The 102,484-nt window shown below is 55.8% G+C and carries 95 protein-coding genes, 6 tRNA genes and 1 pseudogene; 50 read left to right on the top strand and 52 right to left on the bottom strand.

Features of this window, described 5'->3' with window-relative positions; translation table 11 throughout:
• The 3 genes from ftsY to SPV1_RS00890 form a co-directional block, all read right to left on the bottom strand.
• On the bottom strand, positions 1 to 827 hold an 827-nt coding region (gene ftsY / locus SPV1_RS00880; protein ID WP_009849186.1), incomplete at its 3' end, for a signal recognition particle-docking protein FtsY.
• A 133-nt stretch (positions 828 to 960) separates the two neighbouring features.
• Complete coding sequence (locus SPV1_RS00885) at positions 961 to 1,392, bottom strand: copper chaperone PCu(A)C (protein WP_009849187.1); 432 nt, start codon at positions 1,390 to 1,392, stop codon at positions 961 to 963.
• 13 nt (positions 1,393 to 1,405) lie between these two features.
• On the bottom strand, positions 1,406 to 2,005 hold the full coding sequence (locus SPV1_RS00890; RefSeq protein WP_009849188.1) for an SCO family protein: 600 nt from the start codon (positions 2,003 to 2,005) through the stop codon (positions 1,406 to 1,408).
• 245 nt (positions 2,006 to 2,250) lie between these two features.
• On the opposite strand from SPV1_RS00890, the gene SPV1_RS00895 reads away from it, so the two are divergent.
• From SPV1_RS00895 to SPV1_RS00920, 6 genes are all read left to right on the top strand, one after another.
• Positions 2,251 to 2,748, top strand: a complete 498-nt coding sequence (locus tag SPV1_RS00895; protein ID WP_231288228.1) for a TlpA family protein disulfide reductase — start codon at positions 2,251 to 2,253, stop codon at positions 2,746 to 2,748.
• Between the two features lie 92 nt (positions 2,749 to 2,840).
• Positions 2,841 to 3,560, top strand: coding sequence for a DsbC family protein (locus tag SPV1_RS00900; RefSeq protein ID WP_018294442.1), 720 nt, complete (start codon positions 2,841 to 2,843; stop codon positions 3,558 to 3,560).
• A 404-nt stretch (positions 3,561 to 3,964) separates the two neighbouring features.
• Entirely contained in the window at positions 3,965 to 4,546 is a 582-nt protein-coding gene (rdgB, locus tag SPV1_RS00905) for an RdgB/HAM1 family non-canonical purine NTP pyrophosphatase (RefSeq protein ID WP_009849192.1), read from the top strand.
• A 137-nt stretch (positions 4,547 to 4,683) separates the two neighbouring features.
• Positions 4,684 to 5,952 (top strand): Npt1/Npt2 family nucleotide transporter, encoded by a 1,269-nt coding sequence (locus SPV1_RS00910; protein ID WP_009849193.1) that lies wholly within the window; start codon positions 4,684 to 4,686, stop codon positions 5,950 to 5,952.
• A 245-nt stretch (positions 5,953 to 6,197) separates the two neighbouring features.
• Positions 6,198 to 6,713 carry a DUF2141 domain-containing protein gene (locus tag SPV1_RS00915; protein WP_040881360.1) on the top strand — a complete coding sequence of 172 codons (516 nt, stop codon included), beginning with the start codon at positions 6,198 to 6,200 and terminating at the stop codon, positions 6,711 to 6,713.
• Positions 6,714 to 6,922: 209 nt separating this feature from the next.
• A complete protein-coding gene (locus SPV1_RS00920; protein ID WP_009849195.1) occupies positions 6,923 to 9,214 on the top strand; it encodes a hybrid sensor histidine kinase/response regulator in 2,292 nt (763 codons plus the stop codon).
• Positions 9,215 to 9,393: 179 nt separating this feature from the next.
• Here the strand turns inward: SPV1_RS00920 and SPV1_RS00925 are convergent, their stop codons facing one another.
• From SPV1_RS00925 to SPV1_RS00965, 9 genes are all read right to left on the bottom strand, one after another.
• Positions 9,394 to 10,608, bottom strand: a complete 1,215-nt coding sequence (locus SPV1_RS00925) for an EAL domain-containing response regulator (protein WP_009849196.1) — start codon at positions 10,606 to 10,608, stop codon at positions 9,394 to 9,396.
• Positions 10,608 to 14,891 carry a PAS domain S-box protein gene (locus SPV1_RS00930; RefSeq protein ID WP_009849197.1) on the bottom strand — a complete coding sequence of 1,428 codons (4,284 nt, stop codon included), beginning with the start codon at positions 14,889 to 14,891 and terminating at the stop codon, positions 10,608 to 10,610. The genes SPV1_RS00925 and SPV1_RS00930 overlap by 1 nt, the downstream gene beginning before the upstream one ends.
• Positions 14,892 to 15,094: 203 nt before the next feature.
• Positions 15,095 to 15,736: a YceH family protein gene (locus SPV1_RS00935; RefSeq protein ID WP_009849198.1), complete on the bottom strand. Its 642-nt coding sequence runs from the start codon at positions 15,734 to 15,736 to the stop codon at positions 15,095 to 15,097.
• A 9-nt stretch (positions 15,737 to 15,745) separates the two neighbouring features.
• Positions 15,746 to 16,993: a DEAD/DEAH box helicase gene (locus tag SPV1_RS00940; RefSeq protein ID WP_009849199.1), complete on the bottom strand. Its 1,248-nt coding sequence runs from the start codon at positions 16,991 to 16,993 to the stop codon at positions 15,746 to 15,748.
• Positions 16,990 to 17,547, bottom strand: a complete 558-nt coding sequence (locus SPV1_RS00945; RefSeq protein ID WP_009849200.1) for a YaeQ family protein — start codon at positions 17,545 to 17,547, stop codon at positions 16,990 to 16,992. Before SPV1_RS00945 ends, SPV1_RS00940 begins: the two co-directional genes overlap by 4 nt.
• Positions 17,548 to 17,651: 104 nt before the next feature.
• Positions 17,652 to 18,131 (bottom strand): HugZ family pyridoxamine 5'-phosphate oxidase, encoded by a 480-nt coding sequence (locus SPV1_RS00950; RefSeq protein WP_009849201.1) that lies wholly within the window; start codon positions 18,129 to 18,131, stop codon positions 17,652 to 17,654.
• Positions 18,132 to 18,188: 57 nt separating this feature from the next.
• On the bottom strand, positions 18,189 to 18,800 hold the full coding sequence (locus SPV1_RS00955; RefSeq protein WP_152909271.1) for a PqiC family protein: 612 nt from the start codon (positions 18,798 to 18,800) through the stop codon (positions 18,189 to 18,191).
• Positions 18,800 to 20,395 (bottom strand): PqiB family protein, encoded by a 1,596-nt coding sequence (locus SPV1_RS00960; protein ID WP_009849203.1) that lies wholly within the window; start codon positions 20,393 to 20,395, stop codon positions 18,800 to 18,802. The genes SPV1_RS00955 and SPV1_RS00960 overlap by 1 nt, the downstream gene beginning before the upstream one ends.
• Positions 20,392 to 21,657 carry a paraquat-inducible protein A gene (locus SPV1_RS00965; RefSeq protein WP_009849204.1) on the bottom strand — a complete coding sequence of 422 codons (1,266 nt, stop codon included), beginning with the start codon at positions 21,655 to 21,657 and terminating at the stop codon, positions 20,392 to 20,394. Before SPV1_RS00965 ends, SPV1_RS00960 begins: the two co-directional genes overlap by 4 nt.
• Before the next feature lie 96 nt (positions 21,658 to 21,753).
• Between SPV1_RS00965 and SPV1_RS00970 the strand changes: the two genes are divergently transcribed.
• Entirely contained in the window at positions 21,754 to 22,143 is a 390-nt protein-coding gene (locus SPV1_RS00970) for an RNA-binding S4 domain-containing protein (protein ID WP_009849205.1), read from the top strand.
• Between the two features lie 345 nt (positions 22,144 to 22,488).
• Here SPV1_RS00970 and SPV1_RS00975 read toward each other — a convergent pair whose 3' ends face one another.
• The 7 genes from SPV1_RS00975 to SPV1_RS01005 all read right to left on the bottom strand — a co-directional run bounded on the left by SPV1_RS00975 (position 22,489) and on the right by SPV1_RS01005 (position 28,260).
• Positions 22,489 to 23,202, bottom strand: a complete 714-nt coding sequence (locus tag SPV1_RS00975) for a lytic transglycosylase domain-containing protein (RefSeq protein WP_009849206.1) — start codon at positions 23,200 to 23,202, stop codon at positions 22,489 to 22,491.
• Positions 23,199 to 24,917: a proline--tRNA ligase gene (locus tag SPV1_RS00980; RefSeq protein ID WP_009849207.1), complete on the bottom strand. Its 1,719-nt coding sequence runs from the start codon at positions 24,915 to 24,917 to the stop codon at positions 23,199 to 23,201. Before SPV1_RS00980 ends, SPV1_RS00975 begins: the two co-directional genes overlap by 4 nt.
• A gap of 84 nt (positions 24,918 to 25,001) precedes the next feature.
• The gene (locus SPV1_RS00985; RefSeq protein ID WP_040881363.1) at positions 25,002 to 25,349 is read right to left on the bottom strand and encodes a glycine zipper family protein; all 348 of its coding nucleotides are present in this window, start codon (positions 25,347 to 25,349) and stop codon (positions 25,002 to 25,004) included.
• A 103-nt stretch (positions 25,350 to 25,452) separates the two neighbouring features.
• Positions 25,453 to 26,286, bottom strand: coding sequence for an adenylate/guanylate cyclase domain-containing protein (locus SPV1_RS00990; RefSeq protein WP_009849209.1), 834 nt, complete (start codon positions 26,284 to 26,286; stop codon positions 25,453 to 25,455).
• A 161-nt stretch (positions 26,287 to 26,447) separates the two neighbouring features.
• A tRNA-Pro gene (locus SPV1_RS00995) sits at positions 26,448 to 26,524 on the bottom strand.
• 84 nt (positions 26,525 to 26,608) lie between these two features.
• Positions 26,609 to 27,583, bottom strand: coding sequence for a cell division protein FtsX (locus SPV1_RS01000; RefSeq protein ID WP_009849210.1), 975 nt, complete (start codon positions 27,581 to 27,583; stop codon positions 26,609 to 26,611).
• A complete protein-coding gene (locus SPV1_RS01005; RefSeq protein ID WP_009849211.1) occupies positions 27,580 to 28,260 on the bottom strand; it encodes a cell division ATP-binding protein FtsE in 681 nt (226 codons plus the stop codon). Before SPV1_RS01005 ends, SPV1_RS01000 begins: the two co-directional genes overlap by 4 nt.
• Before the next feature lie 342 nt (positions 28,261 to 28,602).
• Here SPV1_RS01005 and SPV1_RS01010 point away from each other — a divergent pair, with 342 nt between their 5' ends.
• Positions 28,603 to 29,100 (top strand): DUF3426 domain-containing protein, encoded by a 498-nt coding sequence (locus SPV1_RS01010; RefSeq protein ID WP_231288229.1) that lies wholly within the window; start codon positions 28,603 to 28,605, stop codon positions 29,098 to 29,100.
• Between the two features lie 86 nt (positions 29,101 to 29,186).
• Here the strand turns inward: SPV1_RS01010 and SPV1_RS01015 are convergent, their stop codons facing one another.
• Entirely contained in the window at positions 29,187 to 32,342 is a 3,156-nt protein-coding gene (locus SPV1_RS01015) for a response regulator (RefSeq protein ID WP_231288230.1), read from the bottom strand.
• Between the two features lie 220 nt (positions 32,343 to 32,562).
• Between SPV1_RS01015 and SPV1_RS01020 the strand changes: the two genes are divergently transcribed.
• A tRNA-Met gene (locus SPV1_RS01020) sits at positions 32,563 to 32,637 on the top strand.
• A 61-nt stretch (positions 32,638 to 32,698) separates the two neighbouring features.
• Positions 32,699 to 32,773: transfer RNA gene (locus tag SPV1_RS01025), tRNA-Met, on the top strand.
• Positions 32,774 to 33,020: 247 nt separating this feature from the next.
• Here the strand turns inward: SPV1_RS01025 and SPV1_RS01030 are convergent.
• Positions 33,021 to 33,791 carry an IclR family transcriptional regulator gene (locus SPV1_RS01030; protein WP_009849214.1) on the bottom strand — a complete coding sequence of 257 codons (771 nt, stop codon included), beginning with the start codon at positions 33,789 to 33,791 and terminating at the stop codon, positions 33,021 to 33,023.
• Positions 33,792 to 33,921: 130 nt separating this feature from the next.
• Between SPV1_RS01030 and SPV1_RS01035 the strand changes: the two genes are divergently transcribed.
• The 6 genes from SPV1_RS01035 (at position 33,922) to SPV1_RS01060 (ending at position 41,494) form a co-directional block, all read left to right on the top strand.
• Positions 33,922 to 36,111, top strand: a complete 2,190-nt coding sequence (locus tag SPV1_RS01035; protein ID WP_009849215.1) for a phosphoketolase family protein — start codon at positions 33,922 to 33,924, stop codon at positions 36,109 to 36,111.
• A complete protein-coding gene (locus tag SPV1_RS01040) occupies positions 36,108 to 37,436 on the top strand; it encodes a four-carbon acid sugar kinase family protein (protein WP_009849216.1) in 1,329 nt (442 codons plus the stop codon). Before SPV1_RS01035 ends, SPV1_RS01040 begins: the two co-directional genes overlap by 4 nt.
• Positions 37,436 to 38,914 carry an FAD-linked oxidase C-terminal domain-containing protein gene (locus tag SPV1_RS01045; protein ID WP_009849217.1) on the top strand — a complete coding sequence of 493 codons (1,479 nt, stop codon included), beginning with the start codon at positions 37,436 to 37,438 and terminating at the stop codon, positions 38,912 to 38,914. The genes SPV1_RS01040 and SPV1_RS01045 overlap by 1 nt, the downstream gene beginning before the upstream one ends.
• Complete coding sequence (gene glcE / locus SPV1_RS01050; protein ID WP_009849218.1) at positions 38,914 to 39,978, top strand: glycolate oxidase subunit GlcE; 1,065 nt, start codon at positions 38,914 to 38,916, stop codon at positions 39,976 to 39,978. Before SPV1_RS01045 ends, glcE begins: the two co-directional genes overlap by 1 nt.
• The gene (gene glcF, locus SPV1_RS01055) at positions 39,978 to 41,186 is read left to right on the top strand and encodes a glycolate oxidase subunit GlcF (RefSeq protein ID WP_009849219.1); all 1,209 of its coding nucleotides are present in this window, start codon (positions 39,978 to 39,980) and stop codon (positions 41,184 to 41,186) included. The genes glcE and glcF overlap by 1 nt, the downstream gene beginning before the upstream one ends.
• A gap of 233 nt (positions 41,187 to 41,419) precedes the next feature.
• A tRNA-Val gene (locus tag SPV1_RS01060) sits at positions 41,420 to 41,494 on the top strand.
• A gap of 80 nt (positions 41,495 to 41,574) precedes the next feature.
• Here the strand turns inward: SPV1_RS01060 and SPV1_RS01065 are convergent.
• Both SPV1_RS01065 and ppsA read right to left on the bottom strand, forming a co-directional pair.
• Positions 41,575 to 42,003, bottom strand: a complete 429-nt coding sequence (locus SPV1_RS01065) for a hypothetical protein (RefSeq protein ID WP_009849220.1) — start codon at positions 42,001 to 42,003, stop codon at positions 41,575 to 41,577.
• Complete coding sequence (ppsA, locus tag SPV1_RS01070) at positions 41,996 to 44,434, bottom strand: phosphoenolpyruvate synthase (protein WP_407942738.1); 2,439 nt, start codon at positions 44,432 to 44,434, stop codon at positions 41,996 to 41,998. The genes SPV1_RS01065 and ppsA overlap by 8 nt, the downstream gene beginning before the upstream one ends.
• A gap of 191 nt (positions 44,435 to 44,625) precedes the next feature.
• Here ppsA and ade point away from each other — a divergent pair.
• From ade to SPV1_RS01095, 5 genes and pseudogenes are all read left to right on the top strand, one after another.
• Positions 44,626 to 46,295: pseudogene (ade, locus tag SPV1_RS01075) on the top strand (adenine deaminase).
• Positions 46,279 to 46,827 (top strand): hypoxanthine-guanine phosphoribosyltransferase, encoded by a 549-nt coding sequence (locus SPV1_RS01080; RefSeq protein WP_009849224.1) that lies wholly within the window; start codon positions 46,279 to 46,281, stop codon positions 46,825 to 46,827. The pseudogene ade and the gene SPV1_RS01080 overlap by 17 nt, the downstream one beginning before the upstream one ends.
• Before the next feature lie 98 nt (positions 46,828 to 46,925).
• Positions 46,926 to 49,736, top strand: a complete 2,811-nt coding sequence (gene ileS / locus SPV1_RS01085) for an isoleucine--tRNA ligase (protein ID WP_009849225.1) — start codon at positions 46,926 to 46,928, stop codon at positions 49,734 to 49,736.
• A 106-nt stretch (positions 49,737 to 49,842) separates the two neighbouring features.
• The gene (locus SPV1_RS01090) at positions 49,843 to 51,234 is read left to right on the top strand and encodes a hypothetical protein (protein WP_009849226.1); all 1,392 of its coding nucleotides are present in this window, start codon (positions 49,843 to 49,845) and stop codon (positions 51,232 to 51,234) included.
• Positions 51,231 to 52,895, top strand: coding sequence for a DNA repair helicase XPB (locus SPV1_RS01095; RefSeq protein ID WP_009849227.1), 1,665 nt, complete (start codon positions 51,231 to 51,233; stop codon positions 52,893 to 52,895). Before SPV1_RS01090 ends, SPV1_RS01095 begins: the two co-directional genes overlap by 4 nt.
• Positions 52,896 to 52,906: 11 nt before the next feature.
• Here the strand turns inward: SPV1_RS01095 and SPV1_RS01100 are convergent, their stop codons facing one another.
• The 7 genes from SPV1_RS01100 to SPV1_RS14240 form a co-directional block, all read right to left on the bottom strand.
• On the bottom strand, positions 52,907 to 54,028 hold the full coding sequence (locus SPV1_RS01100) for a mechanosensitive ion channel family protein (RefSeq protein ID WP_231288232.1): 1,122 nt from the start codon (positions 54,026 to 54,028) through the stop codon (positions 52,907 to 52,909).
• Between the two features lie 278 nt (positions 54,029 to 54,306).
• Positions 54,307 to 54,828 carry an arsenate-mycothiol transferase ArsC gene (locus SPV1_RS01105; protein WP_009849230.1) on the bottom strand — a complete coding sequence of 174 codons (522 nt, stop codon included), beginning with the start codon at positions 54,826 to 54,828 and terminating at the stop codon, positions 54,307 to 54,309.
• Between the two features lie 185 nt (positions 54,829 to 55,013).
• A complete protein-coding gene (locus tag SPV1_RS01110; RefSeq protein ID WP_009849231.1) occupies positions 55,014 to 55,736 on the bottom strand; it encodes an FKBP-type peptidyl-prolyl cis-trans isomerase in 723 nt (240 codons plus the stop codon).
• A 38-nt stretch (positions 55,737 to 55,774) separates the two neighbouring features.
• Entirely contained in the window at positions 55,775 to 57,322 is a 1,548-nt protein-coding gene (gene guaA / locus SPV1_RS01115) for a glutamine-hydrolyzing GMP synthase (RefSeq protein WP_009849232.1), read from the bottom strand.
• Between the two features lie 100 nt (positions 57,323 to 57,422).
• The gene (guaB, locus tag SPV1_RS01120) at positions 57,423 to 58,898 is read right to left on the bottom strand and encodes an IMP dehydrogenase (protein WP_009849233.1); all 1,476 of its coding nucleotides are present in this window, start codon (positions 58,896 to 58,898) and stop codon (positions 57,423 to 57,425) included.
• A gap of 103 nt (positions 58,899 to 59,001) precedes the next feature.
• Positions 59,002 to 59,847, bottom strand: coding sequence for an ion transporter (locus tag SPV1_RS01125; RefSeq protein ID WP_009849234.1), 846 nt, complete (start codon positions 59,845 to 59,847; stop codon positions 59,002 to 59,004).
• Positions 59,848 to 59,860: 13 nt separating this feature from the next.
• A complete protein-coding gene (locus SPV1_RS14240) occupies positions 59,861 to 60,025 on the bottom strand; it encodes a hypothetical protein (RefSeq protein WP_155806609.1) in 165 nt (54 codons plus the stop codon).
• A gap of 91 nt (positions 60,026 to 60,116) precedes the next feature.
• Between SPV1_RS14240 and rplM the strand changes: the two genes are divergently transcribed.
• Together rplM and rpsI are read left to right on the top strand one after the other, a co-directional pair.
• Positions 60,117 to 60,548, top strand: coding sequence for a 50S ribosomal protein L13 (gene rplM / locus SPV1_RS01130; protein WP_009849235.1), 432 nt, complete (start codon positions 60,117 to 60,119; stop codon positions 60,546 to 60,548).
• A 21-nt stretch (positions 60,549 to 60,569) separates the two neighbouring features.
• A complete protein-coding gene (gene rpsI, locus SPV1_RS01135) occupies positions 60,570 to 60,962 on the top strand; it encodes a 30S ribosomal protein S9 (RefSeq protein ID WP_009849236.1) in 393 nt (130 codons plus the stop codon).
• Positions 60,963 to 61,173: 211 nt separating this feature from the next.
• Here rpsI and SPV1_RS01140 read toward each other — a convergent pair whose 3' ends face one another.
• Positions 61,174 to 61,587, bottom strand: coding sequence for a DUF4399 domain-containing protein (locus tag SPV1_RS01140; protein WP_009849237.1), 414 nt, complete (start codon positions 61,585 to 61,587; stop codon positions 61,174 to 61,176).
• Between the two features lie 109 nt (positions 61,588 to 61,696).
• Here SPV1_RS01140 and SPV1_RS01145 point away from each other — a divergent pair, with 109 nt between their 5' ends.
• The 9 genes from SPV1_RS01145 (at position 61,697) to ychF (ending at position 69,116) form a co-directional block, all read left to right on the top strand.
• Positions 61,697 to 62,212 (top strand): M67 family metallopeptidase, encoded by a 516-nt coding sequence (locus SPV1_RS01145; RefSeq protein WP_231288233.1) that lies wholly within the window; start codon positions 61,697 to 61,699, stop codon positions 62,210 to 62,212.
• The gene (locus SPV1_RS01150; RefSeq protein ID WP_009849239.1) at positions 62,209 to 63,948 is read left to right on the top strand and encodes a tetratricopeptide repeat protein; all 1,740 of its coding nucleotides are present in this window, start codon (positions 62,209 to 62,211) and stop codon (positions 63,946 to 63,948) included. Before SPV1_RS01145 ends, SPV1_RS01150 begins: the two co-directional genes overlap by 4 nt.
• A 28-nt stretch (positions 63,949 to 63,976) precedes the next feature.
• Positions 63,977 to 64,516, top strand: a complete 540-nt coding sequence (locus tag SPV1_RS01155) for a hypothetical protein (RefSeq protein ID WP_009849240.1) — start codon at positions 63,977 to 63,979, stop codon at positions 64,514 to 64,516.
• Positions 64,513 to 65,367, top strand: a complete 855-nt coding sequence (gene ispE, locus SPV1_RS01160; RefSeq protein ID WP_009849241.1) for a 4-(cytidine 5'-diphospho)-2-C-methyl-D-erythritol kinase — start codon at positions 64,513 to 64,515, stop codon at positions 65,365 to 65,367. Before SPV1_RS01155 ends, ispE begins: the two co-directional genes overlap by 4 nt.
• Before the next feature lie 39 nt (positions 65,368 to 65,406).
• Positions 65,407 to 65,481: transfer RNA gene (locus SPV1_RS01165), tRNA-Gln, on the top strand.
• Between the two features lie 61 nt (positions 65,482 to 65,542).
• Positions 65,543 to 66,490: a ribose-phosphate pyrophosphokinase gene (locus SPV1_RS01170; protein WP_009849242.1), complete on the top strand. Its 948-nt coding sequence runs from the start codon at positions 65,543 to 65,545 to the stop codon at positions 66,488 to 66,490.
• Positions 66,491 to 66,720: 230 nt separating this feature from the next.
• The gene (locus SPV1_RS01175) at positions 66,721 to 67,347 is read left to right on the top strand and encodes a 50S ribosomal protein L25/general stress protein Ctc (protein ID WP_009849243.1); all 627 of its coding nucleotides are present in this window, start codon (positions 66,721 to 66,723) and stop codon (positions 67,345 to 67,347) included.
• A 9-nt stretch (positions 67,348 to 67,356) separates the two neighbouring features.
• Complete coding sequence (gene pth, locus SPV1_RS01180) at positions 67,357 to 67,932, top strand: aminoacyl-tRNA hydrolase (protein WP_231288234.1); 576 nt, start codon at positions 67,357 to 67,359, stop codon at positions 67,930 to 67,932.
• Between the two features lie 89 nt (positions 67,933 to 68,021).
• Positions 68,022 to 69,116, top strand: a complete 1,095-nt coding sequence (gene ychF, locus SPV1_RS01185) for a redox-regulated ATPase YchF (RefSeq protein ID WP_009849246.1) — start codon at positions 68,022 to 68,024, stop codon at positions 69,114 to 69,116.
• A 111-nt stretch (positions 69,117 to 69,227) separates the two neighbouring features.
• On the opposite strand, the gene pyrF is transcribed toward ychF, so the two are convergent.
• From pyrF to ispH, 11 genes are all read right to left on the bottom strand, one after another.
• Complete coding sequence (pyrF, locus tag SPV1_RS01190) at positions 69,228 to 69,905, bottom strand: orotidine-5'-phosphate decarboxylase (protein WP_231288235.1); 678 nt, start codon at positions 69,903 to 69,905, stop codon at positions 69,228 to 69,230.
• Positions 69,905 to 71,047 (bottom strand): heat-shock protein, encoded by a 1,143-nt coding sequence (locus tag SPV1_RS01195; RefSeq protein WP_009849248.1) that lies wholly within the window; start codon positions 71,045 to 71,047, stop codon positions 69,905 to 69,907. Before SPV1_RS01195 ends, pyrF begins: the two co-directional genes overlap by 1 nt.
• Entirely contained in the window at positions 71,044 to 71,376 is a 333-nt protein-coding gene (locus SPV1_RS01200) for a LapA family protein (protein ID WP_009849249.1), read from the bottom strand. Before SPV1_RS01200 ends, SPV1_RS01195 begins: the two co-directional genes overlap by 4 nt.
• A 5-nt stretch (positions 71,377 to 71,381) precedes the next feature.
• Entirely contained in the window at positions 71,382 to 71,666 is a 285-nt protein-coding gene (locus SPV1_RS01205; protein ID WP_009849250.1) for an integration host factor subunit beta, read from the bottom strand.
• Between the two features lie 108 nt (positions 71,667 to 71,774).
• Complete coding sequence (locus SPV1_RS01210; RefSeq protein WP_009849251.1) at positions 71,775 to 73,640, bottom strand: 30S ribosomal protein S1; 1,866 nt, start codon at positions 73,638 to 73,640, stop codon at positions 71,775 to 71,777.
• An 87-nt stretch (positions 73,641 to 73,727) separates the two neighbouring features.
• Complete coding sequence (gene cmk / locus SPV1_RS01215) at positions 73,728 to 74,423, bottom strand: (d)CMP kinase (RefSeq protein WP_009849252.1); 696 nt, start codon at positions 74,421 to 74,423, stop codon at positions 73,728 to 73,730.
• Positions 74,420 to 75,769, bottom strand: coding sequence for a 3-phosphoshikimate 1-carboxyvinyltransferase (aroA, locus tag SPV1_RS01220; RefSeq protein WP_009849253.1), 1,350 nt, complete (start codon positions 75,767 to 75,769; stop codon positions 74,420 to 74,422). Before aroA ends, cmk begins: the two co-directional genes overlap by 4 nt.
• Positions 75,766 to 76,644: a prephenate dehydrogenase gene (locus tag SPV1_RS01225; protein WP_009849254.1), complete on the bottom strand. Its 879-nt coding sequence runs from the start codon at positions 76,642 to 76,644 to the stop codon at positions 75,766 to 75,768. The genes aroA and SPV1_RS01225 overlap by 4 nt, the downstream gene beginning before the upstream one ends.
• Positions 76,641 to 77,744: a histidinol-phosphate transaminase gene (gene hisC / locus SPV1_RS01230; RefSeq protein ID WP_009849255.1), complete on the bottom strand. Its 1,104-nt coding sequence runs from the start codon at positions 77,742 to 77,744 to the stop codon at positions 76,641 to 76,643. Before hisC ends, SPV1_RS01225 begins: the two co-directional genes overlap by 4 nt.
• A gap of 74 nt (positions 77,745 to 77,818) precedes the next feature.
• Positions 77,819 to 78,970 (bottom strand): prephenate dehydratase, encoded by a 1,152-nt coding sequence (gene pheA / locus SPV1_RS01235; RefSeq protein WP_009849256.1) that lies wholly within the window; start codon positions 78,968 to 78,970, stop codon positions 77,819 to 77,821.
• A gap of 63 nt (positions 78,971 to 79,033) precedes the next feature.
• Entirely contained in the window at positions 79,034 to 79,993 is a 960-nt protein-coding gene (gene ispH, locus SPV1_RS01240) for a 4-hydroxy-3-methylbut-2-enyl diphosphate reductase (RefSeq protein WP_009849257.1), read from the bottom strand.
• Positions 79,994 to 80,158: 165 nt separating this feature from the next.
• On the opposite strand from ispH, the gene SPV1_RS01245 reads away from it, so the two are divergent.
• The 7 genes from SPV1_RS01245 to SPV1_RS01275 all read left to right on the top strand — a co-directional run bounded on the left by SPV1_RS01245 (position 80,159) and on the right by SPV1_RS01275 (position 85,139).
• A complete protein-coding gene (locus tag SPV1_RS01245; protein WP_009849258.1) occupies positions 80,159 to 80,644 on the top strand; it encodes a peroxiredoxin in 486 nt (161 codons plus the stop codon).
• A gap of 24 nt (positions 80,645 to 80,668) precedes the next feature.
• Positions 80,669 to 81,850, top strand: coding sequence for a bifunctional phosphopantothenoylcysteine decarboxylase/phosphopantothenate--cysteine ligase CoaBC (gene coaBC / locus SPV1_RS01250; RefSeq protein ID WP_009849259.1), 1,182 nt, complete (start codon positions 80,669 to 80,671; stop codon positions 81,848 to 81,850).
• On the top strand, positions 81,847 to 82,305 hold the full coding sequence (gene dut / locus SPV1_RS01255) for a dUTP diphosphatase (protein ID WP_009849260.1): 459 nt from the start codon (positions 81,847 to 81,849) through the stop codon (positions 82,303 to 82,305). Before coaBC ends, dut begins: the two co-directional genes overlap by 4 nt.
• A 186-nt stretch (positions 82,306 to 82,491) precedes the next feature.
• Positions 82,492 to 82,974 (top strand): pilus assembly protein PilP, encoded by a 483-nt coding sequence (locus SPV1_RS01260; protein ID WP_009849261.1) that lies wholly within the window; start codon positions 82,492 to 82,494, stop codon positions 82,972 to 82,974.
• 15 nt (positions 82,975 to 82,989) lie between these two features.
• On the top strand, positions 82,990 to 83,631 hold the full coding sequence (gene nth / locus SPV1_RS01265; RefSeq protein WP_009849262.1) for an endonuclease III: 642 nt from the start codon (positions 82,990 to 82,992) through the stop codon (positions 83,629 to 83,631).
• A gap of 60 nt (positions 83,632 to 83,691) precedes the next feature.
• A complete protein-coding gene (locus tag SPV1_RS01270) occupies positions 83,692 to 84,069 on the top strand; it encodes a hypothetical protein (protein WP_009849263.1) in 378 nt (125 codons plus the stop codon).
• A gap of 140 nt (positions 84,070 to 84,209) precedes the next feature.
• A complete protein-coding gene (locus tag SPV1_RS01275) occupies positions 84,210 to 85,139 on the top strand; it encodes a bifunctional riboflavin kinase/FAD synthetase (protein ID WP_009849264.1) in 930 nt (309 codons plus the stop codon).
• A 65-nt stretch (positions 85,140 to 85,204) separates the two neighbouring features.
• Here the strand turns inward: SPV1_RS01275 and SPV1_RS01280 are convergent, their stop codons facing one another.
• Complete coding sequence (locus tag SPV1_RS01280) at positions 85,205 to 86,887, bottom strand: tetratricopeptide repeat-containing sulfotransferase family protein (protein WP_009849265.1); 1,683 nt, start codon at positions 86,885 to 86,887, stop codon at positions 85,205 to 85,207.
• 131 nt (positions 86,888 to 87,018) lie between these two features.
• On the opposite strand from SPV1_RS01280, the gene ygfZ reads away from it, so the two are divergent.
• The 6 genes from ygfZ (at position 87,019) to SPV1_RS01310 (ending at position 90,774) form a co-directional block, all read left to right on the top strand.
• The gene (gene ygfZ / locus SPV1_RS01285) at positions 87,019 to 87,975 is read left to right on the top strand and encodes a CAF17-like 4Fe-4S cluster assembly/insertion protein YgfZ (protein WP_009849266.1); all 957 of its coding nucleotides are present in this window, start codon (positions 87,019 to 87,021) and stop codon (positions 87,973 to 87,975) included.
• Complete coding sequence (locus tag SPV1_RS01290; protein WP_009849267.1) at positions 87,968 to 88,225, top strand: hypothetical protein; 258 nt, start codon at positions 87,968 to 87,970, stop codon at positions 88,223 to 88,225. The genes ygfZ and SPV1_RS01290 overlap by 8 nt, the downstream gene beginning before the upstream one ends.
• A gap of 95 nt (positions 88,226 to 88,320) precedes the next feature.
• On the top strand, positions 88,321 to 89,451 hold the full coding sequence (gene dapE / locus SPV1_RS01295; protein WP_009849268.1) for a succinyl-diaminopimelate desuccinylase: 1,131 nt from the start codon (positions 88,321 to 88,323) through the stop codon (positions 89,449 to 89,451).
• Entirely contained in the window at positions 89,448 to 89,822 is a 375-nt protein-coding gene (gene queF / locus SPV1_RS01300) for a preQ(1) synthase (RefSeq protein ID WP_009849269.1), read from the top strand. Before dapE ends, queF begins: the two co-directional genes overlap by 4 nt.
• Complete coding sequence (locus SPV1_RS01305) at positions 89,819 to 90,526, top strand: diaminopimelate epimerase (RefSeq protein WP_009849270.1); 708 nt, start codon at positions 89,819 to 89,821, stop codon at positions 90,524 to 90,526. Before queF ends, SPV1_RS01305 begins: the two co-directional genes overlap by 4 nt.
• Before the next feature lie 172 nt (positions 90,527 to 90,698).
• A tRNA-Phe gene (locus tag SPV1_RS01310) sits at positions 90,699 to 90,774 on the top strand.
• Positions 90,775 to 90,820: 46 nt separating this feature from the next.
• On the opposite strand, the gene SPV1_RS14435 is transcribed toward SPV1_RS01310, so the two are convergent.
• Entirely contained in the window at positions 90,821 to 90,997 is a 177-nt protein-coding gene (locus SPV1_RS14435; protein ID WP_196795086.1) for a hypothetical protein, read from the bottom strand.
• Positions 90,998 to 91,014: 17 nt separating this feature from the next.
• Between SPV1_RS14435 and SPV1_RS01315 the strand changes: the two genes are divergently transcribed.
• The gene (locus tag SPV1_RS01315; RefSeq protein ID WP_040881367.1) at positions 91,015 to 92,442 is read left to right on the top strand and encodes a Fic family protein; all 1,428 of its coding nucleotides are present in this window, start codon (positions 91,015 to 91,017) and stop codon (positions 92,440 to 92,442) included.
• 35 nt (positions 92,443 to 92,477) lie between these two features.
• On the opposite strand, the gene SPV1_RS14575 is transcribed toward SPV1_RS01315, so the two are convergent.
• On the bottom strand, positions 92,478 to 92,636 hold the full coding sequence (locus SPV1_RS14575; RefSeq protein WP_009849272.1) for a hypothetical protein: 159 nt from the start codon (positions 92,634 to 92,636) through the stop codon (positions 92,478 to 92,480).
• Between SPV1_RS14575 and SPV1_RS14760 the strand changes: the two genes are divergently transcribed.
• Complete coding sequence (locus tag SPV1_RS14760) at positions 92,565 to 92,945, top strand: hypothetical protein (protein WP_407942739.1); 381 nt, start codon at positions 92,565 to 92,567, stop codon at positions 92,943 to 92,945. The genes SPV1_RS14575 and SPV1_RS14760 overlap by 72 nt on opposite strands.
• Positions 92,946 to 93,347: 402 nt before the next feature.
• Here SPV1_RS14760 and SPV1_RS01325 read toward each other — a convergent pair whose 3' ends face one another.
• Positions 93,348 to 94,133, bottom strand: coding sequence for a lysozyme family protein (locus tag SPV1_RS01325; RefSeq protein WP_009849274.1), 786 nt, complete (start codon positions 94,131 to 94,133; stop codon positions 93,348 to 93,350).
• Positions 94,134 to 94,238: 105 nt separating this feature from the next.
• On the opposite strand from SPV1_RS01325, the gene ppa reads away from it, so the two are divergent.
• On the top strand, positions 94,239 to 94,772 hold the full coding sequence (ppa, locus tag SPV1_RS01330) for an inorganic diphosphatase (RefSeq protein ID WP_009849275.1): 534 nt from the start codon (positions 94,239 to 94,241) through the stop codon (positions 94,770 to 94,772).
• A 213-nt stretch (positions 94,773 to 94,985) separates the two neighbouring features.
• Positions 94,986 to 95,414: a DUF4389 domain-containing protein gene (locus SPV1_RS01335; protein WP_040881371.1), complete on the top strand. Its 429-nt coding sequence runs from the start codon at positions 94,986 to 94,988 to the stop codon at positions 95,412 to 95,414.
• A 53-nt stretch (positions 95,415 to 95,467) separates the two neighbouring features.
• Here the strand turns inward: SPV1_RS01335 and SPV1_RS01340 are convergent, their stop codons facing one another.
• From SPV1_RS01340 to SPV1_RS01360, 5 genes are all read right to left on the bottom strand, one after another.
• Positions 95,468 to 96,184 (bottom strand): lysophospholipid acyltransferase family protein, encoded by a 717-nt coding sequence (locus tag SPV1_RS01340; RefSeq protein WP_009849277.1) that lies wholly within the window; start codon positions 96,182 to 96,184, stop codon positions 95,468 to 95,470.
• Entirely contained in the window at positions 96,184 to 96,753 is a 570-nt protein-coding gene (gmhB, locus tag SPV1_RS01345; RefSeq protein ID WP_009849278.1) for a D-glycero-beta-D-manno-heptose 1,7-bisphosphate 7-phosphatase, read from the bottom strand. The genes SPV1_RS01340 and gmhB overlap by 1 nt, the downstream gene beginning before the upstream one ends.
• A 69-nt stretch (positions 96,754 to 96,822) precedes the next feature.
• A complete protein-coding gene (locus tag SPV1_RS01350; protein WP_040881579.1) occupies positions 96,823 to 97,902 on the bottom strand; it encodes a hybrid sensor histidine kinase/response regulator in 1,080 nt (359 codons plus the stop codon).
• Positions 97,903 to 97,917: 15 nt separating this feature from the next.
• Positions 97,918 to 99,249, bottom strand: a complete 1,332-nt coding sequence (locus tag SPV1_RS01355) for an ATP-binding protein (protein ID WP_009849280.1) — start codon at positions 99,247 to 99,249, stop codon at positions 97,918 to 97,920.
• Position 99,250: 1 nt separating this feature from the next.
• The gene (locus SPV1_RS01360; RefSeq protein WP_018294628.1) at positions 99,251 to 99,898 is read right to left on the bottom strand and encodes an Abi-alpha family protein; all 648 of its coding nucleotides are present in this window, start codon (positions 99,896 to 99,898) and stop codon (positions 99,251 to 99,253) included.
• 426 nt (positions 99,899 to 100,324) lie between these two features.
• Here SPV1_RS01360 and SPV1_RS01365 point away from each other — a divergent pair, with 426 nt between their 5' ends.
• On the top strand, positions 100,325 to 101,368 hold the full coding sequence (locus SPV1_RS01365) for an IS5 family transposase (RefSeq protein WP_009849282.1): 1,044 nt from the start codon (positions 100,325 to 100,327) through the stop codon (positions 101,366 to 101,368).
• A 222-nt stretch (positions 101,369 to 101,590) separates the two neighbouring features.
• Here SPV1_RS01365 and SPV1_RS01370 read toward each other — a convergent pair.
• Positions 101,591 to 102,484 (bottom strand): IS4 family transposase (locus tag SPV1_RS01370; RefSeq protein WP_009849283.1); only part of this gene is annotated, 894 nt, incomplete at its 5' end.

Genomic DNA, 102,484 nt, shown 5'->3' on the forward strand with positions numbered 1-102,484 from the left:
CAGCGTTTCCCAACACCCACATAGCGGATCGGCAGACCGAATTTTTCGGTCAGCTGCAAAACGATGCCGCCTTTGCCCGAGCCATCGAGCTTGGTCACGATCAGGCCCGTCGTACCGGCCACCTCGCGGAATTTTTCCACCTGCACCACGGCATTCTGGCCTGTGCCGCCATCGACAACCTGCCACACCTCATGCGGTGCTGCGGGATATGCCTTGGTAATCACCCGACGCACCTTGGCCAGCTCATCCATCAGACCGCGATCAGTCTGCACGCGCCCGGCTGTATCCACAATCACCACATCATAAGCGCGCGCGAGCCCCCGCTGTATCGTATCGAAAGCTACTGCGGCCGGGTCCGCGCCCTCACTCTGACGCACCATATCGGCTCCGGCCCGCTCCACCCAAACCGCCAGCTGTTCCACTGCAGCGGCGCGGAAGGTATCACCTGCACCGACCAGCACCGATTTGCCTTCGGCCCGAAACATCGTAGCCAGCTTGCCGATGGTCGTCGTTTTGCCCGTACCATTCACGCCGACAACCAGCAGCACAAACGGGCCGTCTGTGGCCTGAGTGACCGGAGGTGCATCCGGCAGCATTTCCAGCATGGCCGATTTCAGTGCCGCTACTGATCCGCCTCGACGTTTGCGTACCGATTTGACCAGCGCGGTCGATAACTCGGCACCGCAATCGGCCATGATCAGGCCGTCCTCAATATCCATCCAGTCGTCAGCGGATAACACATCGACATCACGGCCGGGGATAAGCTGCGCCAGGCCTTCACGACTACGCGTCAAACCCTTTTTCAGTCTGGAAAAAAACGAGGACATAGCCACTCCTGATTTGTGTACTGCTGTTGATAGTTACCGATCTGACGACCTTCCGGACGAGACTCTAGCACTCCTCCACGGTTTCGCAGCTCGTCCCTGCATATCGAGGAAAATGCTGTACCCGCAGCCGCTATTAGTGGCGCATATCCCTGACAACCGCCGGCACCGTAAATGATTCTCCAGCAGCCGTTCTGAACTTGAAGCGTAATGTCTGGCCGGTGTGCAGTGCTTCATTCAGCCCCATCAGCATGATATGCATGCCACCGGGCTCAAATGAAACAGTCCCGTGTGCAGGCACCCTCACATGCTCCAACTCAAACATGTGCATGCGGCCCTCTTTCATCGCCATCCCGTGCATCATCACATGTTTTGCCGCTGCAGATTCAACCGCAGTCAGTATCACGTCACTGTCACCGTCGTTCTCCATCACCATATAAGCTGCGGTCGAATCGGATACCGGCGGAGCCAACCTTACCCACGCCTGCTTTGCCACGACTTCCCCGGCTAACGCTGCGGACGGGGACGCAATAAGTCCTGCCAGGATCATGATAATATATCTGCCCATTGTTCTCTCCTGTTCAGTCCAGCCAGCGACGCATGGCTTGTGCAATCAATTTTGGCGACGTTTTTTCATCAAACAACTCAACAATCTGCCCCTTCGCATTGACCAGATAAATAAATGTTGAGTGCTCAACCGTATAATTTTCGTCGGCTGCTGCTTTTGGCACGCTGAAACTCACATGCCAGTTTTGTGCAACCTGATTGAGTACTGTATTGCTTCCCGTGACTCCGACAATATGAGGGTCAAAAAAAGCTGTATACTTCTTAAGCAGATCCGGATGATCACGACGCGGGTCCACGCTGACAAAAATGCCTGCAGCATGGCTGGCCTCGCTCCCTTTCAGTGCATGCATCGCCGATGCAATCACTCCCAGCGCCATCGGACAGACATCCGGACAGTGGGTATAGCCGAAATAAACCAGTACAACGCGTCCCCGATAGTCGTGCAACGATACAGGGCCATCTGCCGACATGAGTGTGAAGTCACCCCCCATACGCTTGAGGTAACCGGGTATCTCCGGGCGTGCATGATGCCAGACAGACCAGCCGGCCACTCCCGCAGCAAATAAAAGCATCACAGATATAGCGCTTATAAGCTTCCAGTGCTTTTTCATCATCGCGCCATCATCCTTTCCGATCCATCAAGTTAGAGCGTGCAGGCCAGCGACCGGACACTGACTTTAAGCGGCATATTAGCAGTATTCGGAAACGCTAGACAAGTAACGGTGTTATATCCAAAGCAGACCTTCAGCTTGCCTGCCGCACGCAAGTCTTGTCCATGTTACCGGTGAAAAATATGACTTGCCCCGTTTTTTATGCAAGGTTTCTCCGCCACTCTCGACTCAAGTCAAAGGAGAACTCCATGCCCCAATTGCCTATACACCGTATGTCATCTCCCGCTCAGGCCATCCGGTGGATGATTGCCGCCCTGTTGCTGCTGGCATGGATGCCCGCTCAAGCTGCTTCCCTGCACTGGACGGATAGTAAAGGTGCAATGCATTCACTCGATGAATACAAGGGCAAACCGGTACTGGTGCATTTCTGGGCCTCATGGTGCGGCCCCTGCCGTCATGAGATGCCTGCACTGACCGCCTGGTTGAAGAAGCACCCGCAGGTCATAATTATTCCGATATCGCTGGACAGCAGTCTGGCAGATGCACAGGCATTTTTGACCAGCAATCACTTTGATCTGCCCGCCCAGTTGACTGACTCTGCCCAGGCGATGGGCATGGGCGCACGCGGCCTGCCTACCACCCTGGCAATCGCCTCGGATGGTACAATCAAAGCCCGCCAGATCGGTACCCTGCCATGGGAGGACCCCTCATTTTCAGACACCGTACTGAGCATGCTCAAGCCCTGATGCGCACACCCATACAGTGTACCGCTTCCCCCTTCACAGCGAAGGTCAATAGCCGCATCATGCGCACCAACATATTACCCTCCGGAGGCACCATGCGTTCACTACTACTGATCTTATCATGCCTGATTGCCTTACCCGCAATGGCAACAGAAGCCAATATCGAATCCATTCGCAGCCATGCGGCCGATGTACTGCGCAACACACCAATTGATGCGGTAACCCCCTCACCCATTCCCGGCCTGTTCGAGGTAAAGAGCGGCAGAAATATTTTCTACACCGATGCCGACGGCAGCCATTTTGTGATCGGCGCGCATATTATTGATTCAGTGGCGAAGAAAGACCTGACCCGAGCCCGCCTGGAAGAGCTCAATCGTGTGGAATGGAGCGTACTGCCGCTGGATAAGGCCATCGTATCCGGCGACAAAAACGGGAAACTGAAACTGGCTGTATTTACCGATCCGGAATGCCCCTACTGCCGCAAGTTTGAAAAGGAACTGGCCAAGGTTAAAGGCGTCAAGGTCTACAGCTTCCTCTACCCGCTGAGCTTCCACAAGCATGCCAAACGCTGGTCCACCGCGATCTGGTGCAGCAAAGACCGTCAGAAAATGATGACCGATATCATGGTTAATAATGCAGATCCGGCTGCCGGCACCTGCGACACACCGATTGACGAGATTGCAGCACTGGGCAAAAAGCTCGGCATCACCGGCACACCTACGCTGATTTCCGGCGATGGCAGACTCTCCCCCGGCGGCAAAGACGCCCCCCAATTGAAAGCCTGGCTGCAGGAAGCAAGCGCCGGCACCCACTAACAAGTCAAAAACATATAACCGCCGAGCGCACGAAGGAGACAGAGAAAAAGCTGATATAAGCGGGGTAGTCTGGTTTCTAGCCATACCCATAACGATATGGACGGTTGCATCATTTATCCGGACAGGTAACCAGCTGTTCAGCTCATATTTTCCCCTGCCTCCTTCATATTCTCTGTGATGAAATAATGTTTGAACAGGATTTTAAAACCATGCGCGAAGAGCGCGGATGAACTTCGCCCGTTAAATGCAACCGCTATGCCGAAAAGCTCAGCGCGGATCAGGCTGGCTGTCATACAAACAATAGTTATCAATAAGTACAAAAAAAATCTTGAACCACAAAGGCAGCAAGTAAAGTCAGCGTTTTGGACACTTTATACCTTTGTGGTAAAGGGGCATGGATAAAAATGAAACTGGTCGTTGCAAGTAACAATCAAAAGAAACGCAAAGAGATCGCAGCCATTCTCGGATCACTCGGCATTGAGCTGGTGCCTGCAGAAGAGACCATCAGCGTCGATGTGATTGAGGATGCCGACAGCTTTGCCGGTAATGCCCGGAAAAAAGCCGAGGCTTTCGCCAGCGCCAACGGATTGCCGGCGCTGGCCGATGACTCCGGCCTGTGCGTCGATGCACTGGGCGGTGCTCCGGGCATCTACTCCAGCCGCTATGCCGGCGAGGATGGCAGTGATGCCGCCAACAATGCCAAACTACTGCAAGCGCTTGCAGGCATTGATAATCGCAGTGCCCACTTCAGCTGCGCCATCCATCTGGCATATCCTGACGGGCGTGCCCCGGTCACGGCGGAAGGTCATGTTGATGGTATGATTTTATCGCAACCGGCCGGCTCATCCGGCTTCGGCTATGATCCGCTGTTCTACTGCCCAGAACTGGACAAGGTTTTCGCTGAAGCCAGTGCAGAGGAAAAAGCGAGCGTCTCCCACCGTGGCAGAGCACTGCGTGCGCTGGCAGCAGGACTCAATCCGGCCTGATCTCCACAGGTATATGACCACCATACGCCGCTATTTCCGCTGCAAAAAGACAAGATATTGCGTGTGCTCGCCATCCCCCCTATGCTACCTCTTCATGCCGTATGCATGCGACCGACCAAACATAGGAATCAGACTGCATGAAAAAGAAACCTAATCTGCCGCTGCTGCGCAGCGTACTGTTGTTCACGAACTATTTCCTGATCATCGCAGCGCTCTATCAACTGAAGCCGGCCAGCCGGTCGATCTTTATCGAACAGATCGGCAGCGCGAATTTACCCTATGTATGGATTGCCACCGCATTCTCTCTGGGCCTGATTATTTCCTATTATAACCGCCTGGTCGCGCATTTTTCGCGCATGCGCGTAGTGATTGGCACGATAGTGGTTCTGATCGCCCTGCTGGGTCTGTTCCGGTTACTGCTGGCATCACCGTCACCGGTTACCGCTTTCACCTTCTATATTTATGTTGATATTCTCAGCGTCATCCTGGTCGAGCAGTTCTGGAGCCTGACCAATACAATCAACACTGAACATGAGGGGCATCGCTGGTATGCCCTGATCGGCACCGGCGGCCTGCTCGGCGGTGTGCTGGGCGGCATGGGAGCGCATGCACTGATTGCCTATGCCGGTATGGATACACTGGACCTGCTACCGGTTGCCGGGCTGATTCTGCTGCTACTGATGGCACTGACACTGCTGATGCAGCGCTTCGGTCTGTATCATGAGAACGAGGCAGACACTGCCGCGACTCCCAGTGTCGACAGCGGCTTCTGGCACACCATTATCGGCAATCGTTACCTGACACTGATTGCCGCCCTGTTGCTGCTCTCACAGGTCATCGAACCACTGGTGGAGTTTCAGTTTATGCACGCCGTTGAAGCGGCCTACAGCGATCAGGAGCAGCGGACAGCCTATCTGGGCGGACTGTTCAGCCTGTTAAGCGGCGTGGCCATCGGCGTTAACCTGCTGATCACGCCACTGATACACCGCTGGATGGGCGCCATTGCCGGGCTGGCATTCCAGCCGCTGGCCGTGGCTTTCAGTACCCTGTTCTTCATATCCGCCCCCGGCCTGTTCACGGCAGCCACACTGAAAATCGCCGATCGCGGCCTCTCCTACTCGATCAACCGCGCGTCTAAAGAGCTGCTCTATATTCCGATCAACGCCGTGCTGATTTTTCAGGCCAAGGCATGGATTGATATGTTCGGCTACCGCGTCTTTAAAATATTGGGTTCGGTGATGATTCTGCTGCTGACCCAGTGGCTATGGTTCAGCGTTCCCATCACTGCCATCAGCTGGCTGACTCTGATCGTCTGTATCACATGGGGCGCGACACTGATTATCGTCAAGAAGGAGTTCCACAAGATCTCCCGCTATCGCACCAGTAACAGCGACGCGCCCGAATAGGCCAGATCCTCCTCACAGGTCAACCTACAGGTCTTTTCCGTTCCGTGAAATCAGGTCAACCCCGAGCTGCAGCACATACAGGTACCCCTGCTCAACGGCTCAACCAGCGTTTTCACACAGTCTGGAGAAAAAGTCTGTCAAATGCGTCTATAATTGTGACGGCGAATCAGCGTCAGACACCATAGTCACGATGAGATCGTTACGATACGCTTGAAGGCATACCGGTTGGAGCCGGGAGGAAGATCATGAATGAGCCACCCATTCGAAAGCCAGCAACAACCTCCACACTCAGGGGGGTGCAGGGACGGATTCCAATGAGCGCTCTATGCGCGGCGTGGCTTGCAGTACTGATGTTTGCGAGTCTTCCCGTCCTTGCCCAACCTCCATCATGCCCCGGGATTCATGTGAAGATTCTCAACATAAGAAACAGCACCGGAACCGTGGCGTGCGCCCTGTTCGAGTCGCCGAAGGGTTTCCCTCATGAATTCCTGAAGTTTGCAACAAACATTATGATCATCAAAATTCGAAAGGATCAGGCACGTTGCGACTTTGAAGACATCCCGCCCGGCAAGTATGCAATGGCCGTTGTTCATGATGAGAATATGAACGGCAAGCTGGACAGCAAATGGATGGGCATCCCCTCGGAGGGCTACGGCTTTTCCAACAACGCCAAAGCACTGCTGGGCGCGCCTTCCTTCTCAGCCGCCAGCTTCCGCTACGACGGGCGGAGTATCGATATGACGATGCGCCTGAATTACTGAGCGCCCGAAGGGTGACGTCCAGTGATAAATACTCCCATTTTTTTCCGTTAAAGGGCCATATTAAACCAGCCCTCCCGATGCTCTGAATAATATCAGCACGCAATATCTCAATCAGCGAATAAGGCACATGACTTGCTTATAATTAAATGTTTCAGTTCAAGGCAAACGCGTACCATGATAGTAGTGTATGAATATACCGGGGAAAGCAGATGCAGGACAACGAAAGGCTATCGCAATTCAAATCAATCGGTGAGATACACTCGCTACTATTTGATATCATGGATGATGGTGTCATTATCATCAACCATGAAGGCTTGATCATTGAATGTAATCCCGCCTTTCATCAGCGTCTGGGTTATCATAAACAGGAAATTATAGGTAAAAAAGTCGCTGAACTTGATACCCCGGAGTTTGCACCCAAAGTTTCTCAACGTATTAATGACATCATCAGCAAGGGGCGCGCTGTATTTGAGACGGCCCACTATCGTAAAGACGGCTCGATCATGCCGGTGGAGATCAGCGCACGTATTGTTTATGTGGATGGTGAGCAGCGTTTGATCAGCATTGTGCGCGATATCTCCGAGCGCAAGCATCTGGATATTGCGCTGCAGGACAAGGAGCGCAGATACAACGCCCTCGTCGAAACATCTGCAGATGGATTCTGGGTAGCTGATTCGCAAGGATGTTTTATCGAGGTAAACGATGCCTACCTGAAACGCTCAGGTTACAGCCGTGAAGAGTTTCTGAACATGCGAATTCCCGACATTGAAGCGACCGAAACAAGTGATGAGACCAGAAGGCATCTCGCGAAAATCATAAGTAAAGGGTACGACCGCTTTGAAACATGGCACCGCACCAAAAGCGGCGAGTTATGGCCGGTAGAGATTGTCACCACCTTTTATCCCTTCAATGGTGGTACGTTCATGGTTTTTGCTATCGATATCAGCGAACGTAATCGGGCTCAACAGGAAATTGCAGTCCAGCAAAAAGAGTTGTCGAAACTGTCTCAGGCACTGCAGCAGGCCGGTGAAGGGATCATGATCACCTCTCCTGATGCAACTATTGAATATATCAATCAATCATTTACTGACATCACTGGCTACTCTGCTCAGGACCTGATTGGCAAGAACACCTCGATACTTAAAAGTGAGGCGCAGGACCCCTCGGTCTACCGGGAACTCTGGCAAACCATCTCCCGCGGGAAAATTTGGGAAGGCGGTCTTATTGACAGAAGAAAGGATGGAAGCTTCTTCCCCATCCTGCTCTCAATCGCCCCTATCATTGATGAAGATGGAAAAATCATTCATTTCGTCTCAATCATGAAAGATGTTACAGAGCTAAAAAAACTGGAGCAGCAACTGCTGCAAGCACAGAAGATGGAGTCGATGGGGACACTGGTTGGCGGTATCGCACACGACTTTAATAACATGCTTGCTGCGTTACAGGGTAATGTGTTTCTGGCAACCAGAAACCTGGGAGACCGGCAGGTTGTTGGCAAAAGACTGCAAACCATTCACCAGCTTGTCTCAGATGCCAGCGGAGTCGTTAAACAGCTACTTACATTTGCCAAAAAGGATATTGTGGAGATCGAAGCTGTCGAGCTGAACACGCTGATCAAGGATGCCTTCAAACTGGCAAGAAGTACGATTCCCGAAAATATTGATCGTAGCCTGCATCTGAGCAATGAAATATTACCGGTGAATGCCGACAAGACCCAGCTACAGCAGGTAATGATCAACCTCTCAAACAATGCCCGTGATGCTCTGGAAAAAACCAAGCAACCAAAGATAGAATGGAGTTTGCATAAATATCAAGCTACCCCTGAGTTCAAAAAGTCACATCCTGAAACAGTTGAAGAGCACTTTGCCAGGATCACGATAAGGGACAATGGCTGCGGCATTAAGCGGATCCATTTAGAAGCTATATTTGATCCGTTTTTCACTACCAAAGAGCCGGGAAAAGGAACAGGTCTGGGACTTGCTATGGTCTTCGGCTCAATAGAAAGACATGGTGGCGTACTTGATGTAGAGTCAGACATAGGTAAAGGAACTGCCTTTCACATCTACCTTCCACTTATTCAGGCTGCGGTTGTTAACGACCCAATTCCACCATCCCTCTCCATACAGGGAAATGCGGAAACGATCCTTCTGGTTGATGACGAGGATAATCTGCGCGACACCACATCAGAGGTACTACAGGGCCTTGGCTATCAAGTTATTGAGGCCTGCGATGGAGATCAGGCACTACGTCTCTATTTAGAGCACCATGAGCAGATTGAATTAATCCTTTCCGATATCGTGATGCCCGGAATGGGAGGAGTGGAACTGGCCAGGGAGATTCGCAAGTTAAATGACAATATCCCGATTATTCTGGCCACTGGCTATGACAGAGCATTGGTCACATCCGGAAATGCAGATATTTCCAATTGCCATGTGCTGAGCAAACCCTATTCATTTGAAGCCGCAAGCCAGATGATAAGCCGGATGCTTTCAAAGCAGTAGCTAAATGAATCACCCGAGTATTCAACATTCAACCCCTGACGCCCCTGTATTCCATTGATCCGCACGCGTCGAATACATGCAGTAAGCAGGGAGCGACTTCGACTTGCAATGAGTATGATACAACCGGAAAATCATTTTCGTCGAAAGTCGCCGCGCCGCTCTCTCTTTTCAGGCTTTAATCAAGGAAAAAGTGTTTCACAGAGCTTGGGCCAGCCTTCCACCCAGGCAGGAATATCATCACCGGGCAACGGACGAGAGACAAAATAGCCCTGAACCTGATCACAACCCAGCATCTCAACCCGCTGCCAATCCTCCAACGTCTCGACACCCTCTGAAACGATTTCCATATCGAGTTTTTTTGCAATATCGACACTCGACTCAAGTAGCGACTTAGCCCTCTCATCTTCTGCTGCTCCCTGAACAAAGCTGCGATCAAGCTTAATCTCATCGAAGGGTAGATCTCGAAGCTGGGTCAGGTTGGAGTGCCCGGTACCGAAATCATCAATAGAGAGCGAGAACCTCTTAAGCCGCAAACGCAACAGAATATCCAGTGGACCGACCAGATCGTCCATCAGACGACTCTCCGTCACCTCTAACTGAAAGCCTGTTGGATCAACCCGATGCTTCTCCAAATAGCTGACGACACGCTCTGGAAACGTCAGATCGTAAAGACTGTCCATAGAAACATTGATAGCAATTTTGAGAGATAACCCCTGCTTCTGCCAATGGGCCTGCATATCGGCAGCCTTTTTGATCACCAGAAAGGTAAGCGCATCAATCAGACCATTCTCTTCGGCGACAGGAATAAAGGCATCGGGGAAAACCATACCTTTTTCCTTGCTCGGCCAGCGGACCAGAGCTTCGACACCAACCACCCGCTTGCTCGCAATGTCAATCTTCGGCTGATACCAGGGCTCCAGTTCCTCCGCCTCAATAGCCGCAACCAGCTCATCTACAGGGACCAGGTCCGGAGTAACATGCCCGTTCTTGCGAAGCACTTTACCTCGCTTGGCCAGCAGTACGGTCAGCTCATCCACTTTAAGGGGTTTGGACACCGAACCAAGCACCGACAGATTCCGGGCTTTTGCAAGACTTTCCGCCATGCTCAATGTACGGCTATCCTCGCCGCTAAAGAGCACAATATCGCCTTCATATGCTCTTTCAGCGAACAGCCGAAGCAGTTCTACACCATCTACATCCGGCATATTTAGGTCACTTAACACCAGCCCAATTGGCGTGTCAGAGCCTTCGAGTATAGCCAATGCATCGGGAACATTCTCAGCAGTGAATATTGCCTTAAAACCCAGCCTGCGAAGAATGAATGCTGTTGTTTCCAACACGAAAGGTTCGTCATCCACGACCAGAACAGATTGATTCGATACGATGGATTTCATCACTTACCTCGCCCCTGTTCGCTGGCATTACGCTGCTCAAGCCAGTCGCACACCTCTTCAAACAACAAACTAAAGCGGCTCACCTGCAGGTCAAGATCCTGCCCGTTTCCAGCCTTGCCGGCCTGCTCAATCGCCAGGCAGCAATCGGCCAACTCATTCGCGCCAACCGTTCGCGCAGCTGACTTCAGCTTATGCGCCAGCTCGCCTGCTTTCCTGAGATCTCCTTTAGCATGGGCAGTCTTTATCTGCTCGACAGTGGTCATGCTTGTTTCCAGAAAATCTGCATAAAACCTGGCCAGCATCTCCGGCTCATGACTGCCCAGCAAGGAGCTCAAAGCTTCAGGGTCTATCGACGGGCTGACTGCAGAGACGTCCGGCAGCAGATCCTCCCCCTGTTCAACCGGCCTGTCGGAAGACCATTTCTCCAGAATGCCACGAAGCTCAGGAATTTGCATCGGCTTGGTGACATAGTCGTCCATGCCTGCAGCAAGGCACTTCTCCGCCGTTCCTTTTAGCGCATCGGCAGTGATGGCGACGATGTTTGTATGCCTGATATCACCTTCCTCTTCACGAATGGCGCGGGCCAGATTATAACCATCCAACTCTGGCATATGACAATCTGTAAGCAGCAGCGGATACCTCTCTTTTCTCCACATCTCCAACGCCTGCACCCCATCTTCAGCCATCTCTGCAACAAATCCCAGCATGGCCAGTTGCTGGCGAAGCACATTGCGGTTGGTCTCGTTATCCTCTGCAACCAGAACAAGTCGTCCTTCGGCTTTCGCTTCTTCCCGTGTAGGGAGCTCGATGATATAGCTATAATCCTGCTCCTGATCTCCCTGCTCCGGCGATTCAAGCCCGGCAAGAGAGGCCACTGCATTGACCAGTGTGCTTCGCCGCATAGCGTTAATATCAAGCGCCATGCCATCCTCAGCGGACGGCCGCACATATCTTCGCCTGCCTCGGCCAATCATGAGGAAGCGAAGCTCTTTCTTTCCAGCCGCTATTTTCCTCATCTCCGCTCTCATTTGGTTTGTACGTTCTTCTTCGCCCTGACTATCGATAACCAGCAGCACCTCACCATCATTATTCACAAGCGTCTTAAATCGCTCAAGTGCATCTGCAGGTGTTGCGAGAGTGACTATGACACCTGCAAAACGGAGATAGACATCGATAATACGAACTGCTTCAGGGTGACCTTTTACCAGCAAAACTTGCAACCCGGCCAGCCCACTGTCTGGAGTCACTTGCTGGTCAAGTGCCACCTTCATGGTGAGCGCTACCGAGAAGCACGCTCCCTGATCCAGGCGGCTTTCCACCTCTATATGCCCGCCCATCATCTCGACAAGACGCCTTGAAATGGCAAGACCAAGCCCTGTGCCGCCAAATCGGCGTGTGGTTGAGCTTTCCGCCTGCACAAAGGGCCTGAACAACTTTTCCTGCGCATCGGCGCTCATCCCAATACCGTTGTCTTTTACTGACAAACGGATTTTAACATCCTGCTCCTCCACACTCTCCAGGGCAGCACTCACCTCTACCCGGCCCTGTCGCCCGCTTTTTAATCCGGCAGAGAACTTGATCGCATTGCCGGTCAGATTTAACAGGATTTGTCTCAGGCGCACCAAATCCCCCATCACTTCCGGGATTGCGGGTTCACAAAACACAAGCAGCTCAATGTTATTTTTTGCTGCCAGTGGCTGCATAGACTCAACACAACCCTCCACCACTCGCTGCAGGGAGACCGGAGCATCATCAAGCTCGAGCTTACCAGCTTCAATCTTGGAGAAATCAAGGACATCATCGATGATACCCATCAGGGTCAGGGAGGAGTCACGCGCCGTTCTGACCATGTCACGCTGATTAGATTCAAGTCTGGTGTGCTCAAGCAGATCGATGGTGCCGACCACACCGTTTAGCGGCGTGCGGATCTCATGGCTCATGGCCGCCAGGAATGATGATTTGGCACGGTTGGCAAGCTCTGCGGCCTCTTTCGCCTCTTTGATTTCCTTATCAGCCCGACGTTGCTCGGTGACATTGCTCTCTAACGCAATAAACTCAACCACTTCACCGGACTCATCCCGAATCGGCATGATTTCGATGTGCAGAATGTATGGCTCTCCGTTCTTACCATAATTGGTGATATCGGTCGCAACCCGCTCCTGCTTTCTTATCGCCGTGCCAAGACAGCTGACTGCATCCTGTTCGGTTTTCGGCCCATGCAGAAAATCGCCCGGTTTTCTGCCTATCACCTCATCGAAGTCATAACCCGTAATGTCAGTAAAGCCCGGATTCACCCACTTGATCTTCTGATCAAGCCCCGTAACCACCACTCCGTTATCGGTCTCGGCTGCCACCAGTGACATCATGCGCAGCTCATCTTCAATTTGCTTTCGCTCGCTGATGTCTAGTGAAAACGCAATGATTATATCATCCTTCGCATCCTTCGCCTTCACATAATCGACAATAAATTCGAGAGGGATAACAGAGCCATCCCTGGCCCGATGAAACGATTCCAGACGGGCCCATCCCTGCCCCCTGATCTCTTCCATAGTCTGGGGAAACAGCTCCATAGGAAATTCGGGAGCGATCTCGGGAATAGTCATATTCAACAGCTCTTCCCGACTGTACTTCAGGTAGTCGCACGCCCAGTCATTTACTCTGAGAATAGCTGCGGTATGCACATTGACCCAAAATTCGCCGATATTACCGCGCTCCAGTGCCCTCTTCGTAATCTCATTGGATTTTCTTTCAGCCTCCAGCTCAGCCTCGGCCTTCTTGCGCTGTGTCAAATCGCGCAGTGTTCCTGCAAAATGAGTACCGCTGTCGAGTTCAAACCGACTGACCGTCAGTTCCGCCGGGAACAGCGAGCCGTCGGAACGGATAGCCTCGACTTCTCGGCCAATTCCAATCACACGCGCGTCTCCGGAGTCCATAAAGCGTGAGATGTAGTCATTATGTACGCCGCGATGAGGCTCGGGCATCAGCATGCTCACATTGTTCCCGAGCAGTTCCGAAGCCTGATAACCGAACACCTTCTCTACGGCCGGATTTACACTCTCGATAATGCCAAGGTGGTTGATCACAACAACGCTGTCCACCGTGTGTTCCACCACAGCCGACAAACGATTCTGAGTCTCCTGAACCCTCCTTCGCCCCCTTCCGAAAAACAGTGCCAGCAACAGCAAAGCAATACTTGCCACCATACCTGCGGCATAGATGAGAGATCTCATCTCAAAGAATAGTGCATAGGCTTCGTCGAAGTCCTGCTCAACCGTAAGACCGAGATCCAACGCTTTTTCCCATTGCCAGGCCCCTACTACCTTTATACCGCGATAATCGGGGTACCCTGAAATATCAAACCCCTGATTGCCTTGCGTGGCGCTGGCGGCCATTCGGGTGAGCCCTGTTGTCCGGCTTTCGCTGTTATCGCGAATATAAACCCGCGTCACGCTTGATTCGTTCGGCTTGATCAAGCCCATGTTGATCAGGTCTTTTCGAAAACGGCTGGGACTGAGCATCAACCCCTGACGATCAAAGAGGTAGGCTTCGCCTGTGTGGCCCGGTCGGACACGATCTAACAGTGCGAACAGGGTCGCGTTTGGATCAATGCGCAAAGTCAGCAACGCGATAATCCGCCCTTTTTGATCGCGAATAGGACTACCGACAAACATATTCAGGTCGCGTGTACCCACATCAACTGCCGTCTGCTTCGGCATCGGCACATCGGAGAGCTGCACCTGACTGATCACCACTTTACCCTGCCACATTTTCCTGATCAGATCGGGCTGTTCTGCCAACAGGTTTACCGTACCCACATTGATATCACGTGACGAGGCCAGACTTATATTATTGCGATCGATGATAAAAAAACCACGCAGGTTTCCGCCCTTGAGAAAGCTGAGAAACATGTTTCGCAGCCTCTCCTGCTCAGGAGCCGTAAGAAGTGACCGCTTGTCTCTGGGTGATTGAAGAAGGGACTCTGTCTCTTTCAGGAGAGCTTCGTCAGTAGCCAGGTTCTCTACAACGGCCTTTCTGTCATGACTCCAAATCTGAATGGACTGACCGGCACTTTTCAGAAGTGTTGTCAGTTGATTTTCAACCCTTTGCTCATAGCCACTGTGAATAAGGTTGATGGCACTGACTGCAGAAAACCAGACAATAAATAGTGATACAAGCAATAATAGCTGTTCCGCTCGATGCAGCCCGGACCAACGCGTAATGGAAATCAATAGGCTATTATCCGGCTTGTTGATCGGCTTTCCCGCGGAATCCACTTCGTTCATTCGCCCTCCGCCGCCGGAGCCCTTTCAGCTGTTTGGCTAACTACCGGTTCAGCATCAGCATAGCTTCTGATTCAGCAAAAAGAAAGTAATGCAGAGACCACATGCAAAGTAGCTTACTTTGCTTATTCAATGGTTCATAACAGATCAGGCACCACAAGGATCAGTATCCACCGGGAATTGGAATCTGTGTCAGCCCTGCTGAATTACGCTTTGGGGAACCCCGTCAGTTGCCACAGGCGCTGGAGATCGGCCTTCAGATCGGCTACCTCCTGCTCCAGTGCATCGATGCGATCGGATGCTTTGCTGCCGCCGGCGGAAGCCGGTGCTGCCGCATCAAACTCGGGTACGCCGCATAACAGATGGGCATAGCGATCTTCTCGCTGACCGGCAGCACGCGGGATACGGATCAGGAGCGGATCATCGCGCCCTATCAGGCCGTCCAACAGGGTCTGTAGCTCATCAGCGCTGTCAAAGGTGGTCATGCGGCCGGTATTGATGCGAATCTCGTTCACGGTGAGTGCGCCGCGCAACATCAGCACGCAGAGCACAGCCCGCTCTTTCGTTGACAGGCCGAGCTTGCGCGAGAGGTGGTGCTCAAAGCGATCCGCCCGCCCGTCCATGCGCGCGGTAACCAGCCCTTCGGCACGCAGCCCGTTGACCACACCGCCTGTTTCACTTTCGCTCAGGTTCATCACCGGTACCCGGCTGCTCTTCTGATTGCAGGCGGCAGTCAGGGCCTTGAGTGTCAGCGGATAATAATCCGGCGTGGTCATCTGCTTTTCCATCAAACAACCGAGCACCCGCGCTTCCAGCGCCGACAACATCCCTGTAACCGGTTCATCCATGAGCCACTCCTATTTCCTGCGTTTTTTCTTCTTTTTGCCGGCACCGCTGAGCCAGGCTTCCTGCTCAGCCACCAAATCCTGCAACTCTTTTGCCGCTCTCTCCGGCGTCCGGATCACATCGGCATAGCCTTCCTTGCTGACATTCATCACTTCAATCGGCTTGGCAATGAAATCCTCAATTGCCTCTAGCAGCGGCTTCTCCTCACTGCTGCAAAAGGAGATCGCATCACCCAGCTTCATCCCGCGCCCGGTACGACCCACGCGGTGCACATAGTTCTCCGGCTTCTCCGGCAGATCATAATTGATGACAAAATCGACATCGGGCACGTCAATACCGCGCGCACTGACATCGGTGGCAATCAGCACACGGCAATCACCTTTTCTGAACGCCTGCATCGCGGTAGCCCGCTCGTCCTGATCTTTATCGCCATGAATACTCACCGTATCAAAGCCTGCGCGCGCCATCGCCCTGACCACGCGCTCGGCGCGCACACGGGTGCGCACAAAGACAATCACCTTGCCCTCGGGATGATCCTGCAGAAAGCGATCGAGAAAAAAGCGTTTGTCATCCATCTCGACGAACATGACAAAGTGACTGACATTTTTGGCAATGCGATCTTCCGGCGACACCTGAATACGGATCGCTTCACTCTTCACCTGCGAATAGGCCAGCTTCTTGATCTCATCATTGATGGTGGCAGAGAAGAACAGCGTCTGATGCTTTTTCTTCAGCATCTTCTTGATATAGCGGATATCCTCAATAAAACCGAGATCCAGCATGTGATCGGCTTCATCGAGTACCAGTGTGGAAACACCTTCGAGCCTGATCGCCTGCTGATTGATCAGATCGAACATACGGCCGGGCGTGGCGATCAGCACATCAATGCCATCCTGCAGCTTGGCAATCTGCCGCTCCTGCTCCACACCGCCGTGCAGTGTAAACACCTTCACGCGCGTGTGATTGGCAAGGCTTTCAAACACCTTGCCGATCTGCAGCGCCAGCTCACGGGTCGGCACCATAACAATACATTTGATGCCATAGGATTGGCTGTTGGTTTTGAAACGGTGGATTTTATCAATGACCGGGATGGCAAAGGCGGCGGTTTTACCCGTACCTGTCTGGGCAATCGCCAGCACATCCTCGCCCTCCATAATCGACGGGATCGCCTTGAACTGGATATCGGTCGTACGCTTAAAGCCCAACGCACGCAGATTCTTTTTCAGATCTGCACAAATATAGTATCGGTCGAATTTCATGGTTTCACTCTTGTCGCACGTTTCCAGATGTCCGGCATGACCTCAATCGCCTGCTCACCATTGCTGAACCATAGCTGCCCATCCTGGATCGTGCACTGCAATCGCATCGCCCGCTGCGCCATCTGTCCGAGCAAGGCTACGCTTTCATCGGGAATATTCACTACCCCGAGATTATCAAATCGCTCCAGCTTGTTGCGCTGCTGCTCCCACCACACCTCGCTGCTGCGCTGCTGATAGGTATAAATCACCACCTCCCGGGCTCTCCCGCAGGCCTTGCGGATGCGCTTCTCATCCGGCTGTCCCAGATCAATCCACAGCTCAATCTCGTCACTCATACTCTTCTGCCAGATTTCCGGCTCATCTTCCGAACTCAAGCCCCTGGTAAACTGCAACGATTCGCTGGCATTAAGTGCAAACGCCAGCAGACGCACCATCATCCGCTCATCATTTTCGGACGGATGCCGCGCCATGGTCAGCTGATGGTCCTGATAGTAGTTCCGATCCATATCGGTAATCTGTAATTCTGCTTTGAAAATAGTTGATTTGATGGCCATGAGAGAGCTTATATGACACATCAACGCATCCGGCAAGCACAAGCTTTTCGATTATGCCCGATACTCAAGCAGTGCCGCATCAAACGAGGCATCCGCTGGAAACTTTAATCGCCCGGGAGTGCCACCCCGCCACTGAGCTGTTGCCACTGCTGCTGCGAAATTTTCCGGGCCTTACCGAATCCGCCCACCCAGTTGATTACTGCCGGAGTAAACTCGAACAGGTGGAAATCGGCAAATGAGAACAGCTGCTCCGCTTCAGGGATATGCTTCAGATAAGCCGATCTGGCTGTGGCCAGTTGTTCATCCGGCACGCGTCGCACATCGCCCTGCAGACTCAGCCGGGCCAGAGCAAGCGGCGAGTGTGACCCGCTTTCAGCTGTGCAGATCATCAGGCCGATCTGCGGGTGTTGCTCAATATTCGCCGTATGTCTGGCCAGTCCGGAGAGATGCAATAAAATCAAACCGCGATGAAGAGCATAGGGAGCCATCGATGTTTCGGGGCCGTCTCTCCCCTCTGTCGCCAAAAAGCTGATACGGCTTTTCTGCAACAGCTCACCAACGCCCTGTTGCCAACTATCACTCATCGCTCATCCCACCGGACAAGTGATATTCATTTATCGCAGCCTTGCCATGACCGCCTGTCATGCTGCATCCGGATGCAGGATTGCATCGGCAATCACATGACTCAATTGACCCAGCAGATCGCTCATGGCTGCGACAATGGCATCATAATCTGATGCACCGGCAACAGGCTGGCTGCTCAAATCCGAGCTCCGCCCTGTCAGCAGCTTTCCCGAAGGATCAAGAATATGCCATACGGCCGAGAGCCGGACCACACCATCCGGAAATCGTTCAAAGCGGGTAATCTCAATTTCGATATTCAACTCCGGCGACAGATCCGAATCTGCAGCAATCACCGAAAAACCTGCGGATTCGAGCAGCTGCGACAGATTCCTGTTCATCACCTGCCGGATATTCTTTTCCGGATTGCCGCCCCAGCGGTCATACTCCGCCAGCTTCAGCTCATTGCTGGTGCTGCGGGTAACGATGCTGGCTCTGTCCAGATACTGCGGCAAACGCAGCAGCGAGATGCCGATACGCTTGCCGGGAGCATGGTCGGTCTGAGCAGGGGCTTCCGCCCTGATGACCGGATTGAGCACATAATAACGTGTCACCGGTGACACGCTGCATGCCGCGCACAACAGCGCCGTCAGGCCCGGCACCAGAAATTTCAGCACAGCTATCGCCCTCATCATTTACCTCCCGGTTTCGGCTTGCCGGTAATGACAGACTCGGGATTTCGTTCCAGCATATCAACCAGCGCACGAATGGAGCGGGCGGCCTCGCCCACCTCTTCAGTCATTCGGACAGCAGGCGAACCGGATTTCAGCTGCCTGTTCAACAACTCCAGTGTTTTTCTGGCTTTGCGCAGCGTCTGATCCACATTGGTCGCAACAGGTTCGGCATGCTGATCCAGTGTGGTGAGCAGATGATGCAACGCGCGCAGTGATTGCTTCAGTTCATTCGAAATCCCGTCAATATCGACCCGATCCAGTTTGGCCAGTGTGTTTTGTATTGATGTCCTCATGCGGTCAAAGTTGCCGGGGATGGTAGGCAGTTCGAGGAAGCTGATGCTCTTGTCCGCGCGCAAATGTACGGGCGTGCCCGGATGCATATCCAACTCCACAAAGAGCTTGCCGGTCAGCAGACTACCCATGCGCAATTGCGCCCTGAGCCCCTTGGCAATCAATTGATCCAGCAATTTTTTCGAATCAGTACCGGCACTGATACCACTTTCACGCATGCGTTTGAAAGATATCTCCAGCAATACCGGGATACGAAAGCTGGTGTCTTTCTGATTGAACTCCAGCCGCAGCTCGGATACCGAACCGATCGTGATCCCCTTGAACTCTACCGGTGCACCAACCGCCAGGCCGCGCACCGAGTTGTCGAAATAGGCAATAAATGTTTCGCCATTGGTATAGACCTTCGAGGCAATGTCCTGGTGATTATGGAACAGCGTGAACCGCTGATCTTTTGCGACAGGATCACGTTGCTCCAGCGTATCGGCTGTTTCAAAGGCAACACCGCCTAGCAACAGACTTTTCATCGATTCGACATGAATATTAACGCCGTTGGCTCCAAGCGACACATCCAGGCCGCCGACATTCCAGAAGTGCGAATTACTGTGTACCAGCCCATCGAACGGTGACTTGATAAACAGGTAAACCAAGATGTTTTTCTTGTCCTTTGTCAGTTCATAGCCCAGCACCTCACCGGCCTGCAAACCCTGGTAGTAGACAGGAGAACCGACATCCAGAGAACCGAGCCTGTCGGCAACCAGGGTGATCTCCGTGCCCTTCTCCCCCGGCATCACTCTCGGAGGCTGATCCAGACCGGCAAATACGCTGGCGGCGGGGCCATCACCGGGCTCCAGTGCGACATAGACTCCGGAGACAAGCGTGCTCAGGCCGGATATACCACTCATCCCCAGACGGGGTTTGACAACCCAGAAGCGAGTTCCCTTATGTAGCAGAGTTTCTGCACCTTTGGATATTTTCGCTTTAAGCTCCACCTGCGAGAAGTCATCGCTCAGGCGCACCGACTCGACAACGCCCACATCCAGATCCCTGTATTTAACCCGGGTCTTGCCGGCCTCAATACCCTCTGCCGATTTGAAGGTAATGGAGATTTCCGGCTCCTGCTCGGCAAGCGTCTTGACGATGAGCCAGCCGCCGATCACGGCGGTGATGATCGGAATCAGCCAGACCAGTGAGATCCGCGGCGATGATTTAATCTCCGGGCTGGCAAGAGTGCCTTTGCCGCCATCCGTTTGTTGCTCACTCATTGCCCCTCTTCCTCCTGATCCCAGATCAGACGCGGGTCAAAACTGCCGGCGGCAAAAATCGTGGTGACCACAACAGCTGCGAAAAATATTGCACCGACCTCCGGTCTGACCGAAGCCAGCGTACCCATGTTAACAAGCCCGGTCAGCAGGGCAATCAGAAAAATATCGACCATCGACCAGGCACCAACCAGTTCGGTGATGCGATAGAGCACCGAGCGATCGCGCAGTCGCCAGCGGGATTTCCGCCTGACCGTGATCAACAGAAAGACAAGGACTACCAGCTTCAGCACCGGGATCAGAATACTGGCAATCAACACAATCATGCCCAGCGGCCACATGCCGCCGTCAATCAGCTGAATCACCCCACCCAGAATCGTGCTCGGTTCGCCCCTGCCAAAATGAATAACGGTCATCACCGGATAGAGATTGGCAGGAATCAGCAGTAAACAGGCCGATATCACCCACGCCCATGTTCTGCTGATGCTGTTTACCTTGCGCAGGTGCAGGCGTGTGCTGCAACGCGGACAGCAGGCATCACTCTCACGTGCGACGTCGGCAGGAACCAGCAGGGCACAGGTATGGCAATGGATCAGATTCTTCTGCACAGCCGTCATCCCCGCCTGCAGATGCTCCGGAGCCGGTCGGGAAAAGGGCCACAGCGCCGCCGCATCAAAGTTGGCATATGCCGCAGAGGTCAGGGCAATCAGTGCAATAAAGGCAAAAAAGCCTGTTCCGGGAATAATTTCAGCCAAATCCAGCAACTTAACAATGGCGATCAGTACGCCGAGCATCAGCACCTGCAACATACTCCACGGACTCACTCTGCAAACGATGCGATAGACCAGCGCCACTCCCGGCAGGCGAATGGCGAAACGGGCGGGCAACAGCACATAGAGCATGCCGAGCAGTGTCACCAGCGGAAACAGCACACTGGTCAGGAATACCAGCAATCCCAGCTCCCACATCCCCGCCTTGCAGAGCGCCACAGCACCGGTGATCAGCCGGGTACCCTCAATACGCCCCATGACCTCCAGCGACAGAAAAGGGAACGCGTTGGCAATGACAAAACAGCACAATGCCGCAAAGTTCAATGCCAGCGAACGCTCCAGACTATTGGCAACATGACGCCTCAACAGCGTACCACAGCGGCCGCACAGAGCCTTGCTGCCGATTGGCACATCCTCAAGTTGATAGACCAGATCGCATCCGTGGCAGGCAAGAACTCCCGGGGCGACGTCTGTAGGTGGCGTATGGCTGCTCATCAACTATAGATAATAGCCAACGCGTGCCCTTCTGCAATGTGGAATAGTCGATCAATCAGGGATTCCCTAATATACGTAACCGGATAGATTCACCGCATGTCGAAACAATCGGTACGTATTGATAAATGGTTATGGGCAGCCCGTTTTTTCAAAACACGCGGTCTGGCCACTGAGATGGTCAGCGGCGGGCATGTGCAGATTAATGGTGATCGGGCCAAAGCATCCCGCGCTGTTCAGGTCGGAGATACACTATCCATTCAACGTGAACAGGAGCTGTTTATCGTAACCGTGACGGGACTGGCGGAAAAACGCGGTTCCGCCACGATCGCACAAACGCTGTATCAGGAAACCGCAGCCAGTGTTGCCGCCCGGGCAACGCAGCAGCAACTGCGCAAACTGCATGCTGCCAGCGCCCCGGCTCCGGAGAGACGCCCGGATAAAAAAGCGCGCCGTCAGATTATCCGTTTCACCAGAAGAGATGATTAAGCAAGCGCTGATTTCGTAAGCAAGTGGAGATAACACGTCTTCCCTTGCGTCCTGATTTTTTTTGCAGGAGGCAATCAATCAGCACCTCCTGCATGACTGCCTTGCAACTGTAACAGGGGCAAGACATATTAATGTCATAAAGCGGACATAATATGCAGGTATGAAATCATATGAATATGATGATACATATTTAAAAAGCGGCACCTTCACTAAATGCTCCGGCTGCCGTGCCCGCATGCTCCAGGAACCCTGGTACTCGAGATATTGTTCCAAATGCAGAAGTCATGTGCAGCCAAGTCCGTGGACGCCATCTCAGCCTCCAGGGTAATACAGCGACGCATCGCTTTAGGGCGATGAATCAGCCTCCGCTGCAAGACCACCTTCTATGGCATGGAATTTTTTCATTTTGGCAAAAACCAGATCGGGATACTTTGTTCTTCCCAGCGAACCGTTATAGGCAGCCAGTGCCCTGTCGAGTGTTTTATAGCGATCCACGTAGTGACGGATAATAGCGCAGCCATAACGGATATTGGTTTCAATATTAAGCAGGTTATCATCCGGTTTTCCCAGCTCTTTTTTCCAGAACGGCATCACCTGCATCAGCCCCACCGCCCCGACATTGCTGACGGCAAAATGGTCAAACTGCGATTCCACTGCAATCACGCCCAGAATCAGTTCGGGAGAGAGCCGGGATTTCCTGGCATAGACATAGACCCAGCGTGCAATTGTTGTCGCTTCCTGCTCATCACCCACCCACGGACGAATAGTGCCGACGATGTCCTTAACCCAAACCGTCTGCTCAAAATCCGTCTTGGCAGGCTCCGGCAGAGGTTCCAGCATCTGACGCAGTCCTTTCTTCTCTTTCGGTAAAATATCCAGCAGCCCGACATTTTTTTCGACCATCTGCCGTACTGCTGTTTGCGCCAGATGCTGCTGATCCTCACTGTTGCTACCCATCCAGGCCGGCACCGTTGCCAGAAAGCCGATCACCAGCACTGCAGCCAGCAATGATTTGGGCGAGATACCGCCCAGCCGCTGCCTCAGTTCATCCGCGTTCAAATAGCGGCTCCCGCCCTGTTTGCCAGCTCCGTCGTAGCCATAGCCACCACATCCGCGATAGCCACCTCGCGTCGATCGCTGCCCCGCCTGCCAAATTCAGCGACGCCCTCTTTCAGGCCGCGATCTCCGATGACAATCTGCAGCGGAATCCCGATCAGTTCGGCATCCTTGAATTTCACACCCGGCCGTTCGTTACGCTCATCCCAGAGCACATCAATACCGGCTGTCTGCAACTGCTTATAGATCTCTCCGGAGGCTTCCAGCACCGCATCGGATTTACCCATGGACACCAGAATCACCGGGAATGGCGCCAGCACGTCAGGCCAGGCAATACCGCCATCATCATGGCACTGCTCTACCACCGCCGCCATCAGCCGCGATACGCCGATGCCGTAGCAACCCATGGTCGCCACTTCACGCTTGCCCTGCTGATTCTGGAATACCACCTCCATCGGTTCGGTATAGCGGCGGCCCAGTGCGAACACCTGACCAACTTCGATACCACGCGACAGTGCAATCGTGCCGCCGCAACGAGGACAACCATCACCGGCACGCGTCTCTCGCAAATCCACCAGCTGAGCACCGCTGATATCACGACCGACATCAACACCGGTCAGATGCAAATCACGCCGGTTGGCACCGGCCACCAGATCAAGCGCATGCTCCAGCCCTGAATCAATATAGAGCGGTGCATTCAGCCCGATCGGCCCGACAAAGCCCGTTACGCCGCCAATGCTTTCGATCTCGGCATCGCTGGCCATCTCCACAGCATCCGCATCCAGTGCATGGATCAGCTTCACCGTCTGCAGCTGGTCATCTCCGCGTACGCACGCTGCAACCACCGCTCCGTCAAACGCACCACCGCTCACGCGGTAGACCAGCGTCTTAAGCAGCTGTGCCGCATCCACACCGGCAAATTCAGCCACCTCTTCCACGCTCGTCAGGCCCGGCGTTTCCAATTCGGCCACAGCCGCCGATGCGGCAACAGGCGCGCTACGTAGCGATATCGCTTTCTCGACATTGGCCGCATATTCACAGCTTTCACAGTGGGCAATCACATCCTCGCCGGAATCGGCCAGCACATGAAACTCATGCGAATCACTGCCGCCGATTGAGCCGGTATCCGCCTCCACCGGCCTGAATCTCAGCCCCAGCCGGTCAAAGATACGCGTATAGGTGTCAAACATATTGCGGTATTCAGCCATCAGACTCTCATCATCGGCATGGAAGGAGTAGGCATCTTTCATGACAAACTCGCGACCGCGCATCAAACCGAAACGCGGACGGATTTCATCACGGAATTTATTCTGTATCTGGTAGAGATTGAGCGGCAACTGCTTGTAAGAGCGCAACTCGCGACTCATCAGGTCGCAGATCACCTCTTCATGCGTCGGGCCGAGACAGGATTGATGGGCATGCCGATCCTCAAAACGCAGCAGTTCCGGTCCGTACTTGGCCAGTCGCCCGGATTTCTCCCACAGCTCAGTCGGCTGCACCATCGGCATCAGCAACTCCTGAGCTCCGGCACGCTCCATCTCCTCGCGGATAATCGCTTCAATCCGGCGCAGCACACGTAGCGCCAGCGGCAGATAATCATAGACGCCGGAAGTGACACGGCGGATATAGCCCGCCCGGAGCAATAACTGGTGTGAAATAACCTCGGCATCAGCCGGAACATCCCGCAGGGTGGGTACAAAACAATTCGAATAGCGCATGCCGCAAGCATAACGACAGGCATGCCATTGAGCCAAGCAATCCTGTTTCCGGGGTTATTTCTGTTCCCGTTCTAACACAGGGATTCAGTCGTCCTCGCTGTCTCTTCTGTCCCGGTTGTGATGCTCGTCGGACCTGCGATACTCATGCTCATCGGCATAGCGCTGTTCATCGTGTCGATAAGCGCTCGGTTGACGGCCTTGCCGGGGCGCGGCAGTGCGCTGGTTGCGATCGGCACCAATCATTGCGCCAGCCACTCCGCCTAACACGCCACCAATCATTGCACCTTCAACCGCCTGACCACTCTGCGAGCCGATCACCGCGCCGGTGCCGGCACCAATCAATGCGCCCTGTGTCGTTGTTCGCTGTTGGGCTTGCGTAGCGCATCCTGAAAGCAGGAGTAGCCCCACTGCCGGAATCATCCATGTTCTCATCATGACCTCCTGTGCTTTATGCACACCGCTCGCAGGCCGGCCGCCATCCGGAGAGCGTCACACGACATGCGAGGAGGAAATCTTACAGGTTCAGGCTCACACCTCAACGAAACAGGTTACGCATGCGTGCCGCCATACCCGACTCCAGCCCCATCTGCTTCGGCGAGACTTCATACAACGTGCTCACACCGACCCCTTTGAGCGTCACATTCTTCGGTGCACCAATCAGGATATCGTCGGAATAATCGCGAATCTTGGTATGAATCAGGCCGTACATGATTTCATCAATCAGGATCTGATTGCGACGGGCATGGGTCTGAATCCTCGCCCCCTTGTCCATGGCATGACCGATGTAATCCTTCGGTTTGCCGGGAATCTCCTTCACATAGCCGCAGGTGATACCGATACGATAGTTCAGGGAGCCGACCACTTTTTTCAGCTTCTTCCTGTGCCCTGCAATACTGCGCTTGATCAGCATCGAAGCCATCACCGCATCGATAGCATGCTCAAAGACCACCATCACACCGTCACCAAGGCGCTTGACGATCTGCCCGTTGTGCTGACGCACTGCATCCTCACACAGGTCGCAAAACAACCGGTTACGCATATACCCTTTGGTATGACCCATTGAGCGTTTGTATTCGGTTGAACTCTCCAGGTCGGTAAACATGATACATTTATAGTGGTCTTTGGTGGTGGCGATCACGTGCGAGACTTCGCCGATAATTTTATCCAGATCAACCAGGTTGGTTGCCACGCGGCCGGCAGGCCTTGAGGCCGCCAGTTGCGGCAACACAGTCGCCTCATCAACCATATCCGCAACCGGCTGTTTTCTGGTCTTGCGAGGCGCCGCTGCTTTCTCAGCCGGTGCGGGCCGCCGAAGTGAGACAACCCGTACCTCGTTACTGGTATTCTCCTGCTTTTGCACAGCGCCCATAAGACCTCCGTATTGCCGATAGCGCCGTATAAGGCGCATGCAAGCGGACAAGCCGCTCCTTATGCGTGGCAATAGTGTCGGATCAGGGCATGGGTTCTGTGATCTGAATCGCAAAGCGTTTTCTGCAGTGTCAGGGAAGGTACAATCATTGCAGAAGAAAATGGTCGGGATGAGAGGATTCGAACCTCCGGCCTTACCGTCCCGAACGGTACGCGCTACCAGGCTGCGCCACATCCCGATGATCTGCGTGAACAGCGGCCGGCATATTAAAAGGCAGACCAGTGTCTATCAAGTACGGGATTTCGCCGCTCCCTCAGAGAGCTTATACTCCGGTTTCAGCAGAGACAACGCGTGCTGTGGCAATCACCGCACCCAGCGTACCCACAACACCGCCACCAAACAGCAGCGCCGGCAACAGTACCCACAGATTCAGGTCCACCTGCATGGTGAGCAGCCATGCCGAACTGCCCCAGACAATCGGCCAGAGCAGCAGCCATGCAGCAATACCCGCAGCCGCTCCCAGCACCATACCCTCAAGGATAAACGGCATACGCACAAACCACTCTTTTGCGCCCAACAGGCGCATCAGATGAATCTCGTCCGCCCGCGCCAGTAGTGTCATACGCAAGGTATTGGAGATAATCAGCGCCATGGCCAGAGCCAACACCAAAGAAGCAAATCCAGCCAGCCATGACGCCTGAGATAACCAGTAGTGCGCACGGGCAAGATTGACCTCATCTTCATTCACCCGCCCGCCGAAACGACCGGCTGCATCACGGATATCATCGAAAAGAAAGCGGCTCTGCGCATCGGTAAGCGAGATCTCAAATGTCAACGGCAACCGGTTGGTCAGATCCTGTGCATTAAGAGCCGCATCATGCAACCATGTCTGCATCCAGACGGCAGCTTCAGCCGGTGGAATGCGCCGGACAGCAGCAATTTGCGGAATACTCTGCAACGCCTGCTGCAGCTTGTCGGCTCGTTTGCCACTATCCGCCTGATCTTTTTTAACATCCAGATAGACATGGATATGAATATCCTGCTGCCAACTGCCAACCCACTGGCTGGCTGCCTGCATTCCCAGCCAGATCACACCCACAGCCCACAATGCGATACATACAATCACAACAGCCAGCACCTGATGAACACCAAACGGTGGCAGGTTAAAGCCACCGGGCAGGCGCGGATGCGCCATCTCAGGCACAGTGCCCTGAGTGTTATTAACCACAACGTTTTCTACCCGCCGTTTGGCCATATTTTTACTCGGTGGCGGTTTGAGTCCCGGAATTCTGATCACCAGTCATCTCCTGCCAGCGTACCACCATGCAATTGTACAACCCGACCCGGATGCGATTCGAGCAGATGCAGGTCGTGGGTGGCCATAATCACCGTGGCGCCGGCACGATTGAGATCCATCAAATAGTCCAGCACTCGCCTGGCCGTATCCACATCCAGATTGCCGGTCGGCTCATCAGCCAGAATCAGCGGCGGGTTGGCTGTCATGGCACGCGCAATGGCAACCCGCTGCTGCTCACCGCCGGAAAGTGCTTCCGGATAGGACCACAATCGATCGGCCAGTCCGACATAGGCCAGCACCTTGCGTACGCGGGGAATCAGTCGCTCGGTCTGCCAGCCCTGCACACGCAGCGGCAGGGCCACATTCTCGAAAACGGTACGGGAAAACAGTAACCTGTGATCCTGAAAAATGATGCCCGTGCGCTGCCTGATCTCGCGAATTTTTGCATCATTAGCCTGACGCATATCCAGACCCTGCACGACCAGCGAGCCGGAGCTTGGCCGCACACCGCCATAGAACATGCGCAGCAGCGATGATTTGCCGGCACCACTCTCACCGATCATATAGACAAACTGCCCCTGAGGAATCTCCAAGGTAATGCCGGAGAGTGCCGTTTTCCCGGTCGGATAACGGAGCATCAGCTGTTGCATATGGATCAGGGGCTTTTCGAACGACATAACGCAAACGGTAGCCATGACGCCCGTGCATGTCACCCTGCATCATGTCAACTCTGCCCGGTATCTACCGGCACTGAACCCACGCCTTATATTACACAGCTTCTCGCCACCACGGCTTGCAACCAGCAGTGAACGCTTCAATATGCAGCCATGCTTGTTGTTTGTTCACATTGTCAGCGTTGTTACAGCTTTCCCGCGGATTGTGCGGAAGCTGAGTTCGCCTGTTCTCGCTGTCATCAGCCGCTACGTATTGCGCACCCCGATGCTCCATTTACAACCGGTGCATACACGACCCCGCCGCAGCCAATGCAACGCAGCGATGTTCACCTCTGGCGCTGGTTCATGCTGATATTATTACTGGTTGCCGGGGCAGGTTTCATACTGCAACGGGATGCATGGATGGATAACCGCTGGTTTCGCAGCAGCCTGATGCGTGTCGGCATCGACCTGCCTGCCCGAAGCAAAGACTGGCGCATTGAGCCGGAGAGCATCAAACCTCAGTGGATTACACGTGAGGACGGCAGCCGCATCCTGCTGATTCATGGCAGCATAGAAAACCTGCTTGCTATCGACATGCCGCTACCACGCTTGATGGTGACATTCTTTTCCGCCGGACAACCGGATGAGGCGCTCAGCGCATCAGTGGCACATTTCATCCGCTTACCGCAGCAGGATCATCTGCACGGCTCAGACTTTCTCAATCCGGCACGGGATCTATCCACCGTACCGGCCAACAGCCATCATGCATTTGTCATCCTGATGCAGCATGTACCGGAAAATACGGCGGACTTCACATTATTGCCGACAATGAAGACAGCGAGCGAGCCGGCACCTGGTTAAAGTTGAGCGACAACCTCCTGATCAATCAGCGCCCGCTATTGGGCAGAGCCCCATAACCCGGCCATCAAACCACATACTCCGGCGCTTTACGCCTGCCGACAGCTGGCCTCTATCTCGTCCAGCGTAGAGAGCGCCTCATCAAAATCATAAGCGGAGAGGTGCTGACGCAGCAGCGGCACCAACCGACCTGCATTACAACCGGACAAGGCGTCATCCAGTTCACTAAGCAGATCGACGGCATCTCCGTTGTACTCATTCAGCAACTCGCGCATGCGGGTAATAAGCGGCATGGCATCACCACTCGAGATTGCTCTCGGCCGGGCCTGCCTGTCAGCCAGCCAGGCACCGATACCGGCTATCAACGCGTCAAAAGGTGCATGTAAACGTGCAATCGTGCTCAATCCGTTAGCCGCCTCATCCGGCAGCATCTGCTCCAGCCGCTCCAGCTCGCCATGCAAAGCCGTTGCGCCGATATTACCGCATACGCCCTTGAGCGTATGCAAATGCGCCTGCGCCGCAGCCATATCCCCTGCTCCGAGCAGTTGCTCCAGCGTCTCGAGAGCTGCAGCCTGGGAATTATAAAACTTGCCCAGGATTCCGACATACAGCGACAAATCACCACCGACTCGCATCAGTCCGTCAGCCCCGTCCAGCCCCTCGATCAACGGTACGTCCATCAGCTGGCCTGCCTCGGGCGCACCTGCATTGCCGGCAGCATTCAGGCGTGATGCATCAATCCATCGCAGCAATGTATCATATAGCGTTGCAGGATGAATCGGCTTGGCAATATGGTCGTTCATGCCGGCTTGCAGGCAGCGCTCCCGGTCATCAGCCATCGCATTGGCAGTCATGGCAATAATAGGCAACTCCCTGAAACGTGGATTCTTCCGCAACACACGCGTTGCCTCCAGTCCACCCATCACCGGCATCTGCAGATCCATCAACACACCGTCAAAATCATCATGTTCCAGCGCTTCGATTGCTTCCTGTCCGTTATGCACAACCTGCAGGCTGATCCCGGCGCGCGTCAGCAGACCTTCAGCCACCTCCCGGTTAACTTCGTTATCCTCGGCCAGTAGCAGGCGCACGCCCTGCAAGGCGGAGATACTCTCCGGCGATATCGATTGAGCGAGCCCTGCACCTCTGGTATCCGGATTGAGCGCCTGTTTGGCAGCCTCGCACAAATCCGAGCCTGTCACCGGCTTGAACAGGCGGACATCAATACCCTGATACTGTACTTCGGCATCCCGACCAATCGGCTGCATCAGGATCAACGGCACGTGCGCATCAACCTTGATCCGCTTATCTGCATGAGCTGCAGAAACCAGCTGATGCATGCGCCGAATTGCCGTTTCACTGTTCATATCCGACAGTTTCCAGTCCACCAGAAACAGATCCGGCTTATCCGGCGCCTGCTGCAATGCAGTCAGCGCATCGCTCCCTGTAGGAAACAGCTGCGTATTAAATCCGAGCTCTTCGGCCATGTGTGACATAATCGGACCGGAATGCTGACCACCATCGACAACATATAGCATCTTGCCCTGCCCGAGCTCACTATTGATCGCATTCTCCTCTGATCGGGCAACAGATCCGAATCGGGCCGTAAAATAGAAGCGACTGCCTTCTCCCGGCGTACTCTCCACCCCGATCTCGCCCTGCATCATGGAAACAAGCTGCTTGCAGATCGCCAGACCAAGGCCTGTACCACCGAATTTGCGTGTAATCGATGTATCCGCCTGACTAAACGCATCGAAAATACCTGCTAGCTGCTCCTGCGACATACCGATACCGGTATCACTGACACTAAAGCTCAACTCTGTTTCATGCTCATCCATTGCCAGTATTTTAACCGTCACGATCACTTCGCCCCGGGAGGTGAATTTGATGGCATTATTCACCAGATTCAGCAACACCTGACCCAGACGAACAGGGTCGCCTCGCAACTTCGGCAACTGCGGCGGCACATCAAAAAGGAAATCCAATCCCTTCCTGCCAGCCTCCAGCCCCCCGACTCCGGCAATATTTTTCAGTGTATCATCGAAATCAAACACAACGGTTTCCATATGCATTTTTCCGGCTTCAATCTTGGAAAAATCGAGGATATCATTGATGATAATGAGCAGTGATTTGGAGGCAGCCAGAATTTTGTTTAAATAATCCTGCTGCTGATGGCTCTCCGCCTGCTCTCTGGCCAGATGTGAGAGACCAATAACCGCATTCATCGGCGTGCGGATTTCATGGCTCATATTGGCAAGAAAATCGCTTTTTACCTGCGCTGCCGCCAATGCGCGGTCACGTGCCTCAGCCAGCTGACTTGTACGTCTTGCAACCTCATGTTCCAGCTCATTACCATGCTCTTCCAGCCGGCTATAGGATTGGCGCAAACTGGCCGCCATCTCCTTGATAGAGGTCACCAGCATGCCGATTTCATCATCACTGCGCGTACTGATATGCGGTTCGGCATCAAAGTTGCCGCCAGCCAGCTCATGTGTGAAGTGCACAAGCTTGCGTATCGGATCAGTCCACCTGCGCACCAGCAAAAATACCGCCAGCGCTCCGAGCAGCAGAAACAGCAGCGCAGTGATCGTCGCCTGCATCACCACACTATCGGTTTCCGAATCAATATACTTGCGCGATGCCAGCATACGACTGTGCAAATCATCCAGCGAAAAACCCAGACGCAGTACGCCCCATTGTTTATCCCGAATCCTGATCGGCACAATGGCTTCCATAAATTCATGCCCGCCGAAGCTGTACTCCCGAGTGATCCTGTTCTGCTGCTTCGCGGCAAAGGATGAAATTTCACCCTCTGAAATCGACTCCTGCAGATCTTTGCCGAGATTGTCTCCGAACGCCACGCGTGGCTTATCACCCTTCATCAGTACGACATATTTCAGGTCGTCCATGTCCTTTACAGCATCCTGAATAAACTCGCGCACCAGACTCAAACGAGAGGTGGAAATAAGGTTATCTACATGGCCTGACAGATTTAAAGCAGCCTTGTCTGCCTTTCTGGACATTTCACTTTTGAGAAAATCGATATGCGTGGCAAGCGTATCTTCCATACTCTGCTTGAAGCGGGAGACCTGCAGGACGGTCAGCAACGTCACCAGCATGACGATCATCAGACCCATCGCAGCCATCAACTTCCGGCGCATGCCGTGGCCCGCCACGGTCGGGCTGGATAAACTCTCGTTCGGTGAAATACGCTCATTCATGGCCAGATGAACACCTCGTTGCAAACTATTGATGCTTAGCCTCTCGATTCTTTAGGCTGCTTACAAGTCCTCTGTTGTTGTCGCTGCCATGCAAAGCGTTGCAAACCGGTAGCGGCGGCCGCAGAAAAACAGGCCCGCCAGTAAGTATACCTGACCCCGAACAGGCATACAGAGTGCGATAAAAAAAAGCGGGCGAATAGATATTGACATGGAAGAAGCCCTCCCTATAGTTCGGCCTCCTTAACGCGGGGTGGAGCAGTGGTAGCTCGTCGGGCTCATAACCCGAAGGTCGTCAGTTCAAATCTGGCCCCCGCAACCAAACACAAGGCCCGTAAGTTCGATTCTATTAATCACTTACGGGCTTTTTATTTACACCCTGACGCGGGGTGGAGCAGTGGTAGCTCGTCGGGCTCATAACCCGAAGGTCGTCGGTTCAAATCCGGCCCCCGCAACCAAACAATAAAGGGCTCGCAGCTAATCACTGCGAGCCCTTTATTCTTTTTTGTCACACCCCGCACAACTGCGTGGTCGGACAAAGTCGGAAAGTGGTAGTAATCAAACTGCTGAATTGAGGCACTCATTTTTCGACACACGTCGAACCATACCTATATATATATCGAACACTTCTACAACCATAGCCATCACAGGCTGATCACTGAATGCAGCTATTGACCATAAGATTGTTCTGCAACAAACTGAATTTCAAACCGAAGGCGAGGTGTCTGCCCCCTGATAACCCAGCTTCATTGAAATTTCCCGGCCGGAAGCCAGCAACGGCTCGATCCACTCGTCCCGGCGACGCTCACGCGGTGCGGAAATCGACAGACCGGCCACGGCATTCCCACCAGCATCTCTCACCAACACGCCAATACAGCCAACACCAAGCTCGGCCTCCTCATCATCAAAGGCGTAGCCCTGCCCGGCGACCAGGCGAACGACATCACACAACTGTCGAGCATTGGTAATCGTGTTGGCTGTGTAGGCCGGCAACCCGGTGCGCCGGGCATAATCCATACACCCCTCCGGCACACCTTCGCCCAGCATCAGCTTACCGACCGCCGTGACATGCAGCGGCGCCCTGCTGCCGATCACCTGTTCCACACGCATCAAGCGGTTGGAAATCACCCGCTCCACATACACCACTTCGTCACTTTCCCTGAGCGTCAGGTTCACCGTCTCGCCTGTGAGGTCGCGCAGCGCGGTCATCACCGGCAAAGCCAGCTGCCGCAAATCAATCTCTCGGGCGGCATGAGATGCATAGCGCAACAGACCGCTACCCAGTCGGTAGCCACCATCGGCATCGCGCGCTACCCAGCCGTGCTGCTGCAGCGAAGCCAGAATGCGGTGTGCCGTGGAGCTGTGCAACCCGGCATCGACGGCCAGGACCTTGAGACCGGCATGGCCGTGCTGCGCCAACCCCTGCAACAGAGCAACCATGCGATCAATGACTTGTATATTCGATTCGTTACGCATGGCGACACACTAAACATTTCACATTATGAAATCAATTCTGTATTGCGTAATAAAAAGGCTGCCAGTAATGTGCTGCCATCGGGCATAAGAAGTGCCTGCACATATTCACTTATCGACCAGGAGAGCCGCCATGAACGCACCCGCCTTTTGCCAGGGAATTCAACATTACGGAGAGAAGTGGCCAGACTTCGACCAACATGCAGCCAGTGCGGTGATCGCTGAGGGCCAGAGCTCAATTGCCGATGCCACGACCGACACCGCCGCCTACCAGACCCTGCTGGCGGCCGATGCACTGCGCTACCTGACCCTGCAGGTCACCGGCTCCAAAGGCTCCGGCCATCCCGGCGGCTTTGCCTCCAGCGCCGAAGCACATGCCTCGCTGATGATGCAGGGGCACACCAACATCGTCACCGAGGTAGGACATCACGCCCCGGGCTTCTATTCCTCGATGTTCCTGGATTCCTCGCTGGAGGAGATGGGCATCCATACCATGGATGACATGATGGCCCGCTTCCGCGAGCGCCACGGCCTGCTCGGCCACCTGTCCGGCGCCATCCCCGGCCTGCTGGCTCCCGCCGGCCCGCTCGGCCAGGGACAGCACTTCGCCATGGCCGGCGCCCTGCTGTACCCGGGCAAGCTGTTCCCTGTCACCATCGGTGACGGCGGCATGGGCGAGCCCTACGTGCTGAACAGCATGATGCATTTCAACACCGCATTCCCCGCGGTCACCAACTTCCTGCCCGTGCTGATCTGGAACGGCTATTCGCAGGAGCATCACTCGATGGTCTCGCGCATGAGCAACGACGAGATGATCGCCTACTGGAAGGGTCACGGTTTCAGGGAGGTCGTGCTGATCGATGCGAAGGACTTCGACGACAGTGGCCAGGATCAGCCCTATGTCGACAGCACCCGTTTTTCACACTCCCGCCGCCTTGCCTTCACCTCTGCAGTCCTGCAGGGCATCGACCGCGCGGCAAACTCGGCACTCGGCGGCACACTAACCGTATTCATCATCAAACAGCTCAAGGGTGCCGGCGTGCACACCGTCGGCGCCAAGTCACACAACCTGTATCCCCAGGACACGCTGGACCAGCCGCACATTATCGATGGTCTGAAGCGGCGTGCCCTGCCGCCGGAGGCCTGGCAGATCGTGCGCGACAATCTGTCGCGCGCCGGGGGTGGTCCGGCCGCCAAGACCGTGGTAACAGAAAGTGAGCTTGCGATCGCCCCGATGCCGCAGCTGGCCATGCAGGAGTTCACCCCAGCGGACAAGGCCGTGCCTGCCACAGCCATGGGCGCGCTGGTCGCACAGATGGGCCAGGCCGACCCGCGCTTCGTGGTCACCAATGCCGATGGCAACGAGGCCTCGGCGATGAAGAACATCAACGATGCACTGAAGATCCGCCATCCATCGACCGACCCGTTGTACAACCAGCAGCCCGACGGCCAGGTCTACGAGCCGCTCAACGAAGATGCCTGCGCGGGCCTTGCCGCCGGCCTGGCTTTGTTCGGTTCACGTGCCCTGTGGCTCTCCTACGAGTCATTCGCCATCAACGGCTGGCCGGTCGTGCAGACCGTCACCCAGGCGATGGCCGAGCTACGCCGCAAGACCCCGTCCATCGTCTGCATGTTCACTGCAGGAGCGCTGGAGCAGGGTCGCAACGGCTGGACCCACCAGCGTCCGGAGATCGAGAACCTGTTCTCGGCGATGATGCGCAACGGCAACGTCTTCCCGCTGTTCCCCTGCGATGCCAACTGCATTCAGGCGGCCTACGAATACGCTACCGATAGCATCAACAAAGGCATGGTGATTATTGCTTCGAAGAGCCCGCTGCCGGTCTACCTGGACCTGGCAAGCTCGAAGAAGGCTATCAAGGAGGGTGCGGCCACGTTGTACGAAAGCTGCTCAGGCGAGCACGGCACAGTGGTGTTCGCGGTTACCGGCGACATGGTGCTACTGCCGGTGTTCGCCGCGAAGGATCTGCTGGAAGCCGAGGGCTACCGCGTGCGCATTGTCGCCGTGGTCAACCCACGCGCACTGTATCGTCCGGGTGACGTGGCCTGGGACACTGTGTCGCAACCGGACAATGGATTTATGGACGATGATCACTTCAACGCCCTGTTCGACGGCGATGCACTGATCGCGGTCAGCGGCGGCCCATCCGCCTCGCTTGAACCGGTGCTGTTGCGTACGCGTGCCCCGAAGCGCGATACCTTCTGCTGGAAGCGCGGTGAAACCACCGCCTCAGCCGACGAGATCATGGCCTTCAACGGCATTACCTCCGATGCCATGGTGGCACGCGCCAAAGGTCTGCTGTGAACCGACTGACCAAAATCATCGCCATTGATGACGACCCGACCGGGTCGCAGACGGTTCACGGTTGCCTGCTGCTGACTCGCTGGGACGTGCCGACGCTGCGTACGGCACTGTGTGATGACTCGCCACTTTTCTTCGTGCTGGGAAACACGCGCGGCATGTCGGCCGAACGCGCTGCCGAAGTGACGCGCGAGATCTGCGTGAACCTGAAGCAGGCACTGCAGCAGCTGGAGGAAGAGGGCCGAGGCGTGAACCCGATCCTGGTCAGCCGTTCAGATTCCACGCTGCGCGGCCACTACCCGGTGGAAACCGACATCATCGCCGATGAGCTCGGGCCGTTCGATGCGCATTTCCTGGTTCCCGCCTTCTTCGAGGGCGGCCGCATCACGCGCGATAGCACCCACTACGTGGTGCAGAACGGCACCCCGGTGCCGGCACACGAAACCGAGTTCGCCAGAGACTCGGTATTCGGCTACAAACACAGCCACCTGCCCGATTATGTGCAGGAAAAAACCGCCGGACGCATCGCCACCGAACAGGTCGAGCGCTTCACGCTGGACGATCTGCGCGGCGACGTAAGCGAACGCCTGATGGCTCTGCATGGCAATGTCTGCGGCGTGGTGGACGCCGAGCAACAGGATGACCTTGATCGTTTCGCCGCCCAGGTGCAGGCCGCAGCAGCACAGGGCAAGCGCTTCCTGTTCCGCAGCGCAGCCAGCCTGCTGACCTCGCTGGCCGCACTCGGCCCGCAACCGGTGGATGCACAGCATATGGCGCGCTACGTGCGCAAAGGCAAACCCGGCGCCGTGCTGGTCGGTTCGCACGTGAAGAAGACCACCGCGCAGCTTGCCGCGCTGCTCAAGGAAGCGGGCATCCGCGGCATCGAGGTGGACGTGGAGCGCATCGAAGCCGATCGTGATGGACTGCTGGCCGATGTCGTTGCAAGCGCTGCCGGCGCACACGCCGACGGCGACACCCCGGCGATCTACACCAGTCGCGTGGAGAAGGTCTTCCCCGATCAGGCCGCCCGTCTGGCTTTCGGCGAAGCCGTCTCGGCCCTGCTGATGGATATCGTGCGCCGGTTGCCGGAAGAGATCGGCTTTCTGATCAGCAAAGGTGGTATAACCTCAAACGACGTGCTGAGTTCGGGTCTGGCACTGGGCACCTCGCGCGTACTCGGCCAGGTACTGGCCGGCTGCTCTGTAGTGCGCTGCCCGGACGATCATCCGCGCTATCCCGGCCTGCCAGTGGTCATCTTCCCCGGCAACGTCGGCGACGACTCTGCGCTGACCACCGTGTACCGCCGCCTGTCGGGCATGGGTGACTGATGCCGAGACGCGGCATTCCAAAGCAGAGCGCTGACGAGCTGGTAAGACAACTGCTCGAACTGCTGCCGGATGAAAGCGTGCTGTTCGGCGAAGAAGACCAGCACCCCTACGAATGCGACGGCCTGTCGGCTTACCGGCAAATGCCGCGCGTGACGGTACTGCCGGAAAACGTTGAACAGGTGCAGGCTGTCATGCGCCTGTGCCACCGCATGCAGGTACCTGTGGTGGCGCGCGGTGCCGGTACAGGGCTCTCCGGCGGTGCTCTGCCGAATCCGGACGGCGTGCTGCTCAGCCTGGCCAAGCTGCACAACATTCTCGACATCGACCCGATCGGTCGCATCGCCCGCGTGCAACCCGGGGTGCGCAATCTTGCTATCTCCGAGGCTGCCGTCCCTTTCGGACTGTACTATGCGCCCGACCCGTCGTCACAAATCGCCTGTACTATCGGAGGCAACGTAGCGGAGAATTCCGGCGGCGTGCACTGCCTGAAATATGGTCTGACTGTGCACAACATTTTGAAGATCAAGCTGGTTACCCCAGAAGGTGAACTACTGTGCGTGGGCAGTGAGGCGCTGGATAGCGCCGGCTTTGATCTGGCAGCACTGATGACTGGCTCGGAGGGTATGCTCGGGGTGTTCGTCGAGGCCAGCGTGCGCCTGCTGCCGCGCCCGGAATGCGTCCGCCTGCTACTGGCTGCCTTCGACGATGTGGAAAAGGCCGGTGCGGCGGTGGGCGACATCATCGCCGCCGGTATCATCCCGGGTGGGCTGGAGATGATGGATCGGATGTCAATTAACGCCGCCGAAGACTTCGTGCATGCAGGCTACCCTCGCGATGCCGCGGCCATCCTGCTCTGCGAGCTGGACGGCATGCGCCAGGAAGTGGACGAGCAGGCCGAGCAGGCCGCGGACATCCTGCACCGCGCCGGCGCCACCGAGGTGCGCATAACCCGCGACGAGGCCGAACGCACACTGCTGTGGAAGGGGCGCAAATCCGCCTTCCCGGCCGTCGGCCGGCTTGCCCCCGACTACTACTGCATGGACGGCACCATCCCGCGCCGCCACCTGCCCAAGGTACTGCGCCGCATCGGCGAGCTCTCGAAGGAGTTCGGCCTGCCGGTGGCCAACGTGTTTCACGCCGGAGATGGCAACCTGCACCCGTTGATCCTGTACGATGCAAACATCTCCGACGAACTGGCCCGCGCCGAGACCTTCGGCGGAAAGATTCTCGAGCTATGCGTAGAGGTGGGCGGCAGCATCACCGGCGAACACGGCGTGGGCATGGAGAAGATCGACCAGATGTGCGTGCAATTCGAAAGCGCCGAACTCAGTCAGTTCCACGCCATCAAGCACGCCTTCGATCCCGACGCGCTGCTCAACCCGGGCAAGGCGGTGCCGACCCTGCACCGTTGTGCCGAGTTCGGCGCCATGCACGTGCACGCAGGGCAACTCCCATTCCCCGAACTGGAGCGCTTCTGATGCAGGCGGATCGCAGCAACGAACTTCGTGAACATGTGGCCGAGGCTTATGCGAGACAGACCCCGCTGTGCATCACGAGTAGCGGCAGCAAGGCCGGCCTCGGCCGGCCGGTCAATGCAGCCCAGCTCGAGGTAGCAGCACACCGCGGGGTGACCCACCATGAGCCGACTGAACTGGTGCTGACCGCACGCGCCGGCACCCCACTGGCCGAGATCGAACAACTGCTGGCCGCACACGACCAGATGCTGCCCTTCGAACCTCCACACCTGGGTGAATCCGCAACACTGGGTGGCAGCATTGCCTGCAACCTGTCCGGCCCTCGCCGGCCTTACACCGGGGCTGTGCGCGACTTCGTGCTGGGCTGTCGCATCATTAACGGCAAGGGCGAGGTGCTGCATTTCGGCGGCGAGGTAATGAAGAATGTCGCCGGCTACGATGCCTCGCGCCTGATGGCCGGCGCTCAGGGCACGCTGGGCGTACTGCTCGACATCAGCCTGAAGGTGCTTCCCGTACCGGCCTGCGAGATGACCATGGTGTGCTCGTGCAGTGCCGCTGAGGCCTTGCAGCAAATGAACCGGCTGGCCGGCCAACCACTGCCATTGTCCGCCTCGGCCTGGGTGGAGGGCGTGTTGTACCTGCGCTTTTCCGGCAGCGACAGCGCCATGCTCGCCATCCCCGGGCGCGTACCCGGCGAGGTGCTGGGCAACGCGGAGGCACGCAGCTTCTGGCTCGAACTGCGTGAGCGGCAACTGCCCTTCTTCATGGCCAGCGGTGTGTGGCGCATCGCCCTGCCGCAGGCGGCGGCACAGCCCTCCATCGCCGGGCGCTGGCTGCTCGAATGGGGCGGAGCACAACGCTGGCTACACAGCGATGCCCCGGTGGATAAGGTCCAGACCGCGGCCGCAGCACTCGGCGGCCATGCCACGCTGCTGCGCCGCGGGGAACATCCCCGCGCCCTGTTGCACCCGCTTGCGCCGGAGCTGATGCACGTGCACCGGCGGCTGAAACAGGCATTCGACCCGGCCGGCATCCTCAATCCCGGCCGCCTGTACGAGGGGCTGTAATGCAGACCCGGATCAGCGATGCCTTTCGTGACACGCCCGAGGGGCTCGAGGCCGATGCCATCCTGCGCTCCTGCGTGCACTGCGGCTTCTGCACCGCCACCTGTCCGACCTACCAGTTGCTGGGTGACGAGCTCGACGGGCCGCGTGGCCGCATCTACCTGATCAAGCAGGTGCTGGAGGGCGGACAGGCAAGCGAGAAGACGCAGGCCCACCTGGATCGCTGCCTGACCTGCCGGGCCTGCGAAACCACATGCCCGTCGGGCGTGCAATACGGCCATCTGGTGGATATCGGGCGCACGCTGGTCGACCGGCAGGTCGGCCGACCTATGGGTGAACGCCTGCTGCGTTGGGGATTGCGCAGGCTGGTGGCACACCGGGAACGCTTTGCCGCACTGCTCGCCGCTGGCCGCCTGTTCCGCCCCTTTCTGCCAGCCAGATGGCGCGCCCACTTGCCGGTACGGCAGGTCGCCGGCTCCTGGCCGGAAATCCGGCATGCACGCCGCATGCTGGTGCTGCAGGGCTGCGTACAGCCGTCGGCCACCCCGTTGACCAATGCCGCGGCGGCACGTGTACTCGACCGTTTGGGCATCTCGCTGCTCGCCGCCGACGAGGCCGGCTGTTGCGGTGCAATCAGCCAGCACCTCGGGGCTACTGAGGAGGCGCGTGGCGCAGCACGGCGGAACATCGATGCCTGGTGGCCGCACATCGAGCAGGGCGCGGAGGCCATCATCTCCACGGCCAGCGGTTGCGGCGTACTGCTCAAGGACTATGACCACCTGCTGCGCGACGATCCGGCGTATGCAGATAAGGCCCGGCATGTGGCGCAAATGAGCCGCGATCTGATCGAGGTCCTACAGCAGGAGGATATCGACCAACTGCGCGCTGACAGAGCGGATTCCATCGCCGTGCATGCACCGTGCACCCTGCAGCACGGCCAGCAGCTACCAGGGGCCGTCGAGGCACTACTGGAAAAGGCCGGCTTCCGGCTGACCGAGGTACCCGATGCACACCTGTGCTGTGGCTCGGCTGGCACTTACTCCCTGCTGCAGCCGGAGCTTTCAGGCAAACTTCTGGAGCAGAAGCTCGCCGCACTAAACAGCGGTGCACCGGAGTACATCGTCACCGCCAACATCGGATGCCAGATGCATCTGGCCAGCCGCTCTGTACGTCCCGTGCTGCACTGGATCGAATTACTGGATCGTGTATGAGGCTTGCAGGCGCAAGCACGTTCAAGCTGAAGCTTGTCAGACCCGGCCGCCGCAACCAAACATAAGGCCCTGACGCACTGCGTTCAGGGCCTTTTTTATTGTTTAAAATCGTAGACAACAACCGACATATCACCCCCGGCAGCACCGATGCGCGGTATTGCGCCAGCACCGGTTTATCATACTGGTTGTATCTGTGGAGAGTGCCTGCTAGAAAGCGCGCCCCACAGAAAACCGGGCGATTAGCTCAGCGGGAGAGCACTGCCTTCACACGGCAGGGGTCGCAGGTTCGAACCCTGCATCGCCCACCATACATATTGATAAAGACTAAACGTTAAGGCTGCCAATATTGGCAGCTTTTTCTTTTTCCCGGCACTTCCCGACCACCAGGTCATGCCTCAGACCTGTTCAGGCAACATTGCAGCCTCTCCGCCAGATTTTGCAACTGCGTCAGAGCCAACTCATACTCACTTTCTAACCGACCATACTCCGTCGCCATCTCTTCGTGCCGGACAGCAGCCTTATGGTAGATCCGTTCCAACTCTGCGACACGCTCTCCATCACCCCCGGCAGATAGTGATGCAAAGCTGCGGGCAAGCTTCTCAAGCAGCTGTTTATGATCCATCACCATGCCATGAAACTGATCCAGCTTGGCACGATGCCCCGGCAAGGCTGCCTCCAGTTCAAAGATAATACCCACGACCTTGTGTTCGCAGGATTGCCAATGCTGTAAATCATCCAGCCACGCCTGATGCTCGCTATACCATCGCTCGAAATCTTTCTCGCACGCTGTCAGGTTTATTTCACTTCCATCACTCATTTGTTGCTCCCGGCTTCCTGACCAAAGCCTCTTCCAACGCCAACACATGCCGTATCGATGTCAGGACCGTATCCGGATTCAGGCTGATGGAATCGATACCGATACTCACCAAAAATTCGGCCATCTCCGGATAATCTGACGGTGCCTGGCCGCAGATGCCGGAGTGCCTGCCGTTACGTTTGGCTCCCTCCACGGCCATACGGATCATGCTCAGTACACCTGCGTCCCGCTCATCAAAATCAAAAGCAACGATCTCCGAATCGCGATCCACGCCCAGTGTCAGCTGGGTCAGATCATTGGAGCCGATGGAGATGCCGTCGAACAGTTCTGTAAAGGCGTCAATCTGAATCACATTGTTGGGGATCTCGCACATCACATAGACCTCCAGCCCGTTCTCGCCGCGCGTTAAACCGTGCGCCGCCATCGCAGCGAGTACCCGCTCCCCCTCCTCCACCCTGCGGCAGAAGGGAATCATCAGCTTGACGTTGCCAAAGCCCATCTCATCACGCACCCGCTTCATCGCGGCACACTCCAGTGCAAAGCCATCGGCATAGGCCGGGTGCACATAGCGGGAGGCTCCACGGAACCCGATCATCGGGTTATCTTCCTGCGGCTCAAATCCGCTGCCTCCCAGCAGCGTGGCATACTCATTACTCTTGAAGTCGGACATGCGCACGATACAGGGGCTGGGGTAAACCGATGCGGCAATCGTTGCCACGCCCTCGGAGAGGGTACGGACAAAGAAGTCCTCTGGAGAGTCAAAAGGTGTACTCATGGCAGCGATCTGCCGGCGCGTGGCATCATCCAGCTGCTCAGGATGGCAGATCGCCATCGGGTGAGCCTTGATAAACTGGTTGATAATGAACTCAAGACGGGCCAGACCGACCCCGTCCACAGGCAGCGAAGCAAAGCTGAATGCCCTGTCCGGATCACCCAGATTCATCATGATCTGCGTATGCGGATGACCCAGCCCCCCCAGATCCGTCTGTTCAATGGTAAAGGGTAACTCGCCTGCATAAACTACACCCGTCTCGCCCTCAGCGCAGCAGATGGTGACATCCTGCCCGTCGGACAGCGACTCTGTCGCATTGCCCACGCCGACAATAGCCGGCACCCCCAGCTCCCGCGCTACAATCGCCGCATGACAGGTCCTCCCGCCTCTGTTGGTGACAATCGCTGAGGCCCGCTTCATCACCGGCTCCCAGTCGGGGCTTGTGGTATCGGCTACCAACACTTCACCACTCTGGAATGTCGAGAGCAGGCTGGCATCATCAATCACCCGCACACGCCCGACCCCGATGCGCTCACCCACGGCTCTCCCCTGAGCCAACACTGTGCCGTGCTGCTGCAGATGATAAATCTCCAGCATATTGGCCTGTCGATGCGATGCGACCGTTTCCGGTCGTGCCTGCACCATATACAGGTAACCATCGACACCATCTTTCGCCCACTCCATATCCATGGGCCGGGTATGCCCGGCCTGAGCCGAATAGTGCGCTTCGACCTTGATCGCATAATCGGCCAGCGTCATGATATCCTCATCCGTTATACAGAATCGGGATTGCTCGACAGTGCTCGTATCCACATTACCGATATGACCGCCGGCAGAACCGCCGGCAGCATCGATATACACCATCTTTTTCTTTTTACTGCCAAGCTGTCGCTTGAGTACGGTGCGATAGCCCTTGCTGAACGTCGGCTTATGCACATAAAAACTGTCCGGATCGATCGTACCCTGCACGATATTTTCACCCAGCCCCCAGGCCGCATTGATAAATACCACATCATTGAAACCCGTTTCGGTATCCAGCGAAAACATCACACCGCTGGTACTGATATCGCTACGCACCATCTTCATCACCACCACGGAGAGATAGACCTTCGACCAGTCAAAATCGTTGTCATATTTATAGTGGATCGAGCGGTCGGTGAAATTGGATGCCAGACAGCGCTTGTAAGCCTCAATCAAGCCATCTGCCCCGCTGATATTCAGATAGGATTCATTCTGGCCGGCAAACGAAGCTTCGGGCGAATCTTCCGCCGTTGCCGATGAGCGCACCGCCAGCGACAGATCCTCGCCGTACTCGGCTGTAAGCTTTGCATAGGCGGCCACAATCTCGGCACGCAGTGTACCCGGCAGCTCGCATGCGTAGACAATCTCCCGGGCCCTGCTGCCACGCAGCTGCAGATCCTCAACATCATCGGGATCCAGTCCGTCGAGCAGATCGTGCAACGCCTGCCAGGCGCCTGCATGCGTCAGCGCATCACGATAGGCCGTCGCCGTAATGGCGAAACCGTTCGGCACGCGCACACCGGCAGATGAGAGGTGCTGATACATCTCGCCGAGACTGGCATTTTTGCCACCCACCTCCGGCACATCTGTAAGACTGATCTCATCAAACCAGCGGATGTAATCCGGCCTGTTGTCCATCACCATCTCCTTTTCCAATTCCTCATCCGTTACAGCCATGACCTGCTTCGGCATACCCGGACAGCATAGCAGGTTTGACAACATTTTGCTGCGGCCATTCTGCGATGCCAAATTGCGCAGTTTTCACCCATACAGATGGTCGGCACCTGTTTAATATGCTACTATTAGTTGCACGTGCGGAGGATCCAGACATGGAGCAGAGCAGCCGAAATCAGCTCATCAGGGGGCAGGTGGTCGACCTGGTTGCAGGCCGGGTATTTCCGGGCAGCATCGAGGTGGTTGATGGCCGCATCAATGCCGTCAACCACAGCGACAGCGCACCCGATCAATACATCGTACCCGGACTGGTTGATGCCCATATCCATATCGAAAGCTCAATGCTGCCACCATCCGAATTTGCCCGTCTGGCCTCACCCCACGGCACAGTAGCCACCGTTTCAGACCCACACGAGATTGCCAACGTGCTGGGGGTGGAGGGTATACGTTTCATGATCGAAAACGGCGGGAAAGTGCCGTTGAAATTTTATTTCGGCGCCCCTCATGCGTGCCTGCAACAGGATTTGAAACTGCCGGTGCATCGCTGCCTGCCGATGCTATTGCCCGGCTGCTGCAACAACCGGAGATCAGTTTTCTCAGTGAGATGATGAATTATCCGGGTGTGATTGCAGGCGATGATGAGGTCATGAAAAAAATCCGGCTGGCACAGCAGCATCACAAACCGGTCGATGGCCATGCACCGGGACTGCGCGGGGAGGCGGCCGCAGCATATGCACAGGCCGGTATTACTACCGACCATGAGTGCATCACCATTGAAGAGGCGCGCGGGAAGATCGCCCTTGGCATGCATATCCTGATTCGGGAAGGCTCAGCCGCTAAAAACTTCGCGGCTCTGGCTCCGTTGATTACGGAGCATCCTGCCAGCTGCATGTTCTGCAGCGATGATCTACACCCTGATGATCTCGTGCGCGGTCATATCAACCTGCTGGTCAGCAGAGCCATCAAACTGGGTTATGACCCGGTCGCCGTACTGCGCTGCGCAAGTCTCAATCCCGTGCGCCATTACAAACTGGATGTCGGCATGCTGCAGCCGGGTGATGCAGCGGATTTTCTGCTGGTGGATAACCTGCATGACTTTCATATCCACTCCACCTGGATTAACGGCATCATGGTTGCCGAGCATGGCCGCAGCCTGATTCCCCGTTGCCACCCGCTGCCGATCAATCGCTTTGGCACCAGCGCAAAATCCCCGACCGATTTCCGCGTGCCAGCCGCAGGCAGTACCATCCGAGTGATCGAGGCTGCGGAAAACCAGTTGGTGACCGGCAGCGCTATCGCCACAGCGCGTATTGCAGATCATGCAGTAGTCGCCGATACCGACCGCGACCTGCTTAAAATCGCCGTCGTCAACCGCTATCGCGATGCCACACCGGCCACGGCATTTATCAGAGGTTTCGGACTGCAGCGGGGCGCCATCGCCTCGAGTGTTGCGCACGATTCACACAATATCATTGCCGTCGGCACAAGCGATGAGCAGATTTGCCGAGCGGTAAACCTGCTCATCGCCGAGCAGGGCGGCATATCCGCCACATGCGCGGATGAATCCATGCTTGTACCGCTACCCATCGCAGGGTTGATGAGCGATCAGGATGGTTATCAGCTTGCGCAGCATTATGCCGACATCAACCGCTTTGTCCGTCAGCTCGGCGGCCCGATGCAGGCGCCGTTTATGACCCTCTCCTTCATGGCCCTGCTGGTGATTCCCAGCCTTAAGCTGAGCGATCAGGGACTGTTTGATGGTGAGACATTTTCTTTCACATCGTTATTCATCGCGGAGGCAGATACGCATGCAGCAGCAACTTGAAGAGATCAGACTTATTGAAGCGAGTGCCGAGCTGCTCTATTCGCAAGCGGAAGTGGAGGCATCGCTGGATCGCATGGCAGATGAAATCACCGCCCGTCTTGCCGGGTCTCACCCCGTCGTACTCTGCGTCATGGTCGGCGGGCTTGTTACCTGCGGTAAACTGCTGACCCGGCTGCACTTCCCGCTGCAGGTGGATTATATCCACGTCAGTCGCTATCAAGACCGGACCCATGGCGGCGATATCGCCTGGCTGGGCAGACAGCCGGAAAACCTGGCCGGACGCAATATACTGATTGTCGATGATATTCTCGATCAGGGTTATACCATGCAGGCGATCGTGGATTTCTGTTATCAGGAGAAAGCCGCACAGGTACTGACATCGGTACTGCTCGACAAGCCAGCCGCCCGCAAGGCGGAGATCAGCCCGGATTTTGCCGGCTTCTCTGTGGCTGACCGCTACGTATTCGGCTGCGGCATGGATTACAAATCGTTCCTGCGCAATGCTCCCGGCATCTATGCTGTGATGCCCTGACCCCGGTCTCCGTTCATCAGTCGGAGGCTGCAGTCACCTCCTGAAACAACACCTGACGACAAACGGCCATCTTTTGCCTATCATGCGCGACCTTTGACATGATGATCTGGAGTATGACTGTGGCCAACGATACCGCACAATCAGACAAGTTTGATTACCGACCAACCGTTTTCCTGCCGAAAACCGATTTCCCGATGCGCGCAGGCCTGCCGCAAAGCGAGCCGAAACGGCTGGCGATATGGGCAGAACAGGACATTTACGGGCAGTTGCGCGAGGCACGCAAGGACGCGCCGAAATTTATCCTGCATGACGGCCCTCCCTATGCCAACGGCAGCATTCATATCGGCCACGCGCTCAATAAAGTGCTCAAGGACATCGTGATTCGCTCTCGCTCCATGCTCGGCTTTGATGCCCCCTACGTGCCCGGCTGGGACTGCCACGGCCTGCCCATCGAGCTGAAGGTCGAGGAGCAGTTCAAAAAGAAGAAGCAGAAGAAAGAGGATATCAGCGATGCTGAATTCCGCAGTGCCTGCCGCGACTATGCCAAAGGCCAGATTGACGTGCAGCGCGAAGAGTTCAAACGTCTGGGTGTGATCGGCGACTGGGATCATCCCTATGTGACCATGGATTACCGTTTCGAAGCCAATACCGTGCGCGAAATCGGCCGTTTCCTGGAAAATGGCGGCCTGTTCAAAGGCGCAAAACCGGTGCACTGGTGCGTCTCCTGTGCCACAGCGCTGGCCGAAGCCGAAGTGGAATATGAAGATCACACCTCCCACTCGATCTATGTGAAGTTCGCTGCCGGCGAGGATTTGAGCGATATCGATGCGGCCCTGAGCGGTGATGTCTCTATCGTCATCTGGACCACAACGCCGTGGACCATCCCGGCCAATCTGGCCGTATCGGTCGGCCCCGCTATCGAATATTCGGCAGTCAGAATCACCGACAGCGGCGATAATACCAACCTCAAGGTCGGAGAGATCCTGATCCTGGCTGAAGACCTGCGTGCAGGCGTGCTCTCTGCTATCGGCGCCGAGGGCGAGGTTATTGCCCGCTTCAACGGCGGGAAACTGGATCGCCGCCGCTTCCGTCACCCCTATCTGGAACAGGATGCGCCGGTTCTGGTTGGTGGCCATGTTACGTTGGAAGCCGGTACAGGTGCCGTGCATACCGCTCCCGGCCACGGTCAGGAAGATTACGAAATCGGTCTGAAGTACGGCCTGCCTGCCTTTAATCCGGTTGGCAGCACCGGTCTGTTCGATGCCGGCACCCCGGTTGTTGAGGGTCGTCACGTCTATCAGGCCAACGCCATCATGGTCGAGCACCTGCTAAGCTGCGGTGCGCTGCTGGAAACATCCGAAATCAAACACTCCTACCCGCACTGCTGGCGCTGCCATAAGCCACTGATCTTTCGTGCCACACCGCAGTGGTTTATCTCCATGGAGACCAACAACCTGCGCGACAAGGCACTGGCAGCCATCAGTGAAACCACATGGACGCCGGAATGGGGTGAGAACCGTATTCGTGCCATGGTCGAGCAGCGCCCCGACTGGTGCGTATCGCGTCAGCGCAACTGGGGTGTACCGATCACAGCCATCCGCTGCGAAGCGTGCGGTTCACACAAGGTGACCACGCCGGCAGTGGTGGAAGGCATTGCCAAAGCGGTGGAACTCGGCGGCGCCGATATCTGGTTTGCCCATGATGCAGCTCACTTCCTGCCCGATGGCGCCACCTGTCCTGATTGCGGCGGCAATGCGTTCGCACGCGAAACCGATATTCTCGATGTCTGGTTCGATTCCGGCAGCACGCATGCCTGTGTACTGGAACAGCGTGAGGAGCTGACGAGTCCCGCCGATCTCTATCTGGAGGGCTCCGATCAGCATCGCGGCTGGTTCCAGTCTTCTCTGCTGGAGAGTGTCGGCACACGCGGCCGCGCTCCGTTCAAGGGCGTACTGACACACGGTTTTGTCGTCGACAAAAACGGCAACAAGATGTCCAAATCGAAGGGCAATGTCATTGCCCCTCAGAAGATCATCCAGCAGATGGGTGCGGATATTCTGCGCCTGTGGATTGCCTCATCCGACTATTCGGCCGACATCCGCATCTCCGATGATATCATCAAACAGCTCTCTGAAGCTTATCGCCGCATCCGCAATACCATCCGCTTCCTGCTCGGCAACCTGGACGGTTTTGACCCTGCGCACGATGCCGTAGCGCTTAGCGAGCGTACACCGCTGGATCAGTGGGTGATGCATCGCTTGTCGCGACTGGAGCGGCATGTACATGCCTGCAATGAGAGCTACCAGTTCCACCGTATTCATCAGGAGATCCACAACTTCTGCTCTGTTGATCTGGGCGGCTTCTATCTCGACATGATCAAGGATCGTCTCTACTGCGACGGGGCGGATTCCGCCCGCCGTCGCTCGGCCCGCGCCACGCTCTACGATCTGGCCGACACACTGACCCGTCTGATTGCACCACTGCTGCCGTTTACGGCTGAAGAGGCCTGGGATCACCTGCCCGGCTCCGATGAGAAGAGCATTCATCTGCAGTCATTTAAACCGGTCGCCGATAGCAGCATCGACGATGCCGCATGGGATCGCTTTTTTGCCATTCGCGAACAGGTACATACCGCCTTCGATCTGGCCAAGAAGGATAAGGTGGTCGGCTCCTCGGTTGCCGCGGCAATTACCGTGCCGGGGCTCGATGATGCGTTTGCCGAAAGTGTGGGTGAAAGCTGGGAGCAACTGTTCATCGTCGCCAAGGTTGAGGCGGGTGATGCCATCACCGTCAGGGCGGCCGACGGTATCAAGTGTCCGCGCTGCTGGAATGTCGGTACACCGGCTGATCCGGCTCACGCGGTGCACAATGAACTCTGCCCACGCTGTTTCGAGGTCGTCGCCGACTGATGCCGGTGCTCCTCTCTGCCAGACAAGGGCAGTGTAACCGGGAGCAGCTGACTGGCAGCAGGGAGTATCCGGCAACGGATCAGGCGGTGCATTGCACTCACTCGTCATGACAGCGCCATTACCAAACGCCTGCCCTGCGCCCACCCTTGCAGCTGAGCTGCCTTCACCATGGTCGACGGATCAGCAGATCTGGCGGTTGTGGACCACCCTGCACTTTCTGCCGCCGGCCTATACCCAGCAGGGCAGCCTGCGCAAAGATGATCTCAGGAAAATCGCTGCCGCCCTGAACAGTAGTGAGTACGCCGGAATCGAGTCCCTGATCATCAGCATGCAGAAGTGCGGTTTGCTCAGAATCGATGAAGGCCTGATCCGGCCGGTCACGATCAACTGGTCTGCATGGTCAGAGCGCATGCGCAGCGCTATCTATGAGATCATTCACGGCTGGGAGCGCTGGAGCAATGCAGAAGAGCACACAGCCATGAGCCTGCTGGCCGCACTGCCGGTCGACTGCTGGCTGAAACTTGATGAGGTCGTGGATTGGCTGCGCCTGCAATCGGACGGCAATCTGGTTCGCGCACACTGGCTCTCCCTGTTCACCGAGCACCCCTCGCTGGCTCTGCATGACCTGAACACCAGCCACCAGGCTATCCGCCTGCTACCGCAGTTTAGCGCTGTGCTGAATCAACAACCCCCGCTCTTTTCCGCCCCCGGCTGGCACGGTGCTGATGCAACAGCCCGTATCCACGGCTATATCTCGGCTGCCGGAGAAATTCTGCTGCCGCCGGATTGCAGGCATGATGTGCTGCCCGGACTGGCACAGGTATGCACCATGAAGTCGGTTGAGCAGATGATCACACTGCAACTGGATCAAGCCGCGCTGCAACGCATGGGCAGCGATAAAGCAGTCCTTAGGGAGACCCGGGAGCTGCTGGAGTCCGTGCAGTCGCCACTGCCGCAGCCCATTGCCTATCTGTTTGACCAACTACTCGCACAGCAGGCCGTCGCATCTGTTGCCGCCACGTCGTTGGTAGTCGTGTTAAACGACCCCTCAGCCATCCATCGGCTGCAGAAAACAGGATTCCCCTTCTCCCAGCCATTTGGCGACAAACCTGAACTCCTGTTGCTCGACACATCTGCCGATGCCCTTGCCTTCATCCGGACATGCGCCGAAAGCGGTATCATGCTGGAGACATTGATCAAACCTGTGCAGTGGATCAGCGGCACGGCCTCGATCAAGGCGTGGATGGAGATGCATGCCGACAGAACAGGCCGCTGGCTGGAGATTTGCTATCAGAAGGCGCGCAGCAGCAAACCCAAACAGCTGTTTGCCTGCATCACGGATGATTATTACGGTAAAATAGAGGTACGCCCGACCCGCAGGAGCAAGCAGGGTTATCTATGGGGAAACAGCATCATCCCTCTGGAGCCCAGACATCTGTTGCGCCTGCGCCAACTGGAGTCGGATGAGATCACAGAGCTGGGACTGGATCATTTGTGAGCTATCACCCGGAACGACCGTTAATTGTGCAGGGCGATCACTCGCTGCTGCTGGAGACGCATAACCCTCAATTTGCCGATGCGCGTGATGCCATCGCCCCGTTCGCCGAGCTGGAAAAATCGCCCGAGCATATTCACAGCTATCGTCTGCACCCGTTAAGCCTGTGGAATGCAGCTGCCGCCGGCCATACGCTGCAGCAGGCTGAAGAGGCCCTGCATCGCTTCAGTAAATACTCTATACCGGAGAATGTCCTCGAAGAGATGCGACACACCTTTGCCCGCTACGGGCAACTGGTACTGACAAAGGATAATGAATCCACCCTGCGACTGACGGTCAGTGATGCCTTTATTGCCGCCCGTATTGCCCGAGAAAAAACCATCACCGCCCTGTTCAGAGAGCAACCGGCCGATGATATTTTCCTGATTGATCCCGGGCAGCGGGGCAAGCTCAAACATGCGCTGATCATACTGGGCTTTCCGGTCGATGATCAGGCCGGTTTTAGTGACGCACCTCTGTTCGGGCTGGCACTGCGTGATACGACCATGAGCGATCAGCGTCCGTTTGCCCTGCGCGATTACCAGCAGCAGGCTGTTGATGCCTTTGTCGCCTCCGGCAGCCATGGCGTGATTGTGCTGGCGTGCGGGGCAGGTAAAACGCTGGTGGGCATGGCCACCATGGCACGCATCGGCATGCGAACGCTGATCATAACGCCGAATACGGCTGCAGCTCACCAGTGGCGGGCTGAACTGCTCGATAAAACACAAGTGAGTGCAACGGATATCGGCGAATACACAGGCAGCCGTAAGGAGATTCAGCCGATCACTATTGCCACCTACCAGATGCTCACCTACAGGCCGGAGCAAGACGGCGATATGCCGCATATCGAACTGATCACCAAACATGCGTGGGGACTGATTATTTTTGACGAGGTACATATGCTGCCGGCACCGGTATTCCGGGCTGTATCTGAGATTCAGGCACGCCGCAGGCTGGGCCTGACTGCCACACTGATCCGGGAGGATGGTCTGGAAAGGGACGTATTCTCGCTAATCGGCCCCAAACGTTTCGATCTGCCCTGGCGCGAGCTGGAGCAATCAGGTCATATTGCCAAAGCCCACTGTGTCGAGATCCGCGTTCCGATGTCACAGCATGATCATATGGCCCATGCCACAGCCGATGATGCCCGCAAAGCCTATCGCATCGCCGCCGAAAACAGCATCAAGGACAGGGTCGCCACCGCTCTGATTAAAAAACATGCCGATCAGGGCATTCTGGTGATCGGTCAGTATATCAAACAGCTGGAACGTATCGCCGCACATCTGGGCGCTCCACTGATCAGCGGGCGTATGAGCTCGCCTGAGCGGGAGCGGTTATATGCCGCATTCCGCGCCGGAGAGCTGCGTCTGCTGGTGGTATCCAAAGTCGCCAATTACGCCATTGATCTGCCCGACGCCTCTATCGCCATCCAGATCTCCGGCGCCTTCGGCTCGCGTCAGGAGGAGGCGCAGCGGCTCGGGCGTATCCTGCGTCCACAGGGTGGACCTGCCTTTTTCTATACCCTGGTCTCGGATCACAGCGAAGAGTTGAAATTCGCCGTCAATCGCCAGCGCTTCCTGGCCGAGCAGGGTTATGATTATCTGATTGAAGAGTGGAAGCCCTGAGCCGATCAGGATCACAAGCCCGCGGGCGGCTTATCTGGCGGAACATCTTGTCTGGCAACATCACCCTCATCTCCACCTGTATCGACTTCATCTTGTACAATCTCTACAAGCTGCTCGCGCAGCTGCTCAATCTGCACTTCAATCTGCTTCTTTGCCTCGCCCTCACTCTCTTTGGCCTGAGCCTGCAGCTTGCTGATCTCCTCCTTCAGGTTGATCTCGGCTTTTTCCTGCTGCTCTGCCTCTTCAGCCTTGTCGAACACCATATCCTCGGAGCTGGGAGAGTCAGGCTGCAGCACATCTTCACCCATCACCGGCAATATCTTCGTATCATTGTCCTGGCGACGCTGGTTCATGAAGCTCGGTGACACTATCTCTACACCCGCAGTGTGCAGGGCGTCGAGAATCGATTCGAACAATCTGGATCGCGAAGCCAGCATCCCTTTGACTTCGGTAAGCAATCCACTGACAGAATAGGTAATTGCGTAGTTACCCAACTCGACAATTTTCACGAATGGTTCTTCCAGATCGACATTTCGCGCTGCCTCAAGCAGCAGCCCCTTGACCTGTGTATGATGAACATCATAACCCAGCGATAACGTAGCCGTGATAATCGTGCCTGATGAACGGACAACCGTAACCGGGGTGGAAAGCATGTGGGCATTGGAGAGATAAACAAGCTCCCTGTGCTCGGTTTGCACTTCAGTACTGAACAAACCGCGTCCGACAACACGGCCAAAATATTCGCCTACACGTATAAAATCGCCCGTGCGAAATGGTCTGGTCACATGAAGCACGAGTCCGGCCATCAGGTTTGAAACAATAGTCGCGGACGAAAAGGCTATAACACCGGAGAGCAGTACACCGATAAGGGCGATCACCTGATTACGTGTGCTGTCGCTGACAGGCAGGGCCAGAGAGATCGCTATAGCTCCGGCCGCAGTCAGACCGAACATGGCGATCTGACGGTAGAGCCTGTGCTCGTTGGCCAGATCGGTGCGACGCCCCAGAAGAAACCAGTAGGCGAAAAACAGTAGCGTAAGAACAGCAGCCGCTGTTGCCACCAGTGGAATCAGGGAGAGTAGCAGTTCAAGTATGCGATTCATGGCAGGCCCGATAGAGCCCTCTTTCGCCATCAACATACCGATACGACTGAATCAGGTTCAAGCTCGCGCATATCCCCTCCTTCCCTTACAACTAGGAAAAATCAGTATAGCCCGGTTGTGATATAACAACAATAAGGATGCAAAAAACCGTGAGCTCAGGATCTTTCTGCAAAGCGCATGTCAGGCTGCGACCACCGGCACCCTGTCCACCATGCGCCGGTCGTTGATACCCGTCTCGCACGCCATGTCTGGCCGGAATATGATGATCTGATTGAGGTGTAAAAGCTGCTGTCGGAAAACGGCGTCAATCAGATGGATGACTGTGCCACCCTGCCTGTATTCCTCTTCCTGTGCGCATGCATCGCTGCGGGTATCCAGATGCAAAGGCGATTACTCATCTCGTCGCGAACCCGCCGCAGCAAAGTCAGAACGCCTTCCTCACTATCGGCATCAAGCGGGTTGGCAAATGCCCAGCAACCGCCGGGCCTGTTATCGGGAATATTCGGACAGAGCTCGTCACGCCCATCACATGAAGCAGTAGATTGATCACACATGGTGATGATATAGTCGAAACTGTCAGGAGCATCATTCCCCGGCATCACTGCTGCTATCTCCGGGGTCGTTTCGATCTTCAGCTCTGCAAGCACATTCGCAACGCGGGGATCGACAGGCTGTTCAGGCAGGCTGCACACAACAAAATGACCCTTGCCCAGATGCTTCAGCAAATGCTCAGCCAGCTGCGCCCGCAGCGGATTATCTCTGGACTGGAACAGCACCCTGATACCGGGCAGCTCCGACAAAGGATGCTGATTTCTGACCCTGTGATCCATATGCCCTCCCACGCCATTATCAGCAGCAAAGCATGCACTATAGTTATGACACTATAATGACTTCATACCCTCACCGGCAAACAATTCACCTACGCTCGCAAAGAAGAAGTCACCGTAAGTCCAAAAAAAAGCGGGCCGGCACATAAAGTGCCGGCCCGCTTGTGCATCAGACAACTTCCGATGATTTATTTGGCAGAGTTATCGGGGTTCTCTATCCCCAGCAACTCAATTTCGAAAATCAACGTGCTGTTCGGAGCGATGGTTGAACCTGCACCCTGCTCGCCATAAGCCAGATCAGCCGGAATGTAGAATTTATATTTGGAACCGACATTCATCAGCTGTACACCTTCCGTCCAGCCCTTGATCACGCCCTTGAGCGGGAAGGTGATTGGCTTACCCCGCTTATAGGAAGAATCAAATTCAGTTCCGTCCAGCAGTGTGCCGCGATAGTTGACCTTGACGTAGTCGCTCTCTTTCGGCTTGGCACCATCACCAGCCTTGAGCACTTCATACTGCAGGCCGCTTGCAGTAACGGTTACGCCCGGCTTCTTGGCATTCTCGGCCAGGAATTTCTCGCCTGCCGCCTTGTTCTTCTCTGCCAGCTCCTTCCGCTCGGCAACACGCTTCGCAGACTGCTGCTGAAAGAATGCCTTCTTTACCTTGCCAGCCTCTTCATTACTGAGCATGAGCTTTTTGCCGTCGAGTTTGTCATTGATCGCCGCCATCATCGCAGGCCGATCAAATTCGGTCGCCAGCGACTTCAAAGATGCACCGATATCCATGCCGATTGCATAACTGAGTTTGGATTTTTCATTGTCCAGTTTCACGCCTTCCGGCTTGACTGTGGCCTGCTGTGAACAGGCTGCCAGCATGGCTACGCATGCCGATGCAATAATTGTCTTTTTCATGAATCCTCCATCATATTTTTTCAACGTCTTGATCAACTCTATTCCCACTCAATGGTGGCGGGCGGCTTGCCGGAAACATCATAGACCACCCGGTTAATACCACGCACTTCATTAATAATGCGGTTGGAGACCTTGCCCAGCAGAGCATGTGGCAGCTCGGCCCAGTGAGCCGTCATAAAGTCCTGTGTCTGCACTGCACGCAGCGCCACCACCCACTCATAGGTGCGTCCATCACCCATCACTCCAACCGATTTAACCGGCAGAAAAACAACAAACGCCTGCGAAGTCTTCTCATACCACCCCGAAGCATGCAACTCTTCGATGAAAATTGCATCTGCGCGACGCAGCAGATCGGCATACTCCTTCTTCACCTCACCGAGAATACGCACCCCCAGCCCCGGGCCCGGGAACGGGTGACGATAGACCATCTCGCGCGGCAGGCCGAGAGCCACACCGAGCTCGCGTACTTCATCCTTGAACAGCTCGCGCAGCGGCTCAAGCAGCTTCAGGTGCAATGTATCAGGCAGGCCTCCGACATTATGGTGGCTCTTGATCGTATGCGCTTTTTTGGTTTTGGAACCGGCCGATTCGATGACATCGGGATAAATAGTACCCTGGGCCAGCCACCTGGCTTGCGGCAATTTCGCCGACTCCTGCTGGAATACCTCGACAAATTCGCGCCCGATAATCTTGCGCTTGGCTTCAGGATCGGTAACACCGGCCAGATGCTTGAGAAACTCGTCACTGGCATCGACATGAATCACCTTCACACCCAGATTGTCCGCGAAGGTCTGCATCACCTGCTCCGCCTCATGCAGGCGCAAGAGTCCGTTATCAACGAACACGCAGGTGAGCTGCTCGCCGATAGCCCTGTGCAGCAGTGCTGCCGCAACCGATGAGTCCACTCCGCCGGAGAGCCCCAGAATCACCTCTTCCTCGCCTACCTGCTCGCGGATACGGGCAACCGCCTCATCAATATAGTTCGGCATCGTCCAGTCTGAGCCGCACCCGCATATCTTATGCACAAAGCGCGACAGGATCGCTTTACCCTGATGCGTATGCGTCACTTCCGGATGAAACTGCAACGCGTAGAAGTGACGGGTTTCATCGGCCATGCCGGCAATCGGTGTAGAGTCGTTGCTGCAAATCACGTGAAAACCGTCAGGCAGCATGGTCACCTTGTCACCGTGGCTCATCCACACATCCAGGCCGCCGTACTCTTTATCCTCAATCCCGCTGAGCAGTGCGGAGTTACCACTGGTAACCACCTCGGCATAGCCGAACTCTCTGGTCACGCCTGTTTCGACACCGCCACCGAGTTGCGCCGCCATCGTCTGCATGCCGTAGCAGATACCCAGCACCGGTACACCCAGCTCAAAAACCAGCGATGCCGCTTTCGGTGTCTCTTCATCATAGACGGAATTCGGGCCGCCGGAGAGAATAATGCCGGAAGGATTACAGGCGCGAATTTCATCCGCAGACATATCCCACGGATGCAGCTCGCTGAACACGCCGGCTTCGCGCACGCGCCGGGCAATCAGCTGTGTGTACTGCGATCCAAAATCGAGAATAAGTATCTTGTCCATGCTTGAGTTCCTTGTGAGCGGTGGTTGTCAGGAGTAAGAGGTGAAGAGAAAGCCGCGCGGGAGTTGATACGCCCTGCTCCTTACCCTTCACCTTCCGCGATTATATATCCAGACGGTAATTCGGTGCTTCTTCGGTAATCGTGACATCATGTACATGCGATTCCCGCAAGCCGGCACCGGTGATGCGTACAAAGCGGGCGCGCTCGTGCAACTCAGCAATCGACGCAGCACCGGTATATCCCATGGCTGCACGCAAACCGCCGACCAGCTGATGCAGAATATCGCCAAGCGGCCCCTTGTAGGAGACGCGTCCTTCAATGCCCTCGGGAACCAGCTTCATCGCCTCATCCACATCGCCCTGAAAATAACGATCCTTGCTGCCTTTTTGCATGGCACCGATCGAACCCATACCGCGATAGGCCTTGTAGGTACGACCCTGATACAGAATCTTCGAACCCGGTGCCTCCTCGGTGCCGGCAAACATTGAACCGAACATGCAGGTCGATGCGCCTGCCGCCATGGCCTTGGCAAAATCACCGGAGAATTTGATACCGCCATCTGCGATGACCGGTACGCCGGCGGCACGACCAACATCAGCACACTGCATTACTGCGGTCAGCTGCGGCACACCAACACCTGCGATCATGCGGGTGGTGCATATCGAACCCGGCCCGATACCAACCTTCACCGCATCGGCACCGGCATCGATCAGATCACGCACGGCATCACCGGTAGCAATGTTGCCACCGATAATCTGGATATTGTCGCCGTGTTTATTTTTCAATTCGCGCACCTGCTCAATCACGCCGCGGGAATGACCATGCGCTGTATCCACAACCACCGCATCCACGCCGGCGGCAAACAGGGCCTCAAAACGCTCCAGCTCCTTATCACCCACGCCAATTGCAGCCGCAGCCAGCAGACGTCCGAGATTATCACGCACCGCATTCGGAAATGCTTTCGACTTCTCGATATCGCGTACGGTAATCATGCCCTTGAGGTAACCCGCATCATCAACAACCGGCAGCTTTTCTATACGATGCTCACGGAACAGCTCCTTGCAGACATCCAGCTCCACACCATGCGCCACAACCACCAGTCGATCTCTGGGCGTCATCATCTCGGATACTTTCTTACCCGGATCACGCTCAAAACGGATATCGCGATTGGTGACGATACCACACACCTTGCCGTCGGCATCCTGCACCGGGAAACCGGAAAAATTATTTTCCGCAGCCAACTGACGCACCTGTTCCAGCGTCATATCCGGCCTCACCGTCAACGGCTCCTGCACCACACCCGCTTCAAAACGCTTAACCCGACGCACCTCGGCAGCCTGTTCAGCCGGCGTCAGATTTTTGTGAATCACGCCGATGCCGCCTTCCTGCGCCAGTGCAATGGCCGCTGCAGATTCAGTCACCGTATCCATCGCCGCAGAGAGCACGGGGATATTCAGCCGGATATTGCGGGTAAGCTGGGACGATGTATCCACACCCCGCGGCATTACGCTGCTGGCCTGAGGCACCAACAACACATCATCAAAGGTCAGTGCTTCGCCTGTCACTCGCTTATCCATGCAATCATCACCTCGTCAAAATTTGGAAAGCCCGCATGATAGCGAATCATAGCGCTTATCGAAAGCAAGCACTGTCAGGCAATGATTACCCCGATCAGGCTGATCAGATATCGTCGTCCACATCCGACGCCACACGCATGTGCGGCTGCGCTGTGGCACAGTGAGGACAGTAGAGAAAATCTTCGGCTATCCGGTGATGGCATTTCTCACACTGAATCACGTTATTAATCATCCGCCCCACCCGCACAGAGATCACTGCAGTCACCATCGAAAACATACAGATTCCGGACATAATAAGTCCTGCCGCCAGCGTTTTACCTACGGCACTGTGCGGCACAAAATCGCCGTAACCCACCGTACTCATCGTCACCAGACTCCACCATGCCCCCTCAAAGGCGTTGGTAAATGTCGTCGGCTCCATTATATATATTAGATTGCCAACCAGCACAGAGATCAGAGCGATGGTCATCAGCACCCCCATCAACAGTCGCATCGAACCTCTAAGTGAAGTAAACAATGAGCGCACTACCGGGATCGACACCGCCACCCGGATAACACGCGCCAGACGCAGCAGGCGGATCACGACAAAAGCGCTTTCCGCCAGCAGCAACGGCAAGACCGTAATCAGATCGACAAGGCCGTTAAAGCTACGCATATAGTGCCAACGATTGCGGGCGGCATAAACACGCAGCAGGTATTCAACGGCAAAAGCAACCAGCACCCAATATTCAAATTGATCAATCTGGTCTTTCCACACCGCTTGCGCAGCAGCCTCCGTCGTATTCACCATGGAGCCGAACACCGCAGCGGTAATCAGCAGCAGCATACACACATTAAAGATCCGTCCTAACGGCCTCTCGACCTCGAACAGCAGCACATTCAACCACCGCCGCAGACCGACAAGTTCCTTACCCTGCTGATCCCGAGTCACCACTGCCTCACCCGCCATAGAGCACCCCCTTTCACGCACCAATCAAGGGTGCATTCCTCAAATATTTCACAATCTGCAGATAGCAAAAAACAGGCCATAAATTGTATGCAGCCATCATATCACCCGCTAAACGGCCATCCCGGCAAACCGACAAAGCCTCTTTAACATAAAAAAACAGACAAACGGCAATTGACATCAATCCTGCCTCTCCTATAATGCGCCGCCTTTGCATGACAGACCAAGCTGTTTTTGGTCAGTCAGACAAATGCACACTGGAGAAGAATTACATGGCAACCTGGACTGTTCGCCCCGGCGATATTGAACGAAAATGGTATATTGTTGACGCCACTGATCTTGTGCTGGGCCGACTGGCCACCGAGATTGCCACAGTTTTGCGCGGCAAACACCGTCCGGAATACACCCCTCATGCTGACTGCGGCGACCATATCGTTGTGATCAACGCTGAAAAGATTCGCGTTACCGGCAACAAAGAGCAGGCAAAGATCTACTATCACCATACCGGTTTTGTCGGCAGCCTGAAGAGCATTACGCTTGAGAAGCAGCGCGCAAAACATCCGGAGCGCATCATTGAATCTGCCGTCAAAGGCATGATGCCAAAAGGCCCGCTGGGCCGCTCCATGCTGAAAAAGCTGAAGGTTTATGCCGGCGGTGATCATCCGCACGCGGCACAGCAGCCTGAAGCAATGAAACTGAACTGATAGTACAGAGGAATCAATACAATGGCAGAGACAATCTTTCGCGGCACCGGCCGCCGCAAACGCAGCGTAGCTCGTGTAATCATCCAGCCAGGCAAGGGGCAGGTACTGGTCAATGGCCGCGAAGTGGAAAACTACTTCCCGATCGACATTATCCGCCAGCAGGCCTTGCTGCCTCTGGACGAAACAGAACTCGCCGGTCGCTTTGACATTCGCGTCAATGTATTCGGTGGTGGCATTTCCGGACAGGCTGGCGCAATCCGCCACGGTCTGGCTCGCGCCCTGCTTGTATATGATGCAGCTCTGCGTCCGCAGCTGAAAGCCGCTGGCTTTTTGACGCGTGACTCCCGCAAGGTTGAACGCAAGAAGGCCGGCCTGAAGAAAGCCCGTCGCGCTCCGCAGTTCTCCAAGCGTTAAGCTTTTACAACTCTATTCATCAAAGGGAAGGCTTCGGCCTTCCCTTTTTTGTTGGCCCAAAACAACCTGAACAGGTTTGCTAAACTGCACAGGCAGCGAAACCATTTCCCCGCACAATGCTGGAGACACACGGGTTACTCAAATAGGTGTGTTCAACGATGACAAATATAATTCCATCGCCACGCTATTAAGCACGAGCAACAAGAAACACTTACTTCACAGTGACAGAGATAGTATGGCTTAGCGACTGCCCGTAAGATTTTTCGAGACCGTTGGCAAACTGCAGTGTCAGCGAATGCTTGCCGGGATAGAGGTGCAGGGTCGCCTCACTTTGACCATCCTTGTAATGCAAATGCTGATGATCTTTGAAGATCACCTCTCCCATCGGCGCGGCACTGCCATCGACAATCAAATCAAAGTGCCCTGTTCCGTTAACTATCTCGCCGGCCTTGCGCACCTTCATCCCTTCAACCGCCATAACCACCTTGAATCTTTGCCCGACCGTCGCCCCGTCAGCCGGCTGAACAATCGAAACATGCGGCGGTGCCTTCGGTTCAGAACAGGCCGTCAAACCGAAAATCACAGCTATCAGAGCCACCCGGCTCAGCGATTCTTGTATATTCATCTTAAACCTCCATCCCTAGTACACCTATCCTGAACAAATCACCGCGCTTGGCAAGTCACCTGCAAGCTATAGGCTTGCCATTTGATTTACTCAGCAACAGCCACGGAGTGTGATATTGACGTCAGCCATGTACGAACCCGAGCGATTCCGCAGCCAAGCCTATCAGGAGATCATTGATCAATCAGCGGTGTCCGGCCACCTGAATATCAAACAGGATTGCCTGGAACGTATGCGGAAAGAAGCTGAAGCGGGCTATCCACTGGAAGTATGCGGCCTGCTAATCGGCACTGTCACCGGGCAAGACTGGCAAATCAGCGACATCCGCCCTGTGGCCAATCTGAACAGGGAACGCGCCGCCGACCGCTTCGCCCTGGACCCGGCCGGCTACCAGGCCATTGATCGGGAACTGCGCGGCACAGGCAGCGAAATTGTCGGGGTCTACCACTCGCATCCGGACTGCCCCGCCCGACCCTCGCCAACCGACCTGGAGAGCGCATGGGAAGGGTTTGCCTATCCCATCATCAGCGTTTGTGATGGAAAAGCCGCAGAGATTCTCTGCTGGTCGGTCAATAGTGAAGGCGATCGATTCTGCGCTGTCAACATCAACCATGGCGGTCATTCATGAAATATCTGCTTGCAACGATTCTATTATTCACACTCGGCGCATGTGGACTGCATCAACCGGTAGAGAACACCGCCACAGCCCCCGCCGCCAAAACAACTACCGAGCAGCACTCCCCGACACAGACCGACCTGAGCGGCATGCAGCCTGACTTTCTCTATCTGGCAGCCCAGAAAGCTGCCCGTGAAGGCAACCGGGAACTGGCGCTGCAGCTGCTCACTGCCCTGATTGCCAAACAGCCAAACGCGATCACCCCCCATATGCAGCTGATTGACCTGCTCATGGAGTCGGGTCGAATTGATGAGGCAGAGCAGCATATCGCACGCATGCTGAGTAACAAGGCACTACCTGCAGAGCAACGCGAACAACTCCAGCTGGCACAGTACCGCATTTATATAGCACACGATCAACCTCAACTGGCCCTTGAAAAGCTTAATACATTTCTGCAAAAACACCCTGCCCATGATACCGCGCGCACCATGCAGGCGAGTATTCTGGCAGGCCTCGGGCGCATGGATGAAGCACTGGCATCCATTAAGCTCGGCATCAAACAGCATGAGTCTGCCGGACTGCGTATGCTGCAAGCGCGGTTGCTGATTAAACGTGGTGATCTGAAGAGAGCCAAGGCTTCCTTGCTGCGTGTGCAGCACCTGATGCCGGATAACGATGCTGCTGTGCTGATGCTCAGCGCACTGGCCGCCCAGATGAAAGATCACGAACAGGCGGAAAAACTGCTTCGCGATTTTCTGGCAAACCACCCGCAAGACATACGCGTCAGTCATGCACTGGCAAAATTACTGGTTGCGCAGGCACGGCTGCCTGAGGCAATCATTGTCTATCGTAATGCAGCAAAACATGCCGGAGACTCCCCTGTGGTCTTGCGTCCGTTGGGGATGCTTTATTTCCAGGACAAGGATTACGAGCAGGCCGTACAGACCTTCCGCACACTGGTAAAACTTCAACCGGACGACAGCAATCGTTTTTATCTGGCAGCCAGCCTTGAGGCCATGGACAAGCTGGACGAAGCAAAAAGTATTTATACAAAAATTACTCATGCCTCTAAAATGTATACACAGGCACAAATACGCCTGGCTGCCATGGATCTGCAGGAGAACAAACTGAGCAAGGCCAAGGCGCGAATGCTGGCGATTCTGCATGAAAAGCCACAGCAGCTTGATGCGCACCTGCTTCTCTCCACCATCCGCCTCAACAGCAAGGAGTACAAACAGGTACTGGATGAAACAGAGCCGCTGTTGCGCCTGAAAAAACTCCCTCCGCAGCTGTTATTTAACCGCGCGGTGGCCTTTGAGCATTTCAAGAACTACGATCAGGTTGAAACCACTCTGAATCGTGTGCTGGAGCATAGCCCCAATTATACCGAGGCCCTGAACTTCCTCGGCTACACCTATGCCGATCAGGGTATCAAACTGGACAGAGCCAAGGTATTAATTCTGCGCGCCCTGCATTTAAAGCCGAATGACGGCTATTATCTGGATTCACTGGCGTGGGTTTATTATAAAACCGGCGATTACAAACAGGCGGCGGAGACACAGGCAAAGGCGATCAAGCTGGTTGCCGACGACAGCGTGATGCATGAACATTATGGTGACATCCTGTGGCGAAGTGGCAACACACAGGCCGCACAGCAGGCGTGGCGAAAAGCACTGGAGCTGAAGTCGGATCACCCGCGTCTGATTAAGGCGAAAATCAGCAAGGGACTGCCGCCCGTTGATCACTAAAACATCCCGTTGTCCGTCTGAAACAGCAATGACACCTCTCCCGCACAGGCTCAGGTGGCTGCTCTGCCTGTTCGCTACGCTGTGGCTTACAGCCTGCGCCACGCCGATCAAAACCATGCCGCCGGAAAGTGAGAGCGGTATCGGTCCGTTCACCTCCTTTTCAGCCCGCCTGATTGTCATTGAACCGGCCCGCCGCTGGCAGGTACTACTGGACTGGGATGCACCAACATCGAATCAGGGCACGTTGCGCCTGACCCATGCCGCCAGCAATACCGTGGTTGAATTCCGATGGCGGGGAGCGGATATGTTTATTCGCGATAGCAGCAACAGAAGCTGGAGGCCGATCACCCCTGGGCAACTGGCCGCGCACGGCATCGTCATTCCTCCTGCCAGACTTGCCGAGATTCTGCTCGGCCATATGCCCGCTAACTTCCATGCTGATGGCCCTGATCAATGGTCAGGCAAACAGGCAGGCAGCCTGATCCGGCTGCGCTGGTATGCGGATAACCGTAAACTGGTCATGACCGATATAGCCCGGGGCCGCCGGGCAACACTGATCATCCAATGACAGCAGTCATCCTGCCCGCACCGGCCAAAATCAACCTCTACCTATCCATCACCCGTATCCGGCAAGACGGCATGCATGAGCTGGATACAGCATTTGCCTTCAGCGAAGCTTGCGATTATCTGCATTTTAATCAGGCCGACAGCATTCACGTCACCTGCTCCCGTCCTCATCTGGGAGGTGAGTCCAACCTTGTTCACCGCGTACTGACGGCTTTCAAAGAGCGTCATGGCATTCAACAGGGGCTGGCCGTCCATATCGACAAGCATATTCCCGAGCAGGCGGGGCTGGGCGGTGGCTCTTCCGATGCGGCTACCGCACTGATCGCCGCCAACACACTCTGGAGCACAGCCATCGGCAGGGACGAGTTAATCGCCTTTGCCGCCCCGTTCGGGGCAGACATTCCCTGCTTTCTTTATGGCAAGGCGAGTATCGCCCGCGGCATCGGTGAGTCCCTGTGCGACTACCCTGCTCCACTACCTGATCACACAATGCTGCTGGCCTGGCCCGGTACCGGCCTCTCCACCGCCAGCGTTTTCCAATATTTTGACAGCACGCATCCTGCATTGACCGCTCCTGAGGGGGTGGATACCATCCGCCGCGGTATTGATGACCTCGGCCATAATGATCTGGAAGAAGCGGCATGCAGCATGAGTCAACCGCTAACACAACTGCTGGCATGCTTGCGGCAACATACGGATCTCGCCTGGATGAGTGGTAGCGGCTCGGCATGTGTCGGATTGTTTCGCAGCTCCAACCAGGCAGCTGAAGTTGCACAGATTTTGCAAAACCGGGGTGTGGCAAACTGGACGCACACCGGCAGCATTTGCAAAGAGCACCCTGTGCAACTGTAATCAGGGTCATCCGCAGTCAGGGTTTTATTACTTGAATACTGGGACGTAGCCAAGCGGTAAGGCAGCGGGTTTTGATCCCGTCATGCGCAGGTTCGAATCCTGCCGTCCCAGCCAGTTACACGAACGTTCACCAACGTTCACATGACACAAATGCACCAAACAGGAGTGATCACTGATGATTCACCAGAAGCTACGGCTTTTTTCCGGCACATCAAATCCACCACTGGCGCAGAGTATCTGCAAGCATATTGGCCACCCGCTGGGCGACCTCTACTTCGAACGATTTTCCGATGGCGAGATTTTCCTGCAGATCCGCGAAACCATTCGCGGTCACGACGCCTTCTTCATCCAGAGCACCAGCAAACCGGCCAACGCCAACCTGATGGAGCTGCTGATTTTCATTGATGCGGCCAAACGCGCTTCCACCCGTAATATCTGTGCCGTCATCCCCTATTTCGGCTATGCCCGTCAGGACCGTAAGAGCGCAGGACGCACACCGATTTCCGCCAAACTGGTTGCCGACCTGATTACACGCGCCGGCGCCACACGCGTACTGACCATGGACCTGCATGCCACCCAGATTCAGGGCTTCTTTGATATCCCGGTGGATAACATCTTTGCCATCCCTCTCTTTGCCAAGGACATCCAGGAAAAGAACAATATGGATGACATCGTGATTGTCTCACCCGATGTCGGCGGCGTGGTTCGTGCCCGTGCACTGGCCAGCAGGCTGCATGTGGATATGGCCATCGTCGACAAGCGTCGTCCGGCACCCAATGTCGCCAAGGTGATGAATATCATCGGCGATGTCAGCGGCAAACACTGTATCCTGATCGACGATATGGTGGATACCGCCGGCACACTGTGCGGCGCTGTTGATGCACTGCTCGAACGCGGCGCCACCAAGGTCAGCGCCTATGCCTCACACGGCGTTCTCTCCGGCCCTGCTGCCGACCGGCTTAAAAAATCAAATCTGCATGAGCTGGTCATCACCAACAGCATCCTGCAACCGGAAAAGGTCATGAAAACGGAGAAAGTCCGGATCATTTCAATTGCGGCCCTGATGGGTGAAGCCATCAGTCGCATCTATGACGCCCGCTCCATCAGCAGCCTGTACGAATAGATTCCAGGCACGCTTAAACAGCCTCTATATCACGAGTCTGACACCCGCGTGCGCAAGCTGCAGCGCCTGTCATCAGCTCCGGTCGAAAATCGCCCTGAAAAACCCGCATGGACTTTTGTATCTCCATCACTAGAGTGCGCGACCGCGCGCAGCAGGGCTTCAAACGCCTTGCTGTCATACAAGCGCACGCCGCCCCGGGATAACCTGACGGCGCATTACTGGAGGACAACATGTCTGATTTTATTGTCGAAGCTGAACTTCGCGAAACAAATGGCCGCAGCGCAACACGCCGCCTGCGCCGTACCGGAAAAATTCCGGCCATCATTTATGGCGGTGACAAACCAGACCTGTCAGTCGCCGTGGATTATTTTGTAATATCCAAACTGCTCAATCAGGAAGAGTTCCACACCTCCATGCTTGAAGTCAAAGTAAAGGGTTCACGCGGCAAGAACACCGTCATGCTCAAAGCTACACAGTGGGATCCTATTAAAGATACCGTCACACATCTGGATTTCATCCGCGTATCTTCCAGCGACATGATCACACTGGACGTCCCCGTGGTTGCCATCAACGAAGACAAGTGCCCGGGCGTTGCCAAGGGCGGCCTGATTGACGTAATCCGTCACTCGCTGGAAGTCACCAGCCGTGCTGACTCCATCCCTGCGCATATCGAAATCGACTGCTCCGGCCTCGATATCGGCGACAGTGTTCATATTGAAGATGTCACCCTGCCTGAAGGCGCCGTTGTTCACCATGAAGTCAACTTCACCGTACTGAATGTGGCTGCGCAGAAGACTGACACTACTGATGATGAGGTTGAAGGCGACGAAGGCAGCGAAGAAGCTGCTGAGGCGTAAGTACTCAACGTGCAACTGCTAGTCGGATTGGGAAATCCGGGCAGCAAATACGAGGAGACACGACACAATATCGGCTTTCGTTTTCTCGATCTGCTGGCGAAATCGGAGGGGCTGCGTTTTGACGCGGCCCCTCGTTTTCATGCTGAAACAGCCGTCTGGAACCGCCCCGAAGGACGAGTCCTGCTGGTAAAACCGCAAACATTCATGAACAACAGCGGCGAATCGGTCGCAGCCCTTGCCCGCTACTACCAGGTAGAAACTGATCAGATCGTTGTTGTCTATGACGACCTCGATTTGCCGGCTGGCAAGCTGCGCCTGAAACACGGTGGCGGGCACGGCGGTCATAACGGTCTGCGCTCGCTCAATCAGCACTTGCCCGACAACAACTATATACGCGCAAAGGCAGGTATCGGCCGACCCGCCCACGGTGATATTACACCGTGGGTACTGGGCCGTGCTGACGAGGGAGACCGGGCCGACGAGGCGCGCGTTTTCGCCGCACTGCTTAACGAGATAGACACCATCCTGAGCGGGCAGCTGCCGCAGGCAGCCAACCGGATACACCTGGCGTTACAGCCAAAATAATTCACCACAGATGAGCATGCTTATCACGATGCTTCGAGCAGCCGGAGATCACCGCTTGCTCTCCTGCGGTAAAAAAACGAGGTTCAACCATGGCACTGAGTATCGGAATTGTAGGTCTGCCCAATGTCGGCAAGTCCACACTGTTCAACGCATTGAATGGCGGCGGTGCTGAAGCGGCAAATTACCCCTTCTGCACGATCGATCCGAATGTCGGTATTGTGCCGGTACCGGATGCGCGTATGGATGCGCTGGCGGCCATCGTCAAGCCGCAGGCCATGCAGCATGCCGTGGTTGAGTTTGTCGATATTGCCGGTCTGGTTGCCGGCGCTGCAAGTGGTGAGGGACTGGGAAATAAGTTTCTGGCTAACATCCGCGAATGTGCTGCTATTGCGCATGTAGTGCGCTGCTTTGAAGATGAAAACATCACACATGTGGCCGGTAAGGTTGACCCGCTTTCGGACATCGAAATCATCGACACCGAACTGATGCTTAAGGATATGGAAACCGTCCAGAAAGGCATACAGCGCACTGAAAAGCTGTGCAAAAGCGGCGACAAGGATGCCAAAGCGCTGCTCGAACTGCAGACGAAGGTGCTCAAGGGGCTGGAGGACGGCACCACCGTGCGCCGCCAGAAGCTTAGTGATGATGAGCTGGCTAAGCTGAAAGAGATGTGGCTGCTGACCGGAAAACCGGTGCTCTATATTGCCAATGTCGATGACGGATCACTGCCCGACGGCAATGCCTATGTGGAGCAGGTGCGCACTTTTGCCAGTGAGGAAGGGGCACGCGTGGCCGTGGTATCGGCACAGATTGAGTCTGAACTGGCAGAGATGGACGATGAGTCGAAGCTTGAGTTCCTGAGCGATCTGGGGCTGACAGAGCCGGGCCTGAATACCGTCATCCGCGAAGCCTACACACTGCTGGATCTGATCTCCTACTTCACAGCCGGCGTCAAGGAAGTACGTGCCTGGACTATTCATCGTGGCGACACCGCACCCAAAGCTGCAGCCGTGATTCACAATGACTTCGAAAAGGGTTTTATCCGCGCGGAAACCATTACCTATAACGATTTTGTCACTCTCGGCGGTGAAGCCAAATGCAAGGAAGCGGGCAAGATGCGCCTGGAAGGCAAGGATTACATCGTACAGGACGGCGACGTACTGCACTTCCGCTTCAACGTATAAGCAAGCAGCGGTGCTCCCGCTCGCAATAGCAGGCTTCATGGCTCTCCTGCCGGTATCTCAGCAGGTCATTTTCAGTTAAGTGGTGAAGCCCTTGTTTACCCTGCAGGCTATTTACAGACAGAGCGCCGAGTGCATCATCGACTGCGCTTCCAAAGCGGCAGCACGCGGATCGGCCGCCTTGATAATGGGTCGCCCGACCACCAGATAATCGGAGCCGCCCCGGATCGCACCTGCAGGATCAGCAACCCGCTTCTGATCCTGCAGATCCTGATCGCCCCAGCGTATGCCCGGTGTGACGGTAATAAAGTGCGGACCGCAGGCATGCTTGATTGCAGCCGCCTCATGCACGCTGCACACAACGCCATCCAGCCCTGCATCCCTGGCCATCTGCGCCCGCTCCAGTGCGACAACCGCAGCCTGCTCTTTGGGCATGGAATCGCTGGTCAGCACGGTAACGGCAATCAACAACATATCCGGAAATGCCTCAGCCGCTTTGGCTGCAGCAGCCAGCATCTCGACTCCGCCGCCGGCATGCACGTTCACCATATCCACACCGAGCCTTCCGGCACTCTCAATCGCCTCTGCCACGGTATTGGGAATATCGTGAAATTTAAGGTCGAGAAAGACCTTGTGCGTCGCGCCAATGGCCGCCACCAGTTGCGGGCCTTCAGCCACAAACAGGCGCAAACCGATCTTGAACCAGCCGACCGTATCCCCCAGCTGATCGCGCAGTGCCAGAGCCTGACCCGCGTCCGGCACATCCAGCGCCACCATCAATCGACTCCGCATCAGATCTTCTCCTCACTTTTCGGATGTAGCGAACCCCAGCTATGGCACTGCGGACACTGCCAGCGCACATCTATCACTTCGACACCACACTGTTCACAGACATAGTTTTTAGCTCGCTTGCGCCACTGCCTGGAAAAACGGGCATGCGCATCGCCCTCATCACCGAGAACTGCCTGCAAACGCAACGATTCGCGCAGGGTGGCAGGCACAAAGCCCAGATCATGATATAACACTTTCGCATCATCAGCACTGCGCTCTCTGGCAAGCGCCTCCAGCCAGCTCAGAGCCAGCTCCGCATCAGGCTGCTGTCTCCACATTTCGGCCAACAGCTCCCTGCCCCGATTATCATAAAAATCAGAGTGCGCCAGCAGTTGCGGAATCACCAGTGAGAAGTGTTCATTGGCATGACTGCGCAACGCCTGAATTTCTGTAACCGCCTTATCTGTTTCTGCTGCCGCCATCGCCAGTTCAATTGCTACCATACGCGCCGGTGCACAGGCCGGATCAAGCTCAATCGCTCTTGCCGCATATGTGGCCGCCTCATCACGACTCTCCTGACTCAGGCACTGACGCGCCATTTCGGAGAAGAGATAAGCCCGATGTGAGCTGTAGGATTCATTCCTGACCCGTTCCAGCCGCGACAACAGCTCTTCAGCCAGTTGCCATTCGGAACTCTGTTCGCGAATCCTTAGGCTGGCTTCCAGAGCGCCTGCATGATCCGACTGAATCTCCAGCGCCTTACCGTACTGAATCAGCGCCCGGTCGAGCAGGCCACCGGTTTGAAAGTCTCTGGCCAAAGCCATGTGAGCCTGCAGGTGAATACTCTTCGCCAGATCCGGGCGGGCCAGCAAATTCTGATGGATTCGGACAGCCCTGCCGATCTCTCCGCGGGAGCGGAACATCTCACCGAGCGCCATATAGACATCCGCCGCTTCCGAGCGCAAACGGGCAACCTGAACCATCTCCTGCAAGGCGCGATCCGGCTCATCGGAGAGCAGGTAGTTGATACCCCGCAGCAATGGCGAGATACGCTTGTCCTCTTCCTCCTGTCTGGGCTCATCATCTTCCTGCAGCGGGCGCAGCACCAGCGCCAGCAACAGCACCAGGACGATAGCGGTAATAGCGAGGAAAAGCGTATTCATACGTCGTCTTGAAGCGGAATATTTCTAAGGTTGTCGACCTCTTGCTGCAACCGTTCATGCTCTGCACGCAGCCAGACAATTTCCTGTTTATGTTTGCGTCTGGAAAAAGCCATGGCCAGAACGCCGCCGGCAAAACCCAGCATAAAAGCAATAAATACAGGGACGTAAACCGGGACTGGCTTGCTGGCAACACCGAGAAAGTGCAGCTCGACCTGTGACAGATTGGCCAGTGCAAACATCGTGGCAAATGATGTCAGGACCAGCACCACCAGCACATTGATCCAGTTTACCGAATACAGACCCGACAGCCGGATAGTGGCTCTGGACATAACTCTCAGCCTGCGTTGTCGACCCGCTCGCGCAGATCTTTACCCGGCTTGAAGTGTGGTATGGATTTGGCCGGTACGGATACCGCTTCACCGGTCTTGGGGTTTCTGCCTATACGCGCCTGACGGGCTTTGGTCGTAAAACTGCCGAAACCGCGCAACTCCACGTGGTCGCCGACGGCCAGGGCATCGCCAATGACCGAGAAAATCGTATTAACAACAACTTCAGCCTCACGTCTGGTGATGCCAGCCTGTTGCTCTGCAATAATCTCTACAAGTTCAGATTTGGTCATCACGCCCTCCGTTTACAAGCATGAGCATAGCCCATCGTTGCCGATGCGCAAGTTGTATAGGCCTGCTGACAGGCCCCGGCAATGCCGGGGCCTGTTACAGATATCGGCTTACTTCTTGCCAAAGAGTTTACGCTGCAACTCCAGCGCCAGTGCCGACGGAGCGGATTCCTCAGCGGTCTGACGGGAATAGTTGCGCATAGCCTCCCGCTCTTCCTGAATCAGATGCTGACGAATGGAGAGCGTAACCTGACGACGCTTGTTATTCACTTCGACAATCTTCGCTTCCACTTCGGAACCGACTTTCAATTCGCCGTGATCGCGCGGGACTTCACGCATCGGCATGAATGCCTGTACGCCATCGGCCAACTCCACGACCACGCCGGCAGGTTTCACATCGACCACGGTACCATTAACGCTATTGCCACGCTTGACGCCGGCCAGAAACAGTTCAAACGGATCGGCCGAGAGCTGCTTGATGCCCAGCGCGATGCGCTGTTTTTCAACATCCACGCCCAACACAACCGCTTCGACTTCCTGTCCCTTGCTGTAAGGCTCCATAGCAGCCGCTCCGGACTTCTCCCAGGAGAGGTTCTCCATATGCACCAGGCCATCCATACCATCAGCCACATGCACAAAGAAACCGAAGTCAGTGATGTTCTTGATCTTGCCACTGACATGCGTGCCAATCGGATGATCTGCCATCCACTGCTGCCACGGATTTTCGCTGACAGCCTTCAGGCTCAGACGAATACGACGGGCCGATGCATCAACTTCCAGCACCACCACATCCACCACATCACCTTCAGCCAGCACAGCCGCCGGATTCACATCACGATTTGTCCAGCTCAGCTCAGAACGGTGAATCATACCCTCAATGCCGGGCTCCAGCTCCACAACAGCACCGAAATCGAGCAGGCGGCGCACGGTGCCGGTCAGCCCCATGCCCGGCTCATAGATTGCTTCTACATTATCCCACGGATCCGACTGCAGTGCCTTCATAGACACCGACACTTTCCCGGTTTCCGCATTCAACTTGACGATCTCAACACTCACGCTCTGACCGACGCTGAGCATCTCCGACGGGTGCTTGATCCGGCGCCACGACACATCGGATACGTGCAGCAATGCATCCACACCACCGATATCGACAAAAGCACCGAAATCAGCCAGCCGCTTCACTTCACCGCTCAGCCTGTCACCCACCGCATGCTGTGCGAAGAAGGCCGCGCGCTCGACTTCCAGAGCGGCAGTCAACGGACGCCTGCGTGATACAACAATATTTTCCGGCCTGCGCCGCGCTTCCAGTACAGCCACCTTGCATGCCTTACCAATCAGATTAGCCGGCAGGACATGGATATCCGTATCCGCTTCGGAGCGCGGCATAAATGCATTCAACCCGCTCAGGCTGACCCGGTAACCGCCCTTGACTTCCGATGTGATGACCGCATCCACCGTACTCTCATCGGCCACAGCCGCTTCAATGGCATCCCATGCCTCGCGCTGTCTGATGGCCAGCACGGACAAGCTCACACCCGAAGAGCCGCCAACCGACTGGATCAATGCCTTGATTTCTGTGCCGATTGCCGGAACCGGCAGCCCGGCCTGCTCGAATTCAGCCAGCGGAATCGTGCCTTCGGCCTTGGTCCCTACGTCAATGACGACAACATCGGCATTCAGGCCCACCACCATGCCGGTGACCATCTCACCCTTGCGAATCTCGCCTTTCTCCTTCAGGGAAGCCTCGTACAGCAGCCTGAAAGAGTCCTCTTCGCTAACGGCCTCTTCAGCAGGAGTCTCATCTGACTCTTCACTGGCCTGTACGACCGGCTCTTCTGCAGCAGGTGCTGCTGCAGTGGTTTCGGTTTCTGCTACGACGACCTCAGGGGTTGCCTCTGCAGTTGCTGAAGCGGTATCGACAACATCCGCCTCACCCCCTGCTTTCTGTATCGTGTCGAGCTTCTCGGCTTCACTCATGGTGTACCATCCTAATGACTCAATTCGCATGCGAATTGTTATTCAGTATTGTGTATCGTTCTAACGTTCATCCATCCGTAACGCGGGTCAGGCTGATGGCTTGATCAGCTGCCTGCGCTCCAGAATCCCCAGCATGCGATCTACCACTTCATCCACACGCAATGTTGTAGAGTCAATCGAGATAGCATCGGATGCCTGGGCGAGCGGGGCATGCTGACGCTCTCTATCGCGTTGGTCACGCTTTTTCAGGTCCAGCAACACCTCATCCAGATCGCCCCTGTGACCCATCTGTTTCAACTGGGACCAGCGCCTGCGCGCACGCTCGCGTACAGAGGCTGTCAGGAAAAATTTGGCCGGAGCATCGGGCAATACAACGGTACCGATATCACGTCCGTCCATAATGCAGCCTGCCTGTGCCAGCTGCTGCTGCAGACTCAACAAGCGCTCCCGAACCAGCGGCTTTGCCGCCACCGTTGAGGCTGCAGCACCGACGGCTTCAGTGCGCAGGCGCGGGGTCCAGTCTGCGCCATCATAGCCGATGCCGTCACTGCTCCACGACAACCCGATCAGCATATCACCGACCATCTCCGCCAGCGCCGCCTCGTTGTCCAGTTCGACACCGCGCTCCAACGCCACCGCACCGGTCAGACGATAGAGCAGGCCTGTATCGAGCACCGGCAGACCGATCTCATCGGCCAACAACTTTGCCACCGTGCCTTTACCACTACCGGAAGGGCCATCAATGGCAACCATCAGGCCGGCTGCGGCTATCCACTCACTCATGCTTCACCCTCATCGGCCCAGCGTACATTCATACCGACAGACTGTGCCAGCTGTACAAAATTGGGAAAGCTCGTCGCGATTGCCGCCGCATTGTGAATACGCACTTCACCATCTGCACGCTGAGCTGCCACGGCCATGGCCATGGCAATGCGGTGATCGCCATGGGCATCCACATCCACATCACCGCGCAAGTTAGTGATACCCCGGATAACCGCTCCGTCCGGTTGCTCATCGATATCCGCACCGGCAGAGCGCAGGGCCGTCGCCATAGCTGCAATGCGGTCGGACTCCTTGACCCGCAACTCCTCCGCATCGGTCAGCACAAACTCGCCATCGGCAAGCGTGGCTGCCGCAAAGAGCACCGGAAACTCATCAATCGCATCGGGCACATCGTTCGGGACCACATGCATGCCGTGCAGACCGCCGGATCTGATGCGCACATCGGCCACAGGCTCCTCACCCACGCGCTGTTCATTCTCCAGTGAGAGTGCCGCACCCATGCCGTTCATCACCCGCCGCCACCCGTCTCGACGCGGATTGATGCCGATAGACTTCAGCGTAACGTCGGAACCCTCGACGAGACTGGCAGCAACAGCAAAAAAACAGGCCGACGAGGGATCAGCGGGAATGTCGACCACGCCGACAGGCGCAGTCAGCCGGTCTTTCGGATCAAGGGAGATCGTACCGTCAGCAGCAACTGTGACCGGCTGTCCGAATAGCGGCAGCATGCGCTCGGTGTGATCGCGGGTCGGTTTCGGCTCGCTGACCGAGGTTACGCCATCGGCATAGAGCCCGGCCAGCAATACGCAGGACTTCACCTGAGCGCTGGCCACCTCGGATACATGGTCAATCGCCTTGAGCTTACCGCCGGATATGGTGATCGGTAGCAAATTGCCATCATCACCACCCTCAACCTTCGCCCCCATACGCCGCACCGGATCCACCACTCGTTTCATCGGCCGTTTACACAGCGAGGCATCACCGGTCACCGTGCTCGAAAAGTGCTGACCGGCCAGAATACCGGCCATCAGCCGTACGCAGGTACCGGCATTGCCCGCATCCAGCATGCCTTGCGGCTGCTTCAAACCGTGCAGCCCGACACCATGCACGCGCAGGGATGTTTTCTCATCATTCAACCATTCGATCCGCACGCCCATATCGATAAACATGCGGGCAGTGGCGATATTATCCTCACCGGGCAAAAAGCCGTGAATCTCCGTCACGCCGTCAGCAAGCGCCGCCAGCATGACCGAACGATGTGACATGGATTTGTCACCGGGCACCGTCAGCTCGCCCTTCAGTGGTCCGGCCGCAGGGCCGGCGATCAGTGTTCCGCCTGTACTCACAATTCATCTCCATATTTCAACAACCAGGCATCCCGGGCCGCACGGGCAGCGGCAAATTCCGTCAGCAAACAATCCGCATCGCCTCCATCCACCGCAGCGCGCAACACACCCAGCTCAGTAATCAGTGCATCCAGCTTGGCGATCAGCGCCTCGCGGTTGCACATCGCAATATCGCGCCACATCTCCGGCGAGGAGGAGGCGATGCGGGTAAAGTCACGGAAACCACCGGCAGCAAAGCGGAACGGATCATCGCCGCCGCTCTTGCGCACGGCATTGACCAGCGCAAATGCCGCGACATGCGGCAGATGACTGACAGCAGCCAGATGCTCATCGTGCGCCGCCGCATCCATCTGCATCACGCGACTGCCTGTCGCCTCCCACAGACTGCGCACCCGCGCCAGCGCATCGGCATCTGTAGCCTCATCCGGCGTCAGGATACACCAGTGTCTGTCAAACAGTTCGGCAAATGCAGCACCCGCGCCTGACTCTTCGGTGCCGGCAATCGGGTGCGCCGGCACAAAACGGGACGGGTTCGGCAGGTATTCAGCCGCAGCCGCCATTACCGACTGCTTGCTGCTGCCTGCATCAGTTATCACGGCATCGGCAGGCAGGTTCTGCGCCATGGCCCGGAACACATCGGCTGAAGCACTCACAGGCACACTGACCAGTACCATATCGGCATCGGCAACGGCCTGAGCCACATCATGACTGAAGTCGTCGATCACGCCGAGATCCACGGCCAGCTGCAGATTTTCCGCGCTACGGCCAACCCCGGTAATACGGCCAACACAACCGGCACGGCGCAGCGCCAGTGCCACAGAGCCACCAATCAACCCCGTACCGATCACCACCAGATGGCGGATTTCACGCGTCATGCCATACCATCCACAATCTCTGTTAATGCCGCCAGAAACAGATCATTCTCTTCGGCTGTGCCGACTGATATACGCAGGTATTCAGCCATGCCGTACGGTGCCAGCGGACGCGGAATAATACCCCGATTCTCCAGTGCCGCAGCGATTTGTGCACTGTCCCCATGCCGCAGCAATACGAAGTTGCCGTGACTGTGACCTTCACTCAGGCCAAGCGCCTGCAGCGCACGCTCCATACGGTCGCGCTCAGCCAGCGTGTCGGCCACGCGCGCCGCCATCCACTCACCATCATCCAGTGCAGCCACAGCCGCCGCCTGCGCCAGCAGACTGACATTAAACGGCGCGCGAAAACGGTTGACCAGTGCGGCAATCCCGGCATCGGCAATGGCATAACCGATGCGGCAGCCGGCAAGCCCGTAGGCCTTGGAGAACGTACGCGAGATCACCAGTCCCGGATGCTGCAGCAGGGCTACTGTATCGCCCAGTTCAGTGGCCACAAATTCATAATAGGCCTCATCGATAATCACCAGCAGATCGCGCGGCAGCGCATCGAGGAAGGATTGCAGCGCAGCCACCCCGTGCAGCGTGCCGGTCGGATTGTTCGGGTTGGCGATGCAGACCACTCGGGTTCGCTCGTTCACGGCCTGCAGCATCGCATCCAGATCATGGCTCAGACCATCGGCTTCCGCGACGGCCACACCGGTGGCTCCGGCGGCCTGCGCCGCCAGCGCATAGACAATAAAGCCGCGCTGACTGTAGACCACTTCGTCTCCGACACCTGCAAAGGTCCGGATCAGCAGCTCAAGCACCTCATTGGAGCCGTTACCGACGATAATGCGCTCCTCTTCAACCATGTGAAAATCAGCCAGCGCACGCTTTAATGCACCGGCATCACCATCGGGATAGAGATGCACCCCGGCGGCCGCCTGCTGCATGGCCCTCACAGCCTTCGGTGACGGACCGTAAGGGTTCTCATTGGAGGCCAGCTTAACCGCCCGGCTCAAACCTTTTTCGCGTAGCAACACCTCAATCGGCTTGCCGGGAACGTAAGGGTAGAGTGCCGCCGTCTGTGGCACGGCTTTTGCCAACCAATCAACAGTCATGGTAATGACTCACAAATATAAATGTTACGACCAGCATTGCTTTTCGTCCTCTGCGTCCTTTGTGGTGAAAGGTTTTATAGGGGTTTGGATACCGGATATGACCCCAGCACCTTGATAAAGCCGCCTGGCTTGGCCTGGATTTCAGCAATCGCTCCGGCGACGGCCTTGTCATCGCGATGGCCCTGGATATCGGCAAAAAACACATATTCCCACAGCTTCTTCTTTGATGGCCGTGATTCAATACGGGTCAGCCCGATCCCGCGATCAGCAAAGGAGGAGATCAGATGATGCAGGGCTCCCGGCTCATCCCGAATTGACATCACCAGCGAGGTTTTATCCTCGCCCGAGGCAGGTGAATCATGCTGTCCGATGACAAAAAAGCGGGTCGTATTATCGTGAAAATCCTCGATATTGCGTTGCAGCAACGGCAGCCCCGCCCGATCAACAATCGAGTAGGGTCCAATCACCGCACAGCGGCGCCAGTCCAGCGTCGGCGATGCAGCTGCTTTGGCTTCATCGACTATCTGGGCGGCGCGAATGGTCGATGATGCCTCCATCAGCTGCGCATTCGGCAGATGTTCGGATAGCCAGCCGCGGCACTGACCCAGCGGCTGCGGATGCGACATCACCACATCGATATCAGCCAGAGACTCGGCATAGGTAAACAGGTGATGATGAATCGAGAGCTGCACCTCGGCGCAGATAAATACGTCGCGCTCCATATCGGCAAACAGATCCAGTGTCGGCGTCACCGCACCTTCAAAGGCATTCTCCACCGGCACCACACCATAAGTGGCCCTGCCCGACTCCACTTCATCGAACACCTGCTCCAACGTACTGCAGGCGAGATATTTGGCAGTCGAGCCAAACTGACGACTGGCTGCGGTATGGCTGAACGTACCTTCAGGCCCCAGATAGGCGATGGTCATCGGATGCTCCAGCGCCAGGCACGCGCCGATAATCTCACGATAAATACCATGGATAGCCTCATCCGGAATCTTGCTTTCATGCGCACTGGTAGCGGCCTCGGCATTGCGCGCCAGCATACGCCGGATAATTGAGGCCTCTCTGCTCGGTACATAGAACGGTGCATCGGCACTGTCCTGTTTGGCCTCGCCGACCTGACCGGCCAGACGAGCCCGCTTGCGGATCAGCTCCAGCAATTCGTCATCAACCGCGTCAATCGCCTGACGCAGCACGGTGAGTTTCTTCTCTAATTCAGCCATGCCAGCACGCTAGAAGTTTGTCGTGCGCAGGGCAATCGTAAGGGCGCGGATACAGGCGCATCATTAACGTAGCTGCTCGGGCAGACTAAACGTGACATTTTCTTCGCTCACCACCAGCACTTCCACGCCGGCATAACCGCGCGCCTGCAGCCATGCGATCACGCTGTTCACCAGCACTTCCGGTGCCGATGCGCCGGCCGTGATGCCGATGCGGGCATCCGGCGTCAGCCAGTCCGGATCGATATCCTCCGGCCCGTCAATCAGCCAGGCCGCGCTACCCGATCGCTCGGCCACCTCACGCAGACGGTTGGAGTTGGACGAGTTTTTCGAACCGATCACCAATACAACATCGCTGGCTTTAGCCAGCTCTTTGGTCGCCGCCTGGCGGTTGCTGGTGGCATAGCAGATATCCTCACGCTTGGGCCCCTGCAGAAGGGGAAAGCGGCGGCGCAGGGCATCAATCACATCGGCGGTATCATCCACGCTCAGCGTGGTCTGTGTAACATAGGCCAGACGCGCCGGGTCCTTTACCTGCAGCGCCTCGACATCTGCCGGCGTGGCAACCAGCAGCACTGCACCTGCCGGCGCCTGCCCCATTGTCCCTTCAACTTCGGGGTGGCCGGCATGGCCGATCAGGATCACCTGATCGCCGCGCTGATAATGGCGTAACAGCTCCAGATGCACCTTGGTCACCAGCGGACAGGTCGCATCGATAACCCTGAGCCCCCGTCTGTCGGCACTCTCGCGCACCGCCTTGCTGACACCGTGCGCCGAAAAAATCAGCAGCGCACCATCCGGCGCATCATCCACCTCCTCGATAAATACCGCCCCCTTGGCCTGCAAATCCTGAACGACATAGCGATTGTGAACGATTTCATGGCGCACATAGACCGGCGCACCGTAAACGGCCAGCGAACGCTCAACGATTTCGATGGCCCGATCCACGCCGGCGCAAAAGCCGCGCGGCTCGGCCAATATCACTGTTTTCGGGTGAAATGTGACAGCTACGGATTCCTGCTGCATGAAACAACTCCTTCATACCAGATTTACGGTCGGACGGACACTAACAAACACGGGCCCGAGTACCACCGGCAGACGCATGCAGACATAAAAACCATATACACACTGCGGCACACTTACCTGCGCGACAGATCATGCTAGTCTTCAGCCCACACCACGGAGGCATTCATGACAGAATACAGCATCAACCCCGGCGACCCGGCGCCAACCCGGATCGAACTGGATACCTGGCCTGAAGGACGACTGAAGCTGGCCGACCTGGCCGGGCAGTGGATCATTCTCTACTTCTACCCGAAAGACAGCACCCCCGGCTGCACGACGGAATCATGCGAATTCCGCGATGCCCGCCCTGATTTCAGCGCTGCAGGCGCAAGCATCGTCGGCGTCTCGCGCGATTCGGTGCGCTCACACGGTAACTTTACTGAAAAGCAGGCTCTGAACTTTACCCTGATCTCCGATCCGGATGAAACGCTGTGCAAGGCTTTCGATGTCATGCAGCTTAAAAAGAACTACGGTAAAGAGTATATGGGCGTAGAGCGATCCACCTTCATCATCAATCCTGAAGGCGACATTGCCGCCGCCTGGCGCAAGGTCAGCGTCAAGGGCCATGTCGAAGAGGTCCTCAACACGCTGAAAGAGCTGCAGTCGTCGTGAGCATAAACGCTGCCCGCAGCCGGCATGCTTAAAGGCAGACATATTCTTCTCGGCATTGGTGGCGGCATTGCCGTTTACCGGGTGGCCGAGCTTGCCCGCCTGCTGATCAGAGAGGGTGCGGAAGTACGCTGCGTCATGACCCGTTCGGCCTGTGAGTTTGTCACACCGATGACCTTTGCTGCCCTGACCGGAGAAGAGGTCTATACCGAGCTGTTCGACCTGACGGCCGAGCAGTCGATGGGCCATATCCAGCTGGCGCGCTGGGCCGACCTGATCGTCATCGCTCCGGCCACAGCCGGATTGCTGGCCCGACTGGCACACGGCATCGCTGATGACCTGCTCAGCACCATTATGCTGGTTGCCGAGAGCCCGGTATTGCTGGCGCCGGCGATGAACCATTCGATGTGGCTGGCTCCCGCCACAGTGCGCAACGTGGCGCTGTTGAGTAAGCGCGGCATGCACCTGGTCGGCCCGGCAAGCGGCGAGCTGGCCTGCGGGGAATCAGGCAGCGGCCGACTCAGTGAACCGGAATCCATACGCGATGCCATGCTGTCACTGCTGAGCGACCACCGCCTGGCAGGTCAGCGCTGGGTCATTAATGCCGGTCCTACGGTGGAAGCCTGGGACGGCGTACGCATCCTGAGCAATCGCGCCACAGGCACCCTCGGCGCCCTGCTGGCGGGACAGGCTGCAGCACTTGGCGCACAGGTCACACTGGTTGCAGGCCCGGGCACGCCGGCCTCACACCCACGCGTTGAGCGTATTGCTGTTGAATCGGCTGAAGAGATGCTGACAGCCTGCCGTCAGGCAGCCAAAGGTGCTGATATCTTCATCGGCACAGCTGCCGTCAGTGATTTTCGTTTCAATACGACAATGACCGGCAAAATCAAACGCGGCGACACGCAGATCATGTCCGTCGACCTGATCGCCAACCCTGATATCATCGCGGCCATCGCCGCCATGCCGGAGCGCCCCTGCAAAATCATAGGCTTTGCTGCTGAAGCGGAAAAACACATCAAAAACGGTCGGGCCAAATTGCTCGGCAAGGGCATTGATGCGGTCGTAGCCAATGATATTTCCAATATGGGCGCAGCCTCAGCCAGCGGCTGGTGGATTGACCACAAGCATGAAATGGAACTGACCGCAGGCAGCAAACAGATCTTCGCAGCCGCTATTATCGATCAAGTCACGAGGTTAAACCGATGAACAGTAATAAACCGAATATCAATATCATGCGACTGCCCCATGGCGAAGGGCTGGAGCTGCCGTTTTATGCTACCAGCCACGCTGCCGGTGCAGACCTGCGCGCGGCAGTAGATGAGGATATCACCATTGAGCCCGGCGAGCGCCGGCTGATCAAAACCGGATTTGCCATGGCCCTGCCGGACAACTACGAAGCCCAGATTCGGCCCCGTTCAGGCCTGGCATTGAAACAGGGCATCACCGTACTCAATACGCCGGGCACAATCGATGCCGATTACCGTGGTGAGATCGGCGTCATTCTGATCAATCTGGGAGATCAACCCTTCACGATCAGCCGCGGTGACCGCATCGCCCAGATGATTATCGCTCCGTTCGTACAGGCTGATTTCCATGCCGTCACCGAGCTCTCAGACACAGCACGCGGCAGCGGCGGTTTCGGCTCATCAGGCAAACGGTGAAGGAAGAGCGTCACAAAAGTGGGACAGCCACATTAAAACGTGATGGCAAACAGCAAGCTATGCACGACTGTTCTTCATTTTGATTTGCAACAAACATGAATTCCGTTCATATTGCGTTGCGCTGGCATGAATTCTGCTCGTGTTGCTTGCATGAACGGGCCTCGCCCGCAAGCACCGGGAGGTAAAATGAAACGACTGACAGGACTGATGATCTGCATGGCGCTGTCGCCGACACTCTATGCCGCCGCTCCGGATGCCGAGGTACCGGATGCGATGCAACATCTGGTTACTGCCCCCGACATCGATTTCGCCACGCTGCGCGATCCCTTCTCCTCTTATCTGGCCCGCGTGACCAGCACCGGGAAAAGTGCCCTGATGGAAAACAAGTTCCTGCTCTCCAACCGGAAGCGTGAGCCACTGGAAAGCTATGACCTGGACAGTCTGAAGCTGGTTGCCATCTTCAGCATGGGAGGAGAGCGCGTTGCCATGGTTGAAGACTCTACCAACAAAGGCTATGTCATTCATCGGGGCAATTATCTGGGTAAAAATAACGGCAAGATCGAAAAAATAACCGGCGACACAGTGTTCCTCGTCGAACAGGTACTTGATCCGGCCGGAGACATTATTGACCGTCAGGTTACGCTCACCCTTAATGAAGTGAACCCGTAACGTCGCATGCCCCGCATGAACGCCGCCGAAGTCCGGCGCTTTTTCGAGCAACTGCGCGCAGCCGACCCGGAACCGGTCACTGAACTGAACTACAATAACGAGTTTGAGCTGTTAGCGGCCGTCATGTTGTCGGCCCAGTCCACCGACGTCGGCGTTAACAAGGCGACGGCGAAGTTATATCCTGTTGCCAATACGCCTGAAGCCATTCTGGCTCTGGGCGAGGAAGCCCTGAAAGGCTATATCTCCACACTCGGCCTGTATAACAGCAAGGCCAAACATCTGATCGGCGCCGCCCGCATGCTGGTGGATCGCCATAACGGCAAGGTGCCGCGTACGCGCAAGGAGCTCGAAGCGCTGCCAGGCGTAGGCCGGAAAACCGCCAATGTGGTGCTTAATGTGTTGTTTGATGAGCCGACCATGGCGGTGGACACGCATATCTTCCGGGTCGGCAATCGCACAGGTCTTGCTCCGGGAAAAAATCCGCTGGAGGTGGAAAAAGGGCTGCTTAAAGCCATACCTCCCGAGTTCATGCAACATGCCCACCACTGGCTGATCCTGCACGGACGCTATACCTGCACGGCGCGCAAACCGCGCTGCCACCTCTGCCCGGTTGCCGCCGAATGCCACTGGCCGGAAAAACCAAACGCCATCAGCTGATGCTGACCCCTCACACAACACGCATTTTGGCAGAAGTGTCCGACAGAAGTGCGACCCGTCATGCATATTGAAAACTGCTGGCAAGATGATGGCTGCGGCCTTCACCGGAAATATAGCGGTAACCTCTCACTATGCGACGTGCTGGAAGCAACACTTGAGCTACAGGATAACCCGCGATTCAACTCCCTGCGCTACCTCATTGAAGATTACACACATGCGACCAACACACCGTTTGATATCTGCGATGTAAAGGATTTTACCGGCATTATTCGCCTCAGATCCAATACAAAGAATAATTTGAACGTTGCAATCATCAGTCGCAATTCACCGGAAGCTGTCGCGACAGCAAGTGCCTTTTGTGAATACATGCTGCAGTGTCATTATCGATGCCGGGTATTTCTCTCACCTGACGATGCACTGGCATGGGCGGCTGCATAGTGGTCATTGCACCGCTCCGACTACGGACTACGATGTTCGTGGCTTTCAAACAGTCGTCGCGCGGGTCTGGCAACGCCCCTTACTCCTGAAGATGCACGCTTTTGCGTGAACGACGCAGCCGGACGCGCTAGCCTCTGCCGATGCAAATTATTCATTCATGGGAAGAAGCAGCGTCACTGGCTGAACTCAAGGGCGGCGCCATTACCGTCGGCAACTTTGACGGGGTACACATGGGGCACGAACAGGTGCTGGCTGAAACACGCGGCCATGCCATGGATGTCGGCGGCCCCACCATCGTAGTCACCTTCGAGCCGCATCCGCGCGCAGTCCTGTTTCCGGGAGAGGCACCGCGCCGCCTCTGCCATGTGCACGAGCGCCTGCAATATCTGCAACAGGCAGGTGCCGATGCCGTACTGCTGCTCGAGTTCAACAAAGCCATGGCGGCATGGTCGGCCGAGAAATTCTCACGCATGTTGTTCGATACATTTGCATTCCGCCATATCCATGTCGGTTATGACTTCGCTTTCGGACATGATCGTCAGGGTCATGTCGATGATCTGCGCAAACTGGGTGACGAGGCTGGTTTCACCGTTTCCGAGGCTGCCGCTTTTGCCATGTTAGGCTCTGTCGTCTCATCGTCGCGCATCCGCTCGGCGGTTGAAGCTGCGGATTTCACACTGGCAGCCAGCCTGCTCGGGCGCGATTACGCTATCGCAGGAGAAGTATTGCATGGCGACAAGCGCGGTCGCCAGATGAATTTCCCTACCGCCAATATCGATGTCGGGGATCTGGCTCACCCACCGGTCGGCATCTATGCCGTGCGCGCCAACAACAAGGAGAAGCAATGGCTGGGTGCCGCCTATCTCGGTTACCGGCCGACATTCAATGGCCGCACGCTGCTGCTGGAAACCCACCTGCTCGATGATTCACCCGATCTGTACGGCCAGTGCCTGAATGTCGCATTTGTACAACGCATCCGTGAAGATCGGAAGTTCACCGGTCATGCCGACCTGGCGGATCAGATCGCCCTCGACTGTCAGGCGGCCAGAGAGATTCTCGCAGAGCGCTGAGCGACTCTCAGTCGGAAAATCGAAAAAAACATATGGCTTTATAACGTTCGCTGAATTCAGCAGTGCTAATCCGTACGCATGAGCCCCAGAAGCGGCGTCAGGTAAGCCTCATATTGTCGCCATACGCCGATCGAAGCAGTCGACAAGGGCTTGCGCACCTGCACGGCACTGGCGGTCTGCACCGCATGGTTTGCCTGCTGAAAATGCATACATGCGTCGCTCCAGCTCAGTCCACATGCCTGCAGCAACAGGCGCGTCTGCTGCTCCTGCCCGGCCACCAGCTTCTCATACTCCAGCTCATAAAAGAGATCGGCAGGCAGCAGCTCGCGCCAATATGCCATCAACTGCAGGTAACCCTGATAATATTGCGCCAGTTCGGAGAGTGCATAACCATAGCCAAAGTGAGCCCCCTGCAGGTTATTCTTGTAGATGGAAAAACAGGTATCCAGCGGATCACGCTGCAGATGGATAAAGCGGGCTTGCGGCAACGCGCGATGGATCAGGCCCACCAGAGCGATATGGCTCAGGGTTTTATCACAATAACAATTGGAACTGCCGTACAACTGCTCTACCCGCTCCAGATAGCGCACGCCGATAGCCGTGCACTGCGCTTGCGGTAACGCATTCAGCGCCGCAGGCGAGAGTGAAATATCCCCGACAACATCGCGAATGGCGGACTCCAGACATCCGTTTTCACCCAGCGCCGTCACGTCCGGGTGAGCCGCCAGTATCTGCTCAACCAGTGTGGAACCCGAACGGGGCATACCAAGCACGAACAGGCACGGTGTATGACTGATATCCGCATTTTCGCGCATCCGCTCACCATCGAGCGTCGTGATCTCCGCCAGTGCAGCAACCGCCGCATCCGTATCGAATGCGTTGTCCGCGTGCCGGATCGCATTGGCCTCCTGCAACAGCTCAAACGCGGCAGCATAGTCCCCCAGATCATCCCTCACCTTGGCCAGCGCAAAAGCCAGTTTCATACGGGCATCACTGCCCGGCGGGCAGTGCTGGTAAACCTGCTGCATAGCCTGCGTCTCATCGTCTTCAGCCTCGAAACGACGCAAATCAGCCAGCACCAGCCAGGCATCGGCATGGTAAGGGTTGGCCTGCAGCGCATGGTGGATGTGCTCCCGCACCTCTTCCAGCGCGCCCTGCTCCAGCGCCAGTACGCCCAACCCGTAATGCGCCTCGGCATGGCCTGCATCGCGGGCGAGAATCGCTTCCAGGTGCGTGCGCGCCTCACTGTAGAGATTCAGCGCATGGCAGACCTGAAACAAGCCCATGCGCACCATGGCATCGCCCGGTTTGCGTTTTCTGGCTCGCTCCAGCATGACCCGCGCCTCGGTCAGTTCCCCCTGCGCCATCAATGCACCGGCCATGCCCAGATGCGTCGCGATATCGGTTGCATCCAGCGCCAGAGCCTGTCGGTAACACTCCATCGCGGCCTGCGTATCTCCGGCCTGAAACCACCCGTTACCCAGGCTGGCCAACAGATCCGCCCGCGTCGGTGCTGCGGCAACCGCCTGTTTCAGCTGCAGCAGACCGGCATCGACATCCCCTTGCTGCAACGCCAGCAAACCACGCAGATGCAGCAAATCCGGGTGATCCGGATACAAGGCTTCCAGCTGCCCGCAGGCCGACTCACACGCCTCTGTCTCACCCTGCTGCAGCGCGCGTCCCGCAACGCCCAGCAACTGCTCGATCTTCCTTTTCCTGTTGCCGGACAACTTCATACGCTTGGCCATATACCACCCCGAACCACTTCAATGGCCGAAGCATAGCGGCGCAGCGCATCCTGCGACATCATAGATACGCTCATTATACCCCTATCTCTGCAATGCTTTCACAAGCGCGCCCCTCCCCGTAGAATCAGCCCATGTCACTCCATCTGCCCCTGTTATCCCCGCAAACTGCCGAACTACTGCTCAATGGCAGCGTCATGGCCGAGCGCCGAAACTGGTCGGTATTGAAGGCTTCCGGACCAACGGTACGTGATTACCTGCAAGGGCAGATTACGCAGGATATGAATCGACTCTCCGCCGACTGTGCCATCCACACCGCACTGCTTACCCCGCAGGGCAAAGCAGTCACCGAGCTCTATATCATTGAAGGCAACAACGACGAATTGATTCTGCTCACCCCTGCCTCATACGCCACCGCCACCGTGGCGCGCCTGCGCCAGTTCGCGCTGGGGCAGGAGCTACGCATCGGCGTGGTTGAAGCCCTTGCCATCTGTTCGCTGCAGGGCACCCATGCCCACAGCCAGCTGGAGAGTTTTGCCCTGCCTGAACCGGATGAGATGTGGCTGGCAACCAGCCGTAACCCTGAAACAGATTGTTTTGCCATTGTCATGCCCCACCATCCGCGGGGCTATTGGGTCGTAACTGCCGCCACCAGCATCAGAGCGGTGGTAAGCCGCCAGCCCGAAGTCGAACAGAATGCCTTCGAAGCGATGCGCATTATTCGCGGCTTTCCCGATTTCGGCATCGAGTGGGATGCAGCCATCCACCCGCTGAATGCCAACCTGGTTGAATTTGACGGCGTATCATTCGAAAAAGGGTGCTATGTCGGTCAGGAAGTCACCAGCCGTATGCACTGGCGCGGCGGCATCAAAAAGAAACTCTACAGGGTATCTGTGGATGGCAGGCCGGATACTCTCCCCTGCCCGATTCGAACCAGTGTGAATATCGGTGAGCTGAAATCAGCCGCGATTGATCAGGAAAACCGCTGTATCGGCATCGCGCTCTTGCCGATTGAAACCGCAGAGTCGGCAACCGCGCTGAGTCTGGAAAACGGTGCAACCCTGCATGTGCTGGAAGCATGTCATGCCTGATGCATTCATCTGGTATCACGCCGATGAGAAGCTGGAGCCCGAGCTGATTGACTGGCTGAATGTCAGTGCGGAAAAAACCGGCGTTCGCGGCAAGCTGTACATCCGCAAACAGGATAACAAAACCACCTTCATGGAAACCTATGCCAATGTGCCCGCCTCCACGATCAAGCGCATCGAGAAACTGGCGGCGCTGCAGCCTGTGTTTACGCATATAGAGCGCCGCTGCGAAAGTTTTATCGAAATCAGCTGATAAACAGTGCTTCACCGTCGGGGTGCCCAGCAGGCTTCATATCTTAACCTATAACAAGAGTACCACCGGCAGCCGCTTTTGATTAGGGTGCTGGCATGCCTGATATTGCCACTACCATTGCCATAAAACTGATCCAGCGCGAATCAGTCACGCCTGAAGATGGCGGCTGCCAGAATTATATCGAATCGCTGCTGGCCCCTCTGGGCTTTGTACGTACCCATGTCGATACCGGCGGCATTACCAACAGCATTTATACGCGCACCGGTGAATTGCCGGGCACGCTTGCGTTTGCAGGCCACACCGATGTGGTGCCGACAGGCCCCGTCGAGCAGTGGCAACAGCCGCCATTCTCGGCCGAGATCATCGACGGCATCCTGCATGGTCGCGGCGCTCAGGATATGAAAGGCGCCATCGCCTGCTGGATTGCCGCGATTGCAGAGCTGTGCGGCGAATACACCCCGCTACCGACCCTGCAATTGCTGATTACCTCCGATGAGGAGGGCGACTCGATCGATGGCACGATCCGTATTGTCGAGCATATGCAGGCTGCCGCGACACTGCCCGATGCCGTTATTATCGGAGAGCCCTCCTGCTCGAACAGCGTCGGCGACACCATTCGCCGCGGCCGCCGCGGCGTCGTGCAGGTGCGTGCCACGATCCACGGCAAACAGGGCCATTCCGCCTACCCGCAGGATGCCGATAATGCGATTCATCGCGCCGCTCCGGCACTGGCACGTATTGCTGCAATTAAGTGGGGTGAGCCGAGTGCGGGTTTTCCTGCCACCTCCTGCCAGATCACCAATATCAGCGGCGGCACCGGCGCCTCGAACGTGATACCCGGCCACTGCGATGCCTTTATTGATATCCGCTACAATCCAGGCAACAGCTTCGATGAGATCAGGGCCGCGATTGAAGCGGCTTGCGCCGATTGCGAGTGCACACTCGATTTCGACCATGTAGCCACCGCCTTCTCCACGCCGGACGGTCCCTTCCTCGATCTGGTCTGTGGCAGTATTCTGCGCGTGACCGGCACAGAGACCCTGCGCGATACCGGCGGCGGCACCTCCGACGGCCGTTTTCTGGCTGCCGCAGGCATACCTGTTGCCGAACTCGGTACCACCAACAGCTCCATCCATCAGGTCAACGAGCAGGTTGCCGTTAGCGAGCTTGCGACACTGACCGCGATCTATTCCGATATTATTAAACATTTTGAGGTTCTGGCATGAGTGACAAACTGGGCGCCATCATCAATCGACCGGGCAAATTTCTGGAGACTTTCGAGAATCCGAATCCCGAACGCGACTATCATATCCGTATCGATTCGCCGGAGTTCACCTGTCTCTGCCCTAAAACCGGCCAGCCGGACTTTGCCGAGATCAAACTCGATTACGTGCCGGATCAGCTCTGCGTGGAGCTGAAATCACTGAAACTCTACTACTGGAGCTTCCGCGATGAGGGCCACTTTCACGAACAGGTGACCAATATGATCGCCAACGATCTGATCGCCCTGCTCGATCCGCGCCAGATCAAGGTGACGGCCGTATTCAATGTACGTGGCGGCGTTTACACCACGGTTGAAGTCGAACACAGCAAATGAATTCACTGCCCTTTTACAAGATGCAGGCTCAGGGCAACGATTTCGTTGTGCTCAACGGCCTGACCTCCACTCTGCCGGAGTTTACCGAGGCCTGGGTACGCCGCATCACCGAGCGCCGTTACGGCATCGGTTGCGACCAGCTGCTGGTGCTGGAGCAGAGCGACAAAGCCGATGCCGCCATACGCATTTTTAACAACGACGGTTCGGAAGCAGCCAACTGCGGCAACGGCCTGCGCTGTGTCGGCCAGCTGCTGATCGAGCTGCTGGGTAAAGAGTTCGTCCTGATTGCCCTGAAAGACCGCATTGTCAGAGCCGAGGCCGGCATCAACGGCATTTGCGTCGAGATGGGGCCTGCCACGGTGATCAACTCAACCGATGCGCATGTCGATATCGACATCGGCAACCAGCACCGCGTCTTCTTTGAAGCAACCGAAGCATTCCCGTCCGACCTCAATGTCGAAATTGTGACCGGTCAGATTGCCAACCATGTCTATATCGACATCATTGAACGCGGCGCCGGTCGCACGCTGGCATGCGGCAGCGGCGCCTGCGCCACAGCCGCGGCCATCTGGTACTCGGAAGGCGAAGTCCGGCCACTGACCATTGAGATGCCGGGCGGCACCGTAACCGTTTCCGGATGCGCGAAAAACGTCCGGCTGGAAGGCCCTGTCACCCAAACCTTCTCAGGCGTATTTACGATCTGAAGGCGCTTGCCGCGCGTGCGTCCCTCAGACTGGCAGCAGACTTTCAGCGCCCCAGTTGCCAACAACGCTATTCAAACACGCCCGCATTATGGCTTGTTCGCGTGATCAACAATTCAAGCTTGCATCCGGCAACTTTTCTCCCATAATCCGCGCTCCCGAAAGGGGTGTCTGAGGGCAGGTAGCTCAGTCGGTAGAGCAGTGGACTGAAAATCCACGTGTCGGGGGTTCGATTCCCTCCCTGCCCACCACATGAAAAGGAGTTGCGAGCAATCGCAGCTCCTTTTTCATTTCACCCTAACCCACCCCTGCATACAGTTCAATGGTAATCCTCCCCTGAAAGCAGGGGGCGTCAGAAGCAGCATTTTCTTGTATGAAAAAAGAATATTCACATAGAGCAATCACATTATCCAGAGAACCGGTGATGGCTTTAGTTTTCTGATGCGCGTTTGTTTTTGTATTTATATCAACCATAGCGTATGATTTTGCACATGAGCGTACATTATTGCGGCTATGAATGGCTGAAAAGAACATATCAACTGGATATTGACTCTCCCAATCCCGTTTCAAAAATCGGGGGCACAAGGAGCTCTGAGAGCCGCATTTTCCGTCCAGAGTACCAACCCGAAGAGAGCCTGGCAGGTCACCTTCTTTTCGCACTCAAGCACGAAAACCTGAACCTTGGTATGCTTAAGGCATTATTCACTATCTGTGACCTGAAAGAGCTCGAACAGTGGATCTCCGGAAATCCGCAGGGTTTGCAGACGCGCCGTGCATGGTTTTTTTACGAGTGGCTGACTGGTAAACAGTTAGACCTGCCCGATGCAGATACAAAGTTTAAATACGTTGATGCGCTGGATGAAAAATCCTATTACACCGCAGATAAAACCAATTCACCCCGCCATAAAGTCCGCAACAATATGCCCGGCGTTCCTGCTTTTTGCTGGCTGGTTCGTAAAACGCCAACCATGAAAGCTTTCGATAGCAAACAACTGCATAAGCAGATGACGGATGCATATTCCAGTCATCCCATGATTGGCAGAGCTGAAGCTTTTATACTGACCAGGGATTCCCAGAAAAGCTTCGAGATTGAAAAAGAAAAATTTGATAACCGTGCTGTTCGCTGGATGAAAACGGTTCGTGCATTCATGGGCTCCCGGCTTGATGACGCCAGACTGTTTGAGATGCAAAAGCAGCTTGTATCTACTCCGGATCATGGGTGGCGAACAGACTTTGGCTGGATTGGCGACCGACTTCCTGATGCAACACCGCTACCGGAACATATCAGCGCACACCCTGAAAGCCTGAATGACCTGATGGGCGCCTGGCTTGAGGCTTATTCCCTTATGTTCGACAGACACCCTGTCGCAGCCGCTACGGCATTGGCATACGGATTTATTATCATCCACCCATTCTCAGACGGAAACGGGCGTATTCACCGTTTTATTCTGCATCAACTGGGCAAGGTTCCAGTTTCATCAGAGCTTCTTGAAAGCATTGATGACTATATTGCCTCACTGAAAAAGCTTTCAGCTCCGATTCTTGCGCGATCTGAATGGTTAGTTACGGCGGATTATAATGTCGAACTGACAAACGATACGACCGAGCTATATCGCTATGCCGATGCCACTGAGCAGGCAGAGTATATTTATAAGTGCATTGAGCAGTTTGTAACACATCGCTTGCCGCTGGAGCTGGAATACCTGAGTGCGTTTGATGAAGCCAAACGCATCATTGATGCTGAACACGATATGCCGGATAAGGATTTGACCCTGCTGGTCAATCTCTGTGTCCAAAATGGCGGGAGTTTATCAAACAAAAAACGCAAGCTCTTTGGGCAGCTATCCGATGACAATATTGCTTTCGCCGAGGAGACAATCAAAGAAGCTTTTTCTGATTACTTTAAGATGAAGGGCTAAAAGCTGTTGGTATATATTCAATGGAATCGAATAACTCAATAACTCTTGCCTGACCCCGACATCAGCTTGGCCATATTAGCGACCTGTGGTCCAGTAGCTACGGCCGGATACTCCTGTTCAAACTGGCGCTCGCAGGCGTTATGGCCGCCATAGCTGCGTTCAACCGTTTTTTCACTCTCCCGCTGCTGCGCCATAGTGAAGGCGGGCTGCTGCCCGGGCAGCGAACAGGATTAGCGCTGCGGGTCTTGCGGCAATGGTACCCGTCATGGAGGCCACGCGAGGCTGGCGCGCTGGTCCGCCGGTTTGCGCACGGAGTAACGGTGGAAGCATGGCTGGCCCTGGGCGTGCTGCTTTGCGCAGCGATATTGGCACATGCCATGCCGCCGAAAGAGCATGCAGCGTTTCCATATCCACAGGCGAGCATCGGGAAATTGAAGAATGGGACCCGGTTTGACGAGCCACCTATCTTGTCAGGGAGTAAACAGCCCAGAAGTAATTGTTGAGAACTGCGAACACAGGAAATAATGCGGTCAGATAATGATCATTTACGGCAAGCATCACTGCGGAGACAAGCAGTGGTAAAGCACCCGGTCCCGGGATCAGGCCCAGGAGCGTCAGTACCCCTGCCAGTACCATGCCATTTATAAAACAGTAAGCAGCTACGCCAACACATATTAACATTGATAGGATCACGCTTTCCTCCAGTTAAGAGATTGTAGTGGTTATCGCCACCGCATTGCCCGCAAAAATGACGAAGAGCTCTGAAAAGACACATGCTTGAGCCTGCTTACATAACCAGACAAAGAGAAATGTCAGGATCAGGCATGAGAATTGAGTTGCTTCTCAACTCATCGAGCTTGGCCTGATTCGCATGACTGTTGGGACGATACTGATTTATGGGCAGCCTAGACGTAGATCAGTTCATCGGAGGTGTAATCCCGGTCGGCATGCTCGATGATCTGCGCCTCAAGATCGCGGCGTTTGAGCAGGCCGTAGAGCTCGCTACCCCAGAGTCGTTTCATCGCGCGGATCTCTGCGGCAATGCCTGCAAGATCGGCGGTCGCAACCAGCGGCACGATCTCCTTCATTTCGCGTCGCTTGCTGCCGGAGAGTGATCCGCCGCGATTGTAGATCAGCGATAGCAGCATCGCCTGTGCATCAGCCGGTAATTTTTCCACACCCGGATAGACCTTGCGCGTACGCGCGGCATAGGCAGGCAGCGTGGCGGTATAGTAGACCTGATTGGCGGCATCCAGCGGGATGGTGATATCGGCAACATCGGCAAGCGCGGTGTGCGCCGCCTCCCCCTTCACCCCTGTCACCGCAGCCAGGCGTTCCAGATCGCTATCGGCGATTAACCCCTGCCAATCCTTGCGAAAGCGGAGATTGGTTTGATAACCGAGATCATAACCGATGCCGATGGTGATGCCGCTCTGCCCCTTCGGCCAGACGGGATGCGACAGAAAGCGGCGGTAATATGCATCGGAAGATATTTCAAAGCGGGCAATCTGCTGCAGACCTGTGCGTGAGCAGATCAGCTGAAAATCGCGAGGCCGTGCTGCCGGTAGATCCGCCTGATCAAGCAGCACCTCGATTCTGCTCAGCGTATCCGGCCCGAGCAGGCCGTCCGCTCGCAAGCCCAGCCGGGACTGAATCTGTTTCAAACGTTTTTCCACTGCACCTGAAGACATGGGCCACCTCCACAAGCTTTGAGTTTAGCACAGGCAGATATCTGCTGCTTGTGCCTGAAAGAATCGCTCTTACAATAGCGATTTATCACACGACAGGGGAGACACATGGATATCAGTAAAATTCCTGCCGGCGCCAATCCGCCGGATGAGATCAACGTAATTATTGAAGTACCGCAGCATGCCGATCCGGTAAAATACGAACTGGATAAGGAGTCGGGCGCATTCTATGTCGACCGCTTCATGCACACGGCCATGCACTACCCGTGCAATTACGGCTTTATGCCCAATTCTCTCTCCGACGATGGCGACCCGGTGGATGTCATGGTGATCTCCAAGTTCTCGCTGATTACCGGTTGCGTTGTGCGCTGCCGTCCGATTGCCGTTCTGCACATGGAAGATGAAGCCGGCCAGGATGCCAAGGTACTGGCTGTGCCTATTTCCAAGCTGAAACCATCATTCGATAACGTAAAATGTCTGGAAGACGTCGATGATTTCCTGCTCAATCAGATTTCCCACTTCTTTGAGCATTATAAGGACCTGGAGCCCAATAAATGGGTAAAAGTGACCGGTTGGGGTAAAGCCGATGCAGCCAGAAAAGAGATTGTCGATTCCATTGCCCGCTATAAGGGCGAGTTGTAAACAACACAGGGGCTTGGTTATTTAGCCACCAGCAACACCATCAAGGCGGCCGAGCAATCGGTCGCCTTTTTTGATCACCAACAAATAGATGGAAAAAGAGCGTCGCGGCGGCAAGAATTAGCATACGTGGATGACAGGGCGGCAGCTCCCCATGTGATCAGCGTCGCATCGCTGATCCCTGCCCTGCTGTTGAGTAGACCAATGGAGATAGCCATGAATGAAGAATTAAAAGATCACGTGACCAATACCAATGTCTGGATGCGGCTGCTGTTTATGGCGCTGTTCGGCGTCGTATATGCAGTATCCCGCTTTGTGCTGCTGGCGGTTGTTGTAGCCCAGTTCCTCTGGCTGCTGTTTACCGGCAGCACCAATGAGCGTCTGCTCTCTTTCGGCGGTCAGCTGGCCACATTTGTTTACCAGATCCTGCGCTACCTGACCTTCAATACCGATGCGCGCCCCTATCCGTTTGCAGACTGGCCGGATAACACCGCACTGATACCCGAAGTGGTTGAAGAAGCAGCGGCGGATGAAGCGTGGGATGATGCATCAGAGGAGAGTGCCGAAGAGGCGGTTATCGTTGAAGCGGAATCGGAGACCGGCATCGAAGCCGAAGAAGAGAACAGCAACAAAGATAAGTCATAAACCTTGCAACGATGCTGTTTTTCCGCGCTTCCTGCGCGGTGAAACAGCTCTTCTCAACCGCCCAGCTGGCGCGTAGCCGCCTCAATATCGGCTTCCAGCTGTGTCATCAGTTCACTACGTTTGATCGATGAGACCTCTTCCGCCGGAATATAGGGCAGAAAGCGGAAGGTGATCGTTCCCGGCTTTTTGATAAAACCGCGTTTGGGCCACAAGGCTCCGGCATTGTGCGCCAACGGCAAAATGCCGGCCTTCGCCTTCTGCGCCAGAATCGCGCCGCCCGGCTGGTAGTTGCCGGTAGTACCCACCGACGAGCGTGTACCTTCCGGGAAAATCACCACCCAGCGCCCCTGATTCAACATCGCAGAACCATCCTGCATCACCTGTTTGATCGCTTCGCGCGGAGAGCCGCGACGAATACCGATCGTGCCCAGCAGCGCCAGCGCCCAGCCGAAAAACGGGATATTGAACAACTCCCGTTTCAGCACCCAGGTATAGGGCGGCACCAGAATCGGCATGGCCACCGTTTCGGCTGCCGACTGATGCTTGGCCACCACCACACAGGCATGATCGGGCAGATGCTCTTTGCCTTCAATGACAATTCGAATACCGCAGAGCAGGCGCAGCAGCATAAATATCGTTTGAGACCACATCCGCGCCCACAACCATGAGGCGGAAAAACCGAAGGGACGGAACAGGATCACCAGCAGCGAAAACAGCGGCGTCAGTATCATGAAACAGAGATTGAACAGGGCAGAACGGATAACCAGCATCAGCAATCTCCACCGAGAATAAAATCAACCGCAGCTGCCAGATCGGCATAGCATGTGATATCGGGCTGCAACCGGCGCGATCTCTCCAGAATGGCGGCGTCATCGCCATAGCCGCTGCGCACCAGCATGGCCGGCACACCGGCGGCATCGGCCGCCTCAACGTCACGCACGGAGTCGCCGATAAACAGTGCATCCGCGGGGCTGTCGGATAAACCCAGCGCCGCCAGTGATTCAATGACCATTCCCGGCTCGGGCTTTCGGCAAACACAGCCGTCGTCAGGCCCGTGCGGGCAATAGGCAACATGTGAGATAAAGCCACCGGCCTGCTCAATCGCCAGCATCATTTTGGCATGGATGGCATTGAATGTTTGCTGATCCATCATGCCGCGTCCCAATCCCGACTGATTACTGACTATCGCTACGGCAATGCCGGCGGCATGCAGGCGTGCAATCGCCGCCAGCGAACCGGGTATCGGCTGCCACTGATCCGGCGCCAGAATATAATCAGGCGAATCAAAATTGATAACGCCGTCACGATCCAGTAGTACGGCTTTTGGCCTGATCTGCATGCTCGCTCCCATGTCGGAACAATACGCGCGGATGACGACAGAGAAAAGCGCACAGCGCTTTCGAGACGACTAGGTCCGGATCATCTTCCTGATCAACCGGCTGAGACTGGCGACAGCGACCGGTTTACCAAGCAGCTCACAGTTATCCAGCGCGTCAACCTCATCGCTGCGGCCTGAAAAATCGTAACCGGTCAGCAGGATTGTCGGCACATCGCTGCCCAGTTGACGAATCTTCTGAATCAGCTCGATACCGCCCATCCCCGGCATGACCACATCGGAGAGTACGATGGCGATCTCATCCTGATGTGCGTGATAATAATCCAGTGCCTCTTTGCCATCGCATGCACTAACCACCCGGTAGCCAAGGCTGTCGAGTACTTCGCCGACCGTATCCCGAACCACTGTTTCATCATCCACCAGCAGTACCAGTTCATCATGGCCGTGAGCAGTCTCTTCCGCATTATCCCTGATCTGTTTGCGCTGCTCATGCATCACGGGCAGGTAAATATGGATGGTCGTCCCCTTACCCGGCTGGCTGTCGATTTCCAACACACCGCCGTGGGTCTGCACGGCACCGTACACCATCGCCAGCCCCAATCCGGTACCTTTACCCACATCCTTGGTCGTAAAAAACGGCTCAACCACTTTATCCACGATTTCAGGCGCTATACCACTGCCGTTATCCTCAACAGAGAGGTGAGCCATCCTCTCCGCCCTTATGTTCGGGTATTTCAGACGAAACACCTCCGCCGGCTCACAGGTCTCCAGCCTTACCCGGATGCGCGGGTTCTCGCTAGCGGCAACGGCATCACGGGCATTATTGAGCAGGTTCATCAACACCTGCTGCAGCTGCGTGGCATCGGCTATCACCATGACCTGCTCTTCACAAATATCTTTGACACACTCAATGCTTTCAGGAACCGTGCTCTGCGCCAGCTTCAGTCCGTCCCTGAGAAAGATATTCAGCGGCAAGCTCTGCATCTGTACCATATCCTTGCGCGCAAAGGTGAGCAGCTGGCGCACGATCTCGGCTGCTCGCTGGCTCAGTTTTTCGATATTTCCCAGCTTCTCGGCTATCACGGCAGGCTCATTCGTACGGCTTTTAGCCAGGTAGACATTCCCCTGCAGCGCAGCCAGCATATTATTCATATTGGGCCACATTGGTCAATCCTGATCCGGAGTGCCCAACAGCCTCCAGTGACCGCCCTTATCCGCGCCAACCCGTTCGATCAGACCAGCCTTTTTCATCTTGCTCAGTTGGTATTTCACGCCATCCTCTGTGATATCCCCCAATATCGCCGCGATCTCCTTTCTGGTTGCTGCCGGATTTTCTTTCAGAACAGACAGAATTTTCTGGGTAGTTTTCTGGGTAGTTTTCTGGGTAGTTTTTTCCATATGTTTACCCACAAACTCCACCCAGAAGCCTGAATCGTCATAACGCAGCACCGGATCAGGCAATCCGTATTCGCGACAGGCCTGTACCATCACATCCACGCCGCGCCCCCATGATTCAATCAGGCCGGCTCTGAAAAAGGCGTTGGCAATATCCGGATTATACGGTTGCGAGGGATGTTTTCGCAGCAGCTTGTCGATCGTCCAGTGCTCGGGCAGTTGGCCATCGTTCCAGAACATGATTCTGTCTTCATAAACGCTGATCTGGATCGGCGAGCCGCCGCTGTAATCCTTGTGAGCAATAGCGTTGAGCAATGCCTCGCGCAGCGCCGCTTCAGGGAACGGATATTCCTCAATGCGATTCACGCCATCGTAGCGGATTTCCGCCTTCATATACTTGGTCAGCAGCAGATCCATCGCCTTGTTCACCTGCTCGAACAGATTGCCATGTACCTCATCCTGATAGCGCAGGTCGCTGTCCGATTCAAAGAAGCCGATCTTCACATAGGCCGCCGTGACAAAATGCTCAGGATCAGGGTGAAACAGAAGAATCGCCGCCCGTTTCAGATAGTCGCCTTCCTTCAGGTGCAGATTGTCGATCAGGGCGCCATTGCTTTCGCGCAGCACATCCTCGCTTAACCGCTTGCTTTTTACCGCCTGCGCCCTGAAATAATCAAATGTGGCATCCGATAAATCTTCCACGCGCACATTCGGCACAGGCACGCCATCCCAGCGCTTGCCCTGCTTTTTGAGCAGGAACCGATCCAGCGCCGCGCCTTTCATCTCCTGCCTGGTGCTGCCACTGCGATAGTAGTATTTCCCCTTGTAGCTGATCGGGTAGGGATAAGGCTCGACAACGATTTCCAGATATTCCCTGTCATTCCCTTCAAGCAGGTTCACATCGACCAGAATGCCCATCAACTGCCGCACCTGATTGGGCAGCTTCTCCAGCAGCTCCCGCGCATTGCTGATGCCGCACACCTCGCCATGGTCATCCACGCCGATCAACAGCCTGCCGCCCTGTGCATTGGCATAGCCGCAAATCCACTGGAAATACTCATCGCGCCAGCATTCCTTGTATTCGGTGTGTTGGGATTCAATCATACTATCTTTCCATTTGAACACTTGATAACAAGGTTGCTGATAAGGCAGTTAGCGAAAATGGTGAGTCTTCAGTCACACCATCTGCGCCCCCAAAACCATACATCGCATTATTTCGCAAGAGCTCTAATCGGCATAAATTATCAATGGTCAACAGAATATCTGATAAAGGCATCTCCATCGAGCCCAGCACTTCTGAAAGCCTGAAATCCATAGACTTTAACTTACTCGTCTCTGTTAAAAAACGAGCATCCAGAGGTTCCAACTCAGCAAGCAGTGAAATCAATATTTTTCTTGGAAAAACATCAACCGCAGGATCAAGACTATTTGCAATTAATCCAGCCCACATTTTTTGGATGAGTTCATCATCTTCAAGGGCGGCTCTTTGAATGATATCGACAGCATATTTAGCCGGGATGGGGTCAATATGGCCAATATCACGCTGACTTAGAACCTCTTGTGACATTTCCACTGTCTTTCGCCAATTATCGCGTTTGAACTTAACCCAATCCCCTAAAAAACCACCAGCTTCACGAATAGGGTACCCAAGCACCTCATCGAAAAAACGCCCTACCCCATCCATAGAATCAAGAATACGCGGTGTTGCTTTAGCAACCTCCTGAACGGCTTTTGCTTCTTCATCACTGATCATCTGCAACGCCTTCATGGCTATTTTGTTGAATGAATATGTTTATACAGAAAGGCTCTTGGTGCTTTGCTTGAATACTCAACATCTGCCGCCTTCACTATGTTTCAATTTCTGGAAGCTTTCTTTGCAACATTCTATGACTTCACCATCCCGCAGTGAAGTTGAACAAACAGCCTGATCATGATCACATCCCAAATAAACCAACAGGCATCGTTCGAGTAACAGTCTCAAATGATATGCAGCATCCATCAAAGCAGAAAATTCACTTTCCTCAAATTTATCCCCATGAACCAGCCTGTCTCTAATCTTGCTTAGACTTCCTTTCTGACCTGTGATCGGCCAGAGGTCATTCAAGTTTAAACTATGGGGAACCTCGAAAAACCGGTTCATTTATGAGATCATGCACACAAAGCACGGAGGTTTTCTGAGATGATACGAGAGAGTCTTTTTGCCGCGTCGGAACGAGAAACCAGGCTGGATAAACTTGGAGATGTATTGCGTCGTTTTGATGAGCTGATCGACTTTGCGGAGATTGCGCATGAGGTTGAGCAGTCGCTTCCGCAGCGTGACCGCAGCAAGGGTGGTCGTCCACCTTACCCTGTGGAGCTGATGGTTCGTGTCATGATTGTGCAAGAGTATTTCAACCTGAGCGACGAGCAGATGGAGTTTCAGCTTCTGGACAGGCTGAGCTTTCAGCGTTTTGTTGGTCTTCGTCGCAGCAGCCAGATACCAGATCGAACGACGATCTGGCTGTTCAGGGAGCGTCTGGTGAAAGCCGGCTGCTACGATGGGGTTCTGGAGTCGGTGAACCGTCAGATCAATGCAGCAGGTTATGTCGCACGCGGTGGACAGATGATCGATGCGACACTGGTTTCTGCACCGATACAGCGCATGAGCAAGGAAGAGAATGAAGCCATTGAACAGGGCAAGACGCCTGCGGATTGGGCCGAGGCCAAGCGTCGGCAGAAGGATATGGACGCCCGCTGGACGAAGAAGCATGGGAAGTCACACTTCGGGTACAAGATGTCGGCCAGCGTGGATCATCGCTACAAGTTGCTGCGCAAGGTGAAGGTGAGCAGTGCGAACGAGCATGACACGAAGCATTTCGAGGACGTACTGGATGGTGATAACAGTTGCCGGGATGTCTATGCGGACCGAGGTTATGCCGACAGGGAGCGGGAACACAGGCTAAGGTCGGAAGGCTGGCGCATGCACATTCAGAGGAAGGCAAAGAAGGGCAAGCCGCTTTCGCCCTGTCAGGCGAAGCGGAACCGGCGTATTGCGAGCAAGCGGGCACGGGTCGAACACCCGTTTGCCAGCATGGCGCAGATGGGAGGCAAGGCGATACGATGTATCGGGTTGGAACGTGCCAGGCTTCGAATCAGCCTGAAGGCAGCAGTCTACAACATCCAACGGCTGTGCTATCTCAAATCCGCAGGAGTACTCCCTCTGAAGAGCAGGATTGCAGCGTGATGGGCTCGAAACCGGGGCCATCAGGTTACCCAAAACGCCTGCCTCAGCAGTGTTCCGCCGATCGACATGGAAAACAGACGTGCCGATCTCACCACCAACAAAATGGAAGCCTCGAAATGACGGTTGATCGAGGTCCCCTATGATACTCCTTAAAGGCTTTAAAAGCCTCTGAAAAGGACACTCTGTTTAACCCCTTAATATTTTGGTATCACTGTTGTCCGGTTAAGCATTGATGAGGCACATTTGTCGCTGATTTATGGCGAATCGTCGCTTTGGCGGCGGTGGGGAATCAGCCAGCAATTCGAGCAAGTTTCGTCGCTGCATGAGGTTGACGGAAACGAGTCTCGCCAGTTGTTGCATGGATCGGCTTGCAGGCAGGATCCTTCTTGCCATGTGCAGCAGCAGATAGGCGATCATGGCAATGATAATCTGGATTTTGACAGCGTTCTCGGATGTGCCGATGAAGCGTTTGATCTTCAGGTTCTGTTTAATCCACCTGAAGAACAGTTCAATTTGCCAGCGCTGTTTGTACAGGGCTGCGATGGCTCCGGCGGAGCGCTTCAGGTCATTGGTGATAAAGACAAGCTTCTTGCCATCTTCCTCATGCACGAAGCAGATGCGGCGCAGGATGGTCGGACATTCCTTCCTGCCTTTGGCCGATGACAGACGGATATGCTGGTCTTCCAATACACCGTCATCTGATACAGGGAGCGTTGCCACTACCTCGAATTCCGCGTTGCGCTTCATGCGGCTGACGAAGCGGATATCCCTTTGTGTCAGGTCATGGAACCATGCGTAATCGTTGTAGGCCCTGTCGAACACATAAGTGGCGCCGGGCAACAGGGGCATGTGCTCCGCAGCCTTCTTGTCATGCTTTTTGGCTGCGGTGATGGAAAAGAAGGTGGGAACCTGCGCATCAGGGTCATACACCGTATGCACCTTCACGCCCGATTTGCCGGTGCGGAAGCTCGCCCATTCAAACTGATGCTTGCACAGGTCAATCGTCGTGGAGTCAATCAGCCGAACGGCATCCTTGCGGTGGATGCCCTTGCCGCGAAACTGATGCAAAAGCCAGTAAAACAGCTCCAGATACATGCCCGCAGAGCGCTTCACATT

This window comes from Mariprofundus ferrooxydans PV-1 (assembly GCF_000153765.1).
Taxonomy (GTDB): Bacteria; Pseudomonadota; Zetaproteobacteria; order Mariprofundales; family Mariprofundaceae; genus Mariprofundus; species Mariprofundus ferrooxydans.

Coding starts and splice junctions, on each gene's coding strand:
- rpsI (WP_009849236.1), top strand. CDS start 60,570: ATGGCAGAGACAATCTTTCGCGGCACCGGCCGCCGCAAACGCAGCGTA.
- SPV1_RS00985 (WP_040881363.1), bottom strand. CDS start 25,349: ATGAGAACATGGATGATTCCGGCAGTGGGGCTACTCCTGCTTTCAGGA.
- SPV1_RS00885 (WP_009849187.1), bottom strand. CDS start 1,392: ATGGGCAGATATATTATCATGATCCTGGCAGGACTTATTGCGTCCCCG.
- SPV1_RS00965 (WP_009849204.1), bottom strand. CDS start 21,657: ATGAGCAGCCATACGCCACCTACAGACGTCGCCCCGGGAGTTCTTGCC.
- SPV1_RS01355 (WP_009849280.1), bottom strand. CDS start 99,249: ATGATTGAATCCCAACACACCGAATACAAGGAATGCTGGCGCGATGAG.
- SPV1_RS01080 (WP_009849224.1), top strand. CDS start 46,279: ATGCAGCAGCAACTTGAAGAGATCAGACTTATTGAAGCGAGTGCCGAG.
- SPV1_RS00945 (WP_009849200.1), bottom strand. CDS start 17,547: ATGGCCATCAAATCAACTATTTTCAAAGCAGAATTACAGATTACCGAT.
- SPV1_RS01260 (WP_009849261.1), top strand. CDS start 82,492: ATGAAACGACTGACAGGACTGATGATCTGCATGGCGCTGTCGCCGACA.
- SPV1_RS00990 (WP_009849209.1), bottom strand. CDS start 26,286: ATGGGCGCTGTGCAAAAGCAGGAGAATACCAGTAACGAGGTACGGGTT.
- SPV1_RS00925 (WP_009849196.1), bottom strand. CDS start 10,608: ATGAAATCCATCGTATCGAATCAATCTGTTCTGGTCGTGGATGACGAA.
- SPV1_RS00915 (WP_040881360.1), top strand. CDS start 6,198: ATGAATGAGCCACCCATTCGAAAGCCAGCAACAACCTCCACACTCAGG.
- SPV1_RS01315 (WP_040881367.1), top strand. CDS start 91,015: ATGAGCGTACATTATTGCGGCTATGAATGGCTGAAAAGAACATATCAA.
- SPV1_RS00920 (WP_009849195.1), top strand. CDS start 6,923: ATGCAGGACAACGAAAGGCTATCGCAATTCAAATCAATCGGTGAGATA.
- ppa (WP_009849275.1), top strand. CDS start 94,239: ATGGATATCAGTAAAATTCCTGCCGGCGCCAATCCGCCGGATGAGATC.
- SPV1_RS01350 (WP_040881579.1), bottom strand. CDS start 97,902: ATGAATAATATGCTGGCTGCGCTGCAGGGGAATGTCTACCTGGCTAAA.
- SPV1_RS01365 (WP_009849282.1), top strand. CDS start 100,325: ATGATACGAGAGAGTCTTTTTGCCGCGTCGGAACGAGAAACCAGGCTG.
- SPV1_RS01030 (WP_009849214.1), bottom strand. CDS start 33,791: ATGCGTAACGAATCGAATATACAAGTCATTGATCGCATGGTTGCTCTG.
- pyrF (WP_231288235.1), bottom strand. CDS start 69,905: ATGCGGAGTCGATTGATGGTGGCGCTGGATGTGCCGGACGCGGGTCAG.
- guaB (WP_009849233.1), bottom strand. CDS start 58,898: ATGGATAAGCGAGTGACAGGCGAAGCACTGACCTTTGATGATGTGTTG.
- SPV1_RS00900 (WP_018294442.1), top strand. CDS start 2,841: ATGCGTTCACTACTACTGATCTTATCATGCCTGATTGCCTTACCCGCA.
- ispE (WP_009849241.1), top strand. CDS start 64,513: ATGACAGCAGTCATCCTGCCCGCACCGGCCAAAATCAACCTCTACCTA.
- SPV1_RS01110 (WP_009849231.1), bottom strand. CDS start 55,736: ATGAAAAAGACAATTATTGCATCGGCATGCGTAGCCATGCTGGCAGCC.
- SPV1_RS01210 (WP_009849251.1), bottom strand. CDS start 73,640: ATGAGTGAAGCCGAGAAGCTCGACACGATACAGAAAGCAGGGGGTGAG.
- SPV1_RS00960 (WP_009849203.1), bottom strand. CDS start 20,395: ATGAGTGAGCAACAAACGGATGGCGGCAAAGGCACTCTTGCCAGCCCG.
- SPV1_RS01200 (WP_009849249.1), bottom strand. CDS start 71,376: ATGTCCAGAGCCACTATCCGGCTGTCGGGTCTGTATTCGGTAAACTGG.
- SPV1_RS01155 (WP_009849240.1), top strand. CDS start 63,977: ATGACACCTCTCCCGCACAGGCTCAGGTGGCTGCTCTGCCTGTTCGCT.
- glcE (WP_009849218.1), top strand. CDS start 38,914: ATGCAGGCGGATCGCAGCAACGAACTTCGTGAACATGTGGCCGAGGCT.
- SPV1_RS01305 (WP_009849270.1), top strand. CDS start 89,819: ATGAATTCACTGCCCTTTTACAAGATGCAGGCTCAGGGCAACGATTTC.
- SPV1_RS01105 (WP_009849230.1), bottom strand. CDS start 54,828: ATGGATCACAGGGTCAGAAATCAGCATCCTTTGTCGGAGCTGCCCGGT.
- gmhB (WP_009849278.1), bottom strand. CDS start 96,753: ATGCAGATCAGGCCAAAAGCCGTACTACTGGATCGTGACGGCGTTATC.
- SPV1_RS00935 (WP_009849198.1), bottom strand. CDS start 15,736: ATGGATGAACCGGTTACAGGGATGTTGTCGGCGCTGGAAGCGCGGGTG.
- SPV1_RS00895 (WP_231288228.1), top strand. CDS start 2,251: ATGCCCCAATTGCCTATACACCGTATGTCATCTCCCGCTCAGGCCATC.
- ygfZ (WP_009849266.1), top strand. CDS start 87,019: ATGTCACTCCATCTGCCCCTGTTATCCCCGCAAACTGCCGAACTACTG.
- SPV1_RS01150 (WP_009849239.1), top strand. CDS start 62,209: ATGAAATATCTGCTTGCAACGATTCTATTATTCACACTCGGCGCATGT.
- SPV1_RS01125 (WP_009849234.1), bottom strand. CDS start 59,847: ATGGCGGGTGAGGCAGTGGTGACTCGGGATCAGCAGGGTAAGGAACTT.
- SPV1_RS01325 (WP_009849274.1), bottom strand. CDS start 94,133: ATGTCTTCAGGTGCAGTGGAAAAACGTTTGAAACAGATTCAGTCCCGG.
- SPV1_RS01245 (WP_009849258.1), top strand. CDS start 80,159: ATGACAGAATACAGCATCAACCCCGGCGACCCGGCGCCAACCCGGATC.
- rplM (WP_009849235.1), top strand. CDS start 60,117: ATGGCAACCTGGACTGTTCGCCCCGGCGATATTGAACGAAAATGGTAT.
- SPV1_RS00955 (WP_152909271.1), bottom strand. CDS start 18,800: ATGAGGGCGATAGCTGTGCTGAAATTTCTGGTGCCGGGCCTGACGGCG.
- rdgB (WP_009849192.1), top strand. CDS start 3,965: ATGAAACTGGTCGTTGCAAGTAACAATCAAAAGAAACGCAAAGAGATC.
- SPV1_RS01175 (WP_009849243.1), top strand. CDS start 66,721: ATGTCTGATTTTATTGTCGAAGCTGAACTTCGCGAAACAAATGGCCGC.
- guaA (WP_009849232.1), bottom strand. CDS start 57,322: ATGGACAAGATACTTATTCTCGATTTTGGATCGCAGTACACACAGCTG.
- SPV1_RS01170 (WP_009849242.1), top strand. CDS start 65,543: ATGATTCACCAGAAGCTACGGCTTTTTTCCGGCACATCAAATCCACCA.
- cmk (WP_009849252.1), bottom strand. CDS start 74,423: ATGAGTGAGTGGATAGCCGCAGCCGGCCTGATGGTTGCCATTGATGGC.
- ychF (WP_009849246.1), top strand. CDS start 68,022: ATGGCACTGAGTATCGGAATTGTAGGTCTGCCCAATGTCGGCAAGTCC.
- pheA (WP_009849256.1), bottom strand. CDS start 78,970: ATGGCTGAATTAGAGAAGAAACTCACCGTGCTGCGTCAGGCGATTGAC.
- SPV1_RS01035 (WP_009849215.1), top strand. CDS start 33,922: ATGAACGCACCCGCCTTTTGCCAGGGAATTCAACATTACGGAGAGAAG.
- queF (WP_009849269.1), top strand. CDS start 89,448: ATGAGTGACAAACTGGGCGCCATCATCAATCGACCGGGCAAATTTCTG.
- SPV1_RS01280 (WP_009849265.1), bottom strand. CDS start 86,887: ATGGCCAAGCGTATGAAGTTGTCCGGCAACAGGAAAAGGAAGATCGAG.
- SPV1_RS01100 (WP_231288232.1), bottom strand. CDS start 54,028: ATGGCGAAAGAGGGCTCTATCGGGCCTGCCATGAATCGCATACTTGAA.
- SPV1_RS00950 (WP_009849201.1), bottom strand. CDS start 18,131: ATGAGTGATAGTTGGCAACAGGGCGTTGGTGAGCTGTTGCAGAAAAGC.
- SPV1_RS00940 (WP_009849199.1), bottom strand. CDS start 16,993: ATGAAATTCGACCGATACTATATTTGTGCAGATCTGAAAAAGAATCTG.
- SPV1_RS01140 (WP_009849237.1), bottom strand. CDS start 61,587: ATGAATATACAAGAATCGCTGAGCCGGGTGGCTCTGATAGCTGTGATT.
- SPV1_RS01340 (WP_009849277.1), bottom strand. CDS start 96,184: ATGCTGGTTATCCGTTCTGCCCTGTTCAATCTCTGTTTCATGATACTG.
- SPV1_RS01065 (WP_009849220.1), bottom strand. CDS start 42,003: ATGAGTGATGGAAGTGAAATAAACCTGACAGCGTGCGAGAAAGATTTC.
- SPV1_RS14435 (WP_196795086.1), bottom strand. CDS start 90,997: ATGGTTGATATAAATACAAAAACAAACGCGCATCAGAAAACTAAAGCC.
- SPV1_RS01090 (WP_009849226.1), top strand. CDS start 49,843: ATGACAGCGCCATTACCAAACGCCTGCCCTGCGCCCACCCTTGCAGCT.
- SPV1_RS01205 (WP_009849250.1), bottom strand. CDS start 71,666: ATGACCAAATCTGAACTTGTAGAGATTATTGCAGAGCAACAGGCTGGC.
- hisC (WP_009849255.1), bottom strand. CDS start 77,744: ATGACTGTTGATTGGTTGGCAAAAGCCGTGCCACAGACGGCGGCACTC.
- SPV1_RS01045 (WP_009849217.1), top strand. CDS start 37,436: ATGCCGAGACGCGGCATTCCAAAGCAGAGCGCTGACGAGCTGGTAAGA.
- ppsA (WP_407942738.1), bottom strand. CDS start 44,434: ATGGACAACAGGCCGGATTACATCCGCTGGTTTGATGAGATCAGTCTT.
- SPV1_RS01010 (WP_231288229.1), top strand. CDS start 28,603: ATGCTGATATTATTACTGGTTGCCGGGGCAGGTTTCATACTGCAACGG.
- dut (WP_009849260.1), top strand. CDS start 81,847: ATGAACAGTAATAAACCGAATATCAATATCATGCGACTGCCCCATGGC.
- SPV1_RS14575 (WP_009849272.1), bottom strand. CDS start 92,636: ATGGCGCAGCAGCGGGAGAGTGAAAAAACGGTTGAACGCAGCTATGGC.
- nth (WP_009849262.1), top strand. CDS start 82,990: ATGAACGCCGCCGAAGTCCGGCGCTTTTTCGAGCAACTGCGCGCAGCC.
- SPV1_RS01335 (WP_040881371.1), top strand. CDS start 94,986: ATGAATGAAGAATTAAAAGATCACGTGACCAATACCAATGTCTGGATG.
- glcF (WP_009849219.1), top strand. CDS start 39,978: ATGCAGACCCGGATCAGCGATGCCTTTCGTGACACGCCCGAGGGGCTC.
- coaBC (WP_009849259.1), top strand. CDS start 80,669: ATGCTTAAAGGCAGACATATTCTTCTCGGCATTGGTGGCGGCATTGCC.
- SPV1_RS00910 (WP_009849193.1), top strand. CDS start 4,684: ATGAAAAAGAAACCTAATCTGCCGCTGCTGCGCAGCGTACTGTTGTTC.
- dapE (WP_009849268.1), top strand. CDS start 88,321: ATGCCTGATATTGCCACTACCATTGCCATAAAACTGATCCAGCGCGAA.
- ispH (WP_009849257.1), bottom strand. CDS start 79,993: ATGCAGCAGGAATCCGTAGCTGTCACATTTCACCCGAAAACAGTGATA.
- ileS (WP_009849225.1), top strand. CDS start 46,926: ATGATGATCTGGAGTATGACTGTGGCCAACGATACCGCACAATCAGAC.
- SPV1_RS01290 (WP_009849267.1), top strand. CDS start 87,968: ATGCCTGATGCATTCATCTGGTATCACGCCGATGAGAAGCTGGAGCCC.
- SPV1_RS14240 (WP_155806609.1), bottom strand. CDS start 60,025: ATGTCAATTGCCGTTTGTCTGTTTTTTTATGTTAAAGAGGCTTTGTCG.
- SPV1_RS01360 (WP_018294628.1), bottom strand. CDS start 99,898: ATGATCAGTGATGAAGAAGCAAAAGCCGTTCAGGAGGTTGCTAAAGCA.
- SPV1_RS00890 (WP_009849188.1), bottom strand. CDS start 2,005: ATGATGAAAAAGCACTGGAAGCTTATAAGCGCTATATCTGTGATGCTT.
- SPV1_RS00980 (WP_009849207.1), bottom strand. CDS start 24,917: ATGCGCTATTCGAATTGTTTTGTACCCACCCTGCGGGATGTTCCGGCT.
- SPV1_RS01225 (WP_009849254.1), bottom strand. CDS start 76,644: ATGACGCGTGAAATCCGCCATCTGGTGGTGATCGGTACGGGGTTGATT.
- SPV1_RS01195 (WP_009849248.1), bottom strand. CDS start 71,047: ATGAATACGCTTTTCCTCGCTATTACCGCTATCGTCCTGGTGCTGTTG.
- SPV1_RS01270 (WP_009849263.1), top strand. CDS start 83,692: ATGCATATTGAAAACTGCTGGCAAGATGATGGCTGCGGCCTTCACCGG.
- SPV1_RS01005 (WP_009849211.1), bottom strand. CDS start 28,260: ATGTCGTTCGAAAAGCCCCTGATCCATATGCAACAGCTGATGCTCCGT.
- SPV1_RS01275 (WP_009849264.1), top strand. CDS start 84,210: ATGCAAATTATTCATTCATGGGAAGAAGCAGCGTCACTGGCTGAACTC.
- SPV1_RS00970 (WP_009849205.1), top strand. CDS start 21,754: ATGTCGAAACAATCGGTACGTATTGATAAATGGTTATGGGCAGCCCGT.
- SPV1_RS00930 (WP_009849197.1), bottom strand. CDS start 14,891: ATGAACGAAGTGGATTCCGCGGGAAAGCCGATCAACAAGCCGGATAAT.